Below are 115,343 nucleotides of genomic sequence, written 5' to 3'. Positions count from 1 at the left end.
CCTGCCGCAGACGCTGCGGGGTGCCGGGGCTGAGCGACGACCACGCCACCCCGTGCGCGGACACACTGGACGTGCCGACGATGCGTCCCGCCGACGTGTCGAAGACCGTGACGGGGCCGCCCACGGGATCGTATCGTCCGTCGCCGTAGACGATTCCGACGATCTCGGCGTAGGTGGTGCAGCCGGCCATCGCGTTGCCGAGGGCGGTCGCGTCGACCGCGGTCACCCCGAGTGCGGTGAGGGCGGCGGCGAGCGACTTGCCGTCCCCACCCTGATCGAAGGCTTCGCCGAGCTGGACCGTGGGTGCGTTGACGACGCCGACGTTCATCGGCTCCACGTCCCCCAGCGCTCCGATGGCGGGGGCGAAGAGGTCGGCGCCCGCGTCCTGTACGACGTACGTGTCGCCGGCGCGCAGGGCGAGCACCGAGAGGGCGTCCCCCTGGGAGATGCACAGTCTCGAGATGCTGCCGTCGACATACCAGCGCAGGGCGATCTCCCACAGCGGTCGGGCGAGTACCCGCAGGCGGTCGGCGAGTTCGGGGTGAACCCTGCCGCCCGGGAGCAGGTCCCGGGCGGCGAGGGTGTCGACGGCGCCGCGGAACGCTGCGTCCCTGGCGCCGTACGTGTCGTACCGGGGGGTGGCGTCGAGCACCACCGGCAGCACGTCGAGTGCGAGCGTGTCGACGAGATAATCCATTTCGTCGAGGCTCAGGGGCACCGCCGGGAGGGTCGGTACGCCCGGCTGGGTGCCCAGATCGATCACCGTCCGGACTCCCGGTGGTCGGGGTTCGCGCCGATGACCGACGGAATGACGGTGCGCCCGTCGGAGAAGTGCTCGAAGTTCTTCAGGTAGTCGGGGGTCTCCCGCTCGTCCTCGTCCTGCGAACCGGCCCCGGCCGCGCCCGCTCCCCGCCCGACCGTCATCGGTCCGCTACCGGTGGCGCCGCGCCCCGCCGCAGCCGGGTTCACGTCGGCGCGAACGTCTCCGATCACCCCGCCGGGTGCGGTTGCCGGTGCGCCGGGCCGTGCGCCCTGGCCGCCGTCCGGCTTGCCCCAGCCCTCGGGCAGGGTCGCCCCGCCTGCGGCGCCCGCACCTAGGGCACCGACCGAGGTGCGCGCTGCTGCAGCGCTCGTCGAGGCGGAGCCGCCGCCGTATGCGCCGCCGGACATCATCGGCGCGCCGCCCACCATCGGGCTGACACCGCCACCGGTGACCGCGGACAACGCCGCGCCACCGATGTTGCTCGCTGCCGACGTGGCGGTGGAGACCGTGGTGCCCGCGATGCTGCCGACCTGCGACGCGGCCGTGGTGACCGCCGGGTTCTGGCCGGCGGCCATCAGCGCGGCAGCCGCGGCACGGGTCGGATCGAACTCACCGTCGGACGGGATTTCGTCGAACGTCCCGACCTCCTTCGAATCGGCCTTCGTGACGATTCGAGGGGGCTGCCGGTACGTGCGTTTGAGCGCCAGGATATTCGACGCGGCCTCGTACCCCTCCATCACGAGCCCGGCGCGAATGTCCATCGCGCGGTCCGCGGCTTCCGCGGCCGCGGCGGTGCCGTTGAGCGCCCCACCCGTCGAGTACGCCGTGGCCTTCGCGGTCTTCACTGCGACGATCTCGGGGATGCTGGGCATGATGAGCGCGGCGGTGGTGTAGGCGCCCGCCTCGAGTCCCGCCTTCGCTGCCGTGTCCGCGGCGAGTTCGGCGCATTCGGCGGTCCACACCGTGAACGGCGTGATCTTCGCGAGCGCCGCGACCGCGGACACCCCCTGCCAGCCGGCCGCGAGTTCGGCCATCACGCGGACCAGTGTGAGATTGGCGTCGACGAAGCTCGTGGACAACGCCGTCCACGCCGCGCTCGCGACGCTCAGCGGCACCGGGCCCGCGCCTGCGACGAGGGTGGTCGAGTTGACGGTCGCCCCTCGGGGCAACCAGATGACACCTGTCAGTCCCATGGTCATGTCTGATCTCCTGGTGGTCTCGAGGCGCCGGCCGTCACATGCCCGCCGCGAGGGTCGCGCCGAGCGCGACGTCCTCGGCGACGTACAGCGCGGCCTGGGTGCGGAGCGTGTTCGCGGTCTCGCGCATCTCGAGAATGCCCTGGGCGACAGCAGGAGTGAACGTGGTGGCAACCGTGTTGAAGTAACCGGCCGCGTGCAGAGAGACCTCTTCGCTCCCGGACGGGAGCACGCGGATGGCCGCGGAGTTGAGAGCGACCGCGGTCTCGAGACGCGCAGCGAGTGCGTCGAGTTCCACGGCGGCGGCGACAAGAGCTTCAGGTGCGACGTGCAGAGCTGGCATTGCGTCGAACTCCTTCTTGACCTAGGCAGGCGGAAGGCAGTTGCCCCCCGGCAAACGAACTGCATGTGCAGCTGTCCCTACACACTTGGACGCTGCAACGCGCTCTTCGGTTCCCCCCGATCCCGAGAAATTCTTCTCGGGAAAACCGTTCATCCCCAGCCGAGCTCGTGCAAGCGATCTTCTTCTATCCCGAAGTAGTGCGCAACCTCGTGTATCACGGTGACGGCCACCTCGTGGACGACTTCCTCCTCCGAACTGCAGATTTCGAGGAGGGCGTCGCGATAGACGGTAATCGTATCGGGCAGCGATCCGCCGTAATGGCTGTCCCGTTCCGTCAGCGCGATCCCGTGGTAGAGGCCCAGAAGGTACGGATCCTCGTCGTTGCGGTCGTCGACGAGGACGACGACGTTGTCGATCGCGGCCGCGAGCTGGGGTGGGATCAGATCGAGTGCGTCGCCCACCAATTCCTCGAATCGGTCGGGCGTCATGCTCACCGCCACATCAGTTCCCGGGAACCGGAACTGCGCCGGGAAGCGGCGTCGGAACAGACCTACCCTCCGGGACCGGCGGCGGCGGCACGGGTGCCGCACCGTTGATGAGGATCTCGCCCTTCGCCGAACCGGTGATGGTCGAGAAGCCGCCGGCGTCGGTCTCCTTGCCCACCGAACAGTTCACCCGCCTGCTGCCCGCGAGCCAGCTGTCGAGTTCCAGGTTGTCCCAGAACAGCGTGAGCGTCTTGTTCCGCAGTGCGTCGGCGGAACCGAGGTACTCGTTGGCGGCCTGCGTGCACACGCCTTCGAGATACTTGTCCTGGTCTTCGACGGACGGCATCGAGGACGGGAACTGGGTGGCCAGGTCGACGACGGAGATCACTTCGAACGCATGGGGCTGCGCGCAGTCGACGGGATCGGTGGGCACGTTCTGGTTGATTCCGATGCAGGTACCCGGATCCCAGATGTTGGATTGGTCCTGCTCGGCCACCTTGCCGGTGAACGGAAGCAACGTCCCTGCGGTGCTGGAGAATTGGAGGCCGCACCGCAGAGTGCGCTCGCCCGCCGCCCAACCGGACTCGCTGGGGAACATCAGACCCACGCTGAACTTGCCGTACGGATCGAACTTCGCGCCGAGGTAGGTGTCGACGGCGGGCACGCAGTGTTCGTCGCGCAGCGCGGCGAACCGCAGCGCACCCGGGTAACGCGAACCCGGACCGAATTCGGCGCCCGGATACACGCTGAGGTCCAGCGGCGCCGCCACCTCGAACCGGTGTTCCTCCGAGCAGTCGACCTTCGCGACGTCCTTCCGGTCTTCCTGCGGATCGTTCGACGGCGTCCAGTCGAGGCAGTCGCCCGCCGCCGCCGAAGCGAACGCGTCGCCGTCCACCGAACCCGTCGCCTGCGGTCCGGAACCGGTCGAGTGTGCGGGGAGGTTCTCGCTGCGGTTGAAACCGCCTGCGATCGCGAACGTGGCGATCGCTGCCACCACGGCACCGGCCGCGACGGCCGCGAGCGCGCGACGCGTCGTGGTCGCGGACATGCTGCGGGGAGCCTTCTCCGGTTGCCCGGCATTCTTCGGCTGGGGGTCGGCACCGTTCGACTGATCTGAGGACATCGATTTCCATAATGCCCGTTCCGATCGTGGAAGCAGAACAACTCCCGCAATCGGCCCGAACCTGGCGTAACTTCGACGACCATGAGTGACGATCCTCAGCACTCCGCCGAGCCGGTGGATCCTGAACTGCAAGAGCTCGCCGGGCGTGTGTTCGACACGGCACGATCCGGCGACGCCGTGTCGTTGGCCACGTACCTCGACGCGGGCGTCCCGGTGAACCTGGCCAATCAGAACGGCGACACCCTGGTGATGCTGGCCGCCTACCACGGTCACGCCGTGGCTGTTCAGGTCCTGATCGACCGTGGCGCCGACGTCGACCGGCTCAACGACAAGGGCCAGTCCCCGCTGGCAGGGGCGCTGTTCAAGGGTGAGGACGCCGTCGTGCGGACGCTCGTCGCCGGTGGCGCCGACGCCACGGCCGGCCACCCGACCGCCGTCGACGCCGCCCGCATGTTCGGCCGCGAGGACCTTCTGAGCTTGCTGGAACCGAAACCGGAGTGAGCCGCTCTGCGGCGCCCGGTAGGGTTTGAAGCCGTGATTGACCTGAAGTTCCTCCGCGAGAACCCCGACGCCGTCCGCGAGTCGCAGCGCACCCGTGGCGAAGATCCCGCCCTGGTCGACGCATTGCTCGAGGCCGACGCGTCCCGGCGCGCCGCCGTTCTCGCCGGCGACAACCTGCGTGCCGAGCAGAAGGCGTTCGGCAAGAAGGTCGGGCAGGCGTCCCCGGAGGAGCGTCCGGCGCTGCTCGAGGGGTCCAAGGAACTCGCGGCCAAGGTCAAGCAGGCCGAGGCCGAGCAGCACGAGGCGCAGGCCGCGCTCGACGCCGCGCACCGGGCGATTTCCAACGTCGTCCAGGAGGGCGCCCCCGCGGGCGGCGAGGACGACTTCGTCACCCTCGAGACGGTCGGCGGCATTCCCACGTTCGACTTCGAACCCAAGGACCACCTCGAGCTGGGTGAGTCGCTGGGGCTGATCGACATGGAGCGCGGTGCGAAGGTCTCCGGCGCCCGCTTCTACTTCCTCACCGGCTTCGGCGCGATGCTGCAGCTGGGAATGCTGCAGCTGGCCGCGCAGAAGGCGATGGCCAACGGCTTCCAGATGATGATCCCGCCGGTGCTGGTGCGACCGGAGATCATGGCGGGTACCGGGTTCCTCGGCTCCCACGCGGACGAGATCTACCACCTCGCCGACGACGACCTGTACCTCGTCGGCACGTCCGAGGTACCGCTGGCCGGGTACCACTCGGGCGAGATCCTCGACCTCGCCGACGGCCCCAAGCGGTACGCCGGCTGGTCGACCTGCTTCCGCCGCGAGGCCGGCAGCTACGGCAAGGACACCCGCGGGATCATCCGAGTCCACCAGTTCGACAAGGTGGAGATGTTCACTTACTGCAAGCCCGAGGACGCCGACGCCGAACACCAGCGCCTGCTCGCGTGGGAGCGCGACATGCTCGCCGCCATCGACGTGCCGTACCGCGTGATCGACGTGGCAGGCGGCGACCTGGGGTCGTCGGCCGCCCGCAAGTTCGACTGCGAGGCCTGGGTGCCCACGCAGCAGGCGTACCGCGAGCTCACCTCGACGTCCAACTGCACGACGTTCCAGGCGCGTCGTCTCGGTGTCCGGTACCGCGACGAGAACGGGAAGCCGCAGACGGCCGCGACCCTCAACGGCACCCTCGCCACCACCCGGTGGATCGTCGCCATCCTGGAGAACCACCAGCAGTCCGACGGCACCGTGCGGGTGCCCGAGGCGCTCGTGCCGTTCGTCGGGACGGATGTCCTGAAGCCATAGAAGCAGGCCCAGGATTTTGGGAAGGCTACCCTTGCGCGAACGCGAAAATGATGTAACCCTTACCTAATCGAGTTGGTTGGTAAGGAGCTCCACATGTTCGTGTGCATCTGCAAGGCAGTGACGGAAGACGAAGTGCACGAGCACTGCGCCGACGGAGCTGACAGCGCGGATGCCATCGGTGAGCGTTGCGGCGCCGGATGGGGATGTGGGACCTGCGTCGATCGGTTGAAGGAGATTCTGGAGCGGTCGGCCGTGAGCACGGCCGCGTGACGAAACCGCAGCACAACTGAACCCCGCGATCCGCTACATCGCGGTACTCCCAGTGGTACGTTCGCCTCAACCGGGGCGAACGGAGGAGTCATGCGCGGCGACGACGAGGTTATTGCTCTTCTCAACGAACAGTTGACCAGTGAGCTGACCGCGATCAACCAGTACTTTCTGCACTCCAAGATGCAAGCCAATTGGGGCTTCACCAAACTGGCGGACAAGACTCGGGCCGAGTCCATCGAGGAGATGAACCACGCCGAGATCCTCACCGACCGGATCCTGTTCCTCGAGGCGCTTCCGAACTATCAGAAGCTGCTGCCGCTGCGTATCGGGCAGGACCTGCGCGAGCAATTCCATTCCGACCTCTCCATCGAAGTCGAGGTCGTCGAGCGTTTGCGTCCGGGAATCCAGATGTGCCGCGACAAGGGCGATGCCACGTCGGCGAAACTGCTCGAGACGATCCTCAAGGAAGAAGAGGATCACATCGACTACCTGGAGACGCAGATCGAACTGATGGACAAGATGGGTGACCAGCTCTACATGGCCCAGCTCGTCGATCAGCCGCCGACCGTCGGGTAGGTCGAAAACGGGGTGACACCCCCGGCGCGGAGTGCGAAACTGGGCGCGTGAGATATCCCGCCGCCCAGCCTTGACCCCGTTCGCAGCGTTTTCTCGCCGTCCGCGTGGTCGGCTATGTGTCCACGCGCGACCTCATCCCGCTCTACGGTCTGTACGACCTGCTGTTCGCCGACCACGGTGTGAGTGTCGGTCAGATCTCGTCCCTGTTCGTCATCTGGTCGGTCGTGTCCTTCGTCGCCGAGGTGCCGTCCGGCGCGTGGGCCGACACCGTGTCTCGACGTGGCCTCCTGGTATTCGCATCCATGCTGTACACGGCCGGATTCACCGTGTGGATCCTGGTTCCGTCGTACGCGGGATTCGCGGCGGGATTCGTGTTGTGGGGCATCAGCGGCGCCATCCAGTCGGGCACGTTCGAGGCGTTGCTGTACGACGAACTCGTCGCGCGAGCCGCTGCCGGTGACTTCGCGAGGTTGCTCGGCTACGCCAACTCCGGCGCCATGGTGTGCAACCTCCTCGCGACCCTGACGGCGGCGCCGCTCTACGTTCTCGGCGGATATCCGCTGGTCGGGTGGGTGAGCGTCGGTGCGACCGTGGTCCACGGCTGCTTCGCCCTGCTGCTGCCCGCGCCGCCCAAGGTCGAGGAGGCGGACGAGACCCTCGACGTCGCCGGCGAACAACGGGGACTCGCGGTCCGGTACGCCACGATGCTGCGGGCCGGCCTCGGCGAGGTCACGCGGGGGGCGGTGGTCCGGCGCGGAGTGATGCTGTCGGCGGTGCTGATCGCGTTCCTGGCGTTCGACGAGTACTTCGGGCTGCTCGCGCGCGACGGTGGAACAGCGACGGCGTCCGTACCGCTGCTCGTCGCGATCACGGTGAGCGGGCAGGTGGTCGGCACAGCCCTCGCCGGACGCACGGCGTCGATGCGCGCCGTGACGATGGGCCGGGCCGTCGCCGTCGCCGCGATCCTGCTCGGCGGGGGAGCGCTGCTCGGCGGCGTCCCCGGATTCCTCGCGATCGGCGTCGGCTACGGCATCCTCGGGAACGCGATGATCGTGTCGGAAGCGCGCGTGCAGGACGCGATCACCGGTCCCGCGCGCGCCACCGTCACGTCGGTGGCAGGCCTGTTCGGTGAGGTGGCCGCGGTGCTGATCTACGCGGGCTTCGCCGTCGGGTCCCTGTGGCTGTCGGTCACGACGCTCGTCGCGGCACTGGCCGTTCCGGTACTGCTGTCGGCGGTCCTGGTGCGACGGTGGCTGCCGCCGGTCCGCGCCGACGCCCCCTCTGCCGGGTGAACGTACCCTTCGACGCCTCAGGTGCGCCGAAGGGTACGTTCGCCCACCGGGGTCAGAGCTTCGCGGACCGCAGTTCGTGTCCCTTGGACGTCTTGCAGCGCCCCGATTCGAGGTCCCACTGCCAGCCGTGCAGGTTGCAGGTGAGGTTGGTGCCGTCGACGACGCCGAACTTCGACAGGTCCGCCTTCAGGTGCGGGCAGCGACGCTGGATCTCGTACCCGCCGAGCTCGATCGACGCGGAGTCGTCGTGGGCCTCGGCGAACCAGCCGTCGGCGTACGCGATGCGTTCGTCGGTGAGGCACTTGAAGAACGTGTAGAGGAATTCGTTGTATCCGCCGACGCGCCACGCCTCGAAGCGGGTGGACAGGAAGATGGTGTTCACCCAGTCGGGCTCGTCGTCCCGCAGCACCGTGCGAACCAGTTCGGGGGCGATGCGGAAGCCGTAGCGGTGCTTGCCATCCTTCTCGCCGCGTGGACGGACGGTGCGCTGCGGGAAGTCGAGGACGACGGTCTCGTCGCCCATCACCAGGCCGACGGGGTAGCCGATGCCGTCGCAGATCAGGTCGGACTGCTTCATGATCGGCTCGAACTTCGCCTTCAGCGCCTCGAGCAGCGGCTCACCCTCGGCGGGGGCCCACGTGGCCTTCTCGGCGGCCAGGACCGGCGCCATGCGCTTCGCCATGTCCTCGATGTACGCGGCCTTCTCGGAGAAGATCTTGTCGACCTCGGCGTCCGGGATCGGGTGCGTGAGCGTCAGCTCGCCGCCCTTCAAGTCCGCGGTGGACCCCGGGATCATCAGGATGCCGCCGTCGTTGCCGTGGATCCGCATCTGCTCGAGGAACGTGATCTGGTCGGGGAAGATGTTGCCCTCGTCGCCCCGGTCGTCGTTCAGGTAGCGCAGTGCGTCGTCGAGGAACACCGGCGGTCCGGCGGACGGCACCACCCAGGTGGCCGCGACCTGCTCGATGTAGCTGCGGCAGCGGTCCATGCCGCGCTGACGCTTCTGCTTGCCGAAGTTGGCCTTCGTCTTGGTGGGGATGTCGTAGACCATCGGGTACCAGATGGCGCCCGAGTACTGGAGCAGGTGGATGTCGATCTTGCCGAACTCGTCGTGCAGGACGTCCATGTCGACGGGTCGCGCGTCGTTCATGTTGAAACACGTGGTCTCGCCGTCGGACACCACGAGACCCGAGTCGCCGATCGGACCGTCCGCGGGGGCGCGCAGGGCGATGATCATGATGTCGAGGTCACCCTTGGGGCCGGTGACCTTGTGTTTGACCGAGTCCTCGGTCTCGAAGAACGTGTGGAAGCCCAGCGCCTCGAGTTCACGCTTGAGGTCCGGCACCGGGTAGTCGGGGAGCAGCACCGTCGCGTCCTTGTTGACGTGCTTGCTGAGGTTCTCCGGGTCGAAGTGGTCCTTGTGCAGGTGCGACACGTACAGGTAGTCGCAGTTGCCCAGGGCGTCCCAGTCGAGCTGGGTGTTGTCCGGGAACGGGAACCAGGATCCGAAGTACGCGGGGTTCACCCAGGGGTCGCACAGGATCGAGCCTGCCTCGGTCTGGATGTGGAATCCGGCGTGTCCGACGCTGGTGACCTGCACTGGTATGCCTCCTGGGAGCTGAGCGACTGTTCCAGAGTAGGCGTTCCCCCCAGGTGAGTGACAATGCGCGCTCCAGCACACATCGCCACTCACGTGCGTCAGTTCACTTCGCCCAGGCAGTAGCCGTCGGGGCCGATGGACAGCGTGACCTGCCTGGTGTTCGTCACACCGGACACGTCGGTGACCGGAACGGACACTTCCAGGTAGTCGCCGCGGACCGGTGTGGCGGTCATCGCGTCGGTCGTGAACGCCGTGGTCCCGGCCAGGACGTCGGGGTCGAGCCGGAGCGGCGGCCGCCCTCCGTTGCCGGTGCCGGGCGGATCCCAGGGGCTGAAGCCGGGGCAGATCAGCGGGTAGGCGGTCTCGGTGTCCGCCCCGTTGACCGGCGCGCCCGACTCCCGCGACAGGAATCGGGTGACGGCGTACTCGGCGTCGGCGGGGGTGTAGAAGTCGACGGTCCCGGCGGGGTGGACGTGCGGGCAGGCGTAGCCGGACGCGATCTCGCTGCGTTTGACGGACACCGTGGTGCCGCCGCCGGTCCACGACACCGCGAATTGTCCGTCGACTCCGGGTTGCGCGAGCGCCCCGAGGATCACGGACGTGTCGGCGTACTGGTCGGCGGCCTGGGCGGGCGGCAGCGTCCAGCATTTCGCGGGGACGGTGCCGGGCCGGGTGACCAGGTCGGTGGCCCAGGCGCGGACGGCGTCGACCGCTGCGGGGTTGCCGGGCACCTCACCGACGACCACCTGCGGCACCGGGGCCGGCGGCACGGTGGTCGTGGGCTCGGCGGCGGATGCGGGCGCGGAAACGGTGTCGGCCGGGGGCTCCTCCGTCGGGATACCGGACTGCGAATCGCACGCCACCCCGGCGCCGAGAATCACCGCGACGACCGGCGCGATGAGCGCCCTCCTGCCCCTGCCACCCATCTCCAGCGCGCCCTTTCTCTCGACTCCCCACCGAATGTCCGTCCCCGACGGCGGGCCAGATCGCGGATACCCGGCTACGCTAGCCGATTGTGGAACCCGTCTACCGAACCGTCATCGGCATCGCCCGCACCGTATTCGCCCTCGAGGGGCTGAAGTTCACGGTCAAGGGCGATCAGCACATTCCGTCGACGGGTGGGGCGGTGATCGCGATCAATCACACCGGCTACATGGACTTCACCTACGCCGGACTTCCGGCCCGCAGGGTGAAGCGGTACGTCCGCTTCATGGCGAAGAAGGAAGTGTTCGACAACAAGATCTCGGGCCCGATCATGCGCGCGCTCAAGCACATTCCGGTCGACCGGGCCGCCGGCGCGGATTCGTACAAGGCGGCCGTCGACTTCCTGCGCCGCGGCGAACTGGTGGGCGTCTACCCGGAGGCCACCATCAGCCGGAGCTTCGAGATCAAGGAATTCAAGTCGGGTGCCGCGCGCATGGCGATCGAGGCGAATGTGCCGATCATCCCGGTGGTCATCTGGGGCGCGCAGCGGGTGTGGACCAAGGGGTTCCCGAAGCGGCTGGGCCGCACGAACACTCCCATCTCGATCGCCGTCGGTGAGCCGATCCAGCCGTTCGAGCCCGCGTCCGAGCTGACCGCGAAGCTGCACGCCACGATGACGACGATGCTCGCCGACCTCCAGCAGGGCTACGACCACCCGGCAGGCGAGTACTGGGTGCCCGCGCGCCTCGGGGGCAGTGCGCCGACGCTCGACGAAGCGAACAAGATGGACGCCGCCGACGCCGAGGCGAAGGCGCAGTCCCGTCGGGCCCGGGAGACCGGTAGCTAGAAGGTGGCGGTGGAGCCTGTCTACACGGCTGTCGAGTCGACGGCCAAGGCGTTGTCCCTGTTCCAGGGGTTGCGGATGACGCGAGTCGGCCTCGACAACATCCCCACCGAGGGCGGCGCGGTGCTCGCGGTCAATCACACCGGCTACCTGGACTTCGTCCAGCTGGCGCTGGCGGTCGGTGCAGTGGACCGCAGACTGCGGCTCATGGCCAAGGCCGAACTCGCGAACAACAGGGTGATGGCGTTCCTGATGCGCGGCTGCGGGGTCATCCCGGTCGACCGGACCGCCGGCGCGGGCGCGTACCTCGCTGCGGTGGATCGGCTGCGCGACGGCGAACTGGTGGGGGTGTACCCGGAGGCGACCATCAGCCGGAGCTTCGAGATCAAGGAACTGAAGTCGGGTGCGGCGCGCATGGCGATCGACGCCCGGGTGCCGCTCGTGCCCGTCATCGTGTGGGGCGCTCAACGGATCGCCACCAAGGGTCAGCCGAGACAGCTTGGGCGGCATCGGTTCCCGGTGACCGTCGAAGTCGGCCGGCCGATCGAGCCGCGGGAACCGGCGGAGGCCCTGACCGAGACCCTGCACGCGGAGATGGACGCGATCCTGCGCCGGGTTCAGGACGGATTCGACCATCCGGCGGGCGCGTACTGGGTGCCCCGGCGACTCGGTGGCAGTGCACCCACCATCGAGGAGGCCACCGAGATGGACCGCCGCGAAGCCGAGGAACGCCGGTCCCGGTAACAGCCCCCCGGCGGCGCCGCGGACCCGGCAGGCAGAATGGCTGGGTGAGCCCAGACCGACCGAGCCTTGTAGCGTCCGATGTCGACGGCACCCTGATCGGGGAGGACGAGCGCATCAGCGCCCGCACCCGCGACGCCGTCGCGTCGGTGGTCGCGTCGGGAACCCCCTTCGTGCTGGCCACCGGCCGGCCCCCGCGCTGGATCCATCCCGTGGTCGAGGGCCTCGGGTACGCGCCGCTCGCCGTCTGCGCGAACGGCGCCGTCATCTACGACAGCGACAGCGACCGCGTGCTCAGCGCCGCGACCCTCGACGTCGACACCCTCACCTGGCTGTCGGAGATCGCGCTCCGGGTGCTGCCCGGCGCCGGGCTCGCGGCCGAGCGTGTCGGGGCCAGCGCCCACGACGCCGCGACACCGCAGTTCGTGAGCTCACCCGGCTACCAGCACGCCTGGCTCAACCCCGACAACACCGAGATGTCCGAGAACGAGGTCGTTGCGGCCCCCGCGGTGAAGCTGCTGATCCGGGTACCGGAAATGTCGAGTCAGGCGATGGTCGACGCGCTGGCGCCGCACATCGGTCGCCGGGCGGACGTCACGTTCTCCACCGACAACGGACTGATCGAACTGTCGGCGTCGGGAATCACGAAGGCGTCGGGTCTCGCGCTGGTGGCGGAACGGCTCGGCGTCACGGCATCGCGGATCGTGGCCTTCGGTGACATGCCCAACGACATTCCGATGCTGAACCTCGCGGGCCGGGGTGTCGCCGTCGAGAACGCGCACCCCGACGCCAAGGCCGCCGCCGACGAGGTGACCGCCACCAACTGGGACGACGGGGTCGCGAAAGTACTCGAGCGCTGGTGGTCCTGAGACCACCAGCGCCCGAGAGGGTGAAACCCGATCAGCCGGCCGGAACCGGTGCCGGTTCGACGGGAGCGGGCGCGGAAGCCGGTTCGGGTGCCGGAGCCGGAGCGGGCTCAGCCGGAGCGGGCGGAACCTGTGCCGGATCCGCGGGCGGTGCGACGGGGGCCGCGGCATCGACCGGGGCACCGTTCTTGTAGGCCTCCGCGTAGGTGTCGTTGTAGGTCTTCAACACCTTGGTGACGATGCCGGTGATCTCGTTGAAGATCAGCGAACCGTTCTCGAAGTCGGTGCGCAGACCGCCCGGGATCGCGTACTCGTCACTGGTCGGCAGGCCCAATTCGCCGTTGTCGGCGCCGAGGTTCTGCCACGTCTTGAAGATCTGCCCGAGGACCGCCCACACACCGCCGTTGGGTGAGGTGAAGATGGCGCCGTTGGCGAACTCAGCGCCCGAGTTCCCGGCCTTGGCCTGCAGCAGTCCGGTGATGGCCTGGCCGAGCCGACCGGTGTCGCCGCCTTCCGCCACCCACTTCTGGGCGACCGGCGACGGGTCGGTGAGCCGCAGCAGTTCGTTGACCAGGGCGGGGATTCCGGCGCCGAGGCTGGAGCTGGCGTCCGTGCCAGGACCGCCGGACGGTGCCGGAGCCTCACCGGAGGGTGCGTCCGAGGCCAGCGAGGCGTTGCCGCCACCGAGATTGGCGGCCGCGATCTGCCGGATCTCGTCCATGTGTGAGTACGCCGCATCGCCCGGGCAGGACGTGTTGCCGACGTCGCGGTGCGCGAAGATCACCGGAAGATCGACGGCCTCACCCTCCGCATAGGGAGTGAATTCGGTGCCCTCGGAGTACATCGTCGTCTCCCCGAGTGGATCGAGTCCGGCCTTGCCGAGCTTCCAGCCCAGGAACTTGCCGACGGCGTCGAGGGTCGCCTGCGGCGGATCCTCGGAGGAGAAGTCGCCCATCATCGCGACGCCGGTGGTGTTCTCGTTGAACCCGCCGGCATGCGCGCCCTGCACCGGACGGTCGAGACCGCCCGCGCGTCCCTCGAAGATCTGGCCGTACTTGTCGACCAGTGCGTTGTACCCGATGTCGCACCAGCCGAGCGTCTGCGCGTGGTAGGCGTAGATCGCGCGGACGATCTCGGCCGATTCGGCCTTCGAGTAGTCGTTGGCTCCCGCGGTGTGGTGCACGGTGGCACCGCCGATGAAGTCGTCGTAGTCGGGGTCCTGGCACCGGATGGATTCGTCGGCACCCCACTGCTGGCGGCTGATCACCTTGGGGCCGCCGCTGTCGAGCGGGCTGGCGATGTCGCCGAGCGTCGCGTCGCCGGGACCGCTGCCCGGTTCGATGAGGACGGCCGTGACGTCGTCGGCGCCTGCGCGTGCCGGCTGCTGCCGCAACGGCGTGTTGACGGCGGCGGGGGTGTATCCGAGCGGCGCGGCACCGTCGGCGGCGGGAGCCGGTGCGGGAGCCGGTACGGGAGCGGGGGCTTCGGGTGCCGGTGCGGGAACTGCAGCGCCCGCACCGGCCGGTGCGGGCGTCGAGGTGGGGGTCAGGATCTGGATCGCCTTCGTCAGCCCGACGTAGACGGGTTCGGTGGCGACCTTGCCGTCCGACGCGGTCTTGTCCGTGCGACGCGTGTCGATCATGTCGGGGGAGACCCACTGTCCCCACGTTCCGTCGGCCTGCAGCGCACGGACCTTCGACTCCGCGGACGCGAGGGTCTCGGAGGTGAGCGCCACCATGCTGAACGGGGTGTCGCGGGACAGTTCCTTGACGATCGCGCCGGGCTGCTGATCGGCCGGGGGCAGGATCGCGGGGTCGGAGACGTCGCCCGGGGCGGGGAGCTTCAGTGGGATCTGCAGGCTCGGGATCTGGATTCCGCCGGGAAGCTGCACATTGCTGGGGATGTGGAGGTACGGCGGGATCTTCAGGTTCCGCAGGTCGCCGATGTTGACGTCGGGCAGGTTCAGCCCGGTCAGTTCCTTCAGCGGAATCACGATGTCGGGAATCTGCGACAGCACGACCTGCGCGATCTCGGTGGACACTGCGGAGTTGGAGGTTTCGTTCGTGGATTTGACGTCGGAGGGTGCGCTACTGATGCCGTAGACCGCAACGGGACTTGCGACAGCCAGAGCGGCGACAGCCCCGAGGACAATCGAGGGCTTCGGTCGACGGTGCGGCAAGGGGGACTCTCCTCAGTTGTAGTTTCCTGCGAGCGACCTCGCGTGTCTGCAACTCGTGATGCTCATGTGACTGAAGAGACTGTTGTTGCTAACTCCAACCACTCTTGCCACACTAGTCACACAGGTCCATAACGCTCAACCTTACATTGAGACTTTATCCCGAATTTCTCGGACCCGCTGAGACGAGGTGCACGCCCCGTCTCAGCGCTCGTTGTTCAGCGATGAGGAGTGCAGTGATGGCGAAGACCGAATTCGGGGTTCGTGCAGGTAGGCCTGCCTGGACCCGCAGGAGGCGGTACATGGCGGGCCCTCCCGCCCCGCGCGGGTTCACGGCCAAACTTCTGCGCGCGTCGGCACTCGGCATCGCACCCGTCCTCGTCATCGGTGCCGTCACCGGCGTCGTCGTGCATCTGCGCTCCTCCGGCCAGGACATCCGGCAAACCGTCGCCTCCGACACGCCGTTCACGCTTTCCGGGCACGGCAACGGCCACGGCCGCGGGATGGGCCAGTGGGGCGCCTACGGATACGCGAAGGATCAGGGATGGGCGGCCGAGCGCATCCTCGGTCACTATTACGGCGGCACCACACTCGGCACCCTCGCCGATGCACAGATCAGCGTCCGGCTGCAGGCGCGCGACGATCAGCCGCTCGACGTCTACTCCGACGCCGGCGCCGTCGTCGCCGGCAAGCCCGTCGGACCGGGGGAGGCCGTCCACCTGACGCCGACCGCCGACGGCGGCGCCAACGTCGTGGTCACCCGCGGATGTGCCGGTGAGGTCCTGTGGCAGGACGCCACCGACCACCCGTGGGTGGACCCGGTCGACCTGGCCCCGGACCGTCCCGCGAACGAGCACCTCAAGCTGTGCGCCGGTGACACCCCCTACCGCGGCGCGCTCGGGGTCGCGCTCGACGGCGCGGCCGTGCGCACCGTCAACGTCCTCGACATGGACGACTACCTCCTGGGCGTCGTGCCCGCCGAGGCGAAAGCCGCCTGGGCCGACACCGGTGGGGCCGAGGCGCTTCGGGCGCAGGCCGTCGCGGCCCGCTCCTACGCCGCCGCCGAGAACCGGGAAGAGTACGCGAAGACCTGCGACACCCAGAGCTGCCAGGTGTACGGGGGTTCCGCGAAGGAAGACCCGCGGACCACCGACGCCGTCCGTTCCACCAAGGGCATGATCCTGACCAAGGACAACAAGCCCGTCGCCGCCGAATTCTCCTCGTCCACAGGCGGATACACCGCGGGCGGCGAGTTCCCGGCCGTCGAGGACCAGGGCGACACCGTGTCCCCGAACCACGACTGGACGGTGACGCTCACCGCGGGCGACATCGCGTCCGCGTTCAACGTCGGAGACCTCGAATCGTTCGAGGTGATCACCCGCAACAACTTCGGCGTCGACGGCGGACGCGTCACCGGTGTGAAGGTGGTCGGATCGTCGGGCACCGCCGAGGCGACGGGCGCCGAGGCGCGGTCGAAGCTGAAGCTCAAGTCCGACTGGTTCACGGTCGGTGACGGACTCGGCGTCCCCGCGCCGCCGGCTGCCCCCGAACCCGACTCCACGCTCGCGTCCGCGGGTGAGGACGAGGACACCGTCGGCACCACCGAGGGTTCGCCGATCGCCGAGAAGTACAAGGAACTCGGCGGCGTCAACAGCACACTCGGTGCGCCGATCGGTCCCGAGATGATGCTGCCGTCGGAGGCGGGGAAGTTCCGGATGTACACCAACGGAACGATCATCTGGACGAAGAAGCTCGGCGCGCAGGTGATCGACGCCAGCGTGCTGCGCGAGTGGTTACCGACGGGCGGCAGCTAGGCGGAGCAGAGCGGACCGGTTCCCTCGAGCACGGCGAGCATCCCGTCGACGGACTCGCCCCAGCCGAAGTCCTCGGCCCGCCGCCGGGCCGACGCCCGGCGCGTGCGTGAGGGGATCGCGAGGATGCCGCTCACCGCTTCGGCGAACGCGGGACCCCGGTCCCGGGCCAGGGCGCCGCAGCCGGGTGTGATGATCTCGGCGAGCGCCGACGACTGTGACGCGACCACCGGGGTGCCCGCCGCCAGCGACTCGAGCGCCGACAGGCAGAACGTCTCGTGCGGTCCGGGGGCCAGCGACACGTCCGCCGACGCGAACAGCGACGCCAGGCGCCCCTTGTCGCTGATGAACCCGGTGAAGTGCACGGGTAGCCCGCGGGCCCGGTACTGCAGCGCCTCGCGCCGCGGGCCGTCCCCGGCGATGACCAGCCGGGCGTCGTGACCCTGCCGCCGCAACAGCCGGACGGCGTCGATGCTGCGTTCCACCTGCTTCTCCACCGACAGCCGGCCACAGTGCAGGAGGAAACGCTGCGCCGGGTCGGCGAAGGAGTCGCGCATCACCTGGTCGTGTTTGCCGGGGTGGAACATCGTGAGGTCCACCCCGAGAGGGACCCGGTGCAGGTTGGGGGCCCCGATGCGGGTGAACTCCTCGCTCGCGAAGTCCGTCGTGCAGACGACGGCGTCGTAGTTGCGGGCCATCCGGCGGTTCGCGACATCGGCCCAGCCACGGGCCACGCGGCGCGGAGCGACTTGGCCGAGCAGCCGGTCGAGGCGTTCGTGTGACACGACCACACTGCGCACCCCGCGGGCGCGCGCCCAGCCCCCGAAACCGCGCAGGGTGAGCCGGTCGGACACCTCCAGGACGTCGGGTTGCAGACCGCTGACCACGTCGGCCACCGGCCGCGGATTGACGACGCGATAACCACCGGTCGCGGGGATGGTGGGAGCCGACCGGGTGATCCGCAGGACCCCGCTCGGCAGCAGCTCTTCGCAGTCGCGCTGACCTGGGACGACGAGGATCACCTCGTGTCCGCGTTCGACGTACCCCTGACCCCAGTTGTGGAGGGCGGTGCGGAGCCCACCCGACCGCGGTCCGTAGAAGTTCGCCAGCTGGACGATGCGCACCCGCTCATCAAGCGCGATCGCCGCGTCGGCGGGAACAACGAGGTCTGCAGAACCGGTGAATACAGCGAGAACTCCTCGTGCGTGCCGAGGGGGTGCTTGCCCCCCTTGGCCGCGCACGGGCGGCGGAGTCGCTTACCCTGGTTCATCGTGACCGCTGCAACCCCAGAGACAACCGCCCCTGGCCGGTACGACCTCATCGTCGTCGGCTCCGGATTTTTCGGACTGACCGTCGCCGAGCGTGCAGCAACACAGCTGGGTAAGCGTGTGCTGGTGCTCGACCGTCGTCATCACCTGGGCGGAAACGCCTATTCGGAGGCCGAGCCCGAGACCGGCATCGAGATCCACAAGTACGGTGCGCACCTGTTCCACACCTCGAACAAGAGGGTGTGGGGCTACGTCACCCAGTTCACCGAATTCACGAACTACCAGCACCGCGTGTTCGCGCTGCACAAGGGGCAGGCGTACCAGTTCCCGATGGGGCTGGGCCTGGTGTCGCAGTTCTTCGGGCGCTACTTCACCCCGGACGAGGCGCGGAAGCTGATCGCCGAGCAGTCCAGCGAGATCGACTCGGCGTCCGCGTCCAACCTGGAGGAGAAGGCGATCTCCCTGATCGGGCGGCCGCTGTACGAGGCGTTCGTGCGCGACTACACCGCCAAGCAGTGGCAGACCGACCCCAAGAACCTGCCCGCGGGAAACATCACCCGCCTGCCGGTGCGATACACGTTCGACAACCGCTACTTCAACGACACGTACGAGGGCCTGCCAGTCGACGGCTACACCGCGTGGCTCGAGAACATGGCGAAGGACCCGAAGATCGAGGTCCGGCTCGAAACCGACTGGTTCGACGTCCGCGACGACCTGCGCGCCGAGAGCCCCGACGCCCCCGTCGTCTACACCGGCCCCCTCGACCGCTACTTCGACTACTCCGAGGGCGAGCTGGGCTGGCGCACCCTCGACTTCGAGACCGAGGTGCTGGAGACCGGTGACTTCCAGGGAACCCCGGTCATGAACTACAACGACTCCGACGTGCCCTTCACCCGGATCCACGAGTTCCGCCACTTCCACCCGGAGCGGGACTACCCGAAGGACAAGACGGTCATCATGCGGGAGTTCTCGCGGTTCGCGGAGAGCAAGGACGAGCCGTACTACCCGATCAACACCCCCGACGACCGCGCGATGCTCGCCGCCTACCGCGACCGCGCGAAGGAGGAGATGGCGTCGAACAAGGTCCTGTTCGGCGGCCGTCTCGGCACCTACCAATACTTGGACATGCACATGGCGATCGCCAGCGCGCTGTCGATGTTCGACAACTCCCTGCGTCCGCACTTCGAATCCGGTGCTGCCCTCGTGGGGGATGCCGAATGAGCGCCCGACATCTGCTCGAATCCGAGAAGGTCACCGAGGACGCACCGTTACTCGGCAAGTCGCTGCTGCAGCGGGTGATCCTGCCGCGCGCAGGCGAGCCGCTCGACGTCCGCACCCTCTACCTGGAGGAGGCGAAGACCAACAGCCGCCGCGCGCATTCGCTGTCGCGCACCTCGCTGTCGGTCGGCGCCGAGGCGGAGGCGTCGTTCTGCACCTACTTCAACGCGTTCCCGGCCAGCTACTGGCGCCGGTGGAGCACCCTGAACTCCGTGGTGCTCCGTCTCGAGCTGTCGGGGCACTGCCGCATCGACGTGTACCGCTCGAAGGCCGACTCGTCGCGCATCCACGTCGAGGGCCGCGAGTTCCAGGACGGTGACGCCGCGCTGGAGTTCGAGATCGAACTCGCCCCGTTCGAGGACGGCGGCTGGATCTGGTTCGACATCACCACCGACACCGAGGTCGTGCTGGAGAGCGCCGGCTGGTACGCGCCGGTCGACGCCCCCGGTGAGGCCACCGTCGCCGTCGGCATCCCCACGTTCAACCGGCCGACCGACTGCGTCAAGGCGCTGACCGCGCTGGCGTCCGACGAACTCGTCATGGACGTCGTCAAGGCCGTCATCATCCCGGATCAGGGCACCCGCAAGGTCAAGGACGAGCCCGGCTTCACCGAGGCCGCCGAAGCGCTCGGCGACCGACTGGCCATCCACGACCAGGCGAACCTCGGTGGGTCCGGCGGCTACAGCCGGATCATGTACGAGGCGCTGAAGACCACCGACTGCCAGCACATCCTGTTCATGGACGACGACATCGAGATCGAGCCCGACTCGATCCTGCGCGCGCTGGCGATGTCGCGGTTCGCGAAGACTCCGATGCTCGTCGGCGGGCAGATGCTGAACCTCCAGGAGCGCAGTCACCTGCACTCGATGGGCGAGGTCGTCGACCGGTCCATCTTCATGTGGACGGCCGCACCGAACGTCGAGTACGACCACGACTTCTCCCGCTACCCGCTGAGCGACCGCGAGAACTCGCGTCTGCTGCACCGCCGGATCGACGTCGACTACAACGGCTGGTGGATGTGCATGATCCCGCGGCAGGCCGCCGAGGAACTCGGTCAGCCGCTGCCGCTGTTCATCAAATGGGACGACGCCGAATACGGCCTGCGTGCCCGGGACGCCGGCTACCCGACCGTCACCATGCCCGGTGCCGCGATCTGGCACATGGCGTGGAGTGACAAGGACGACGCCATCGACTGGCAGGCGTACTTCCACCTGCGGAACCGGCTCGTCGTCGCGTCCCTGCACATGCCGGGCAACGGCCGCGGCCTCGTGATCAACACCGTCAAGGCCACGATCAAGCACCTGCTGTGCCTCGAATACTCGACCGTCGCGATCCAGAACCAGGCCATCGCCGACTTCCTGCAGGGCCCCGAGCACATCTTCGAACTGCTCCCCACCGCGCTCGGCAACGTCCACGCGATGCGTAAGGAGTACCCGGACGCGGTCGTCCTGCCGTCGTCGACGAGCCTGCCGCTGCCCTCCGGTGAGGAAGTCGGCGCGGTCGGCCTGCCCACGAACCCGCTCGCGAAGATCGTGCGCCTCGGCAAGGGCCTGATCCACAACGTCAAGCCCGCGCACGAGCAGCACCACGAGCGTCCCCAGCTCAACGTGCCCACCATCGACGCGCGGTGGTTCCTGCTGTCCCAGGTGGACGGCGTCACCGTCACCACCGCGGACGGGCGCGGAGTCGTCTACCGCAAGCGCAACCCCAAGCTGGCGCTCGCGCTGCTGAAGGAAGCGATCCGGCTGCGCCGCGAACTGGCCCAGCGGTTCCCCGAACTCAAGCGCGAGTACCAGGACGCCGTTCCTGCCCTGACCAGCAAGGAGAGGTGGGAACGTGTCTTCGGCATCAAGTGAGGTCCAGATCCTGCAGGCCGTCCAGTCGACGATCGCGAGCCGTCCCGGCGTCGTCTCGACCGCACGGGGGATGTCCCACTTCGGTGAGCACGCCCTCGGGTGGGTGGCCGTCGCCGGCATCGGCGCGGCACTCGACAAGCCGCGTCGCCGGCAGTGGGCGGGAGTCGCGGTCGGCGCCGTCGGCGCCCACGCGGCGTCGATCGTGATCAAACGCATCGTCCGCCGCCCCCGGCCGAACGACCCGTCGATCCAGGTCAACGTGTCGACGCCCAGCAAATTGAGCTTCCCCTCGTCGCACGCGACGTCCACGACAGCGGCTGCCGTGCTGCTCGGCCGCCTCACCGGGCTACCCTTGCCTGCGTTGTTGGTACCGCCGATGCTGCTCTCCCGGCTCGTCCTGGGAGTGCACTACCCGACCGATGTGCTCGCCGGATCTGCCCTGGGGGCCGCCTCTGCGGTCGCGGTGCTGAAGGCCGAGCAGAAGTTTGGAGAGAAATGAGCGAGGAACCGGCCGTCGTCACCGGACCCCCGACATCCCTGGCGGCGGGCATCGTCAAGGCCGTTCGCCCGCGTCAGTGGGTCAAGAACGTCCTGGTCCTCGCAGCTCCCGTCGCCGCGGGCACGGCGACGGAATCCGACGTCCTGCTTCCCGTCGCACTCGCCTTCGTGGTGTTCTGCATGGCGGCGTCCGGCATCTACCTCGTCAACGACGCGATGGACGTCGAGGCGGACCGCGCGCACCCCACCAAGCGATTCCGCCCCATCGCGGCCGGTGTGCTGCCCGTCAACCTGGCGTTCGGGATGGCGGTCGTGCTGCTCGGCGGGTCGATCGCCCTGTCGTTCCTCGCCAACTGGCAGCTGGCGGTCGTGATGGCCGTCTACATCGGCATCCAGCTGGCCTACTGCTTCGGTCTCAAACACCAGGCCGTCCTCGACATCTGCATCGTCTCGTCCGGGTTCCTGCTGCGCGCCATCGCCGGTGGTGTGGCCGCCGAGATCGCACTGTCGCAGTGGTTCCTGCTGGTCATGGCATTCGGTTCGCTGTTCATGGCGGCCGGTAAGCGATACGCCGAACTGCAGCTCGCCGAGCGCACCGGCGCGAAGATCCGCAAGTCCCTCGAGAACTACACCACGACGTACCTGCGTTTCGTCTGGACGCTCAGCGCCACCGCGGTCGTGCTCTGCTACGGACTGTGGGCGTTCCAGCAGGACGACCTGAAGGCCACCAACTGGTACGCCATCTCCATGGTGCCGTTCACCATCGCGATCCTGCGTTACGCCGTGGACGTCGACGGCGGCGAGGCGGGGGAGCCCGAGGAGATTGCGCTGGGCGACCGCGTGCTCCAACTCCTCGCGATTGCCTGGATCGGAGTGGTGGGTGTCGCTGTCTACCTCGTCTGACTTGGTAGGAGGCGCCGAGGACTCGGACGCCGCCGCGGAGCGGACCACCGAACGCCACCGGAAGGCCATCCTCGCGAGGGTGGTCTTCCTCGGGGGTGTGGCCGTCTCGGCTCTCCTGATGTTCTGGGGTGCCTGGGAACGGCGATGGATTGCCGACGACGGCCTGATCGTGCTGCGCACGGTCCGAAACCTCCTCGCAGGCAACGGTCCCGTCTTCAACTCGGGCGAGCGTGTCGAGGCCAACACCAGTACCGCGTGGACGTACATCGTCTACGCGTTCAGCTGGCTCTCTCAGGCCCGGCTCGAATACGTCGTCCTGACGATCGCGCTGATCCTGTCCACGGCGGCGATCGTGCTCGCCATGTTCGGCACCGCGCGCCTGTACCGCGGTGGGTCCTTCGCCGGCGGCGGCACCCTCTTCCTGATGCCCGCCGGTGTGCTCGTCTACATCGCGGTGCCCCCGGCCCGCGACTTCGCGACGTCGGGTCTCGAAAGCTGCCTCGTCATCTTCTGGATCGCGCTGCTCTGGCTGCTGCTGGTCCGATGGAGTCAGGCCACCACCCCGTCCACCACCTCGGTGCTCGTGCTGTCGTTCTTCGCGGGCATGGGGCCCCTCGTGCGCCCCGAGCTGGCGATCCTGGGTGTGCTGTCGCTGGCCATGATCTTCCTCGCGCCCGGTCTCACCTGGGTGGTGCGCGTGGCGATGGTGTTCGTCGCCGGCATCGTTCCGGTGGGCTACCAGATCTGGCGCATGGGCTACTACGCCCTCCCGTACCCCAACACCGCGGTGTCGAAGGACGCGGGCGGCGCCAAGTGGTCGCAGGGTTTCGCCTACCTCTGGAATCTGCTCGGCCCGTACCTGCTGTGGCTGCCGCTGGTCTTCCTTTTCGCCGGCGCCGTGATCGCCTGGCGCGGCCGGGACAAGTCCATCGAGGATGGTGTTCGTCACACCGAGGGGAATCTGCTCACCCGCCTGCGCGGAGGGCTGCGGACGCAGAATGCCGTCGTCGTCTTCATTCTCGCGAGCGGGTTGATCCTCGGTCTGTACTCGTTGCGCGTCGGCGGCGACTTCATGCACGGCCGCGTTCTTCTCCCCGTTCTGTTCTGTTTCATCGTTCCCGTCGCCGTAATTCCGGTGCGAATTCCGGACCGGGCAGCGTGGGGGCGTAATAAGGAATCGTCGACTTTCCTCGCAATGGCTTTCCTGTGGGTCGGCACCGTCGTCTGGGCATTTTTCGCGTCGAACACGACGGGAATGCCGGAAGGTGTCGTTATCGGGCGTTCCGGAATTGTCGACGAACGCGCCTTCTACGTTCTCAACACCGGTCATGCGCACCCGATTCGCGCGGACGACTATCTGGACTACCCGCGGATGCGCGCCATGGTCCAGACCATCTCGGACACCCCCGACGGCGGTCTGCTCATCCCGTCCGCCGACTACACGTACTGGTTCGTCGTTCCTCCGCCCCTTCCGATCCCGGAGGACGGCGCAGGCCACACCGTGTACTTCCTGAACCTCGGCATGACGAGCATGAACGTCGGCCTCGACGTGCGGGTGCTGGACCAGATGGGTCTCGCCTACCCGCTTGCGGCGCACACGGAGCGGTTGGACGACGGCCGTATCGGGCACGACAAGAACCTCTACCCCGACTGGGTCGTGGTGGACACGGGAATGATCGACAAGCACCCGTGGATGCCCGGATTCCTCGACGAGGAATGGGTGACCGAGGCGCGGGTCGCGCTCACGTGCCCCGAGACCCAGGACCTGCTGACGTCGTACCGGTCGGAACTGACGTGGCCGCGATTCAAGCAGAATTTCAAGGATGCGCTGCATTTCGCGAGTTATCGATTCGAGCGAGTGCCCGCTTATGAAATTCAGCGGTGCAATCTCGAGCCGCCGTTCCCGGAACCGGCCAAATAGGGCGAACCGGGCGAGGCGTGTGTCACCGGGGCGTCCCGGGCAGATCTCGATGTCGGAACATCAGATCTCTTTTGTGTAACGCTGGAACTGTCGGCGACGATGTACGTCGATGATGAGTCATCGGTGACGGTGGTCTGGAAGTTCCCCGAAAAGCGCTCGGTGAGCGTTTGTCAGGGAAGTTCGTGTGACATACAGTCCACCAAGCGCAGTGTGACTTGGAAGAGGTCCGCTGCCGACCCGGCTTCAACGCCCGGGCCGGCAGGTCGCCTGTTCCCCGACGGAATCCGCCGGAGCCGCCCAGTGGCGGAGTCCGCAGACGAAGAGAGTGAGCAGTATTCATGCGTTTTGCCAGACCGAGGTTGTCTCAGCGCCTCAAGCAGCGTGCGATGGCCATCGGTGCCGTCGCACTGGTACTGCCTGTGGGCGCAGGAATCGCTGGTGGAGCCGTCGCCGCAGCAGCACCGACGCACGCGGGTCCCGCCAAGACCGCGCCGGCAGGTGGCTACGAGGAACTGTGGGTTCCCTCTTCCATGGGACCGATCAAGGTCCAGGTCCAGTGGGCAGCCCGCGGCGGTAGCGCCGCGCTGTACCTGCTCGACGGACTGCGTGCCCGCAACGACCGCAACGCCTGGAGCTTCGAGACCAACGCGTTCGACCAGTACCGCAACGACAACGTGACCCTGGTCATGCCCGTCGGCGGCGAGTCCAGCTTCTACTCCGACTGGTATTCGGCGAGCAACTTCAACGGTCAGCCCGTCACGTACAAGTGGGAGACGTTCCTGACGAAGGAACTGCCCGACTTCCTGGCCAACTACGGTGTCTCGCGCACCAACAACGCCGTCCTCGGCCTGTCGATGGGTGGTAGCGCCGCCCTGACCCTCGCCGCGTACCACCGCGACCAGTTCAAGTTCGCCGGTTCGCTGTCCGGCTACCTGAACATCTCGGCTCCCGGCATGCGTGAGGCCATCCGCGTCGCGATGATCGACGCCGGCCGCTACAACGTGGACGCGATGTGGGGCCCGCCGTGGAACCCGGCGTGGTTGCGTAACGACCCGTTCGTGTTCGCCCCGCGTCTGAACGGTCTGTCGATGTTCATCTCGGCTGCCAGCGGTCTGCCCGGCGAGTTCGACCACCCGCGCGCTCCGATCGACTACTACAACACCGCCAACGGCATGGGCCTCGAGGCTCTCGCCCTGGCCAACACCCGCGCCTTCCAGGTGCGTCTGGCCACCCTCGGTGTCCCGGCCACCTTCGACTTCCCCGCCAACGGCACGCACTCGTGGCCGTACTGGGGTGCCGAGCTGTGGAAGGCCCGCGGCCAGATCCTGGACACACTGGGCGCCTGGTGATCTGACACTCCCGTGACGAACGCCGCCCCGCCGATCCGGCGGGGCGGCACTCGTGCGCTCCGGGGTACCAGCGCCCCGACCGGGGGCGTGAGGGAAAACCCAGGATTCCCTTCCCCCGGGAGTGCACAACGGAACGTTTTGTCAGTAAGGTGATCCCGTCGAGACGCCACCCGCGCAGCGATCGCTGCGCGGGTGGCGTCTGTACGTGAGATTTTCACGAGAGTTATCGAGAGGTTGCCGCGGCCGCGGCGCGAGACGCATCAAGCGGAGGGAAGACGAGTTCATGCGAGTTGGGGGTTCGACGAGAACAAGCGGATGGGCCAGGCGTACCGCCGCCGCAATTGCTCTGGCGGTCGCACTGCCACTGGGCGTGACCATGGTGGGCGGCGGTGCAACGGCATCTGCAGCCTTCGATCCCGCGGCGCAGGACTTCTGGGTCGATTCCGCCATGGGACCGATCAAGAGCCGCATCTGGCGTGCCGCCGACGGCAACACCAACCGGGTCGTCTACCTGCTCGACGGTCTGCGCGCGCAGGACGACCTGAGCGGCTGGGAGGTCAACACCGACGCGGGCCCGTTCCTCGCCTCGCAGAACATCAACGTCGTCCAGCCAGTCGGCGGGCAGTCCAGCTTCTACTCCGACTGGATTTCGAACTCGAACCTCAACGGCCAGAAGACCCCGTACAAGTGGGAGACGTTCCTCACGCAGGAACTTCGCGACGCACTGGCGAACCGCCTCGGGTTCCAGTCCACCCGTAACGGCGTCATCGGCCTGTCGATGGGTGGCAGCGCCGCCCTGACCCTCGCCGCCTACCACCCCGATCAGTTCAACTACGCGGGCTCGCTGTCCGGATACCTGAACATTTCGGCTCCCGGCATGCGTGAGGCCATCCGCATCGCGATGCTCGATGCCGGCCGCTACAACGTCGACGCGATGTGGGGCCCGCCGTGGAACCCGGCGTGGCTGCGCAACGACCCGTTCGTGTTCGCGAACAAGCTTCGCGACAACAACACCCGCCTGTGGGTGTCGGCCGCCAACGGCATCCCCGCCCCCGGCGGAGCCGCACCGACCGGATTCATGGACGTCTTCAACGCGAGCACCGGTGCGAGCCTCGAGGCACTGTCGCTGGCGAACACCCGTGCGTTCCAGGTGAAGATGGCGACCCTCGGCGCGAAGAACGTCACCTACAGCTTCCCGCCCCGCGGCATCCACACGTGGCGTTACTGGCAGCAGCAGATCCACGATCTGGCCGGCGACCTCGGCAACACGATCGGGTAGCTCGGAAGTAACAATTGCACCAGCTGTAACAGCGCGGCACTCCCACTCATCTGTCGTTTGCGTGTAGAAAGAACCGGAACGCGAGGCCGTGCTCCGTGTTGGCCTCGACGCGCAGAGAGAGAGTGAACGTCATGCGAGTAGGCCTGTTCAAGGCAGAACGTCAGCGTTCGTCGGCCGGAAATGTTCGAAGGCGGACGCTGGCCTCGCTTGCCGCTGTGCTCGTGGTGCCGGTGGCGGTCGGGTTCACCCAGACCGCCACCGTCTCGGCTGCGCCGGCCGCCCATGCGGCGCCCGCCGCCGCGCAGGCTCCGGTGGCCACACAGGTCCCGGGCGGCGCGACGATCCATCACGTCGACTGGCTCACCGACCGTCGCGTGGCGATCTGGATCAACTCTCCGTCGATGGGCGTGCCGATCCAGGTGCAGATGCTGCTGGCACGCGACTGGAACTCGAAGCCCACCGAGAAGTTCCCGTCCGTCTACATGCTCGACGGTCTCCGCGCGCAGGACAACGAGAACGGCTGGACGCTCGAGACCGACGCCGAATCGTTCTTCGCCGACAAGAACATCAACGTCGTCCTCCCTGTCGGCGGCCAGTCCAGCTTCTACTCCGACTGGGTGGCCCAGGACAACGGTCAGAACTACCAGTGGGAGACGTTCCTCACCAAGGAACTGCCCCCGATCCTCGAAAGCGATTGGCGCACCACGCAGACACGCGGCGTCATCGGGCTTTCGATGGGCGGCACGTCCGCGATGTTCCTCGCGGCCCGCAACCAGGGATTCTTCAAGTTCGCCGCGTCGCTGTCGGGCATGCTCACCACCACCGCGCTCGGCATGCCGCAGGCCGTCGCGTACGCGATGAGCGACGCGGGCGGATTCGACGCGGACGCGATGTGGGGTCCCCCGACCAGCTCGGCGTGGGAGGAGCACGACCCCTACCTGCTGGCCGACAAGCTCAAGGGCGTCAGCCTGTACATCTCCAGCGGTAGCGGAACGACGGGCCCGTACGACCAGCCGTCCGGAATCCCCGGCGTCAGTACCAATTACGCGGGCATGGGCCTCGAGATCCTGTCGCGGCTCACGTCCCAGACCTTCGCGACCAAGCTCAACAAGCTGGGCATCCCGGCCCAGGTCAACTACCGGCCGTCCGGCACGCACTCGTGGCCGTACTGGCAGTTCGAGCTCCACCAGCTGTGGCCGCAGCTCGCCAGCGCCGTCGACGTCGAACCCGACAAGCCGGTATGCGCCACAGGCGGTTCCATCGCCGGGGTCGCCGGCGCGAACCCGTGGATCGGCGACTGCCTCACCCCCGAGTACAGCCTCGCGGGCGGAACGGTCCAGGACTTCCGCAACGGCCGGATCTTCGCCAAGTCCGACACCGGCGCGCAGCCGGTGGCCGGCGCCATCGGCGGCGTCTACCAGGCGACCGGTGGTCCGGGTGGGCCGCTCGGCTACCCGACGACGCCCGAACTGGCCACACCCGACGGTCGCGGCCGCTTCAACCACTTCGAGCACGGGTCCGTGTACTGGTCGCCGCAGACCGGCGCGCACGCCGTCCGCGGCGCGATCCGCGACGAGTGGGCACGTCAGGGCTGGGAGGGCGGACCGCTCGGATACCCGGTGGCCGAGGAAGTTCCCACGCCAGGCAAGGACGGCGCGGTGCAGGGCTTCGAGATCGGCGCCATGTACTTCAGTCCCGCGAACGGCACCCACCGCGTGCAGGGAATGATCATGGGCAAGTACGCCGAACTCGGTTACGAGGGCGGGTGGCTCGGTTTCCCGAAGACCAGCGAGATCGCGGTCAAGGACGGTGGCCGGTTCAACCAGTTCGAGGGCGGCAACATCTATTGGAGTCCGCTGTCGGGTGCCTGGGCCGTGGAGAACGGACCGATCTTCGACGCCTGGAAGAGCGCCGGCTACGAGGGCGGCCGGCTCGGCTTCCCGATCAGCGACAAATTCGCCATCCCCGGCGGAGTTCAGCAGAATTTCCAGACCGGATACGTCACAGTGATCGACAACAAGGCGGAGATTCACTGATGGCCGGATCGCAGTAGAAATCTCACGCGCAGCGGGCGGGGCCGGGTCCGGCGGACCAGGGTTCCGCCCGATCTGCGTCTGTACCCTGTCGAGAGACAACGACTTGGAAAGCAAGGACGGAAATAGATGCCGCAGCACTCACGTATCAGCGCCACCTTCCGACGGGCGATCGCCGTAGGCGCGCTCGCCGTCGCAGCAAGCGGATTGTTGGTCGGGTGCGGCAGCGACGATTCCACGGCGACGTCGAACCCGTCCACCAGCGCCACGACGTCGGCTGCGGCGTCCAGTTCCGCCGAGAGCTCGGCGTCCGCCGCGCCCAGCGCGAGCGCCTCGGCTTCGGCCTCCGCGCCGGTGACGAGCCCGGGTGAGGCGGCGACGGCGCCGCCGGAGCAGCCCGAGGAAGTTCCGGGCGATTTCCCTGGCCCCGCCGAGGTCCCGGTCAGCGCCGAAGGCCAGAAGTTCCTCGACGCGCTGAAGAGCAAGGGCATCGAGCCGGCCGCCGACGGCACCATGGCCGTGAGCACTGCCGACTTCATCTGCCAGGCCAAGGCCGAAGGCAAGAGCGACGCCGAAGCGATGGTGTTCGTCACAGCGATGGTCGGCACCGAGGCGTCGGCTGCAGGTCAGGAACTGACCCAGGAGCAGGCGACGGCCAATGCCCAGACCTACATGGATGTCGCCCACGCGACCTACTGCAAGTAGACGCCGATGTCGTTGACCGGGCGCGGAACGCGGAAGAAGAAGAGCAGCCTCCTGCGCAAGCTGATGGTGCTGATCGTGATCCTGCTGGTGATTCTCGTCGCAGTGATCGCGCTCTGGTATCTCCTCGCAGGGCGGCTGCCCAAGCCGATCCCGACCCCGCCCGGTCCCGAGCGTCCCAACGCCCAGCCGGCCAGCTGTCCCGACGTCCAGGTGGTGGTCGTCCCGGGCACGTGGGAGTCCAGCCCGACGGACGACCCGTACAACCCGTCGGCCAACCCGGCGTCGCTGATGCTCAACGTGTCGCGGCCGCTGCAGGAGCAGTTCGAGCCGTCGCGCGCCGACGTGTACACGGTTCCGTACGTCGCGCAGTTCTCCAACCCGGTCGCCTTCCCGCCGGACGGGCAGCAGTCGTACAACAACAGCCGCGGCGCGGGCACGGCCGCCACCAACGACATCCTGATCCGTCGTCACGCCGAGTGCCCGCTGACCAGCTTCCTGCTCACCGGTTTCTCCCAGGGCGCGGTCATCGCCGGCGACGTCGCGTCGAGTATCGGCGCAGGTGACGGTCCTGTTCCGGCGGATCTCGTACTGGGTGTCGGGCTCATCGCAGACGGTCGCCGCGACCCGGCCGCCGCCACGAATGTCGGCCAGCCGGTCGCCGGTGTCGGAGCCGAACTGTCGCTGGCGGGTCTGCAGATCCCGGGAATCACGATGACCGGTCCCCGCCCCGGCGGTTTCGGGGATCTCACCGACCGGGCGGTCGAGATCTGCGCCCCGTCCGACGGAATCTGTGACGCCCCGGCGCAGGCGTTGAAACCGAGCAACTGGATCGGAAGCGGTCTGCGTCTGCTCGAGTACAACAACAACCCCGTCCACGCGATGTACAACTCGTACGTCGTCGACGACTCCGGCACGACGGCCACGCAGTGGATCGCCGGATGGGCGGCCGAGAAGATCGAGGCCGCCCCGGCCCCGGCACACAGTTGATTTTGTGGCGGATGGGTTCACCGTGGTCGGTGAGCCGTGAAACGTCCCAAACAGATAGGCGAGACGCGTACTGGCCGGTAGTGTGCGTTTCTCGGCACCGGTAGAGTGCTGCACTGTTGCGGCATCACCGGTGCCCGACCCCACCGATGTTCACGTCCTGAAACGCGGGCGTTTCACCACAGGAGAAGCTATTCATGAGTTCCGACGCCAGCTCGTTGCGTAAGTTCCGATTCGCGGCAGGCGGAGAGGGCAACGCGGACGAGGGCGGCGCGCGTCGGTTCGTCAAGCTCGCGCAGAAGGCCGAGGAACTCGGATTCGACAGCTTCATGATCCCCGACCACCTGGGTAACCAGGTGGGACCGATCGCCGCCCTCGGTGCACTCGCGATCGCCACGGACAAGATCCGGCTCGGCACCGCCGTCCTCGCCAACGGCTTCCGGCACCCGGCGATTCTCGCGAAGGACGCCGCCACCATCGACGTCCTGTCGGGTGGCCGCCTCGAACTCGGCATCGGCGCCGGCTGGATGAAAGAAGAGTTCGACAAGGGCGGCATCGACTACGAGCGCCCGGGCGTCCGGATCGCCAAGCTCGAGGAGACCCTGCAGATCCTCGACGTGCTGCTGCGCGGCCAGGAGTGCAACTTCGACGGCAAGTACTACCAGATCAAGGGCCTGACCGGCAGCCCGCGACCGCGGCAGGGCCCGCGTCCCCCGATCGCTGTCGGCGGCGGCGGCCCCAAGATGCTGGCGCTCGCGGCGAAGTACGCCGACATCATCTCCGTGGCGACGCCGACCAGCAAGGAAGGCAAGCTCCTGCTCTCGGGTGTCACGCTCGAGAAGACGATGGAGCGCGTCGACCGGATCCGGGAAGCTGCCGGTGACCGATTCGACGACATCGAACTGAACTGGACGATCACCACCATCGTCATCACCGACGACCGTGAGCAGACCGCCGAGATGGCGCTCGCTGCACTCGATCAGGGGTTCCCGCCCAACATCGAGGTCGACACCAAGCTGTCCGTCGAAGACATCCTGAGCTCGCCGTATCTCGCGATCGGAAGCTTCGAGGAGATCGCCGATCAGATACGTATGGTGCGAGAAAAGACGACAATGTCTTACGTCGGTGTGTTCCCCACACAGATGGATGCGTTCGCGCCGATCATCTCGCAACTGAAGGGCGAGTAGACGCAGCGTACCGAGGGCGGCGATGCCAATCTGTAACATATCGATGGTTTGGACTCGATGAACTTATTCGGGTGAGTGGCGTGTTACGTCATTCCCCACGAGTTGTACAAGATCCGATTCGGCGAAGGAAGTCTGGGGCGCAGTCATGCCGGTGGCATGCCTGTGTGATCGCTTCGGAGGAGATGGAATGAACGCGAAGTTCGATGATTTTATCGACGAGAAGGGCCATATCAGGCTCGACTCGGGAAGCACGCTGGTCGACTACGTCCAGCGGCACACCCGGGAGAACTCGGACGAACTGGCATACCGCTACATCGACTATTCGCGGGACAGAGACGGCGAAGCACAGGAGCTGACCTGGGAACAGTTCGGCCACCGCCTGCGCGCCGTCGCGGCTCGCCTCCAGCAGGTCACCAAGCCCGGCGACCGTGTCGCAGTCCTGGCGCCGCAGGGTCTCGACTACGTCATCTCCTTCTTCGCCGCCATCCACGCCGGAACGATCTCGGTGCCGCTGTTCGACCCCGACGAACCCGGCCACACCGACCGTCTGCACGCCGTCCTCGGTGACTGCACGCCTGCCGCCATCCTCACGGCCACCTCCTCCGCCGCGGGTGTTCGACAGTTCTTCCGGTCCCTCCCCGCCGCCCAGCGCCCCCGCATCATCGCCGTCGACGCCATCCCCGACAGCGTCGGCGAGTCCTGGGTGCGCCCCGAGATCGATCTCGACGACATCGCGTACCTGCAGTACACGTCCGGTTCCACCCGTGTGCCCGCCGGTGTGGAGATCACGCACCGCGCCGTCGGCACGAACGCGCTGCAGATGGTCGACTCCATCGAGCTCAACGAGAACTCGCGCGGAGTCACGTGGCTGCCGCTGTTCCACGACATGGGCCTGCTGACCGTCATCCTGCCCGCCCTGGGCGGCAAGTACATCACCATCATGAGCCCGCGCGCGTTCGTGCAGCGGCCGTACCGGTGGATCAAGGAACTGGCAGCGGTCTCCGACGGTGCGGGCACGTTCGCGGCCGCACCTAACTTCGCGTTCGAGCACGCGGCCGCCCGCGGTCTGCCGAAGAACGGTGAGAGCCTCGATCTGAGCAACGTGATCGGTCTCATCAACGGCAGCGAGCCGGTCACCACGTCGTCGATGCGCAAGTTCAACGAGGCGTTCGCGCCGTACGGCCTGCCCAAGACGGCGATCAAGCCCTCGTACGGGATGGCCGAGGCCACCCTGTTCGTGTCCTCGACTCGGCACTCGGACGAGGCCCGCGTCATCTACGTCGATCGCGACGAGCTCAACGCGGGTCGTGTCGTGAAGGTGGACCAGGACGCCGAGAACGCCATCCCGCAGGTGTCCTGCGGCTACGTCGCGCGCAGCCAGTGGGCCGCCATCGTCGACCCGGAGTCGCGTATCGAGCAGCCCGACGACCGGGTCGGGGAGATCTGGCTGCACGGTGAGAACATCGGCATCGGTTACTGGGGTCGCACCGACGAGACCGCCGAGACGTTCCACAACAAGCTGACCAACCGGCTTGCCGAGGGCAGCCACGCGGAGGGCACGCCCGAGGACGCCAATTGGATGCGGACCGGCGACTACGGCGTCTACATCGACGGCGAGCTGTTCATCACGGGTCGCGTCAAGGACCTCGTGATCGTCGACGGCCGCAATCACTACCCGCAGGACCTCGAGTACTCGGCGCAGGAGGCGAGCACCGCGCTCCGTCCCGGCTTCGTCGCCGCGTTCGCGGTCCCTGCCAACCAGCTGCCCGCCGTTGTGTTCGAGAACACGCACTCGGGTCTGAACTACGACGCGGGCGACTCCTCCGAGCAGCTCGTCATCGTGGCCGAGCGCGCACCGGGTGCGGGCAAGGCCGACCCCCAGCCGATCGCCGACACGGTGCGGGCGGCGTTGTCGAGCAGGCACGGGGTCACCGCGCGCGACATCCTGCTGGTGCCCGCGGGCTCGATTCCTCGGACGTCGAGCGGCAAGATCGCCCGCCGCGCGTGCAAGGCGAGCTACATCGAAGGCACCCTGCGCGGCGGATACACGCAGACGGCCTTCCCCGATAGCGTTTCCGAATAGTCCACTTCCTGACGGGTAGCTTGGTGAGTTGATGGCTGAAAAAGATGATGACCGGACCAGCAGCACAGGTGACATGACGGTCGCGCAGCTGCGCGAGTGGCTGCGCAACTGGATTGCCGACGCAACCGGGCAACCGGTCGGTCAGATCACCGACGACCGCCCGATGGAAGAGTTCGGTCTGTCGTCTCGCGACGCCGTCGCTCTCAGTGGCGAGATCGAGGAACTGGTCGGCGTCACGCTCACCGCCACGGTCGCCTACCAGCACCCCACCATCGCGTCGCTGGCCACCCGCATCATCGAGGGCGAACCCGAGCAGCCCGACGACTCGGCGGACGCCGCGTACTACGCGTCGGTGCCGACGTCGGACGCGCACGACATCGCGATCGTGGGCCTGGCTTCGCGCTTCCCCGGCGCGGGTACGACTCCTGCCGAGATGTGGCAGATGCTGGCGGAGGGCCGCGACGGCATCTCCGACCTGCCGGAGGGCCGCTGGGAGGAGTTCACCTCCGACCCGCAGATCAAGGCGGCCGTCGAGAAGGCCAACACGCAGGGCGGCTACCTCGACGACGTGAAGACGTTCGACGCGGAGTTCTTCGCGATGTCTCCGCTGGAGGTCGCGAACGTCGACCCGCAGCAGCGACTCGCGATGGAACTGACGTGGGAGGCCCTCGAGCACGCCCGCATCCCGGCCAGCGACCTCAAGGGCGAGCAGGTCGGTGTGTTCATCGGCAGTTCCGCCAACGACTATCAGTTGCTCGCGGTCAGCGACCCCGTCCATGCGCACCCGTATGCGCTGACCGGTACGTCGACGTCCATCGTCGCCAACCGGGTGTCCTACTTCTACGACTTCCGCGGACCGTCCATCGCCCTCGACACGGCGTGCTCGTCGTCGCTCGTCGCGGTGCACCAGGCGGTGCGCTCGCTGCGGTCCGGTGAGTCGGATCTCGCGCTCGCCGGCGGCGTCAACATGCTCGTCGCGCCGCCCGCCACGCTGGGCTTCGACCAGCTGGGTGTGATGGCGCCCAACGGTCGCATCAAGGCGTTCTCCTCCGACGCAGACGGCATGATCCGCGCCGAGGGCGGCGGCCTCGTCGTCCTCAAGCGTCTCGAGGACGCCGAGCGTGACGGCGACGAGATCCTCGCCGTCATCGCCGGTAGCGCGGTCAACCAGGACGGCCGCTCCAACGGTCTCGCGGCGCCGAACCCGGATGCGCAGGCCGACGTCCTGCGCCACGCCTACCGGGATGCGGGCATCAACCCGGCCGGCGTCGACTACATCGAGGCGCACGGCACCGGCACCATCCTCGGCGATCCCATCGAGGCCGACGCGCTCGGTCGCGTCGTCGGTCGTGGACGCGCCGACGACAAGCCGGCGCTGCTCGGCTCGGCCAAGACCAACTTCGGTCACCTCGAGGCCGCCGCAGGCGCCGCAGGCCTGATCAAGGTCGTGCTGTCGATGCGGGAAGACACGCTTCCGCCGACGCTGAACTTCGCCGGACCCAACCCGTACATCGCGTTCGACAAGGCGCACCTGCAGGTCATTCCCGAGGGTGCGGCGTGGCCGCGCTACACGGGCACGGCCGTCGCCGGTGTGTCCGGATTCGGTTTCGGTGGCACCAACGCGCACGTCGTCGTGCGTGAATACACCGGGCCTGCCGTGGACGACGCCGTCGAGGGCGTCGAGCCCGTTGTTCCCGTCGAGGAAACGGTGTCGGAGGCCGTCGAATCGACGGTCGTGCTCGCGGTGTCGGGTGCGCTCCCGTCGCGTCGCCGCCGGGCCGCCGCCGATCTGGCCGATTGGCTGGAGACCGAAGAGGGCAGCACCACTCCACTTGCCGATGTCGCGCGCGCTCTCGCCCGCCGTAACCACGGCCGCTCGCGTGCCGCCGTTCTGGCGAAGACTCGCGCCGAGGCCGTCACCGGGCTGCGCGCCATCGCCGCCGGGAAGCCCGGGCAGGGTGTGTTCTCCGCGGATTCGCCGTCGTCGAAGGGCGCCGTCTGGGTCCTGTCGGGCTTCGGTTCGCAGCACCGCAAGATGGCCAAGCAGCTCTACCTGGAGAATCCGGTCTTCGCCGCCGCCGTCGACGAGGTCGACGCGCTGATCGAGGACGAGGCTGGCTACTCCATGAAGGAGAAGTTCCTCGACGACGCGATCGACTACGACGTCGAGACCTCCCAGGTCGGTATCTTCACGATCCAGATCGGTCTGGCGGCTCTGCTGCGTCACCACGGCGCCGAGCCCGAGGCCGTGGTCGGACACTCGATGGGTGAGGCTGCCGCCGCGTACATTTCGGGTGGTCTGCCGCTCGAGGACGCGGTGCGGGTGATCTGCGCCCGGTCCCGCCTCATGGGTGAGGCCGAGGCCACGCTCGAGGGTGACGACATCCGTCTGATGGCGCTCGTCGAGTACAGCGCGTCCGAGATCGAGACCGTTCTCACCGACTTCCCGCACCTCGAGGTCTGCGTGTACGCGGCCCCGACGCACACCGTGATCGGTGGCCCCGAGCCCGAGGTCAACGCCATCGTCGCGCGCGCCGAGGGCGAGGAGAAGATGGCCCGCGTCCTCAAGACGAAGGGCGCCAGCCACACCTCCCAGGTCGACCCGCTGCTGGGCGAGCTGGCTGCGGAACTGGCGGGCATCGAGCCGACCAAGCTGAAGCTGGGCGTGTACTCGTCGGTCGACCAGGACACGTACTACCGCGCCGGCCACGAGCCGATCCACCGCGAGGAGTACTGGACCAAGGGCCTGCGGCACAGCGTGTACTTCACCAACGCCGTCCGCCTCGCCGTGGGCAGCGGGCACACCACGTTCGTGGAGTTGGCGCCCAACCCGGTGGCCCTGATGTCCGTCGCCGCCACCGCGTTCGACGCCGGTCTGCACGACATGCAGCTCATCCAGACGCTCAAGCGCAAGGAGGACGAGCCGCTCGGCGTCCTTGCCGCGCTCGCGCAGCTGTACGTGCACGGGCACGCCGTCGACCTGTCGTCGCTGCTCCCCGAGGGCGACTTCGCGTCCGTTCCGCGCACCGCGTGGATCCGCAAGCCGTACTGGGTGGAAACCCGCATCGATTCCAGCGGCAACACCCGTGTCCCGGGTGCGCACGTGTCGCTCCCCGACGGCCGCCACGTGTGGGAGGTCCAGGCCGGCGCGGTCACCGACCTGCCGGCGCTGGTCACCGCTGCCGCGTCGCAGGTGCTGTCGGATGTGACGCTCGCCGCGTCCGTCCTGCACGCCCACGCTCCCGCCGAGGGAACGCTCACCACCACGCTCAATCCGCACCCGGGTGGCGCGTCGCTGCAGGTGCACGCGAAGAGCGGCGCGAGTTTCACGCTGCTGTTCGACGCCGCCGTCACGTCCGGTGAGGCCCTGCCCGAACCCGTCGTCGCGGTCCCGGTGCAGTCGACCTCCCCGGTCGAGGAGCTGCCGGAGGTCGTCGAGGACATCGGCGAGAAGTGGGACCCGAACGGTTCGCAGACCCTCGAGGACCGTCTCGCGCTGATCGTCGCAGAGTCCATGGGCTACGCCCCGGAAGACCTGCCCGCCGAGATCCCGCTGATCGAGCTGGGCCTCGATTCGCTGATGGCCGTCCGCATCAAGAACCGTGTCGAGTACGAGTTCGACATCCCGCAGCTGCAGCTGCAGGCCGTCAAGGATGCGAACCTCATGGAGGTCGCCAAGTACCTGCGCTACGCGGTCGAGAACCGCGAAGAGGTGCAGGCGCTGGCTGACAAGCAGAAGGCCGAGAAGGAAGCGGAGGAGGCCGCGGAGGCGGCTCGTGACTCGGAGGCTTCCGGCTCCCCGCTGGACGCCGAGGACACGTCCGTGGAGGCCGAAGCCGAGGCGATTCTCGCGGCCACCCCGGTCCCGGAGACGGCCGCTGCTCCCGAGGCAGCCGTCGTGGACAACACGGAAGCGTTCGCCGACGCGACCGGTTCCGACGTTCCGCCGCGCGACGCCGCCGAGCGTCTGACGTTCGCCACGTGGGCCGTCGTCACCGGCGAGTCCGCCAAGGGCATCTTCAACACGCTGCCGATCCTGAACGACGAGACGGCCGAGAAGCTGGCGGCCCGGTTGTCGGAACGCGCGAACGGTGAGATCACGTTCGACGACGTCCTCGACTCCACCACCATCGAGGAACTCGCCAACGTGGTGCGCGGATTCCTCGAGGATTCGGGCAAGATCGACGGGCTGGTCCGCGCACTGCGGCCTCGCCCGGAAGGATCCGACGCCGTCCCCGTGTTCGTGTTCCACCCGGCCGGTGGTTCGACCGTCGCGTACGAGCCGCTGCTCAAGCGTCTGCCCGAGGGCACGCCGATGTACGGGTTCGAGCGCACCGAGGGTCCGATCGAAGTCCGGGCGGCCGAGTACCTGCCGCTGATCCGTGAGATCCAGGGTGACGGACCGTACGTGCTGTACGGCTGGTCGCTCGGCGGTGTGCTGGCCTACGCGGTGGCGAAGCTGCTGCGCGAATCGGGCGCGGACGTCCGGATCGTCGGCCTGATCGACACGGTCATGGCCGGTGAGAAGGTCGAGGACACCCCCGACGAGATCCGTAAGCGCTGGCAGCGGTACGCCGCGTTCGCGAAGAAGACGTACAACGTGGACTACCCGCTGCCGTACGACAAGCTCGCCGCGGCGGAGAGCGACGAAGAGCAGATCAAGATCCTGACGGAACTGCTGAAGCTGAGTGGCACGAAGATTCCGGGCGGAATCATCGAGCACCAGCGCACGTCGTGGCTCGACAACCGGGCCATCCAGACCGCCGAGCTCGAGCAGTACGACGGCGACGTCGTCCTGTACATGGCCGACCGCTACCACGATGACGTGATGAACCTGGAGCCCGCGTTCAAGACCCGGAAGCCGGACGGCGGCTGGGGCGACGCGGTGAAGAACCTGGAGATCATCCACGTGGGCGGCGATCACATCCAGATCGTCGACGAGCCGTACATCGCGAAGGTCGGTGCCGACCTCACCAAGAAGCTGGCGGCGATCCAGGCCGCCGGAACCGGAGCACATCAGTGACCACCACGACCGCAGAGAAGCTTGCCGAACTGCGCGAAAAGCTCGAAACGGCAAAGGAACCCGCGGGCGAACAGGCGATCGCCAAGCGCGCGAAGAAGGGTATTCCCAGCGCGCGCGAACGCATCGACATGCTGCTCGACCCGGGAAGTTTCATCGAGGTCGGCGGCCTGATGCGCCAGCCCGGTGATCCCAATGCCCTGTACAGCGACGGCGTCGTCACCGGTCACGGGACCGTCGAAGGACGCCCGGTCGCGGTGTTCTCGCACGATCAGACCGTGTTCGGCGGTTCCGTCGGCGAGATGTTCGGCCGCAAGGTCGCCGCGATCATGGAGTTCGCCGCCAAGATCGGCTGCCCCTGCGTCGGCATCAACGACTCCGGTGGTGCCCGGGTGCAGGACGCGGTGACGTCGCTGGCCTGGTACGCGGAGCTCGGCCGTCGGCAGGAACCGCTGTCGGGGATGTGCCCGCAGATCTCGATGATCCTCGGCAAGTGCGCGGGCGGTGCGGTGTACGCGCCGATCAACACCGACGTCCTGGTGGCTACCGAGGAGTCGTACATGTTCGTCACCGGACCCGACGTGGTCCGGAAGATCACCGGTGAGGACGTCAGCCTCGAAGAGCTCGGTGGCGCCCGGAACCAGGCCCAGTACGGCAACCTGCACCATGTGGCGGCCGACGAGAAGGCCGCGTTCGAGTGGGTGCGCAAGTACCTCAGCTTCCTGCCGTCGAGTTGCATGGAGAAGCCGCCGGTGGTCAACCCGGGTCTCGAACCCGAGATCACGGACTCCGACCGCGACCTCGACACGTTCATCCCGGACGCCGACAACGCCGGCTACGACATGCACGACATCCTGCTGCGGATCTTCGACGACGGTGAGTTCCACGAGATCGGCGGGCAGGTGGCGCTGAACATCATCACCGGCTTCGCCCGCGTGGACGGACGCACTGTCGGGGTGATCGCGAACCAGCCGCTGGTCGCGGCGGGCGCGCTGGACGCCCAGGCCTCGGACAAGGCCGCACATTTCATCCGTATCTGCGACGCCTTCGACATCCCGCTGGTGTTCGCCGTCGACACGCCCGGGTTTCTTCCGGGCCTCGAGCAGGAGCGGATCGGCGTCATCAAGCGCGGTGGCCGGTTCATCTTCGCGTTCGTGACGGCGACCGTCCCGAAGGTGACCGTCGTGATCCGCAAGGCGTACGGCGGCGCGTACGCCGTCATGGGCTCGAAGCAGCTGGGCGCCGACATCAACTTCGCGTGGCCGACCGCCCGCATCGCGGTGATGGGCGCGGAGGGTGCTGTCGACCTCATCGGGCGTAGGCAGATCGAGGCCGCGGGCGAGAACGCTCCCGCCGTCCGCAGGCAGCTGATCAACTTCTACAACGAGAACATCGCGACGCCGTACATCGCGGCGGAGCGTGGCTACATCGACGCCGTCATCGAGCCCGCCACCACCCGGCTCGAGATCCGCAAGGCGCTGACGATGCTGCGCGACAAGAAGGTGCAGCGCAACCCGCGCAAGCACGACCTGATGCCTCTCTGATTCGTCGCCGCCCGCTCGCCCGATGTCGCACCGGTCCAGTCTGAGTGCACCACTGTGACATTGGGTGCGGCGGTGACTCATGCCGACCGCAGCTTCGGCTCGGTGTGGACGAACACCGGCGGCCTGGGGCGCGACGCAGCCAGCGTGTGCGCCGCGCGGAGATCCGCGAGCACCGTTGCCGGGTCGTCCTGAATCTGCTTCGGCAGGTGCGTCACGACGATGATGCCCTCGCGCTGCATCCGCGCCCGCCGCATCGTCGTCGCCTGGTGGAGTTCGGGCGAGAAGTGGTACTTCAGCGAGTCGATCTCCCAGGCGACGGCGACGTCGTCCAGCCAGCCGTCGGGACGGGCGATCCACAGCCCGGCGGCGGACAGCACGTCCACGTTGTGCCGCATCGGCGGAAGACCGCTCGTCGCATACAGCTTCTGCGCGTGGACCTCGGCGACGGAATGCGCGTCGTCGCTCAGTTCACGCAGGACCGCCCGGGGTAGGCGGCTTCCGCGGTCGCTGCCCTGCGCGAGTTCGCGCACCAGTTCGTCGACTGTCACGTCGCCGCGCTGGATGCCGCCGGCGAGGAGCGCCCGGCAGCTGTCCGCCTGGAGTGTGCGACGTCCGGCGTCCAGGAGGCTGCGCGCCGGGGGAGCGAGACGCAGGAGCCCCCGCTGGACCGGTGCGGGCATCCGCCACGTCCGTTCGACTTTCACGTACGCCCAGTCTCGGCGGTGCCGGGTGGACGGGATGAGCAGCAGCACGTCGTTCCGGGACGCCGATGCGGTGTAGCCGAACGCGGCCAGCGCGGCGTGACCCGACAGGACTGCGTCCGGACCGCCGTATTCGAGTGCTGCCAGATTGCGCTGCAGCGTCGTCGGCGGCCCGTTGTGCAGGAGGACGACGCCGGGCAGGATCCGCTGCCAGGGTCCGCCGTCGGTGCAGCGTGAGGAGATGGTGCCTTTCGCGACACCCAGCCGTTCCAGGGTGGCCGCGCGGATCACACCGTCGCGGCTGACGGCGGTTATCGCAGTGAGATCGTCGGCCCAGGTTCCTCGTCGCATGAGTCAGAGCATGCCGCGGGCGAATCGGACCGTCGCCGGAAAGCCCACGTCGGAAATTGCCCTGTGGATGAACGGAAGGTTGTGGACAACTCCGCGGCCGGTGGAGCTGTTTCGCCGTGTCGGGCCGCCCGGCGCGGCGCCCGATGTGACATTCGTTCAGTCAGAGTGAACGCGTGTGACATCGGGCGACGCAAGCGGGGCAGGCAGGTCTACGGGCTGCTGTACACCCGCAGGGTGCCCGGCTTCCACAGTCCGGATCGGGTCTCGGTCTCGGTGTCGACCGTGGCCGCGGTGGCGTCCGGGAAGTACCGGTCGAAGCGCTCGAGGGAGCCCCAGTCGCGGCCCCAGTCGTCTCGCATGTAGGTGGGGATGGAGGTGGCGCTGGCGAGCAGTTCGGTGAAGCCGAGGGGCCCACCGTTCTCCGGGGACTGCCAGGTGTCGGTGGAGCTGACGGCCAGCGGGCGGTCGGGGAGGATGCGGTAGTTCGGCATCTCCGCGACACCGTACTGGTGGTCGAACGGGCGCTGGCACGGGAACTGCAGTCCGACGGCCCAGTCCAGCAGCACCGGTTGCGAGCTGCCGATCGTCGAGTTGAGGGTCTCGAGCTTCGGAACCCGCGGCGGGGTGAAGGCCAGCCACTGGTCGCCGGTGAGGTTGGGGTCGTTGGCGACGATCCGCACGGAGTCGGCGTCGGGGGACAGTTCGCTGATCGGGACGCGCAGGTTGCGCCACGACGGTGCGGGACCGATGTCCTTGGGCAGGTAGGTGCCCTGGGCCTGCACGGTGCCGTCGGGCTGACGCTTGCCGTATTCGAGGAGCAGCGACTGACCGTAGGTGAGGGCGCCGGTCGAGTCGACCGACCAGATGCGGCCCGCGGCGGACATGACGATCAGCGGGGCGTCGTCGCTGCGTTCGGGGAGTGCATACCAGCTGGACGACAGTGTCGCCGGTTCCTGCACGCCTTCCTGGTAGCTGCCCATGACGGGTGTGGTGGCGGGGTCGAGTCCGAACGGCAGCTTGGCGGTGCTGCCGTTGACGCCGACGTTTCCGGTGCCGCCGCTGGTTCCGGCGCTCGATCCGGTCTCGAAGCTGGGCCCGACGCTCTGGTTGTCGGTGTTGCCCATGCCCTGCTTGACCTCGACGTAGTCGGCGGTCAGGTCGGACGGCACCCCGTTGGGGGAGAAGCCGACGGGATCGGCTCCGCCGAGCGGGTCGGCGGGGTTCGCCAGCGGCTGCGCGGGATCGTTGAGGGGTGTGAGGTTTCCGCCGTTGGTGTCGCCTTCGACGAGGACGTCCTCGGCGAGTCCGCACGTCTGCCCGGTGAGGGAGTCGAAGTTCGACCGTGCCAGCGAGTACGCCGGGTACTGGGAGACGGCGCCCTTGAGGAGTGAGAGGACTTCGAACAGCACCATGATGCCGGCGACGACGGTGAGCGGGGCGGCCGCGAATTTCCTGATCCGCCTGCCCTTCTCCGTGTTGGCGCGGGCAGGTGGTGCGGCGAATCCCTCACGTAGGTACTGCCAGGCGGCCAGTGCGACGGCCAGCCCGAACAGGACGAGGAAGAACGTATTGGACTGGCGGCCGCCGATGGAGACGGTCTTGTCGAACCACGGCACGCCGTAGCTCGAGACGTACCAGTATCCGTTGATGCCCGCGAACGTCAGGGCCAGCATGAGGAGCAGGCCGGCGAGGAAGATCGTGCGGTTGCGGCGCGACCGCAGCGCGGACGCCGACACGGCGACGGCGGTGAGTGCGGCCAGGGAGCCGGCGATGCCCGCGTACGCCCCGAAGTGGTGGGTCCACTTGGTGGGGTTGAACATCATGAAGAAGATCGTGCCGAACACGACACCGAGCAGACGCCACGACGGTCCGGTGGCGGCGCCGGGAATCCGCTTGCGGCGCAACAGGATGAACAGCGTCGTCAGCAGGCACAGGATCATCGTCAGGAACGCGAAGCGGCGAGCCACGGAACCGTCGACGGTGGGGACGAAGAGGTAGTAGTAGCGCAGGAAGTCCTTGTACCACTCGAGGTTCGGGCCGATCAGGGTGCGGACCCGGGTGGCTTCCATCACCGCGGCGACGGTCTGGTCGGCGAACACGACCACCAGGACGATCGTGCCGGCGGCCGCGATCGGAGCCAGCAGCGGCAGCGTCCCCACCTGGCGGTGGCGCTTGACGACGATTCGGACGAGCGGACGGGCGCCGGCGAGCAGGGCGGCCACACACATCAGTCCCGTCGGGGCGGCCGCGAGCGTGAACGCGCCGATCAGGACGGCGACCGCCGCGGGGAGGAGACGTCCGGTCGCGATGGACCGCTCGATGGAGCACCACGTGAGCAGGGCGCCGAGCGCGACGATGGGCTCGGGCCGCAGGCCGTTGTTGTAGGGCAGCCAGAACGCGAGGAAGACGAGCCCGCCGGTCCACAGCGCGACCTTGTTGCGGCGGACGGACCGGCCGAGGCGCGGAGCGACCTCCCGGCTGATCACCATCCAGCACAGGATGCCGGCGATCAGGGCGGGCAGTCGCATGAACGGGCTCGCCGTCGAGATCTTGGCCATCGCGGCCAGGACGTCGTAGTACCAGCCGAACGGCGCCTCGGGGACACCGAACCAGCGGAAGTAGTTGGCCATGTAGCCGGCGTGGTCGGAGACCCGGGCCATGGTGAGGAGGTAGCCGTCGTCGGACGTGTTGGCGCCGATGAAGTGCCACAGCACCAGCGTGCCCACGACGATCGTGTCGAGTCCGGTGAACTTCCACCAGTGCGACGGCAGGAAGTTGCGGTGCCCGCGCCCGTCCGTGCCGTCGAGGCGGCCGAGGGCGACCAGGGCAATGGCCGTGGCGAGGAGGGCCACGATCATGGCGACGAGCTTGATCAGCGTGGGGCTCGACGAGAACCGGGAGTCCACGTTCATCGTGAACGACAGGCCTGCCGGTGCTGCCCCGTCGCGGAGGTCGCTGAACACGCCCACCACCTGCGGGCGGAGGTCGCCGGTGAGGGAACCGGCGATCGGGTCACCGGTCGGAGTGGTCAGACCCACGAACTCGGCGGACGTCGCGTCGATGTTCGATGTGATGCGGATCTCGGTGCAGGCGCCCGACTGCACCTGTTCGCGCGGCGCCGTCGCGATCGTGACGTTGCGGTCGAGCACGTCCACGGACTTGTCCGACACCCGCACGAACATCGCATTCAGTGCCGCACCCTCGCCCTGTGCGGGGGCCGTGGCCAGCAGGATTCCGCCCTGCGGGGGGAGCCCGGCCACGGCGGAACACGGGATCGCCGCCGACAGATCGACCGGGACCTGCGACATCAGCGGTGCTTCGAGATCGCCGACGACGCCGTTCTCCGGCCAGTTCACCGCTGCGGTGGTCTGCTGCACCGGCATGAACGGAGTGGCCACTGCCAGCACGAACCCGAGGAGTCCGGTGACGATGGCGATCAGACGAGCGGTCCGGTACTCACTCCGCCGGTCCTGGCGAGCAGGTGGCGAAGTGGATTCGGCGTCGGAGACGGAAGTTGTCAGAGCGTCGGGCACGGTTGTCGATGGTATGTCAGGAACCTGAGTAGGCATATTGCCGCCTACCAGAGGGTAGGGACACTTCTAGTAGTAACGCACCGGTCCGGCCGACCAGGTGCCCGACCTGGTCACCTGTTCGGATTCGACCTGCGCGGGCGTCGCCGACTCGTCGAGCGGTGTGTACCGCTCGAGCGAGCCCCAGTCGCGGTCCCAGTCGTTCGACAGGTACGTGGCCAGGGTGCTCGCCGACAGCAGCTGGTCGGTCCAGCCCAGGGGGCCGCCGCCGAACTTGTCCTGCCAGGCATTGGTGGACTCGGCGCCGATGCGGTCGGGGAGGACACGCCACTGCGGGACCTCGGCGACGCCGTAGCGGTGGTCGAAGGGCCGCTGGCAGGGGAACGCGAGCCCGACGGCCCAGTCGAGGAGCACGGGGTCACTGGAGCCGACGACGGTCTGCAGCGTCTGCATCGTCGGCACCCGGGGCGGAGTGACCGCGAGCCACTGGCCGGGGTCGGTGTCCGGGTCGTCCGCGACGAGCCGGACCGTGTTCGCCTCGGCGGGCAGCTGGTCGAGCGGCACGCGCAGGTTGCGCCACGACGGGGACGGTCCGATGTCGATCGGGTCGACGGTGCCGAGCGCGGTGACGGACCCGTCGGGGCCCGTGACCCCGTACTCGACCTTCAGGCTCTGTCCGGGGGTGACGACGCCGTCCGCGTCGACCGACCGGATGCGTCCGGCGGCCGAGATGGTGAGGATCGGTGCGTCGTCGCTGCGGTCGGGCAGCCCGTACCAGCCGGTGGTGAGGGAGGCGGGTTTCTGCTCCCCGCCCGGCTGGTAGCTGCCGAGTACCGGGGTTCGGGCGGGGTCGAGGCCGAACGGCAGCGTCACGGTGCTGCCGTTGACTCCGGCGGTGGCCTCGGTGCCGCCGCCGGTGCCGGAGCTCGTGCCCGTCGTCGTCTCGTCGGTCTCGGTGTCGACGGTGTTCGCGCCGCCGGTGGCGATCTTCTCGGAGTCGGCGGTGAGGTCGTCGGCGATGCCGTTGGGGGTGAAGCCCTCCGCGGCCGTCGTGCCGAATGCGCCTGCGCCGTTCGGGTCGGTGACCGGGGTGAGCGGCTGCAGCAGGGCGGCGGTGGGGTCGGTCTCGACGAGGACCTCGTCGGCGAGCGCGCACGAGTTGCCGGTCACCGATTCGATGTTGGCCTTCGCGATGGAGTAGCCGGGGTACTGCGCGACGGCCCCCTTCAGCAACGACAGCACCTCGAACAGGACGACGGCACCGGCCGCGACGGTCAACGGGGACGGTGCCAGCATCCGGGCACGCTTGCCGTTCGGTTTCTTGCCGTTCTCGTACGGTTCGCGGACGTGGTACCAGGCGGCGAGGAGCAGCGTGAGCACGGTGAGGCCCAGGAACAGTGTGGAGAAGCCCTTGCCCGCGATCATCGGCGGCTTGTCCCACCACGGGACGCCGTAGCTGGACACGTACCACCAGCCGTTGGAACTGGTGAACGCGACCGCGAGGATGAACAGGACACCCGCGGCGAACAGGGTGCGGTTCCGTTTGGAGCGGATGCTCGCGGCCCCCACCCCGACCGCGGCGAGCACCGCGACCGAGCCGGCGAGACCCGCGTACACACCGAAGTGGTGGGTCCATTTGGTGGGCGTGAACATCATCAGCAGCAGTGACGCGAACACGATGCCGAGGATGCGGCGGGACGGTCCGATCGCGGTCCCGGGCACCTTCCCCTTGCGCAGGATCAGCATCACGCAGACCACGACGCACAGCAGCATCACGAACACGCCGAACCGGCGGGCCAGCGAGCCGTCCGGCGAGATCCCCATGAGCGAATCCCAGCGCAGCCGCTCGTCGAACCAGGCGACGTTGGGGCCGAGGGCCGTACGGACGCGCGTCGACTCGAGCACCGTCGCCAGTGTCTGATCCGCGAAGACGGCCACCATCACAACGGTTCCCGCGGCGAGGATCGGCAGGATCTGGGACGCGAAACCCACCCGGTGGCCCCGTGCGATGACGATCTGCAGGATCGGCCGCGCGCCGGCGATCAGGGCGGCGATGCAGATCAGGCCGGACGGTCCGGCCGCGAGGGAGAACGCGGCGATCAGCACGGCGACGGCACCGGGGAGTAGTCGTCCGGTGGCGATGGCGCGCTCGATGGAACACCACGTGAGGAGGGCGCCGAGCGCGATGACCGGTTCGGGGCGCAGCCCGTTGTCGTACGGCAACCAGAACGCCAGGAAGACCAGTCCGCCGGTCCAGAGGGCAGTTCTGTTGCGGCGCACCGCCACACCGAGGCGGGGAATGACCTCGCGGCTGATCACCATCCAGCAGAGGAGGGCGGCGAGCAGCGTCGGCAGTCGCATCCACATGCTCGCGGTGCTCACCTTCGCCAGCGCCGCGAGGAGTTCGTACGACCACCCGAACGGCGCCTCGGGGACGCCGAACCAGCGGAAGTAGTTGGCCATGTAGCCGGAATGCTCCGACACGCGTGCCATGCCGAGGAGGTAGCCGTCGTCGGAGGTGTTGGCGCCGACCACGTGCCACAGCAGCAGCGTCCCGATCACGACGGCGTCGACACCGGTGAACTTCCACCAGTGCGCGGGCAGGAAGCGGCGGGCGCGGCGGCCGTCGATGCCGTCCACGCGGTGCAACGCGTACAGCGACGTCAGCGTTGCGAGGACGCACACGATCATCGCCAGCAGTTTGAGCAGGGTGGGGCTGGACGAGAATCGGGAGTCGGGGTGGACGTGCACGTTCAAACCTGCAGGCGCCGCCCCTTGCAGGTCGGTGAACAGGCCGACCATCTGCGGGCGCTGATCGCCCTCGACGGAACCGGCGAGGGGTTCGGCGGTGCCCGTGATCTCGGCGGACGTCCGCTGGTGGTCGGACGTGACGGTGAGGGCGGTGCAGCCCTGGAGGTCCGCGGCGTCGGCCGAGATCAGGGAGATGCCGCGAATCGTGACGTCGACAGTGCCGCCGGCGCCGCCCTTCACGACGAGGCCGTTCTTCTCGAAGTCGGGGGCCCGATTCGGGAGGGTCGAGACGACGGTGCCGCCGTCGGGCCCGAGTTGTGTGAACACCGAACAGGGCACGGTCACCTGCATGTCCAGCGGTGTGTACGAGACCAGTGGCGCCTCGACGCTGTTCAGGGTGCCGTCCTGCGGCCAGTCGATCGACGCGGCATCCTGCTTCACCGGGAGGAACGGGGTGGCCAGCGCGAGCACGAACCCGATCAGGCCGGTGACGATCGCGATGAGCCGGGAAGTGCGGATGCTTCGAACGTCAGGCAGCGGGGGTTGGGACGGCACAGAACGATGTTAGGCGATTGTGGCTCCGCCACCCGTGAGTACTTGTTAACGCCCGGCGGTTAAGAAGTACTCACGGGACCGAAGGTCACGACCGCGGCGACGTCGTCGAGGGAGAGGTCGAGAACCCGGGCGACCGCGGCGATCGTGAAGAACGCGGGTGTCGCGATGCGTCCGGTCTCGATCTTGCGCAGGGTTTCGACGGAGATGCCGGCGTCGAGTGCGACCGTGACCATGCTCATGTCTCCCCGCGCGGATCGCAGCAGCTCACCCAGCCGCTGCCCGCGTTCGAGTTCCTCTGCTGTCAACGGCACACGCACCATGTGTCATATAGTAATACCGGTATAGAAATTGGATCCGGTGTGGAGGGTGAGTTGTGGTCGAGTTGAAGACGGCAGCTGAGGTGAAGGCGATGCGCGCGGCCGGCCGGGTGGTGGCCGACGCTCTGGCCGCCGTGCGTGAGGAGGCCGCGATCGGGGTGACGCTCCAGGGCCTCGATGCGGTGGCCGCCGCAGTGATCCGGGACGCGGGGGCCGAGCCCGTGTTCCTGAACTATCACCCGAACTGGGCGCCCAGCCCGTTCCCCGGGGTGATCTGCGCGAGCGTGAACGACGCGGTGGTGCACGGCATTCCCGGCGACTATCGACTCCGCGACGGTGACCTCGTCAGCATCGACTGCGGCGCCAGGCTGGCCGGCTGGTGCGGGGACGCCGCCGTGAGTTTCGTCGTGGGCACGGCGGACCCGGCCGACGTGGCACTAGTCGAGGCCACCGAAGCCGCTCTCGCGCACGGCATTGCGGCCGCGCGTCCGGGAAACCGGTTGGGAGACATCGGTGCCGCCATCGGGCTGTACGCGCGCGGGGCGGGGTACGGGATGCTCGCCGACCACGGCGGGCACGGCATCGGCAGGCAGATGCACGAAGATCCGCACGTGCCCAACGAGGGACGCGTCGGGAAGGGAATGCTGCTGCGTCCGGGGATGGTGATCGCGATCGAACCCATGCTCATCGCCGACGGCACCGACGACTACCGGCACGAGGCCGACGGCTGGACGCTCCGCACGGCGACGGGAGCCCGTGCCGCGCACAGCGAGCACACGGTCGCCATCGGTGAGGACGGTCCGGAAGTGTTGACGCGGTAGGACTTTCCTACGTCAGTGCTCGCACGTCCCACACCCACACGCCGTCGACCGGCTTCGCGGGCGCCCCGACGAGCTGCTGGACCGTCTCGCGCAGAACGCGGTCGTTCTGGGTGTGTGGCAAGACCAGGACGTCGGCGTTCCAGAACTTCAGGTCCGTCAGTGCCTGGGCTTTCGTCGCCTCGTCGATGGCAGGCACCTGGCCGGACGACTGTGCGGACGCGAGCAGTAGTGCGGTGGGGCGGTCGTCGGGGCCGTACTTGCCCCGGTCCTCGCTGCCGGCCGGGCCTACGAAATACCCACCGGCGATGGGGAATGCAAGATCCTGCTCGGTCTGCCAGCGCAGCATCCGCGCGTTCTCCGGGGAGGGGAGCGGCACCGTGACGACGGAGCCCTCGCCGACGTACTCCCGCCACGTGCCGTCGGCGAAGAAACTCGGTGCGGTGTCGCGCTGCACCACGGCAAGCGGCGTGGGCGCCAGCGGAAGCAGCGCCACCGCGAGCCAGCCCACCCACAGCAGGGTGGTGGTCCGCTGGCCCTCGCGGGCGGACGCCAGGGCGCGGTCGGTGCCCAGCGCGAGCAGCAGGGCGGCGGCGGGCAGGCAGCCCATCGCGAAGCGCGATTCGAGTACGGATTCGAGGAGCGGCAGGTGTGAGATCAGCTTCCACGGCAGGGGGATTCCGGTGTCCCAGCCGCCGATCGTCAGCGATGTCCCGAGCGACAGGACGCCCATCACGGCGACGGTCGCGGCCGCGGCGCGAGCGAGCGGCATGCGCCACAGCCACAGGGCCGACAGGCCGAGGAGGATCAGCAGGGGCCAGCCGAAGTACGCGTTCTCCTCGGTGGCGTTCATGCTGAACTCGGCGGACCCGGGCTCGCCTGCCAGCGAGGACGTCGGAAAGCTGGTGAACGCTTCGGTGTCGTTGCCGACCGGGCCGTGTTCGATCGCCCGGTAGCTGTCGGGTCCGAAGAACTGCCACCACAGCGGCACGGCGGCGATGGCCAGCGCGAGGCCGCCCGCGATCGCGAAACCCTTGATGCTGCGCTTGGCCGCCGCGAATGCGGCACGCGGACGCGACACTGCGTAGGCGGCACCGAAGACGGCGAACGCCAGCGCGTAGATCAGCAGGGGTTCTTCGCCGAGGAAGATCTGATAGGCGATCAGCAGGCCCAGTGCGATGCCGTCGCGCACCGGGCGCGCCCCACTGCCCAGCCTGATGACGGCCAGCGCGATGAACGGCAGCAGGAACAGGGCGACGAAGTTGGGGTGCCCGTTGGTGTGCGAGATCAGCGCGGGGGCGAACCCGCACAGGCCACCGCCGACGGCGGCCGCGAGTCGTGACGACACGACGTGCCGCGAAAACACCCAGTACCAGGCAATTGCGGTGCCCGACAGGCCAAGTGTGAGAGCGAGAGTGAAGGTGACGTTCGGTCCGAACAGCAGCGTGACGGGCGCCAGCGGAATGCTGATGCCGAACATCGCCGTGTTGCCCATGAGATTGACGCCCAGCGGGTAGTTCTGCAGGTCGCTGGAGAGGGGATTCTCCAGATGGACCAGTGAGCGTGCGGCGACCGCGAAGAACCACTCCCACATCGTCTGGTCCTGGCCGCTGCGCACCAGATAGCCGGTCCCGAGGTGTTTCCACTGGCGGGCCAACACGAATGCCGCGAGGCCGACATAGATGACGACCGCTGCGACATCGGCCGGGTGCGGCCGGAGACGGGAGCGGAGAGGGCGAGTAGTGGTGCTGGTGCTCTCGGCCTGCCGAGTGGTCTCGACCTGGGTGAGTATCTCAGTCACGCAGCTGCGCCTCCGGTTCTCGGGTCGATGTCAATCGACCGAGGGTACCGGAGGTCGCTGAGAGCTTCCTGGGTTGCGATCGCGTGATTGTTGCGTGTATCACATCAAGTTGATTTGTGAACTTCTGATCAATACAGGGATATTCTCCTGCCCCACTGGTTACGCTCAGCATGCTTTTTCGTATCGGTTGCAGTGCACTCTGAATGGGGTCGGCATGACGGACATCAGCACATCTCGATTTGGGTACAAACGGTTTACACGCTCGGTGGCAGTCGCAGGCATCGCCGCGCTCGCCATGGTCATGGGCAACGGCACCGCGTCGGCCGGCGTGGACAATTCCAGCTCCGTGATCGACGCACGAGGAAATCGCATCGAAGTCGTGCAGGGCGACACGGTGTATCAGACGGTACCGCCGCTGGACGGCGTGCCCACCAGCGTGGAGTTCTTCCACAACGGTTACGCCGGGGTCGCGATCACGGGCCCGAACGCGGAGGAGTTCGAGGGAACTCAGCTCACCGTCGGTTATCAGATCGGTTATCCGGTCGCATTGGCAGGCGCGACGATCGTTCTGAATTCGCCCGGACTCGGGTTCGCGATCGGATCGAGTAATGGAATCGACATCGGTTTCGGCGTGATGGGGTTCGAGAGTCTGAATCTGAACGCAGGGACCAACGCGGAACTCGCCGGTGACATCATTCCGTCGCAGGAACTCGATATCGACCTGGAGCCCGGTGGAATCACCACCGTCCCGCTCCTCGAGGGTCAGGAGTTCGACGGATCGGCCGCTGTGGTCAGGATGCAGGGAGTTCATGGCTCCATCTCCGGTGCTATCGGGCCGGTCACCATCCGTCCGTACGCAATGGCTGTGACGGAGAACGGTGACACCGTGATGACTTACGGTGTGCCGCAGAAGCTCAACTAGGCAGCCCGCCCGACAGGGTGCCTGACAGGGGTCGCCGGACTGATGTCCGGCGACCTCTGTCGACTGACAAGGACGACGACGTCGCCTGTGATCCACACGGCGGCGCCGAGTAGGGCGATCACGAAAAGCACCCAGTGCCCGACGTAGACACCGACGATCGCTCCGATCGTCGCGGCGAGTCCGGCATGCACGACCACCTCACCGCCGGCGGTGCCGAGTAGATAGTCTTCGGCACCGCTACCGGCACGTCGAGGCTCCACTGCATCCGGCATGACCGCTCCTCGCGACGACCCGACAATTCCCCTCGGGGCGCGGAAAATACCCGCCTCCCTGATTGGGTGCGGGGTTCCCGCGGGTAAGGCGAGGTAAACGTGAACAGACCGATCAGTTTCTTGTGACGACCACGAACGGTCCGGTCTCCGACACCGTGAATCGCGGGTCGTCGAACAGTTCCTTCGGGAACGTGACGGTGTAGCGGCGCACGTTGGGATCGTTGGGATATACGTCCTCGGCGAGCCGCAGCGTGTACCCGTCGGGGCCCTGGCGGAACACGAACGCGTCGGGGGCGCGCCATGGCGCCGTGTCGAGTGCGGCCACCAACTGGTCGGGGGTCTCGAACTCGCTCCACTCCGCGATGGTGTGGGCGCGTCCGGCGAAGTCTGCCAGGGGATTCGAGTAGTGCGACGTCAGCGCCAGGAACCCGAGGTAGGGGTAGAAGCTGAGGAAGCTGGTGTCGGCGGTCAGCACTACGGTGTCGTCGCGGTCGCGGGGGATCTGCGCCCGGATCAGCTCGTCGACTGCCGTGTAATGGGCGGCGGCGCCGGGTGGGCGCTGGTCGGCGCGTTCGCCGTTGCCGTCGGTGTCGGTGTAGGCGACGGCGATGTCGGAGTCGAGGAACTTGGGGATGTTCTGGACGAACGACAGCGCGCCCAGCACGCCGATCACCAGGACCGCCCCCTTGACCCGTGGGTTGTCGCTCGTCGCGAGCACGAGCCATCCTGCGAATTCGACGAATCCGAAGACGCCTGCCGCGCCGAGCAGGACGATCAGCACAGGCTCGAGCCGGAACGAGAGGAGGGTGCTGCCGAGCACGGTGAACGCCATCGACAGCAGCGACCACAGGTAGATGGCGACCACTCCGACGCCGAGTGCCTGCGCACGCCGCGACGTCGACGCGCGGGCGACGAGCCAGATGGTGCCGAGCAGGCACAGTGCCCCGGTGAGGGAGAAGTGGATCATCGGCAGCGGCAGATGCGCGCCTGCCTCGGGCAGATAGTGCAGCGCTGTTCCCGATGCGGCGGGCGAACCGCCCACGACCTTCAGCAGATACGGCAGCCAGACGGTCAGCGCGAGAAGGCCGGACAGGGCGGCGATCACGATCAGCCGGACCAGCGGATCGATCGCCGCCCGCCACGACTTCCGGGCACGTATCCGCAAGGTCGCGGCCAGCAGCGCGAGCAGGGTGATCGCGAAGGCGGCGAGTCCGAGATACAGCGTGTAGAACGTGGCGGCGAGGCCGAGGAACAGTCCGGTGCCGATCACGGCACCCCAGCCGCCGCGCCCGTCGACACGATTCAGCCCGCCCCAGGCGAGGACGAGCGCGGGACCGATCAGCAGGGTGATGACGGCGCCGTACGGTTCGGGTGACCCGTAGGCCAGGACGAGCGCCGCGGTCGCGAGGGACACGACGATGGCCAGGTCGTGGCGGATCAGGTTGCTCCACAACACCAGTGCCACGACGGCGGCGACGGCGAGCGAGGCGATGGCGTACGGCTTGAACGCTTCCCAGCCGCTCGTGCCGAGGAGGTTGGCGACGCGCCCGCCCACCCAGAACCAGCCGGCCGGGTAGTACGGCGGAAGGTCGGCATACGTCATGTCGCGCAGCGCCGCCGAGTCGGTCAGCCGCGTGAGGTACTCGGTGCGGAACTCCTGGTCGACGGAGACGCCGTGCAGGTACAGCTTGGTGGCTGCGAGGGGCAGGCCGAGGGTGACGGTCACGAAACCCGACAGGCTCGCCCACGACAGCAGCCGGGCGAACCGTGGAGCTCGGTGCAGTCGGACGAGCAGCACCGACACCGCGATACCCGCGATGGCGACGACCTGGCCGACCGTGGTGACGGCCTGGGTCACGTTGGACGAGTTGAACGCCGGCCACTGCACGCGCGCGAACGCGAACAGTCCGACCGCCGCCACCACTGCGGCCACGACGGCCCCCAGCAGCATTTCGACAGCTGTCGACAGGGACCGTCGGGCCGGTGCTACGTCTGCTTCCGTCACGAGGGCGAAGCTTAGATGGGCAGCTTCTTGAAGATCGGTCGCGGGATGTGCCGCAGGATCATCATCACGTAGCGGAAGGCGCCGGGCGCCCACACGAGTTCCTTGCCCTTTTCCGCCGACGTGACGGCGAGCTTGGCCACGTCTTCCTTGTTCACGGTGAGCGGGGCTTCCTTCACGTCCGCGGACATGCGGGTGCGGACCTGGCCGGGACGGATGACGAGGACGCGCGGACCGAACTCACGCAGCGCCTCACCGAGTCCGAGGTAGAAACCGTCGAGTCCGGCCTTGGTGGATCCGTACACGAAGTTGGAGCGGCGCACGCGCTCGCCCGCGGCCGACGACATGGCGATGATCTGGCCGAAGCCCTGTGCTTTCATCTTCTCGCCCACGAGCACGCCCACCGACACCGCGGCCGTGTAGTTGACCTCGGCGATCTGGACGGCCTTGCGCTGGTTCTGCCACAGTTCCTCGGCGTCGCCGAGCAGGCCGAACGCGACGATGGCGACGTCGACGTCGCTCTTGGCCCACGCCTCGTCGATCACCTTCGGGTGGCTCTCGGTGTCGACGGCGTCGAAGTCGATGACGTCGACGGCGTTGGCGCCGGCCGCTTTCAGCTGGGCGACGGCGGCATCGCGACCGGGATCACCCGGCAGCGCGGCGAGGATCACCCGCATCGGCGCCTTCTTCAGGTACTCCTCGCAGATCGCGAGACCGATCTCGGAGGTGCCTCCGAGCAGCAGGAGAGTCTGGGGGTTCCCGACAGCGTTGATCACTAGAGTTCCAACCTTCTGGACATATCGGAGGCGAAGACATTGGTGGGGTCGTACTTGCGGCGGGTGGCGATCCACTCGTCGATCCGCGGGTACATGGCGTGGAAGGTCTCGGCGGTGGTGCGCGAGTCCTTGGCCGTGTAGAGACGGCCGCCGAACTTCAGGACCCGCTTGTCGAGTTCGGTGACGAACTCGTTCAGGCCGGGCTTGATGCGGAAGTCGACGCAGATGTTCCAGCCCGGGATCGGGAAGCTCAGCGGGGCCTGGTTGCCCTCGCCGAACAGCTTGAACACGTTGAGGAACGAGTAGTGCCCCGACTTCTGGATGTCGCGGATGATGGCCTTGAACTCCTCGACCGCGGTGGTCGGCACCACGAACTGGTACTGAAGGAATCCGTTCGATCCGTAGGCGCGGTTCCACTCACCGAACATGTCGAGCGGGTGGTAGAACTGCGTCAAGTTCTGAACCTTGTCGCGGTACGTGCCGGATTTCCGGAACCACAGCTCGCCGATCATCGAGAAGTTGAACTTGTTCGCGAGACCGTTCGGGAAGACGTCCGGGAACGTCAGCAGCTGCGGGGCGTCGAACGCGAGGGGGTTCTTCTGCAGCTTGGCCGGCAACTGGTCGAGCTTCGCGAGCGAACCACGGGAGATCGCGGCGCGACCCAGCTTCGGCGGCGCCGCGATGGCGTCGAACCAGGCGCTCGAGTACTCGTAATTGGATTCGCTGCCGTCGCTGTGCAGCGCGATGGTCTCGTCGAGCGTCTGGGTGACGTCGCCGTCGGCGATGAAGTACGCCGTCTCGGTGGGCGTCATCTTGATGGTGGCCTTGAGGATGATGCCCGTCAGGCCCATGCCGCCGATCGTCGCCCAGAACAGTGCGCCCTTGGGGTCGTTTCGGCCGCCCTTCGGCGTGAGCGTGCGCACCTTGCCGTCGGCGGTGAGCAGGTCCAGCGACACCACGTGGTTGCCGAAGCTGCCGGCGCTGTGGTGGTTCTTGCCGTGGATGTCGGAGCCGATGGCGCCACCGATGGTGACCTGCCGGGTGCCCGGCAGCACCGGAACCCACAGGCCGAACGGCAGGGCCGCCTTCATCAGCTGGTCCAGGTTGACGCCGGCATCGACCTCCACCAGGTGGGTGTCGCGGTCGATGCGGTGGATCTGGTTCAGCGCATTCATGTCGATGACCAGGCCACCGGCGTTCTGCGCCGGGTCGCCGTAGGAGCGGCCGAGGCCACGGGCGATCACCCCACGCTGCAGGTGAGCGGGCTTCGACTCGTTCTGCTCCGCGACCTGGGCGACCGCTCGCGCGATCACTTCCACGTCGGGAGTGGACAACACCTGCGCGGTGGTGGGCGCGGTGCGTCCCCAGCCGGTGAGGGTGCGGGTCTGTGTGGGGAGCGCCTGGGTGGGCGTCTCTTCTGCTGTCGTGGACATCGAGGTAGAGGGTACCCGGAGGCCGGCCCCGCGGGCCCGTGCGTGCTTATCCACCGCGGGCGGTCGACAAGTGCTCATGGGGCGCTAGCCTCGTCGTCGTGTCAGAAACCCAGCCGAGTCACGAGCACGAACCTCACGTTCCGCTCCCCGTCGAGATCCCCGTCACCGAGAACATCGCGGACGACGCACTGGACCTGAAGACGCAGATCATCCGTTTCGTCCTGACCGGTGGATTGTCGGCGATCGTCGACTTCGGCCTGTACTTTCTGCTGTTCGAGGTGGTCGGGCTCCCCGTGAACGTGGCGAAGTCGATCAGCTTCATCGCGGGCACCACCACCGCGTACCTGATCAACCGCCGGTGGACGTTCAAGGCCGAACCCAGCCGTGCCCGCTTCGTCGCCGTCGTCATCCTCTACGCGGTCACGTTCGCCGTCCAGGTCGGCCTCAACTGGGTGATGTACCACGCGTTCCCCGACGAATGGTGGCGTCTGCCGCTCGCGTTCGTCATCGCCCAGGGCACGGCGACGGTCATCAACTTCGTCGTGCAGCGCGCGGTGATCTTCAAGATCCACTAGGGCCGCTGCCGGGCAACCACACGGCAATGCCCCGACGGGTGCTGTGATGACCCGGATCCGGGTGTTTCGGTAACGACTCAGCAACTTCTCTGGCGCGGCAGGCGTGTTCGGTGAGAATCGATCAATGCTGATTGTTCTCGACACCTCGGCCGTCACACGAGACGCGCGCTTCGAGACGTTCGTCCGTGATGTCCTCGACCAGGGCAGCCGGGTACTCGTTCCGCGCCTCGTCCTCGTCGAGGTCGCGCACCGGTACCAGCGGGAATCGGTCGCGATGATCGACGCCCTCACCGTCCAGGCGCGGATGTACGACCGGCTCGGGCTCCGGGAGGACCTGTCGGTGTTCGTGGAGGCCGCCCGGGCCAAGGCCGACGGGTACGTGGACTCGCTCGCCCGGCAGCTGGAGGCGATGGGCTGCGACGTGATCGAGCCGGCGCACACGTCGCACCTCGAGATCGCCGGGCGCGAGTTGCAGCGTCGTCGCCCGTACGTGGACAGGAAACGGCACGGCTACACCGCCACGGTGAACTGGCTGACGGTCCTGGACATCGCCGATCGCCGCCCGTCCGAGGACGTGGTGTGGGTCAGTGCGAATTCGCGGGCGTTCGGTAGCGGCGAGCCGTCGACGTGGCACGACGAGATCTGGGCCGAGCTGCAGGAACGTGGTCTCGCGCACCGGGTGCGGTGGGTGGTCGAGCTCGACGACGTGGACCTCCGGGACACGGACGTGCCTCGCCGCGAGCGGACCTTCGACCCGATCCCGGCCCCACCCGCCGTGTTCGCAGCCGCGGTGCCGGCTCCCCTCCCGCCCCGGCCGCCCGTAGCGGCTCCCGACCCCGTGGAACCCCCTGCCCCGGCCGCGACGCTGCCTCCCGTGCACGTGGCACGACCCCGGGTGGCGCCGCAGCGGATCCTGCCCTCGGGCAACGCGGACACCGGCGGACGCCGCGGCATCGGCAGGATGATGGGCGGACGAAAGCGCAAGGTCACCGTGGTGGATGAGCTCGACGAACTCGATTTCGGCTGATTCACGCACAATGTCCCCGCCCGCCATGCCCGCGATAACGATTTCGGGCAACGGGCATAACGACTTGGGGCCGAAGCCACCATGAGTGATACACGACCGTGGCGGGTACTCCAAGGTTGAAGTTACGTATCCGTCAACGGCGACGGGTATCGGCGACCAGGGGAGAAGGCATGAAATCTGTGCCGAACGACCGCAAGCCGTCCGCGCAGCAGCGGAGCGGGACACCGATCGTCCAATACCGTTCGGGGGCGAGGCTCGCGGGGCCGAGTATCGAATCCCAGGTTCTCTACCAGGCGTGCAGGTGGTTTCTCCGGCCTGTGGTGCGGATTGCCCCGATCAACGAATCGGCGATTCGCCGGGCCGCGTTCCTGGACATGGCTGCGGGGATCCGTCCGGCTTCCGGTATTCGCCGCCAGAAGGTGCGACTGCCCGGATTCGATGCGGAAATCGTGCGCGCGCCGGGGGTGTCACCGGATCTGAGTGACGGCGTCGTCCTCTATCTGCACGGCGGGGGATTCCTGTGCTGCGGGCTGAACACGCATCGGCCGGTGGTCGCGACGATCGCGAAGCTGACCCGGTTGCCGGTGATGCACGTCGGCTACCGGCAACTGCCCGACACGAACATCAGCGGTTCGGTCGACGACTGCCTGACGGCGTACAAGTGGTTGCTGGAGAACGGAGCCCGCGCGGGCGGGACGGTGTTCGCCGGTGACTCGGCGGGTGGATTCCTCGTCTTCGCGACCGCGCTGAAGGCCCGCGAGGAGGGCGTCGATCTGCCCGCCGGCCTGGTCGGACTGTCGCCGCTGCTGGACTTGGACTGCGCCGACAAACTGGTGCATGCCAACGCTGCCCGCGACGTGTTCGCGCCCGTGGAGGCGCTCGTCACCATCGGCAAGCTCGGTGGCGAGGTGGACGGCGTGCTCGACCCCGCGCTGTCGCCCGTGAACGGGGCTCTCGAGGGTCTGCCGCCTGCGCTGCTGGTCGCTGCGGAAGGTGAGGTTCTGCGGTCGGATTCGGAGCTGATGGCGTATCGACTGAGTGCTGCGGGTGTTCCGACGACGCTGCAGATCTGGGACGGCCAGGTGCACGCGTTCCCGGCGTTGTGGCCCGGTCTGCCGGAAAGTCGTGCGGTGCTTCGGCGTATCGCGCGTTTCGTCGCGACGCGTGTGCGGCCGGAGGACGGTGTCGCCCGGGACAAGACCGCCTGACTACCGCGGCGGGCCCTTCTCGAGCACGATCGTCGTCGATCGCTGTTGTCCGCTGTCGTCGAACCAGCGCACCGCGACCTCGTCGCCGGGGTGCCGTGCGATCATGCGTTCGCTGAGATCGTCCGAGGACCGGACGGGTGTGCCGTCGAATTCGGTGATGACGTCGCCGATCTCGATGCCCGCGGCGTCGGCGGGGGTGCCGATGCTGACCCAGAGCACCTCGGCGCCCCGAGCGTCGTCGGTGACGCTGATCCCGAGGAGGGGGGTGTCGCCGATGTGCACGGTGGCGGACGGGGTTCCGGCGCGGACCTGATCGACGATCGTCATCGCGGTATCGATGGGCACCGCATACGATCTCGGCTGGGTGGGAGCCGGTTTCGTGGGGTCGGAGTCGGCGTTGCCCGCGGTGTTGACGCCGACGACCGTGGCGGTGGCGTCGACGAGGGGGCCGCCGGAGTCGCCGGGACGTACCGCCGCGTCGATCTGGATCAGCCCGTTCAGCCGGTTCCGGGAGCCGTCGGTGGAACTGCGGGCGGTGATCGTCTGCCCGACGTCGGTCACGAACCCCCGGGCCGCCACCGGAACTCCGCCTCCCTCCGCGTTACCCACCGCGGTCACCGGGTCACCGATGCCGACGGTGGTGTCCTTCGCGAGGGTCGCCACCGGGAGGTCGCCCGCGCCCTGGAGCCGGAGTACCGCGACATCGCGCGAGCTGTCGTACCCGAGTACGTCCGCGACGTACTCCGCACCGTTGCCGAGGCTCACCGCGCTGATGTCGAGGGCGCCGTCGATCACGTGGTGGTTGGTGAGGACGACGCCGTCGGGGGTGAGCACTATCCCCGTGCCCGCGGTTTCGACGAGACCCGAATCCGCGACGAGCGTGACGATCGCCGGGATCACCCTGGCCTCGACCTCCTCCGGCGTCAGGACCACCGGCGGCGGCGGCGGAGGAGGCGCGGCGGGCTGGGCGACCGTCGCCGCGGGCGGTCCCGGTTCGCGGACCGGTGGTGCGCTCAGCAGCAGGCTGCCGATCACCGCCGTGGCCACGGCGAGGACCGTTGCGGCGCGGGGCGTCGTCATGCCCGGATGTCGTCGTCGCGGAGTCGGTTCAGGACTGTTTCAGCGACCCCCAGCCGTGCCAGGTGTCGATCTCGATCCAGGCGCTGACCCGTTTCCGGTCGCGGACGGGGTACGGCTTGCCGGTGTAATGCGTGGCGAGGCGGTCGATGTCGGCGAGTTCGCTGTCGTCGACGAATTCGGTCACCCGGCCCTGGACGCTGACGTGGGTGATCCAGTCGTCGGGGTCCATCGCGGTGAGACTGACGCGGGGGTCGCCGCGCAGGTAGTCCAGGCGTCGACGCTCGGCGTCCATGTTGACCAGCACCCTGCCGTCCTCGAACAGGTACCAGGTGGCCACGGACACGGGCTGGCCGTCGGGTCGGACGCAGGCGATGGTGGCGTAATTGGGCCGAGCGAACATCTCGGCGGCTTTCGGTGTCAGAGGTGGCTTCGACATGTCCGAAAGATACTCCTGAGGCCTCCCGGCCTGTGCGTGGTTGACGAGTCCGGGCGCTCGTCAACCACGCACAGGGCAGGCGGCCGTGGACTCGCGGACGACGAGGGTCGGGGTGAACGAGAGTTGCTGGTGCCGGTGGGTGTCGGGATTGTTGACCTGATCGAGCAGAAGCTCGGCCGCCGCTCGTCCCAGTTCGTTCCGCGGCTGGGCGACGGAGGTCAGCGGCACAGCCGCGCCGGCGGCGTAGTCGATGTCGTCGTACCCGACGATCGCGAGGTCTTCGGGCACGCGCTTGCCGTGCTGGATGAACTCCTGGAGCACACCGAGTGCGAGCAGGTCGTTGGCGCAGAACGCCGCCGTGGGCCGCTCGTCACCCGACATCGCCAGGATCTCGCGGGCCGCCTGGGCGCCCGCCTCGATGCTGAGGGACCGGGTGGCGACGGTGCGCATGCGTGTGCTCGCCGACTCCGCGACAGCGCTGAGCGCCCCGTCCCGGCGGTCGCGGACCTGCCTGATGGTGTCGGGTCCGCCGACGAACGCGAGGTTCCGGTGCCCCTGCTCCATGAGGTGGCGGGCGGCGATCCGGCCGCCGTGGACGTCGTCGACGGCGACGGAGGATCGGCCGGGTGTGCGGGACCCGCGGTCGAGCAGGACCACGGGTGTGCCCTGACGGTCGAGGTTGGCGAGCATGGGGGTGCTCTCGCCGGTGGGGCAGAGCAGGATTCCGTGGACGCGTTGTTCCATGAGCTGGCCGAGCTGCCGGTTCTCGCGTTCTTCCGATTCGCCGGTGCTGACCATGACCATCAGCAGTTCGTTCGCCTCGGCGACTTCCTCGGCGCCCGACGCGACGTCGACGAAGAAGGGGTTGCGCGCGTCGAGGACGACGACGGCGAGCATCCGCGACTGGCCGGCGCGGAGTTGGCGGGCGGCGTCGTTGCGGACGAAGCCGAGCTGGGTGATGGCCGCGTGCACTCGCTGACGGGTCGCCTCGGACACCAGTTCGGGGTGATTGAGCACGTTGCTGATCGTTCCCATCGAGACGCCCGCGAGTGCGGCGACCTCGCGCATCGACGCTGCCATTCGATTCCCCCTTCAGCCGGCTCGTTCGACAGCGCACATTGTCGCGTCGGCCGGTGTCCGAGAACAATCCGGCGTTCTTGAATCGCTTCAGACTCAGTATCGCCGTCCGCGCGGGCGGAATCAACACCGGCTGCCAGGCGAGACGATGCGAGGCGGCCAGTAATGGACCTGGCGTGCTTTTATAACGATAAGGTCACGGCGGCGACCGGCTCTGCCGAACCACTTGACTTGTGGCGCCTATCACTCCTAGCTTCATGAACGAGAAATGAACCGTTTCAATCGGAGGTGCTGAATGAGCGTCCCCCCTGCGGTGCCGTTGCTGGAAGTTCGGGACGTCACCAAGTCCTTCGGCAACGTCGCTGCTGTTCAGGGTGTGTCGTTTCCGCTCTACGGCGGCGAGGCACACGCCCTCGTCGGAGAGAACGGTGCAGGCAAGTCGACCATCGTGAAGATGCTCGCCGGCGTGCACGGCCCCGACACCGGATCGCTCCTCGTCGGCGGCGAGGAAGTGTCGCTCGGGTCGCCCTCGGACGCCAAGGCCCGGGGCATCGCGGTCATCTACCAGGAGCCGACGCTGTTCCCCGACCTCACCATCGCGGAGAACATCTTCATCGGCACCCAGCCGCGGGCCCGGTTCGGAATGATCGACCGCGGCGCGATGAACACCGCCGCCCGCGCGCTGTTCGACCGTCTCGGTGTCCCGATGGACCCGGACCGGCTGGCCAGCGGACTCTCGATCGCCGACCAGCAGCTCGTCGAGATCGCGAAGGCGCTCTCCACCGACGCCAAGGTCATCGTCATGGACGAGCCGACCGCTGCGCTGTCCGGCAACGAGGTGGAGCGGCTGTTCAAGGTCGCCCGGTCCCTCTGCGCGTCCGGCGCGGCGGTCATGTTCATCTCGCACCGCTTCGAGGAGATCTTCGCGCTGTGCCAGCGGGTCACCGTCATGCGCGACGGACGGCACATCGCCACCTCGGAGCTGGCGGGACTGTCGGTCGACGACCTCGTCCGCAGCATGGTCGGCCGCGACCTGGGTGCGCTGTTCCCGAAGATCGACGTGGAACCGGGAGCCGTCGTCCTCGAGATCGAGAACCTGTCGCGTGCAGGGGTGTTCTCCGACATCAGTTTCCAGGTCCGGGCCGGTGAGATCGTGGCGCTGTCCGGGCTGGTCGGTGCTGGCCGGTCCGAGGTCATGCAATCGGCGTTCGGTGTGGACCCCCGCGACAGCGGAGACGTCCGGGTGCGCGGCAAGAGCCTGCGCAAGGGCAACCCGAAGGCCGCGATGCGCGCGGGAATGGCGCTCGTCCCGGAGGACCGTCGCCAGCAGGGCCTGATCCTCGACATGTCCATCGAGCGCAACGCCACGTTGACGCGGTCGTCCGCTCTCGCGCGGTTCGGCTTCCTCGTCGGGGGAGGGGAGCGCCGGTCGGCATACGAGTGGACGAAGAAACTGCAGACCAAGTACTCGCGCATCACCGACCCCGTCGGGGTGCTGTCGGGTGGCAATCAGCAGAAGGTCGTGCTCGCCAAGTGGATGGCCACCGCGCCGAGCGTCCTGATCGTGGACGAACCCACCCGCGGAATCGACGTCGGCACCAAAGCCGAAGTGCACCGGATCATCTCGACGCTCGCCAGTGAAGGCGTCGCTGTCGTGATGATCTCCTCCGAACTGCCGGAGGTGCTCGGAATGGCCGATCGCGTCCTTGTGATGAGGGAAGGACGAATCGTGTCGGAACTGAGCAGGTCCGAGGCCGACGAGGAGAAGATCATGTTCGCTGCAACGGGTTCGGAGGCCGCCGCATGAGCGCACCCACCCGCGTCGCGCCGTCAGGTGCCGCGAAGCCGTCGGTGAAGTCGGACGCGGGGCCGTCCCTGATCGAGAAGGTGCTGCAGGTCCGTTCGCTCGGCATCCTCGCCGCGCTGATCGTGCTGGTCGTGGTCACCACGATGCAGAACAGCAATTTCCTGTCCTCCCAGAGTATTCGCGACATCCTGCTGGCGGCATCGATCGTCGGAGTTCTGGTGGTCGGGCAAACCGTCGTCATGATCACCAAGAACATCGACCTCTCGGTCGGCTCGGTTCTCGGCCTGTCGGCGTTCGCCGCGGGCAGTGTCATGAAGGGCGCCGACGGGGCGCCGATCGTGGTGGGGATTGTCGCGGGTATCGCGGTCGGCGCGATCTGCGGACTCGCCAACGCGCTGCTGGTGCGGTTCGGCGGCGTTCCCGCACTGGTCGTCACGCTCGGCACGATGTACATCTTCCGGGGCATCGCCTACCTGTGGGCGGGCGGCGAGCAGATCACCGCCGACGAGATGCCGTCGAACTTCCTGAAGCTCGGTACTGCAACACTTCTCGGTGTCCCCGTGCTCGTCGTCGTCGCGATGGTGGCGGTCGTCCTCGCCGGGGTGTACCTCCGCCGGTACCGCAGCGGCCGCGACCTCTACGCCATCGGGTCGAACGGCCACGCCGCCGAACTCGCGGGCATCGCCGTCGGCAAGCGCATCCTGCTCGCGTTCGTCTTCTCCGGGGCCATGGCCGGAATCGCCGGGGTCATGTTCGCGGCGCGCTTCGGGACCGTCGACGCCGCCGCCGGATCCGGCTACGAGCTCAACGTGATCGCGGCCGCTGTCGTAGGCGGTGTGGCCGTGGTCGGTGGCGTCGGCACCGTCTGGGGAGCCGCGCTCGGCGCGCTGCTCCTGACCACCATCAACAGTTCGCTGCCGGTTCTCCAGATCAACCAGTTCTGGCAGCAGGCCATCGTCGGTGCGCTGATTCTCATCGCCATCGCGGCCGATCGGCTGCTCGCGGTGCGTGCCGCACAGCAACTTCGGAAGAGGAGCGCTCATGTCGACTGACACCATCGAGCCGGCGGCGACCGCACAGCCGGACACCGCGGGTCGGACGTCGACGGTCAGCCGCGTCCGCGAGTTGCTTGCCGGCTGGGATTCGGCGATCATCGCCATCACGGTCGTCGTGCTGGTGGCCGCCTCGGTTACCAAACCCGACTTCGGAAGCAGCCGGAACTTCACGTTCCTCGTCCTCGATCTGGCGCCGATCTTCCTGATCGCACTGCCGATGACGTTCATCATCATCACCGGGGAGATCGACCTGTCGGTGGCGAGCGTCCTGGGGCTGAGCGGCGCCGCGATGGGCTGGATGTGGAACAACGGCTTCGCGATCGAGATGATCATCCCGATGTGCATCCTGCTCGGCTGCGTCCTCGGTGCCCTCAACGGTTTCCTCGTCGCCAAGCTGGGGCTGCCGTCCCTGGCCGTCACGATCGGTACCCTCGCCCTCTTCCGTGGGCTCGCGTTCGTCCTCCTCGGTGACCAGGCGGTGTCCAACTTCCCGCGTGCGTACACGTCCTGGGTGACGGGAACCGTCGGGGGCACGTCCATCCCCAATCTCGCCATTCCGCTGGTCGTGGCGGCTGTCGTGTTCGCGGTGATCCTCCAGGCCACCCCGCTCGGCCGCGACATCTACGCCACCGGCGCCAGTGACACGGCCGCACGCTTTGCGGGAATCGACGGGGCGCGGCTGAAGTTCTGGCTCTACGTGGTGTGCGGGGCGGTCGCCGCCCTCGCCGGAGTGCTGTGGAGTCTGCGGTACTCGAGCGCCCGGGCCGACAACGGATCCGGTCTCGAACTGGCCGTGGTCGCCGCTGTGCTCCTCGGCGGGGTGTCGATCTTCGGCGGCAAAGGCCGACTGGCCGGCGTGCTCGCCGCGGTGGTGCTGCTCGCCACGCTGCAGAACGCGCTGCGCCTCGAAGACATCTCGAACGAGGCGCTCACCATCGTCACCGGCGTTCTCCTGATCGTGGCCGTTCTGCTCCCGAACCTGCTGAAGACCGTGCGGGCATCCGCGCAGCGTCGAAAGCTGCAGAACGCCTCCTGAATTCCCCTGCTCCACAGCTCTTTCTCACTTCAGCGTTCGCAGTGACGCGAACACGAGGAAAGGATCCACCATGACCCGATTCCGCCGGACCTTCGTTCCCCTGGCGGGGATCGTCGCAGTCTCGATCGGACTGACGGCCTGCGGCGGCACCACCCAGGATTCGGCGTCGAACTCGGGCGGTGGCGACCGCGCCACCGGTACCGCGAACCCCGACGCGCCGATCCAGGACGGTCTGCAGGTCGCGTTCCTCCCCAAGCAGCTCAACAACCCGTACTCCGACATCGAGGTCGGGGGCGGCAAGACCGCAGTGGAGGAGTTCGGCGGCGAGTACAAGCTCGTCGGCCCCAACGATGCGAGCGCGTCCTCGCAGGTGTCCTACATCAACACGCTGATCCAGCAGGGCCAGAACGTGATCAACATCGCGGCCAACGATCCCAACGCCGTGTGCCCGTCGCTGAACCAGGCCCGCGACGCCGGCATCAAGGTCGTGACGTTCGATTCGGACGCGGCCGAGGACTGCCGCGACCTGTTCATCAACCAGGCCACCACCCAGGGTGTCGGTGAGACGCTCGCGAAGATGACCAGCGAGCAGATCGGCGGCACCGGCAAGATCGCGGTACTGTCCGCCACCCCCAACGCCACCAACCAGAACGCCTGGATCGAGGTGCTGAAGGCCGAGCTCGCGAGCAAGCCGGAGTACCGGAACATCGAGCTGGTGGCCACGGTGTACGGCAACGACGACGACCAGAAGTCGTTCCAGGAAACGCAGGGCCTCCTGCAGACGTACCCCGACCTGAAGGCGATCGTGTCGCCCACGACGGTCGGCATCGCCGCGGCGGCGCGCTACATCTCGTCGTCGAGCTACAAGGGCAACATCGTGCTCACCGGACTCGGCACCCCGAACCAGATGCGGGAGTACGTGAAGAACGGCACCGTCAAGGAGTTCGCCCTCTGGGACCCGACCAACATCGGCTACCTCTCCGCCTACGCCGGTGCCGCGCTGGCGTCCGGTCAGATCACCGGCGCCGAGGGGCAGAAGTTCACGGCAGGCAAGCTCGGCGAGTACACGATCGGCGCAGGCGGCGAGGTCGTGCTCGGCCCGCCCACCGTGTTCGACGCGAACACCATCGACCAGTACAACTTCTGAACCGTCCGATGAACAAGTACTGCTTCACCCTGCAACTCCGGCCGGACCGGATCGACGAGTACGTTCGCCGTCACGCCCAGGTCTGGCCGGAGATGCTCGAGGCCCTGAAAGCCAGCGGGTGGCACAACTATTCGCTGCACATCCGGCCGGACGGGCTGATCGTCGGCTACGTCGAGTCGGCCGATCTCGAACAGGCACAGGCGGCGATGGCGCGCACCGACGTCAACCGGCGTTGGCAACACGACATGGCGCCGTTCTTCGCGCTCGACGGTGTGGCCCCCGACGAGGGATTCACGCTCCTCACCGAGATCTTCGACCTGGACGCCCAGCTTCACACCCATCTCGACCACACGATCTCCACCGAAGGATGATTCACCATGACGGCAACTGACACTCGGCGCACGGCCGGCGACATCTCCGCCCTCGCCGACTTCGGAATCGAAGTGCCCAGTTGGGCATACGGGAATTCCGGGACCCGATTCAAGGTGTTCGCCACGGCAGGCGTCCCGCGCGACCCGTACGAGAAGATCGAGGACGCCGCACAGGTGCACCGGGTGACCGGGGCGGCGCCGAGGGTGTCGCTGCACATCCCGTGGGACCGTGTCGACGACTTCGGCAAGCTCGCCGCGTTCGCCGCCGATCAGGGGGTGTCGCTGGGGGCGATCAACTCCAACGTCTTCCAGGACGACGACTACAAGCTGGGGTCGCTCACCAACGCCGACCCGAAGATCCGGGCGAAGGCGGTCGCCCACCACGTCGAGTGCATTGACGTCATGCGGGCCACGGGCTCGAAGGATCTGAAGCTGTGGCTGCCCGACGGCACCAACTACGCCGGCCAGGATTCGATCCGCGCCCGGCAGGATCGGCTCGCCGATTCGCTGCAGAAGATCTACGCCGAACTCGACGACGATCACCGCCTGCTGATCGAGTACAAATTCTTCGAGCCGTACTTCTACACCACCGACATACCCGATTGGGGAACGTCGCTGCTGCACTGCCTGGCGCTGGGCGAGAAGGCACAGGTCGTCCTGGACACCGGTCATCACGCACCGGGGACGAACATCGAATTCATCGTCGCCCAGCTGATCCGGCAGGGACGGCTCGGCGCCTTCGATTTCAACTCCCGCTTCTACGCCGACGACGACCTGATCGTCGGATCCGCGGACCCGTTCCAGCTGTTCCGGATCATGCACGAGATCGTCCGGGCGGGCGCGCATCTCCCGGACTCCGGGGTGAACTTCATGCTCGATCAGTGCCACAACATCGAGCCGAAGATCCCCGGCCAGATCCGGTCCATCATGAACGTCCAGGAAGCCACGGCCAAGGCTCTGCTCGTGGACGGGGACGCACTCGAGGCGGCCCAGCAGTCGGGTGACGTGCTCGGTGCCCACGCGGTGCTGATGGACGGGTACAACACCGACGTCCGGCCGCTGCTGGCCGAACTGCGCGAATCGCAGGGCAGGGACGCCGACCCGATCGGCGCATTCGCGCGCTCCGGATACCTGGAGCGGATCGAGCGCGAGCGGGTCGGCGGAAACCAGGCGAGCTGGGGCGCATGACGACCGCGACGACGGCACACGCCGTGCCCGCCCGCCTCGACCGCGTGCGTCCCCGGAAGACCCGGCTGGGACTGGTGTCGGGTGGGCTCGGCGCCTACTGGCCGCAGTTCCCCGGCCTCCGGGGCGTCCTGCAGGAGTCCGCCCGGTACGTGACGGGCCGATTCGAGGAGCAGGACTGCCAGGTCGTCGATGCCGGCTTCGTCTCGGACCCGCAGGAATCCGCCGTCGCGGCCGAGACGCTGAGGCAGGCCGACTGCGACCTGGTGGTGATCTTCCTGACCACCTACCTGACGTCGTCGATGGTGCTGCCGATCGCGCAGCGGACCAACGTACCGGTGCTGCTGATCGATCTGCAGCCGACCGAGGCGATGGATCACGCGAACACCGACACGGGGACGTGGCTGGCCTACTGCGGGCAGTGCCCGCTGCCGGAGGTCGCGAACGTGTTCCGGCGCAGCGGCATCGACTTCCGGTCGGTGTCCGGGTACCTGCACGACGAGAACGCCTGGCGGCGCATCGGCGCCTGGGTGAGCGCCGCCTCGGCACGGGCCGCCCTGCGGCACGGCCGGCTCGGACTCATGGGTCACCTGTACCCCGGGATGCTCGACATCTCGACCGACATGACCCTGTTGTCGTCCCAGTTCGGCGCGCACGTGGAGGTGCTCGAATTCGACGACCTCCGGGTGCGGGTCGACGCGGTCACCGATCGTGAGACGGCCGACCGCATCGCGCTCGCGAAAGAGATTTTCGCGCTCGACGGTTCGGTGGATCCGGACGATCTCGCCTGGGGAGCCAGGGTGTCCGTCGGGCTCGACCGCCTCGTCGCGGACTTCGCGCTCGACGCGATGGCGTACTACCACCGCGGGCTCGACGGTGAACTGCACGAACAGCTCGGCGCCGGAATGATTCTCGGAGCGTCCCTGCTCACCGCCCGCGGTATTCCGCTGGCCGGTGAATACGACATTCGCACCGCGGTCGCGATGCTGGTCTCGGATCGGATGGGCGCCGGTGGATCGTTCACGGAACTGCAGGCACTGAACTTCCGCGACGGCGTCGTCGAAATGGGGCACGACGGGCCGGCCCATCTGCAGATCTCGTCCGCCGAACCGCTGCTCCGCGGTCTCGGTGTCTACCACGGCAAGCGGGGATACGGCGTCAGCGTCGAGTTCGACGTGACCCACGGGCCCGTCACGACCTTCGCGGTCGGGCAGAACCGCGACGGCTCGTACTCGTTCATCGCGTCCGAGGGCGAAGTGGTTCCCGGACCACTCCTGGCCATCGGCAACACCACGTCCCGGGTCGACTTCGGCCGGGATCCGGGGGAGTGGACGGACGAGTGGAGCGCCACCGGAACCGGTCACCACTGGGCGTTGTGCGTCGGGCACCGTGCCGGCGCGATCAAGGCCGCAGCAGAGTTGCTCGGCATCGAATTCATCCGGGTCTGAAGTCAAGAATCTCGAGGGAGAAACACGAAGTGAACGCCACGAGCACCATCGCCGAACTGATCGCACGGTCCAACAGACTGGGCGCCGACGCTCGGAACACCAACTACGCGGGCGGCAACACCTCCGCCAAGGGCACCGACATCGACCCCGTGACCGGCGCCGAGGTGGAACTGGTCTGGGTGAAGGGGTCCGGCGGAGACCTCGGCACGCTGAAGCCCGCCGGTCTCGCCGCGCTGCGCCTCGACCGGGTCCGCGCCCTGACCGACGTCTACCCGGGCCTCGACGCCGAGGACGACATGGTCGCCGCGTTCGACTACTGCCTGCACGGCAAGGGCGGCGCCGCACCGTCGATCGACACCGCCATGCACGGTCTGGTGAACGCGCCGCACGTCGACCACCTGCACCCCGATTCCGGCATCGCGTTCGCGACCGCCGCGGACGGTGAGGAACTGACCCGCAAGTGCTTCGGCGACCGCGTGGTGTGGGTGCCGTGGCGCCGCCCCGGTTTCCAGTTGGGCCTCGACATCTCGGCCATCGCGGAGGCGAACCCGCAGGCGATCGGCTGCATCCTGGGCGGTCACGGCATCACGGCGTGGGGGTCGACGAGCGAGGAGTGCGAGCAGCGTTCGCTCGAGATCATCCGCACCGCCGAACAGTTCATCGCCGACAACGGCCGCGAGGAGCCGTTCGGCCCCGCGGTCGCGGGCTACGGGGCACTGCCCTCCGAGGAGCGCCGCCGCCGCGCCGCCGCGTTGTTCCCGCTGCTGCGTGGACTGGCCTCCACCGATCGCCCGCAGGTGGGGCACTTCACCGACAGTGAGGAGGTGCTGAACTTCCTTGCGGCGCAGGAGCATCCGCGTCTCGCGGCGCTGGGCACGTCGTGCCCGGATCACTTCCTCCGCACCAAGGTCCGGCCGATGGTCCTCGACCTGCCGCCGACCGCGTCGCTCGCGGACGTCACCGCGCGACTGCGTGAACTGCACACGTCCTACCGCGAGGACTATGCCCGGTACTACACCGAGTACGCGGAACCGGACAGCCCGGCGATGCGCGGCGCCGACCCGGCCATCGTCCTGGTCCCCGGCGTCGGGATGTTCTCGTTCGGCGCGAACAAGCAGACCGCGCGGGTGGCCGGCGAGTTCTACGTCAACGCGATCAACGTGATGCGCGGCGCCGAGGCCATCTCCACGTACCAGCCGATCGACGAGCGGGAGAAGTTCCGCATCGAGTACTGGGCCCTCGAGGAGGCGAAGCTGGCTCGCATGCCGAAGCCGGCACCGCTCGCCACCCGCGTCGCCCTTGTCACCGGTTCGGCGTCGGGAATCGGCAAGGCGATCGCACAGCGCCTCGCCGCGGAGGGTGCGTGCGTCGTCATCGCCGACCTCGACCAGGCGAAAGCGGCCGAGGCCGCCGCCGAGATCGGTGGCAGCGACGTCGCCGTCGGCGTGGCAGCGGACGTGACCAGCGCCGACCAGGTCGCCGCGGCGTTCGAGTCCGCGGTCCTGGCGTTCGGCGGAGTCGATCTCGTCGTCAACAATGCCGGATTGTCCATCTCCAAGCCGCTGCTCGAGACCACCGAGAAGGATTGGGACCTGCAGCACGACGTGATGGCGAAGGGCTCGTTCCTGGTGTCGCGGGAGGCGGCGCGGGTGATGACCGCCCAGGCGATGGGCGGCGACATCGTCTACATCTCCTCGAAGAACTCGGTGTTCGCCGGCCCCAACAACATCGCGTACTCGGCGACGAAGGCCGACCAGGCGCATCAGGTGCGTCTGCTCGCGGCGGAACTCGGCGAGTACGGCATCCGCGTCAACGGCATCAACCCGGACGGCGTGGTGCGGGGTTCGGGCATCTTCGCCGGCGGCTGGGGTGCCAAGCGGGCCGCCGTGTACGGCGTCGAGGAGGAGAAGCTGGGCGAGTACTACGCACAGCGCACCCTGCTCAAGCGAGAGGTGCTGCCCGAACATGTCGCCAACGCGGTGTTCGCGCTCACCGGCGGCGACCTCACACACACGACCGGACTGCACATCCCGGTGGATGCCGGTGTCGCTGCGGCGTTCCTGCGCTGATGGACGCGTTCGCGGCGATCGACCTGGGCGCGTCCAGCGGGCGGGTGATGCTGGGCCGCGTCGCCGACGGTGTGATCACCCTCGACGAGGTCGCGCGCTTCCCCAACCGCCCGGTGCGGCTGGGCGGATCGTTGCACTGGGATCTGGCCGGACTCTACCGGGGTGTGCTGGACGGGCTGCGGGCCGCGGCAACGGAGGCCGAGGCCCGCGGTGACGTCCTCGTGTCGATCGGAATCGACACGTGGGCGGTGGATTACGGGCTCCTCGGCGGTGACGGTTCCCTCCTCGGGATGCCGTACCACTACCGCGACCAGCGGACGTGGGGAGTCGCGGCCGATGTGCGATCATCGATACCGGATCGGGAGTTGTTCGAGCGCAACGGCATCGCGCAACTGCCGTTCAACACGGTGTATCAGCTGCTGGCGGAGCGGGAGAGCGGCGCGCAGCGGCTCGACGTCGCTGAGCAGATGCTGATGATCCCCGACCTTCTGGCCTACTGGCTCAGCGGGGTTCGCGTCGGCGAGGTGACCAACGCGTCCACCACCGGTCTGCTCGATCCGGTGAGCCGCGACTGGGACCGTGCGCTGGTCACCCGGCTCGGCCTCGACGACCGCTTGCTGCCACCGTTGGCGGAGCCCGGTGCGGCGATCGGACCCGTCCGGCCCGACGTCGCCGAAGACATCGGCGCCAAGGACCGTCCCCCGACGGTGGTGGCCGTCGGCAGCCACGACACGGCGTCGGCCGTCGTCGCGGTCCCCGCCGCGAGCACGCGGTTCGCGTACATCGCGTCGGGGACGTGGTCGCTGGTGGGAACGGAACTGCCGGGTCCCGTCAGGACCGAGGACGTGCAGGCGGCGGGGTTCACCAACGAGGCCGGCGTCGACGGCACCACCCGGTTGCTGCGGAACGTGATGGGCATGTGGCTGGTGCAGGAGTCGATGCGGCAGTGGCAGGCCGACGGGCTCGAGGTGTCGTTGCCGGAACTGCTGGAGGACGCCGAAGCGCTGACCGACCTCGGCTCCGTCGTCGACCCGGACCTGCCGGTGTTCCTGCCGCCGGGCGACATGCCGGCCCGCATCGCCGCCGAATGCGCCCGGACGGGTCAGCGCGTGCCGGACGGTCCGGCCGAGGTGATCCGGTGTGTCATGGACAGTCTCGCGGACGCGTACCGGCGGTCGGTGCAGTCGCTCGTCGAACTCACCGGCACACCGATCGACGTGGTGCACGTCGTCGGCGGCGGATCCCAGAACGCCCTGCTGTGCCAGCTGACGGCGGATGCCACCGGGCTGCCCGTCGTCGCCGGACCCGTCGAGGGTTCCGCCCTCGGCAACGTCCTGGTGCAGGCGCGCGCGGCCGGTGTGCTGTCCGGTGGCCTCGCCGAACTGCGTGCGGTCGTGTCGAATTCGTTCACCCTGCGCGAGTTCGCGCCGTCGGCGGCGTCGCTGTCCCGGGCCTAGGGAGCTCTAACGCCGGTCCCGGAACTGCGGTTCGCGCTTGTCCTTCCGCGCCGCGGTGGCCTCCTCGAAGTTGTCGGTCAGCAGCCGCACCAGCAGCTGTCCGAGCCCCTCCTGGTGAATGTGGGCTTCGAGGGAGGCGGCGTCGAGGCCGGACCACAGCGTGCGCTTCGTCAGTTCCAGGCCCGGCCGGGAGAACCGCGACATGCGCTCGGCGAGGTCGAAGCACTCGTCGAGGAGGTCCTCGCCGGGCACGCACCGCGACACGAGCCCGATCCGCTCGGCCTCGTCGGCGTGCACGTCCCGCCCGGACAGCATGATCTCGAACGCCCGGGACGAACCGATCGCCCGCGGCAGCAGGTAGCTCAGGCCCAGCTCGCTCGCGGTCAGCCCGTTGTTGATGCCCGCCGCCCGGAAGTAGGCGTCCTCCGCCGCGAACCGGATGTCGGAGGCGAGCGCCAGGCACAGGCCGCCTCCGATGGCCGCCCCGTTGACGGCGCTGATCACCGGCTGGTGCATCCGGCGCAGCGAGAGCACCACGTTGTCGAGCATCTCCATGGCCCGCAGGGCGACGGTCGGCGGGGCGAGGCCGTCGACGTGGGGGAGCGTGCCCGCGGACCGCTGGTCGGCACCGGAGCAGAAGCCGCGGCCCGCGCCGGTGATCACCACCGCGCGCACCGAGTTGTCGTTGCTGATCTCCTCCAGCGCGTCGCGGAACGGGATCATCACGTCGAACGCCATCGCATTCATGCGTTCCGGACGGTTCAGCGTCACCAGGGCGATGCCCGGCCGGGGGTGGTCGACGACGACGAAGTTCACGCCCTCGATACTAGAACACGTTTCAATTCTGTGGATCGATTTGCGGTCGCGGACGCCCGGGGGCGACCGTGCGCGCGAGGATGCCGAGCGTCGCGCGCAACGCGTTCTCGGAAATCACCGGGAAGATCCCGGCCTCGCGCCAGAACGGGTCGATGGACGACCAGTCGTAGAACGACGTCACCATCGTTCCCTCGTCGATCGGCTCGAGCCGGTAGCCGTACACGTGCCCGATCTGCGGCCGGATCTGACCGAGGACCTTCCAGGAGATCTCCCGGTCGGGTACGAACGTCTCGATCGTCACCGTCACGTCGTAGAGACCGAGGTCGAAGTCGTTCAACGCGTCGCGGTCCATGTGCACGACGAACGTGTCGCCCGCCGCCGTGACGCGGTCGCCTTCCGCGGACATCAGCATCCCGGAGCTGTCGATCGCCACGTGTCCCTCGGGGTCGCAGAGGAGGCCGAAGATGGTCGCAGGGTCCGCGGCGACGGCCCGCCGGACCTCCAGCCGCTCGCTGATGTCAGTCGTCATGTTCGCATCCTGCCACCCCATGTGAGTGGCATCGTGTGCTCGGGGACGCGATGCCACTCACATGGGGAAGGCGGGCAGCACCCCGGCGTCCATGGCCTGCTTCAGAGACGGCGCGGCCGAATCCTTCTCGGACAGCTGGAACGTCAGCGGGCTGCCGTCCCGGCCCACCGTGGGCCAGTCGATTCCCAGTTCGGGATCGAGTGGATGGAGGTCGTGGTCGAGGGCCGGGGTGTACTCGATCGAGCACAGGTACATCACGGTCGACGCGTCCTCGAGGGACAGGATCGCATGGCCGACACCGGCCGGAAGGTAGACGGCGCGGCGGTCGGCGTCGTCGATGAGCACCGAATCCCACTGCCCGAACATCGGCGACCCGACCCGCAGGTCGACGATGACGTCGAGGAACGCACCCTTGACGCAGGTGACGTATTTCGCCTGCCCGGGCGGGTTGTCGGTGAAATGGATGCCGCGCAGGACGCCGGCGGCGGACACCGAGCAGTTGGCCTGCGCGAGTTCGAGGCTGTGCCCGACGGCGGCCTCGAACTCCGAGCCCTTGAACCATTCGAGGAACACGCCGCGGTCGTCGCCGAACTGCCGCGGAGTGATCTCCCAGGCGCCCGGAACCTTCAGTTCCCGATATTCCACGTCACCAGTCCTTGCCGCGCTCGAGCAGTTCGAGGAGATAGTCGCCGTACCCCGACTTGCCGAGAGTTTCGGCGCGGGCACACAATTCGGCGTCGGTGATGAACCCGCGGCGCCACGCGACCTCTTCCGGGACGCCGATCTTCAGCCCCTGCCGATGTTCGAGCGTGCGCACGAAGTTCGACGCCTCGAGCAGTGAATCCACGGTGCCGGTGTCGAGCCACGCGGTTCCGCGGGGAAGCACCTCGACCTGCAGCCGTCCGGCCTGCAGGTACGCCTGGTTGACGTCGGTGATCTCGTACTCGCCGCGGTCCGACGGCTTCAGGTCGCGCGCGATCGAGACGACGTCGTTGTCGTAGAAGTACAGCCCGGGGATCGAGAAGTTCGACTTCGGGGTGGCGGGCTTCTCCTCGATCGACATGGCTCGGCCCGTGTCGTCGAATTCGACCACACCGTAGGAGCTGGGATCGGACACCCAGTAGGCGAACACGGCGCCGCCGTCGATGTTCTCGAAGCGGTTCAGCCGGGAACCGAGGCCGGGGCCGTAGAAGATGTTGTCGCCGAGCACGAGGGACACGGACTCGCCGCCGATGTGGTCGGCGCCGAGCACGAACGCCTGCGCCAGGCCGTTCGGTTCCTCCTGCACCTTGTACGTGAGGTTCACCCCGAACTGGGAGCCGTCGCCGAGGAGCCGTCGGAACTGCTCGGCGTCATGCGGGGTGGTGATGACGAGGATGTCCCGGATGTTGGCCAGCATCAGGGTGGAGAGCGGGTAGTAGATCATCGGCTTGTCGTAGACCGGGACCAGTTGCTTGCTCACTCCGAGAGTGATCGGGTGCAACCGGGACCCGGTGCCGCCTGCCAGGATGATTCCGCGCATGTGCGCAGTGTTCCAGTGTTCGCGTCGGATAGAAACTCGGGAGCGCCACTAGGGTGGGTGCACATGAGGCTTCTCGTGACAGGCGGCGCCGGGTTCATCGGTGCGAACTTCGTGCACCAGACGGTGGCCGAGCGGCCGGACGTGCAGGTGACGGTGCTCGACGCGCTGACGTACGCCGGCAACTTGCGGTCGCTCGACCCGGTGGCCGACCGCATCGAGTTCGTGCACGGCGACGTGGCGGATTTCGCGCTGGTGGATCGTCTGGTCGCGGACTCGGACGCGGTCGTCCACTTCGCCGCCGAATCGCACAACGACAATTCGCTGGCCGACCCGACGCCGTTCGTGCAGACGAACGTGATGGGCACGTTCTCGTTGTTGCAGGCCGTCCGCGCCCACGACGTCCGGTATCACCACATCTCCACCGACGAGGTGTACGGCGACCTCGAACTGGACGACCCCGAGCGCTTCACCGAGTCGACCCCGTACAACCCGTCGAGCCCGTACTCGGCCACCAAGGCGTCCAGCGACCTGCTGGTGCGGGCGTGGGCGCGGTCGTTCGGGGTGCGGGCCACCCTGTCGAACTGTTCCAACAACTACGGCCCGTACCAGCACGTCGAGAAGTTCATTCCGCGCCAGATCACCAACCTGATCGACGGGGTGCGCCCCCGCCTGTACGGCAGCGGGAAGAACGTGCGCGACTGGATCCACGTCGACGACCACAACGCGGCCGTCTGGACGATCCTGGAGAAGGGGAGTCTCGGTCAGACGTATCTGATCGGCGCGGACGGCGAGGTCGACAACCGGACCGTCGTCGGTACGTTGCTCGAGCTGTTCGGCCGCGACGCCGGCGACCTCGACTTCGTCACCGACCGCCCGGGCCACGACCTGCGCTACGCGATCGATTCGACGCGGCTGCGCACCGAACTGGGCTGGGCGCCGCAGTACAAGGATTTCCGCACCGGGCTCGAGGCCACGGTGCGGTGGTACCGCGACAACGAATCGTGGTGGCGGGCGCAGAAGGAATCCGCGGAGAAGGCGTACGCGGCCACGGAATCCGTCATCGGCTGACGGTTCCGCGGAACGCCCACGCTCTCGCCGTCAGCGCGATGCGGCCTGCCTCATCGCGGCCCAGTCGGGCATCGAGCAGGTCCCGGAGCTCGTCCCGGCGCCCGGCGGGCAGGGACATGCAGTATCCGGGCGCGGGCCCTTGGCCGCCCAGAAACGGCCGCCAGAAATCGTCGAAGTCGGCGAACACGGTGGGAACGTCGAGAGGGTGCACCTCCACCCCGATCAGCCCCGCCGTGGACAGTGCATCTCGGAGAGGCTGCGGCCGGCAGAGCGGGAAGCGGACGCCCTCGTCGAGGTCCGCGGCGGCCTCGTCGAGTTCGCGCGCGGCGTCCCAGAACGCGCGAATCATCTGCATTCCGTCGGCGTAGTCCCACACGTACCCGGCGACCGTCCCGCCGGCCCGCGTGACTCGGCGCATCTCGGCGAGCCCCTCGTGGGGGCGGGGAACGAAATTGAGAACCAGCCCGGACACCACCCGGTCGAACTCGCCGTCCTCGGCGGGGACGGATTCGGCGGTGCCCGACCGGACCTCGAAACGCGGATCGTCCGTCGCGGCGCGAGCCGACGCCGCGAAGGGCTGCGACGGTTCGACTCCGACCACCCGCGCCGGATCCGCCGTGCGGAGAACGGTGTGGGCGAGGGCGCCGGTCCCGCAACCCACGTCGCACCACGCACAGCCCGGGCCGGCGGCCAGCCACCGCAGGAACAGCGACGCGACCAGCCGGCTCCAGCGGCCGATGTAGAGCTCGTACGCGGGATCGATCTCCCAGGCGTCCGTCATCGCGGTCTCCTCAGGACGGCTGCGGTACCCGCGAATCCTCGTGGACGAGGGCGTTGCGCAGCGAACGCGAACCGGCGATCGCGGCGACGAAGCCGGCGAGCACCTCGCACAGCGTGAACACCAGGCGTGACGCCAGAGCCAGCCCGAGAGCGACCCCGCTGTCCATGAACGGGGACAGCGCCGCGACGACGACGGCCTCGCGGACCCCGATGCCGGACGGCGCGACGACCACCAGCACACCGGCGCACATGCCGAGGGCGATCGCGCCGATGCACTGCACCAGGGTGCCCGCCTCGAATCCCGCCGAGCTCGACGCGAGGAACCAGAGATGCACGCCGTAGAGGACCCAGCTGACGGCGCACCAGCCGAGGGCCCGCCCGATCTTGTGCATGGTCAGTTGCCGCTGCAGCGGGGCGCGCCGCAGGATCCGCAGGGCCAGGTTCACCAGCCGGGTGAGGACCGGTGGATAGCAGCAGACGAGAGCGATCGGGACGAGAACGATCACCGCGACCGCCGCGACCGTGCTGATATGGAACAGGGCCGGCAGCGCCAGCAGCCCGACGACCAGCGCCGATGTGATGCTCAGCCCGACGGTGACGAGGACGGCGACGAATCCGTTGGCCCGCGACACCCCGGCCCGGCGCACGAGCTCGGTCTGGAGGACGAACGCCCACACGCTGCCCGGCAGATACTTGCCGAGCTGACCGACCAGGTAGCAGCGGGCGGCGTCGAAGGCGGGAATCGGGTGTTCGAGGGCCCCGAGCGCGTGCTGCCACGCGCGCACCGCCGCGCCCATGCCGAGGAAGACGAATACCGCGGAGATGGCGAGCGCCCACCAGTCCAGCTGGGTGATCGTGTCCCTGACCTCGGCCCACTGCGATTTCACGGCGAACACGATGGCGACGACGATCGCGAGGGTGACGAGGATCCGCAGCGCGTTCATCAGGACGGCGCGACCGCCACGGTCCGGGACGATCTCGGGATCGGCGTCCACGAGAGCCACCCCCTCACCGGCAGTGCGCTGCGGCGGTGCAGCGTTCGTTTCCGACGATAGCAATCGGAGGGCGCCGGATCAGGAAACGAGCGGTTTCGCCGCCAGTTCCCGCCACCAGGCGAACGCGTCGGCGAGTGAGTTCGGGAGTTCCGCGTCGGCGTCGAGCCGCCCCGAGGCGTACAGCGTCGCCACGGCCGCGATGTCGCGGTCGGCGATCCCGGCGCGGCTCATGCCCACCCGGTTGGTGCCGCGCAGGGCGGCGGGGTTGCCGAACACCGTGGCGAACGGCGGAATGTCCTTGGCGACGACCGATCCCATCCCGACCATTGCGCGCGCACCGATCACCCGCCGCTGATGCACCACCGCGCTCATGCCGAGATTGACACCGTCGCCGAGGGTCACGTGGCCGCCGAGAGTGCTGGACGGCGAGAGGACGCAGTCTTCGCCGATCCGGACGTCGTGCTCGACGGACGTGTGGTTCATGACGAATCCGCCGCGGCCGATGGTCGTCGGCCGCTCCGCGCCCTGCTGGACGGCGCTCATCTCCCGGATGACCGTGCCCGCGCCGATCACGACACCCTGATGCGGACTGACCTCCGTCCACGTGCGGGGATGCGTCTTCCCGATCCACTCCGGCGGCGCCCCGAGCGTCGCGTGGGCGCCGATCCAGCAGTCGTCGCCGATGTCGAGCGGGCCGGTGAGGACGGCATACGGTCCGATGCTCACCCGGTCCCCGACGGTGACGCCGTCGCCTATCACGACGGTCGGGTGGATCTCGCAGTTTTCACCGATGGTCATGAAAGTTGGCGATTCCTTCCAGGAGCCGTGCAGACCGTGGGAACCTTCAAGTGGGTGCAATCTGTGAAGACGGTGTGAACGCACGTCAATCTATCGGAGGAACCGTGATCGCGATCTCGAGTATCTCTTTCGGAGAGGACGTCGAGCGCGAGGTTCTCGACACCCTGCGATCCGGGATGGTCGCGCAGGGACCGAAGGTCGCGAGGTTCGAGGAGGGGTTCGCCGAACTCGTCGGCACCCGGCACGCCGTGGCCGTCAACAGTGGCACCACCGCGCTGATCGCGGCACTGCGGGTGCTGGATCTCCGGCCGGGCGACGAGGTGCTCACCACCCCCTTCACGTTCGTGGCCACACTCAACGCGATCCTCGACTCCGGCGCGACGGCACGATTCGCGGACATCGGGGAGACCGATTTCGCGCTCGACCCCGACGTCGTGGCGCAGTGCGTGAACGACCGCACCCGGGTGCTGATGCCGGTGCATCTGTACGGGCAGACCGCGGACATGGGTGCGCTGATGCCGCTGGCCGAGTCCCGGGGACTGGCCGTCGTCGAGGACGCCGCGCAGGCGCACGGTGCCACGTTCGACGGCAAGGGTGCGGGCAGTTTCGGGCTCGGCTGCTTCTCGTTCTATGCCACCAAGAATCTCACCACCGCCGAGGGCGGCATGGTCACGACGGACGACGACGCGGTGGCCGACCGGGTGCGGGTGCTGCGGAATCAGGGCATGCGACGCCGCTACGAGTACGAGATGGCGGGCCAGAATTTCCGGATGACGGATCTTCAGGCCAGTCTCGGGTTGCCGCAGCTGGGTTCCTATCTGCAACAGGTGGAGTCGCGCCGGCGCAATGCCGAGGCGCTGCGGACCGGTCTGAAGGACGTCGAAGGTCTCGTTCTGCCTTCGGAACTCGCGGGCCGCGGGCACGTGTGGCACCAGTTCACCGTGATCCTCGCACCCGATGCGCCGATCGACCGCGACACCCTCGCGCAGCGTCTGGGCGATCGGGAAGTCGGCAGCGGTGTCTACTACCCGAGAACCGTCTACGACTACGACTGCTACCGCGAGCATCCCCGGGTGATCGCGTCGCCGACGCCCATCGCGACATCCGTGGCCCGCCGGTGCCTGAGCATTCCCGTCCATGCCGCGCTCTCCACCGACGACGTCGACCGGATCGTCGCCGCGGTCCGCGAGGCGATGGAGGCGTGATGACGTCCACGCGACCGCGGATCGCGCTCGTCGGATCCGGCCGGATGGGTTCGCTGCACGCCCGCGTCCTCGCGCAGTCGCCGCTGTGTGACCTCGCCCTGCTCGTGGAACCGCGTGAGGAACACGGGCGGGAGGTCGCCGCACGGTTCGACACCGCATGGGCTGCGGATTTCGACGAGTTGGACGGCATCGACGCCGCCGTCGTCGCGGCGGCGACACCCGCCCACTACGAGTTGGCCGGCCGCGTCCTCGACCTCGGCAAGCCGCTGCTCGTCGAAAAGCCGCTCGCCGCAACGTACGAGGAGAGCACGGATCTGGTGAAACGCGCCGCCGCGACGGGTGTCCCGCTGATGTGCGGCCTGCTCGAGCGGTTCAACCCGGCGGTCCGGACGGCACGTGAATTCGCCGGTGACGTGTGGCAGGTCAACGGAATCCGGCACTCGCCGTTCGTCTCCCGCATCCCCACCGGCGTCGCGACCGACCTGCTGATCCACGACGTCGACCTCGCGATCGGTTTCGTCGGATCACCGCCGGTCGGTGTGAAGGCCGAGTTCGGGTACTTCCACGACAGTTCGCGGCGGAACGAGGCCGAGGACTGTGCGGAGGCGGTGTTGCGATTCGAATCCGGTGCGGTGGCCACCATCTCGGCCAGCCGGGTGAGTCAGCGGAAGGTCCGGCAGTTGTCGCTGCTGGAGCCGGACCGCCTGATCGAGATCGACCTCCTGCGCCGTGACATCACCATCTACCGGCACATCGACGACGACCTGCCCGCCGACCGCGACGGCTACAAGCAGCAGACGGTGATCGAGATCCCCACCCTCCGCTACAGCGACGAACCCCTCGCCGCCCAGCTCGCGCATTACGTCGGGCTGATCGGCGGCGAGGGGGACGCCGACGCGGAGCGTGACTCGATCCTGCCCGCGCACCGCGTGGTCCACGAGGCGACGGTGTCGGCTACCGGCTGAGCGCTCCGGCGACCGCCAGGCGGGTGTCTTCCGCGACGAGGTCGGCGTTGAGGGCTGCCGCAGCGCTCAGGCCGGCTCCGGCGGCGACGATCACCTGCGCTTTCGGGTCGGCGACGTTACCGGCCACCCACACCCCCGGAACCGCGGTGGCGCCGGTCGCGTCGGAGGCGACGGCGGTGCCGATCACGTGTCCGGCCATCTCCATCTCGGTGGTGTCCAGGCCGAGGCTCGTGAGGAAGTCGGCGCGGGCCCTGAACAGGGGCGGGACCACCACGGCGGTGAGTGGGAAGACCTGACCTGTGCGCAGCCGCACACCGGTCAGCCGGTCACCCTGCACCTCTAGTCCGGCCACACCGCCGTCGATCACGGCGATCCCGCGTGCGGCGAGCTGCTCGTACTCCTCGCCGGTCGGTTCGTTCGCGTCGTCGAGGAACAACGTCACATCCTCGGTCCACTGACGCCACATCAGCGCCTGGTGCACCGCCGGCGGACTGCCGGCCAGGACGCCGACCGGCTGGTCGCGAACCTCCCAGCCGTGGCAGTACGGGCAGTGCAGGACGTCGCGTCCCCATCGCTCGGCCACCCCGGGGATGTCGGGGAGCACGTCGACGAGGCCGGTGGTCACCAGCAGTCTCCGCGCCCGTACGGTCGCGCCGTCGGCGAGCGTCACCCGGAATTCGCCGTCCCCGACCTTGTCGGCGGACGTGACGGTGCCGGTCACGATCTCGCCGCCGTACTCGGCGACCTCCTCGCGTCCGATGGCCAGTAGTTCACCGGGAGGGGTGCCCTCGCGGCCGAGGTAGTTGTGAATGTGCCCGGCCGGCGCGTTGCGCGGGGAGCCGGCGTCGATCACGAGCACCGATCGCCGTGCTCGCGACAGGGCCAGTGCCCCGCCGAGTCCGGCTGCGCCACCGCCGACGACCACTACGTCGTAACTGTCTTTCATCGCGTTCTCCTTCGCTCGTCGACCTCGTGATGTCCACTGTCCGGGGAGACCGCGAAACTGGCAAGTATGTTTGCCGCTGTGGCAACATGGTGGTGTGAACGACGACGTACCCGATCTGGACGGCGTCCTCGATGCCGTGGGACCGCGGCTGAAAGCTCTCCGACAGGAGCGCGGGGCGACCCTCGCCCAGCTCTCCGAGTCCACCGGGATCTCGGTGAGCACCCTGTCGCGGCTCGAGTCCAGCCAGCGCAAACCCACGCTCGAGCTGATGCTCCTGCTGGCCCGCGCCCATCAGCTGCCCCTGGACGAACTCGTCGACGCACCCGCCACCGGCGACCCCCGCGTTCATCTGCGGCCCCTCGAGCGCAACGGCACGACGATCATCCCGCTGACCCGCAGGCCCGGCGGGATCCAGGCGTTCAAGCACGTGATCCCGCCGGGTGACCCGAACGTCGTCCCGAACCTGCAGGTCCACGAGGGCTACGAATGGCTGTACGTGCTGTCCGGCCGGCTGCGACTGCTGCTCGGCGAACACGATGTGATCCTGACGCCGGGGGAGGTTGCGGAGTTCGACACCCACGTCCCGCACTGGTTCGGCAACCCCGGACCGCAACCGGTGGAGATCCTCAGCCTGTTCGGTCCTCAGGGCGAGCGGGCGCACGTCCGCACGGTCCCGCGGGGAACGGCAGCCGAGCGCGACCGTCGGTAGAATTCGTCCGGACCGGTGACGAGCGCTCCCTCCGAGGCGCAGGACGTGATGGGGAGGCCCCGTGCGACGCTGGATTCTCGGTGTTCCCGTAGCGGTCGTGATTCCGCTCCTCGCCGGGTGTTCCGCGACTGTGGCACCGCCCGTGGCGCAACCGCAGCCACAATCGCCGCCCGCAGGCGCGACTCTCGTGGGCCTGGGGGATTCCATCCCGGCCGGTGACGGATGCCCCGGCTGCACGCCGTTCGTGGAACTGTTCGGCGATCAGCTGTCCGGCGACGACGCGCTGCCCGTCCAGGTCGCCAACCTGGGTGTCGGGGGCTGGACCAGCACCGACCTGCTCGACTCCCTCGAACCCGGCGCATACGACGCCGACGCCGTGCGCGACGCCGACCTCGTCACCGTCACGATCGGCGCCAACGACTTCTACGCCGAACTCGACGACTACCTGGACGGCGACTGCGGCGGCGACGACGGGCTCGGCTGCTTCGAGCCGGTGCTCCCGGAGCTGCAGACCACGCTGACGTCCGTGCTCGACCGCATCGCCGAACTGCGCGCCGGACAGCCGACCGCGGTGCTGGTCACCGGGTACTGGGACGTCTTCCCGGACGGCGACGTGGCCCGCGAGCTGTACGGACCGCAGTTCCTCCGGGACAGTGCCGCGCTGACGCTGCGCGCCAACGACGTCATCTCGGAGGTCGCGGGCGCGGAGGGCGCCACGTACGTCGACCTGTTCAGCACGTTCAAGGGAACGTGGGGCGACGGCGACCCCACCGGACTGCTGGCCGACGACGGCGACCACCCCAACCAGATCGGCCACCAGCTGATCGCCGACGCGTTGTCGTCCGCGGCGGTCGCGGGATCCGGCTCCACCGAGGCGTCGGCGTTCACGTCGTCCGAGTGGTCGCCGCGCTGAGCTTGCGCCTGCGCACCACCGCATCGACGACGGACAGGATCAGCACCACGACCGTCGCGGCACCGAACGCCGCGACGGACAGGTTCTGCCGCGGCGGCCGGAACGTGACGACCAGTTCGTGGTCACCCGGCGGCACCGGCACCTCGAGCAGGCCGTGCCACCCCGCGGTCGCGTCCACCGGCTCGCCGTCGACGGTGGCGGAGTAGCCGGGCCACGCGAGGCGCGCGAACGAGACGGTCCCGCCGCTGCCCGCAACCCGCACGGTCTCCGTCGCCGCGCTCGTGTCGGACGAGAGCACCCGGACACCCTCGGACGCGAACGACACGCGTCCGGGCAGGGGCAGCGGCCGGTCACGCTGCAGCACCGTCCGGGAGTCGCTGCGTTCGGTGACGTGCCAGCCGGGCGGGGGCGGCGCCGTCGCGACCTCGGGCACGAGCCCGTGCTCCACCACGAGCGTCGACACTCGCAGGTAGTCGATCAGCGGGATCGGGATGTCCGCGTTCACCGGCTGCCAGAGCGCCCCGTACACCCCGGGGCAGACGGCGCCGCGGTAGTCCATGCACAGGGCTTCCTGGAACTCGGTGAACCCGATGCCGGTGTAGGCATTGACGCTGCCCTCCGCGGACGACGCCATGATCTCGTTGCCGAACAGGATCCGGCCTGCGGTGACGTCCTCGTGGGAGGTGTCGTCCAGATCGGCGAGTTGCAGCACGGTGCCCTGGTAGCGGTCCGTCTGCGCGGACAGCACCGTCGTACTCGCCGGGTCGACACGGCTGCCGCGCTCGACGTCGCGGGTGAGGGACCACACCTGCGCGGCGGTCACCACCACGGTCCCCAGGACCAGGGCGGCGACGAGAGCATTCGGGCCCCGAGTGCGCCAGGCGGTGTATGCCAGCATGCACAGCGCCGCGACGAGCAGCGCGAACAGTGTGTGCCGCAGAGTCAGGGCCGGTGAGGACGCGAACGCCAGGTAGAAGCCCAGCGCGATCAGCACCGCCGACGCCGTCGCCCGGTGACGCACCCGGTCGCGGGCGATCCCCAGCGACAGCGCGAGCGACAAACCGATCACCACGCACAGGTACAGGTATTCGACCAGCCGGATCGGCCACCGGAACATCCCGACGTTCGACGGTCCGAACGTGAAGAGGAAGTAGACGACCGCGATCACGACCAGGCTGATCAGCGGCCGCCCGTGCGCGCGACGGAACCCCGCGGACGCGAACAGCGCGCGGATGCGGCCCCACGGCAGCCACGGCAGCAGCGGCAGCACGAACCACGCGAGGTAGAGCGACGGGATCACCTCGACGGGACCCCCGAACGTCATGATCACGGGGAGGTACGACGGGCTGCTCATTCCCGCGGGACCGCCGATCTGCGGCTGCAGGAACGTGTCGTTGAAGATGCCGGTGCTGCCGGCGCGGGTGGTGACGTCGACGCTGAGGAACAGCGGCAGATACGTCACCAGCGCGGCGGTGCCTGCGCATGCGCCGGTGATCACCAGCACGAGCAACCGGAAGAACTGCCGCGCGACGAGCAGGCCGATCCCGATGCCCAGGAGAACGACCACGGCGCCCAGCGCGGCGTACGGGTTGCCCATGCTCACCGTCAGTGCACCGATCACGAACGTGACCATCGGATTCGTGCGACCGCGGGAGAGGCGGAGCGCCGACCACCAGAACAGCGTCACCCACGCGACGGCCATCATCCCGGACGGCCAGCCCGCCGCCTCGTAGAACAGGGTGAAACCGCTGAACGGAATCGTCAGTCCGGCGAGGATCGCGGGACCACGCCGGGCACCGTATTCGCGGCACAGCAGGTACGTGGCGAGGGCGAACAGTGCGAGGAACTCGGCCATGACCACGAACGCCGCGACGGACAGGTTCTCGAATGTCGCGGCCAGGATGTAGTTGGCCAGGTTGACGGGGTTGTAGAGACCGTACGCGGCCTCGCCCGCGTAATTTCCGCCGATCCAGGCGTCGGGATTGACGGTGAGCCACCGCCCGGCCAGGAGTTCCGTGCCGATCCGGTGCCAGGACGGCACGAACGATTCCAGCATGTCGCCGCCGTAGTAGAAGCGGTCGTACACGATCCGGGGAACCGTCGCGATGGCCGCGGCAGTCACCGCGACCGCGAGTGCCACCACCCACTCGGGGACCCCGCGTATCGATCGGGTGAACGTCGAAGACACGGACGCGGAGGGTGCCACGGACTCCGAGCCTACGAGTTAGGCTGCGCCCGTGCGCCTTTTCGGTTGTTCCCACGACCAGAAAGACGCACGTGCGCCGAAGGCGCTGTCCGTCGTCATCCCGGCCTACAATTCCGCCGCCGTCATCGAGCACACCGTGCACCGGGTGGCCGAACGACTGGCCGGCCACGACGTCGAGATCATCGTCGTGGAGAACGGATCCACCGACGGCACCATGGACATCTGCACCCGACTCGCCGCGGACTGGACGCCCGGACCCGTGTCGCTCACCGTCCTGCGGAGCGAGAAGGGAATGGGCAATGCGTTGCGGACGGGAGCGGCGGCGAGTCGCGGCGCGCACGTGCTGCTGACCGCCGACGACCTGCCGTTCGGGTTCGACGATCTCGACGGCGCCGAGAAGCTCGCCGCCGGCCACGACGGCCGGCTACCCGAAGTCGTGATCGGTTCGAAGGCCCACCCCGACTCGCAGGTGCGGCGCGGCGCCCTCCGGGGAACCCTGACGTGGGGTTTCGCCGCGCTGCGCCGCGTGATTCTCGGGATGCGCACCGGCGACCCCCAGGGCACCGTCCTGATGGACGGCGACCTGATGCGGGGACTGGTTCCCGGCCTCGTCGAGCCCGGGTTCCTGTTCACCACCGAACTCGTCTACCTCGCGGAGCGGGCGGGCATCGTGCCGGTGGAGGTCCCGGTGCGTCTGAGCGACGATCACGACAGCCACGAAACCCGCATATCCAGGGCCGATGTGCTCGCCATGGGGATGGGACTGTTCCGGCTGCGGGCCCGTCACCGGGACGGAGGTCGCCTCGCATGGTCAGGGAGCGCGTCGCGAGGTTGATACCCTGCGAACCGAGAAGAGGATCGTGCCGTCGCCGTGGCGCGGTCCAGCCCACCTCTCGCGGGGAACAGTAGGAGCACTATGAACGAGTCTGCGTCGGTAGCACCTGTGGACGGGAGCACGGCCGCGGTACGGAGTGTTCTCACCGAGCATCGCGCACCCGACCGCCTCGTGGTGGCGCGAGGTCTCTTCACGGGACCGACCACCCGGGTCAAGGACGATCTGTACGCCAGGATCGTCAAGGGCCGCGCCCACCGCGAGCGCTACGTCGTGCACCTCGAAAAGGGCGCGACGGTCGACACCGACACCTACTTCGGCCGGTTCGCGGCCAGCTACTACCAGCGCTGGACCACGGTCACCGACGTGACCGTCGGGTTCCACCACGAGGCCGACGGTCGCGCCGTGGTGGCGCTGCGCGGCTCCGATTCAGGCGGCAACTCCCGCATCCTCGCGACGACGGAGATCGACGGCTCGGGCACGGCGACGCTGTCCGCGAAGCTCGACGCCTACCTGGACGGCGGCTCCCTGTGGGTGGAGTTCACCGCCGTCGACGGCCCCCTCGCGGTGACCGACCTGGAGTGGACCGTCGCCGCGCCGTCGGTGATCCGTCCCGCCGCGATCGCGATCTGCACGTTCAACCGCGCCGACGACTGCGCCGAGACCGTCGCCGCCATCGCGAACGACCCGACGATGGCGTCCGGCATCGACGCCGTGTACGTGGTCGACCAGGGCAGCGACCACGTGTCGGACCGGGAGAGGTTCACCGAGGTCGCCGAGATCCTGGGCGACAAACTCGTCTATCTGCGACAGCCGAACCTCGGCGGGGCCGGCGGATTCACCCGCGGCATGTACGAGGTGTCGGGCATCAACGAGCACGCCAACCTGATCCTGATGGACGACGACATCCTGTGCGAGCCGGAGTCGATCCTGCGGATGAACGCCTTCGCCAACGTCACCACCGAGCCGACACTGGTCGGCGCGCAGATGCTGTACCTGATGAACCCGGAGCACCTGCACGTCAGCGCCGAGGAAGCGGACTTGTCGAAGCTGAAGGCGGGCCGCTGGGCGGCCGGGTCGCGGCACGACATCAACCTGCTCAAGAAGAAGCAGCACAAGCGCGTCGACGCCGGCTACAACGCGTGGTGGTCGTGCCTGATCCCCGCGGAGGTCGTCGCGCAGATCGGGCTCCCGCTGCCGATGTTCTTCCAGTGGGACGACATCGAGTACGGCATCCGCGCCCGCGCCGCCGGATTCGTCACGGTCACCCTGCCCAACGCCGGTGTGTGGCATGCGGACTTCCACTGGAAGGACCGCGACGACTGGGCCAAGTACTTCAGCATCCGCAACTCGCTGATCGCCGCCGCGCTGCACAGTGACTTCGACGCCAAGTCGCTGAGCAAGATGATGACGCGGGAGATCACCCAGTACCTGGTGTCGATGCAGTACGGGTTGGCGTACACCATGATCCGCGGTATCGAGGACTTCCTCGAGGGCCCGAAGGTGCTCGAGGACGGCGGACAGGCCGTGCTGGCGTCGATCCGGGAGGAGCGCAAGCGGTTCCCCGAAACCGTCAAGCACCCCGCGTCGAACATTCCCGGTGTGCGTAACTCCGACCTCGTCACCCGGTATGCCGGTTTCGAGCCGGACAAGAGCAAGATCGACCTCGTCCTCGCCAAGCGGGCCGCATACCAGTGGCTCGGCCGCACGCAGCACGGGGTCGCGAGTATTCCTGTGGCCGAGGCGCACTGGTGGCACGTGTCGCTGTTCGACACCGCCGTCATCACCGACGCCTCCCAGTCCGGGGTGCGGGTACGCCGCCGCGACAAGGAGACGGCCCGTGAGCTCACCGCCCGGACCGCGAAGCTGATGAAGCGGTTCCGCGACCACGCGGCGTCGACGCAGCGTCAGTACCGGGACGCGTTGCCGCAGCTCACCAGCCGGGAGAACTGGGCTCGCCTGTACGGGAAGTGACGTCGGCCGGACCGGTGCAGGCCCGTGATGTGCGTGGGCTGCTCCGGGATTCGTTCCTCGTCTTCGCTGTCGGTGTGGTGCTCGGCGCGGCGTGGAGTTGGCGTCCGTCGTTCTGGTACGACGAGGTCGCGACGCTGTATTCGAGTCAGCGATCCCGGCCCGACCTGTCGAATCTGCTCGGCCACATCGACGCCGTGCACGGGCTGTACTACGTCGGGATGCACTACTGGTTCGCGACGTTCGGTGCCTCGGAGTTCTCGGCGCGGTTCCCGAGCGCCCTGGCCGCGGGTGCGGCGGGCGCAGGGGTGGTGGTGCTCGGTGCGCTGATCTCGACCCGGCGGGTGGCGGTGCTGTCCGGGATCCTGTTCGTGATCCTGCCCAGCGTCACGTGGGCTGCCGCGGAGGCCCGCGGGTACGCGGCCACGGCGGCGGCCGCGGTCTGGCTGACCGTGATTCTCCTTGCAGCACTGAGGTTCCGGCGCTGGTGGCTGTGGGCGCTGTACGCCGCCGGCCTGGCGGTGTCGATCGTGTTGTTCGTCTACCTGATCACCCTCGTTCCCGCGCACCTGCTGACGATCCTGCTGCTGCGCGAGGCCCGGCGGTCCTGGCTCGGGTGGGCGTCGGCCACGGCGGCGGGGACGGTGGCCGCGGCGCCGTTCGTGGCGCTGGTGCGCCGGGAATCGGTCCAGGTGGCGTGGATCCCGCCGCTCGACGGCCACCTGCCGCGGGCCGTCGCCGAGTACCAGTGGTTCGTCGGCGCACCGTGGTTCGCGGCGCTGTTCGCCCTCCTGGTGGTGGCCGGGTTCGTGGCGCTGCTGCGCGGTCACCGCCTGCCCCCGGTGCTGTCCGTCGCGCTGCCGTGGATCGCGGTGCCGATGGCGGCGCTGCTCGCCTATTCGCTGCTGCGCAGCCCGGTGTATCTCCCGCGGTACTTCACGTTCACGACGCCGGCGGTGGCTCTCGTCGGCGGACTCTGCCTGGCCGCCCTGACCCGGCAGTGGTGGCAGTCCGCGGCGGTGCTGGCGGTGTTCGCGGTGGCCGCGTCGCCGAGTTACCTCGAACAGCGCGAGCAGTGGGCCAAACCCAGCGGCATGGACTTCAGCACCGTCAACGGTTTCGCCGGGGAGCACCTCCGCCCCGGCGACTGCGTGCTGTTCGACAAGCCGGCCTGGAACCCCACGTCGCTGCGGCTCGTGAAGAACGTGCGGCCGGAGGCATTCGACGGCACCCGCGACATCGGGCTCGGGACCACGGCCGCGAGCCGGGGGTCGCTGTGGGACGACGAACTCGCCGTCCCGGACCTCGCGGGCCCGCTCGGCTCGTGCACCGTGGTCTGGTTCTTCACCGACTACGAACGCGACACCGAGCGCGTCATCCGGCACACGTCCAACGAGGTGTGGACGCTGCCGCCGTATCACTTCGAGGACACCGAGGCGTTCGCCGCGCTCGCGCGGTCCGGACTGCGGATCGACGAACGCGCGACGTTCAACGTCACGCAGGCGGTGAAGCTGGTGCGGTGATCCGCACGACCACCTGCTCGTGGTTCGCGGTGTAGCTCAGGTACTCGAAGCCGACGCCGGTGCGGTCGACGAACTCCGTCCACGCCCGGTACTCGTGCTCCTGCCAGCCCGGGAAGTTGAAGAACTCGTCGAACACGATCACCGTGCCCGCGATCAGCCGGCGTTCGAGCCGGTCGAGCACCGCCTTCGTCGACGAGTACAGGTCGGCATCGAGGTGCACGAACGACACCGGTCCCGGGTGCGTATCGAGGAAGCCCGACAATGTGTCCTCGAAGAGTCCGGGCACCAACTGCGCGCCCCGCACCTGCGGCAGTTTCTCCTGCGCGAACTCCCCGGCGGGGAATCCGGTGCGCCACGTCTGCGGCAGACCGGAGAACACGTCGAACCCGAACACCTCGTGCTCGGCGTCCTTCAACTGTTCGACGATGATCCGGAGCGTCGTGCCCGACGCCACCCCGAACTCGAGGGCCAGCCCGTCCACCTCCACCTGTGACAGGCCGTAGCGCAGCGTGTCCTGCGGATTCCAGAACACGGGCGCCTTCGGCATGTGTTCGAGCACGAACGCCGCGGCCTCGTTCGTGGCCCGCACGTCCAGCGCCTGCGTGATGTCGCGGCGTGCCTGCTGCTCGAGTTCGCCGAGCCGCTGCTGGACGTCGGAGATCTCCATGCGGGCATCGGACAGCTCGGACAGCACCCGGGCGAGTTCCTGATTGGTCGCGCTCAGCTCCGCCAGGGTCTGGTCGTGCTGGTTCTCGGTGAGCTCGCGGGACCGGCGGTCCGATTCGGACACCACCTCGGACACGGCACGTTGAAGCTTGAGACGGGCCTTTCTCCGAAGATCGAACATATACCCATGTTGCCAGTCCGCATCCCGGCTCACCGCTCGAACCGGGATGCGGGTCGCACGCCCGTGTCAGTGACCGCGGCTGCGGTACATCTGCCGTTGCCAGCGGGCGATGCTCTTCCACTCGCGTTCGCGCTCGGCTCGCAGCCTCGCGTCGGTGCGCGACGCGATCCACCCGTTCTCGCGAATCAGCTTGCGGTAGCTCGCAAGTCTGCGCTCGGGCAGTTCGCCGCGCTCCACCGCGTCGAGCACCGCGCAGCCGGGTTCCGTCCCGTGCGAGCAGTCCGCGAACCGGCACTGCGCCGCGAGTTCCTCGATCTCGGGAAACGTCTTGTCGATGCCGTCGGCGGCGTCCCACATGCCGACACCCCGCAGTCCCGGCGTGTCGATCAGGGCGCCTCCGTGGGGCAGCGGCAGGAGTTCACGGTGCGCCGTCGTGTGGCGTCCCTTGTGATCGCCCTCGCGGACGCGTCCGGTGGCGAGCACGTCTTCGCCGAGCAGCGCGTTCGCGAGCGTCGACTTGCCCGCGCCGGACGGTCCGATCAGGGCGACCGTCCCGTCGATCACGGCGGTGAGGACGTCGATGCCGTCGCCGGTGTCGGCGCTCACCGCGAGCACGGTCGCACCCGGCGCCACCGCCGCCACTTCCGTGGTCGCGTGGGAAATATCTTGCACGGTATCGGATTTGGTGAGTGCGACCACCGGCTGGGCGCCGCTCTCCCACGCCAGGGCCAGCAGGCGTTCGATGCGTCCGAGATCGAGGTCGGTGTCGAGTGCGGCGGCGATCACCACCGTGTCGACGTTGGCCGCGAGGAGCTGGCCCTCCGACCGGCCGGACGCGGACGACCGGACGATCGCGCTGCGCCGGGGGAGCAGGTCGGCGACGGCGATCTCGTCGCCGTGACGGTGGACCGTCACCCAGTCGCCGGTGCAGAGCGTGTGCTCGCCTGCGAGTGCGCGGACGACGCCGGCGGGCGCGGCGACGTCGCAGCGACCGCGGTCCACGCGGATCACCCGCCCTGGCTCGCGACCGTCGGCCGGGTAGTTGTCGAAGGTGTCGGAAAGTGTGTCGTTCCAGCCGTAGGGCAGGAGTAGTCCAGGGTCGAACATGGTGGGTGTGATCCTCGGGTCGATGAGCGCCGACCGGACCACTGCGCGGGTTCGGTCAGGCGAGGGGGAAGGGGGAGTGGACGCACACGGCGTCGACCGACGAGACAGTCATCGGACACTCACTCCTTCGCGACACATCGAGATTCTCAGACCGGAACCCCACGATGCTCCCACCGGGCGGAACCCGGGCGCAACCGAATTACGGGCGCTCGAACCGCTCCTGACGGCCCAGCTTCCGCAACCGCATCCACTCCCGCAGACCCTGCGGATCCCGTCGCGTGACGAGGAAATACCAGCCGAACCGCACCCACTCCTGCGGCAGCAGCTTCCGCATGCCCGGCTGGGACAGCAGATAGCCGCGGTTGCGGTACGTGAAGAACCGTTTCGTCTCGTTGTCCGGGTACTGCGTGTGCATCCGGCCGCCGAGGATCGGCTTGAACTCCTCCGCGCCGTTCGGGTGCACGTACGCCGTCTGCAGGCAGGTGCCGAACGGCAGCCCCGACCGCACCAGCCGGCGATGCACCTCCACCTCGTCGCCCCGGACGAACAGACGCAGGTCGGGAACGCCGACCGTGTCGATCGCCGACGCGCGGAACAGCGCGCCGTTGAACAGCGACGCGATGCCCGGCAGCAGGTCGGCCGAATCGTCGCCGTCGGCGAACAGCTCGGAGCGCAGCCGTCGCCACTCCACACCGCGGCGCAGTGGGAACGCGAGACGGTCGGGGTCGTCGATGTCGCAGACCACGGGGGAGACCTCGGCCAGCCCGTGCCGCTGCGCGCAGTCGAGCAGCGTCTCCAGGACCTTCGGTCCCTCGGGGCGGCCGTCGTCGTCGGCGAGCCACACCCAGTCGGCGCCGAGCGAGAGGGCGTACAGGATTCCCAGCGCGAAGCCGCCGGCCCCGCCCAGATTGTGCTGCGAACCGAGGTAGCTGGTGGGGATCCCGGACGATTCGACGAGTTCACGCACGTCGTCCTCGGCGGCGTTGTCCACGACCACCAGGTGGTCCAGCGGACGTGTCTGCGAGCCGAGGACCTTCAGCGATTCCGCCAGCAGTTCGCGGCGCTTGTGGGTGACGACGACACCGACGATCCGCTCGGCAGCAGCGCTCACGCGGACTCCGCCTCGGCTTCCGCGGCCGTGCGAACGGGACGCTCGTTCGATCTGTCGCTACGGGCGTCCCGTTCGGCCGAAGCGGTGAGCCCCGACTTCTCGCGGTCCAACTCGTAGATGACGTGGCGGACGTGGTCGGCGGCGTCGTCACCCTCGTACGCGCGGACGACGTCCTCGATGCCGCCCTGCTGCCGGATCCGACCGTGGTCGATCCACATGGCCGTGTCGCAGAGCTGGGCGAGGAACTCGTTGGAGTGGCTGGCGAACACCAGGATGCCGGACCGCTCCACCAGCGCCTGCAGACGCACGCGCGCCTTCTTCATGAACTCCGCGTCGACGGCGCCGATACCTTCGTCGAGCAGCAGGATCTCCGGGTCGATGCTGGTGACCACGCCCATCGCGACGCGCACGCGCATACCGGTGGAGTACGTGCGCAGCGGCATCGACAGGTACTCGCCCAGCTCGGTGAACTCGGCGATCTCGTCCATCTTCGCGAGCATCTGCTTGCGGGTCTGCCCGAGGAACAGTCCGCGGATGATGATGTTCTCGTAGCCGGAGATCTCGGGGTCCATGCCCACACCGAGGTCGAAGACGGGGGCCACGCGGCCGCGGATGCTCGCGCTGCCGCGGGTCGGTTCGTAGATGCCGGACAGCAGCCGCAGCAGCGTCGACTTGCCGGCGCCGTTGTGGCCGACCAGGCCGATCCGGTCGCCTTCCTTCAGCGACAGATTGATGTCGCGCAGGGCCTCGACGACCACGACGTCCGAGTTGTTGCGCCCGATCGACCCGCCGGCCTTGCCGAGGAACGCCTTCTTCAGCGACCGGGATTTGGCGTCGAAGATCGGGAAGTCGACGCAGGCATCCCGCGTCTCGATACTCACATGCTCTGTCATTGCTTCAGACCCCTAAACCCAGTAGGGCACACGGGCCCGGTACTTGCGAAGCGCGAGGATGGCAGCAGCCCACCCGAAGACGGTGATGGTCAGCACGATGTACCAGTGGTACGCCTGCTGGTCCTGCCCGATCATGGGCGCGCGCACGATGTCGAGGTAGTGGAACAGCGGGTTCAGCTCGGCGAGCTTGACGCGCTCGGCGGCCTGCCCGCCCTGCGCCTCGAGGCTCTGCGTCGTCCACATGATCGGTGTCAGCACGAACAGCAGCAGCGTCATGCTGCCGAGGATCGGCGCGATGTCCCGGTACCGGGTGGAGAAGATGCCGAACATGATCGACACCCACGCCGCGTTGACGACGATCAGCGCGATCGCGGGGATCGCGGCCAGCGACATCCAGGTCAGGTGCCGCCACACCCCGAACGCGAACAGCATGATCACGTAGATCACCAGGTTGTGGGCGAACAGCAGCAGCTGCCGCCACACCAGCCGGTAGACGTGGACGCTCAGCGCCGACGGCAGCTGTTTGATCAGCCCCTCGTTGGCGATGAACACCTCGGAGCCCTCGAGGATGCTCGCGCTGATCAGGTTCCAGACGATCAGACCCACGGTGACGTACGGCAGGAACTCGTCCAGCGGGATGTCGAGCAGGGCGGAGTACAGGATGCCCATCGCCGCGGCCTGCACGCCGGTCGCGATCGTGATCCAGAACGGGCCGATCACCGACCGCCGGTAACGCTGCTTGATGTCCTGCCAGCCGAGGCTCAGCCACAGCTCGCGCTGAGCGAAGCCGTCCCTGAGGTCCTTGAACGCGCGACGGAAGGTCTGCGAATCGGACGCCGGGAGCGGGCCGCCTGCGGCCTCGGTTTCGATAGCGGATGCTGACACGGGCACCGAGCCTACCGGGAGTCGAGTTCCATGCTGTTTCGCCCGTTGCTACAGGTACTGGCCGGTACCACTCGATTGCGACCCCGGATCGTGATTGTGCGCCCCGTGCGGGTTGCCCATGCTGATGCCCGGAGGCAGTGCTCCCTGACGCATCTGCTCGAGCTGGGAGCGGGCCGCCATCTGCTGGGCGAACAGGGCCGTCTGGATGCCGTGGAACAGTCCTTCGAGCCACCCCACCAGCTGCGCCTGCGCGATGCGGAGTTCGGCGTCGGTCGGGACGGTGTCGTCGGTGAAGGGCAGGGTGAGGCGCTCGAGTTCGTCGCGCAGCTCGGGGGCGAGGCCCTGTTCGAGCTCGTGGATCGACGACTTGTGGATCTCCTTCAACCGGTTGCGGCTGGCATCGTCGAGCGGTGCCGCGCGCACCTCCTCGAGGAGCTGCTTGATCATGGTTCCGATGCGCATGACCTTGGCCGGCTGCTCCACCATGTCGGCCACCGACTCCGTGCCGTTCCCGATCCCGTCCCCGCCGGCTGCGGGGCCCTCGGGCTTGCTCGCGGCCTCGGCGACGGGGATGGCCATGGGCTGACCGTCGGGGCCGATCACGACGACGTGTTCATTCTCCGAGTTCGTCATGCCTCCATCTTGTCTGTTCCCGCTCGGCGGTGCGAAGGTGCGTCCGATTTGAGCCGTTTCCATCTTTGTTGCACTTCGCAACAATCGATGGCTGGCTTCGACCGTATTGACTTGGGGTCTTAGAGTGTCGGGCATGGCTTACGACGTTGCCCGCGTTCGGGGACTCATCCCCTCACTCGGCGACGGTTGGATCCATCTCGATCCGCAGGCCGGCATGCAGATTCCGGACGCGGTGTCGCGCACTGTCTCCACGGCCTTCCGGGCGTCTGCCTCTTCGTCGACCGGGCGACATGTGTCCAGCCGGCGCAGTGCGGCGGTACTCGATGCGGCCCGAGCAGCCGTCGCCGACCTGGTCGGAGGCGATCCCGCCGGGGTCGTCCTCGGACCCGACCGATCCGTTCTCCTCGCCTGGCTGGCGGAGTCGCTGAGCACGCGACTCGGCCTCGGAACCGGGCTGGTGCTCTCCCGCCTCGACGAGGAAGCGAACGTCGCGCCCTGGCTGAGAGTCGCCAGCCGCTACGGCGCCCAGGTGCGGTGGGCGGAGGTCGAGATCGAGACGTGCGAACTCCCCAGCTGGCAGTTCCAGGACCTCATCACGACCACGACGCGTCTCGTCGCACTCACCGCCGCATCCCCGATCGTCGGCTCGGCGCCCGACGTCCGCGTCGCCTCGGACCGCGTCCACGAAGTCGGTGGTCTGATGGTCGTCGACGCGATCGGCGCCGCCCCCTACGCGCACGTCGACATCAACGAACTCGGAGCGGACGTCGTCGCCGTGGGCGCCACCTCCTGGGGCGGACCGCAGGTCGGGGCACTCGTCTTCCGCGACCCCACCCTCCTCGACCGCATCCCCGCCGTGTCGCTCAACCCGTATGCGCGGGGTGTCGAACGTCTCGAGGTCGGGGTACACCAGTTCGCGCTCCTCGCCGGCCTCACCACGTCGATCGACTTCCTCGCGAACCTCGACGAGTCGGCCACCGGTTCCCGCCGCCAGAAGCTCGAGGCGTCCATCAGTTCGCTGCAGAACTACCAGGACACCCTGTTCGACCACCTCATGTCGTCGCTGAAGCGGCTACCGCAGGTCATGGTCATCGGGCGCTCGCCCAGCCGGGTTCCGACGCTCAGCTTCACCGTCGCCGGAGTCTCGGCCGACAAGGTCGCATCGCATCTCGCCGACAAGCGCATCGCCACCGTCAGCGGCGTCCACGGCGGCTCCCGGCTGCTCGACGCACTCGGCGTCAACGACGAGGGCGGCGCCGTCACCATCGGTCTCGCGCCGTACACCACCCGCTACGAGATCGACCAGCTCGTGAACGAGCTCGCCACCCTGGGCTGACCTGCCGCCTTCTTTGCCCGCTGTGCCCGCCGCCCCGCGGCGCCCAATGTGACATTCGTTTCGTTGGAGTGGACGAATGTCACATCGGGCGACGACGGCAGCCGGCCGACCGTCAGTTCCGCGGGATCGTCAGGATCACCTTGCCGACGGTGTCCGCCGAGTCCAGCAGTTCGTGCCCGCGCGGCGCCTCGGTGATGGGCAGTTCCGCCGAGACGATGGGATGGACCGCGCCCTCGGCGATCAGCGGCCACAGCCGCTTGCGGACGTCGGCGACGATGTCGGCCTTGCCCTCGTGTCCCGACTCGGCCCGCCCCCGCAGTCCGGCCGCCGTCACGTGGCCGCGCTTGGACAGCAACTTGCCGAGGTCCAGTTCGCCCTTCCGCCCGCCCTGCATGCCGATGACGACGAGCCGGCCGTCGGCGGCGAGCACGTCGACGTTGCGGTCGAGGTACGAGCCACCCATGTTGTCGAGAATCACGTCGGCGCCGTGTCCGTCGGTCGCCTTGCGGATCTCGTCGACGAAATCGGCCTCGCGGTAGTTGACGAGGATGTCGGCGCCGAGTTCGCGGCAGCGCACCAGCTTCTCCTCGGAGCCGGCGGTGACGGCCACCCGGGCCCCCAGCGCGACGCCCACCTGGATGGCGTGCGTGCCGATGCCGCCGCCACCGCCGTGCACCAGCAGTACGTCGCCGCGGGACAAGCCGGCGCCCATCACGACGTTCGACCACACCGTGCACGCGACCTCCGGCAGTGACGCGGCGACGAGCAGGTCGACCCCTTCGGGGAGTGGGAGAAGCTGCGACGCGGGGACGGCCACCTTCTCCGCGTATCCGCCGCCGGCCAGCAGCGCGCACACCTGGTCGCCGACGGACCACCCCGACACTCCCTCGCCGAGTTCGGCGATCGTGCCGGAACATTCGAGCCCGAGGACGTCGCTGGCTCCGGGCGGCGGGGGATAGAACCCCTGACGCTGCAACAGGTCGGCGCGGTTGACGGCCGTCGCGGCGACGTCGAGGAGGACGTGACCGGGTGGGAGTTCCGGGTCCGGCTGCTCCGCCCATTTCATGACTTCGGGGCCGCCCGGTTGATCGATCGTGATCGCATACATGGGGACGACGCTAGCGAAATGCGTCGTCGCCCGGTGGCGGTGACCGATCACAGCGGCGCGCTCGGCGTTCCGGGGGCCGCACGCTACTGGAAAGTAATGTCGCACTACTAGACTGTGAACCTGTGACAGCAGAAACCTCCGACGCCGAAGCCGCGACCAATTGGTTGACCCCGGCCGAGATGCGCGCCTGGCGCGGGTACATGGACGGCAACCAGCGGCTGATGGACGTCCTCAACCGGGATCTGCAGGAGAAACACGATCTGTCCCTGGCGGATTACCGCATTCTGGTGCTGCTGTCCGAGTCGCCGGACGGTTCGCTGCGCATGAGTGATCTCGCGGACGGCGTCCTGTCCTCCCGTAGCCGCCTCACCCACCAGATCCGGCGGATGGAAGCGCAGGGCATGGTCACCCGCGACACGTGCCTCGAGGACGGCCGCGGCGTGCTCGCCGTCATCACCGACGAAGGTCGCGCCCGGCTGGCCGAAGCGGCCCCCACCCATGTGGCCGGGGTGCGCAGCAACCTCGTCGATCTGCTCACCAAGTCTCAGCTGAAGGTCCTCGCCGAGGTGTTCGAACGCGTCGACAAGGCCATCGGCGACCGCTGACCGGTTGCCCGCCGGCGCCTGGGTACCGATAAGATCGCCCACGGAAGCGTGGCAGAGCGGCCGAATGCACTCGCCTTGAAAGCGAGCGTCGTGAAAGCGACCGGGGGTTCAAATCCCTCCGCTTCCGCCAACAACCGGCAGCCCTGATCTGGTTTCTCTCCAGGTCAGGGCTGCCGGCGTTTGTTCACTTCTTCCGGGGTTTCGGCTGCTTCGGCGGCAGTGCGGCGATCTCGGCGATCGCCCGTTCCACCCACGGTGTGGCGCGGTCCGGGGTGCCGCGCCACCGGTCCGGCAGGGCCAGGTACTCGCGCATCGGCTTTTCGCCCGGACCGAACGGGCCGGCACCGTCGGACGACGCCAGCTCGTCCCTCGCCTGCTCGGTGAGCAGCCGGACCCCGACTTTCGGTCCGAGGAGCCCGGCGAACATGTTGCCGTTGACGAACGCGCCCAGGTTGCCGAACATCGGCTTCACCTCGACGCCGGGGACGTCGGGGATCAGGGACCGGAAGAACTGTTTGTCCTCCTCGGAGGGTTTCGGCATCTTCACTGTCTAGGATTCCTGACGTTCCTCGGGCGTCATGATGCTGAAGATCGCGCCCTGCGGGTCGGTGACGGCGGCCATGCGGCCGACGGTGGGGATGTCCATCGCTTCTTCGACGATCGTGCCGCCGAGTTCGACGACCTTCGCAGCGCTGGCGTCGACGTCGTCGACGGCGAAGTACACCCGCCAGTGGTTCGGTGTGCCGGGCTTCATCGGCTCACCGCATCCGCCGACCTGGTCGTCGCCCACCTCCAACAGCGTGTAGGTGTACTCCGGTCCCATCGACATCTTCGACGAGGTGATCCCGAAGACGCTGTTGTAGAACGCGAGCGCCTTCTCCACGTCGCCGGTGTTCAGTTCGTTCCACAGGCAGGCGCCCGGGTCGCCGACGAGGGTGGCGCCGATGTGCTTGTTCGCCTGCCACAATCCGACGGCCGCCCCGGTGGGGTCGGTGACGAAGGACATGCGGCCCGCTTCCCCCACGTCGAACGCCGGCATCAGAACCTGGCCGCCTGCGCCGGGGACCTTCGCGAGCGTCGCGTCGACGTCGTCGACTGCGATGTAGGTGTTCCAGTTCGCCGGCGCCCCGGCCGCGGCCGCGTCGGGTTGTAGTGGCGCAATGGCGGCGACGTTCTCGCCGCGCACGGTGGCCATCGAGTAGACGGGGCCTTCGGGCATCGGCCGGTCGTCGTACTCCCAGCCGAGCAGTTCCGCATAGAACTTCTTGGCGGCGTCCTGATCGCTGGTTTGGAGGTCTACCCAGTCCGGTGTTCCCTGGGCGTATTCCGACTTGATGGGCATGACTGGACCTTTCCGTGTGAGGTGTCAGACCGCCGGGACGGGGTGGCGGCCGGTGTAGGCGATGAGCCGGGTGACCGCGTCGCTGGTGTGTGGGGCGGGTACGGGGTCGTCGAACCCGACGGCCTTCCTGCCTTCGGGCGTGATGATCTTGTGGGTCAGCGACAGCACGTATTCGGCGAGAGGCTCGGACACGGCGACCTCGCCTCCGATCGCTGCCGCGAAATCCCAGGCGTGAACGAGGAATTCGATGGAGAGGATCCCGGTGGCGACAGTGGCGGGGATGTCATTCGGCCCGATCGTCACCGTGCCGTCCAGGCCGCGACTGCGCCACGCCTCCAGCGCGGGTTGGGCGAGGTCGGCGATTCTGGCCTCGACGGGTTTGCCGGGGTCGTCGTCGAACGTCGCGCCCGCCGCGCCGCCGAGGGCGGTGATCGAACCGACGAGATGATCGGCGAGCTGCGAGACGGTGAACTCGGTGCACGCCGTCTGCTTGGACATGTCGTCGGCCGTGACGTCGCGCAGGACACGTTGCACGACGGCCAATGTCGCCTCGGCGCTGGACAGTTCGTCGAGCGGATCCGGAACGGCCGCCCAGTCGTCGGGCCCGGCGTCGCTCCTCTGCGCGGCGACGACGAGACGGTCGAGGTAATGGTTCCAGCCCTCCGCGTGGCGGACAGCCTGTTCTTCGGTGAGCCCGTCGTGCACGAGTCGCACCTCGGTCCCGCCGGCGGTGGGGGTGAGAGTCACCGTCACGGTGGACGATCCCGGTGGGAGTTCGTCGTCGCCTTCCCATCCCCACGTGTACACCACCCGCTTGCCGGGGACGATCTCACGGAAAGTGCCCGCGGCCGAATGCCCGGGAACGACGGTCCACCGGTACTCGCCGCCTGCCTGCAGGTCGACGCGGGCCGCGACGGTCTGCCATCGCCGCAATCGTTCCGGTCGGGTGACGAGGTCGAACGTGGCGTCCGGGTCCAGCGGGACGACGACGGTCTTGTCGAATGGCATCAGCTGTCTCCTTTGGAAGCTGCTTCCTCGGTGGCGTCCGCGACGAGGCGGTCGAGTTCGTCGATCCAGAAGGAGTCGAACAACGTGCGAAGTTGCGCGAGTCCCTGCGGGTCGAGCCGGTAGTACCTGAAGCGTCCGTCCTTACGCGCAGTGACCAGTCCGGCCTCGGTGAGCACCCGGAGATGTTGCGAGATCGCCGACCGGCTCGCGGGGAAGTGTGCGGCGAGGTTGTTGACGGTCTGTTCACCTGATGTCAGCAGTTGCATGAGGCGTCTCCGGGTGGGCTCAGCTGCGACTTCCAACTGATCGAGCACGATCAATACGTTAGTCGTGGCTAACACGTTGTGCAATGGGTCTCGCCGCAGCGGTCGTGAGGTGGGAGAATTCAAAGCGACGAGGGAGTGAGAAATGACAACGTCAAGCCCCTGGCCCACGATTCACGACGAACGCCGCGCACTGGTGGACGACCTCGAACCGCTGACCGATACACAGTGGTCGACGCCGTCGCTCTGCGAGCGGTGGACCGTGCGGGACGTGTTCGCGCACATGACGGCGACGGAGAAGATGACGCCGCCGAAGTTCGTCGGAAAACTCGTCGGGTCGGGATTCCGGATCAACACCATGTTCGAGAAGGACATCGCACACGAGGAGGAAGGAACACCGGCGGAGTCGCTCGACGAGTTCCGGGCGCACATGGGTGACTCCACGCATCCGCCCGGCCCGATCGACGCCATGCTGGGCGAGATGATCGTCCACGGCGAGGACATCCGCCGACCGCTCGGCATCGCACACGAGTACCCGATGGACGCAGTCGTCCGCGTCGCCGACTTCTACAAGAACTCGAACCTGCTGATCGGGTCGAAATCCCGGGTCGCGGGACTGACGTTGCGGGCAACCGACACCGACTGGTCCACCGGATCGGGTCCCGAGGTGTCCGGCCCGATGCTGGCGCTCGTGCTGGCGATGACGGGTCGCCGCGCCGCCCTCGACGAACTCGGCGGCGACGGTCTCGACCAGCTGAAGTCCGCCCTGCCCAAGTAACGGCCCGGCATCCACACGCACCCCTTCTGCCTAGCCGCACCCGTATCAGCCCCAGAAGGGGTGCGGCTGCGTGAGACGGGTGCGTCTGTCGAGGCGGATGAGCCGGGACGACCGGCAGCGGACCGTGATGACTACAACGTGATCACGCTGGGGCACACAGCTGTCACAAAACCTCTAAGCTCTTGTTGACCGGACGCATTTTGTACTGTGCAATCGGGGTCCACACAGTCCGGGGAAGAGGGATTTCTTTATGCGTCGCGAAGCATTGGCTGCCGTCGGTCTGGCAGTGTCACTGACCCTCATGGGGCCGGCGTTCACTGCGGTGGCCGATCCGGTGCCTGCTCCGGTCGCGCCTCCGGGAAGTGGCGTCGCGAGAGTCGACAAGATCGTCCCGCTCACCGACACCCGTAGTGCCGTGTTCATCAATTCCCCCGCCATGGGCCGCGTCGTGCAGGTGCAGGTACTGCATCCCGCCGGTGGCGGGGCGAGGCCGTCGCTGTACCTGCTCGACGGGGTCAGCGCCGGCGCCGAGTCGGACTTCCGGGAGAGCACCTGGACGCAGAAGACGGACGTGGTCCAGTTCTTCGCCGACAAGAAGGTCAACGTGGTGCTCCCGGTGGGCGGCACCGCCAGCTACTACACCGACTGGCAGCAGCCCGACCCCACGCTGGGTGTCAACAAGTGGGAGACGTTCCTGGCCAACGAACTCCCGCCGATCATCGACAAGAACTTCAGCGGCAACGGCGTCAACGCCGTCGCGGGTGTGTCGATGGGCGCGATGGGCGCCGCCAACCTCGTCACCCGGCATCCGCAGCTCTACCGCGGACTCGCCGCCTACAGCGGATGCCTCGACAACTCCCAGCCCAGCTCGCGGGACTCGGTGCGGGGCACGGTCGCGTTCAAGGGCGGAAACCCGGCCAACATGTGGGGGCCCGACACCGATCCGGCTTGGACCGCGCACGACCCCTCGGTGAACGCCGAAGCCCTGCGGGGCAAGCAGATCTACATCTCGACAGGCAACGGGCTCCCCGGACCGTACGAGATCAGCGGAGACATCGCGTCCACGATCGCGGTGGGCGGCCCCCTCGAGGCGGCGGCGAACGTCTGCACGCAGACGTTCCAGCAGCGGATGTCCCAGCTCGCGATCCCGGCGACGTTCGTCTACCGCAACGTCGGCACCCATTCGTGGCCGTACTGGCAGGACGAACTGCGCACCTCGTGGCCCGTCCTGAAGAGTGCGCTCGGCGTCTGACGGCGTTCCTATCCGACCACCGTGATCCGGTCGGTGTTCGGCGGCGGCACCGGTGAATTCGTCCCCAGGTAGGCCGTGAAGGCGTCGAGGTCGCAGCCCGCGTGCACGGCCTCGGCGCGGGTGCGGAAGGCGTCGAAGCCGTCGCCGCCGTCGGCGAGGAACTTGTTGACGGCCACCCGGTAGGTGCCGTCGGGGACGACGGCGCCGCCGTTCACGCGAATGCCCGAGATGCGTTCGCCGACAGTCGCCGAACGGTTCATGGTGTACGTCAGCGAACTCGACGGGGCGAGGATCCGCTCCGTGATCGTGCCGTCTCCCCGCGGCTGGAACTGCTGCTCCAGCGCAGCTTTCAGAGTCGCGCCGGTGACCGCCAGGACCTCGAGGGTGTTGCCGAAGGGTTGAGCGGCGTAGGTCTGCCCGTAGGTGACGGCGCCCTCCGGGCCCCGCAGCAGATCCTCGCGGAGCCCGCCGGGGTTGGTGAGTGCCACCTGGGCGCCGTGCCCGGACCCCGCCGCAAGCTGGGCGTCGGCGACGACGTTGCCGAGGGTGGACTCGCCGCTGCCGGTCTCGTCGCGGGTGAGGTCGCCCGTCAACGACGCCACGCGCGCCGCACCGATCTCGGCGGCCTGAGCGGCCGCACCGTCGGCGAGCGCCTGGATGCCGGGGTCCGACGGGATGTCGTGGGTGACCACCTGGTTGAACGCCGACGCGCGGTCGCGCAGGACGTCGCGGGTGGTGCGGTCGATCGACACGTCGACCACCGAGACGATGCGGCCGTGCGACGCGCCCTGCATCATGACGCGCGGGTTGCCCAGCGGGTCGGGAAACGAGCAGTTGTACTGCTGGTGGCTGTCGGCCGTGAAGATGACGTCGACCTTCGGGGATGCCCGCAGCGCGAGGTCGCGTGCGGGTCCGGATGTCACCTCGCACGAGTTGGGGCCGTTGTCGGCGACGGGTTCGGCCCCCTTGTGCATCAGCAGCACGATGGCCCGCACGCCGAAGAAGTCGAGGAGGTCCGCGGTCCGGTCGACGGCGGCGAGTTCGTCCGTGAAGCGCAGACCGCCGACCCCCTCCATGGTCACCATTGTTGCGGTGTCGGCGGGCATGGTCGCGATGACCCCGACCGGGATTCCCTCGACGTAGTCGACGGTGAACGGCAGGGTCGCGGGCGCGCCGTCGTCGAACTCCATGTTCGCCGCGAGGAGCGGGAAGTTCGCGCCCTCGAACGTGTTTCCGAACCGGCAGCCGTCGGCGGGATGGCAGCCACCGGTCTGCATGCGCCGGAACTCCGGGTAGCCCTCGTCGAGTTCGTGATTGCCGATCGCGGATGCGTCGACGCCCATCCTGTTGAGCAGTTGCACGGTCGGTTCGTCGTGGAACATCGCGGATTCGAGCGCCGACGACCCCCAGTTGTCACCCACCGAATACAGCAGTGAATGGGTCGCCTGGCCGCGCAGCTGGTCGACGTATGCAGCGAGGTAGGCGGCGCCGCCGGCCGGGACCAGCGAGCCGTCGGCGTGCTTCACCTGACTGCGGACGCCCGGCGGCGGCTCGAGGCTGCCGTGGAGGTCGTTGAAGGCGAGGAGCCGGACGGAGACCGGAGCGTCCTGCGCCTGCGCCGCGGACAGACCCGACGTCACCGAGATCGCCAGCGCCATCGCGAGTCCGGCAGCAGGCACAGCTGTGCGGAGCGCGGCGCGGCGACGCATGTAGGGGCTCCCTTCGGCAAAACCTCACTGAGTCTGCCAACAGGGAGTCACGGGCGTTATACCCGTGGGTAACGTTTACGTCTCGAGCGTTACGCCCGGACCGCGACGTTCGCGATCGAGCGTGCCTCGGTGCTCGTCGCGAAGGCGAGAAACGCGTCGTTCTCCTCGGGGTCGCCGATCGTGATCCGCACCCCGTCGTCGCCGTACGGGCGCAGCAGCACACCGGCCTCGGCGCTGGCGGCGGCGAACGCCCCGGAGTGGGCGCCCAACGGGAGATAGACGAAGTTGGCGGCCGATTCGGGCACCTCGTACCCGGCGGCGAGCAGGGCGTCGCGCACCCGGCCCCGCTCGGCGACGACGCCGTCCGTGCGTGCCAGAAGTTCTCCGGACGCGGCCAGCGACGCGATGGCGGCGGCCTGCGCGACGGCATTGACCGCGAACGCGATGTGCACCTTGGTCAGCGCGGTGACGACCGCGGGATCGGCGACCGCGTACCCCACGCGGATGCCGGCGAGGCCGTACGCCTTGGAGAACGTGCGTAGCACCACCACGTTGGGGCGTCCGCGGAACAGTTCGATGCCGTCGGCGTCGGACCGGCTGTACTCGAAGTAAGCCTCGTCGAGGGCCACCAGGACGTCGGCGGGCACGGCGTCGAGGAACCGCTCGAGTTCGGCCTTCGTCAGCGCGTTGCCGGTGGGGTTGTTCGGGTTGCAGACGAAGATCAGCCGGGTGCGGTCCGTGATCGCGGCCAGCATCGCGTCGAGGTCGTGACCGTGGTCGGCGGTCAGGGGAACCTTGACGGGTGTTGCCCCGGCCACCTGCGTGACCACGGGGTAGGCCTCGAACGACCGCCACGCGAAGATGACCTCGTCACCGTCGTTGCACGTGGCCTGCACCAACTCCTGGCACAGGCTCACCGAACCGCAACCCGCGGCGATGTTCTCGGTGGCCACCCCGAGGTGGTCGGCGAGTGCCGCGATCAGGGCGACATGGCCGTTGTCCGGGTAGCGGTTGGCGTTGGCGGCGGCGTCCGCGATGGCGTCGCGCACACTCGGCAACGGGCCCAGCGTGGTCTCGTTGCTCGCCAGCTTGATCGCGCCCGGAAAGTTCTTGCCGGGGATGTAAGCCGGGATCGTGTCGAGGTCTGCCCTGGTTCGCGGAGTCACCAGGCGATTATGCGCCTCCCGATCCACTGCGCCGACGCCCCCTTCGTGCCAAGGTAGGGACATGTCGGGATTCTTCAGGGACAGTGCAGCCCTGCGGACGTCCGGAGACGCGCCGGAAAACCCTCAGTTGCGTGTTCCGCTCACCGCGGTGGAGCCGGACGGTCCGGCGCGGGGCGGGATCGTGGTCCTGCACGAGTCGCGTACCTTCAGCGAACCTCTCCTCGATCTGATGCGCTCGTTCGCGATGGAGGGGTGGGTGACGGTGGCGCCGCACCTCTTCCACCGGGAACCGGCGCCGAGCGATGTCGAGGTGTTCGGCGACGCCCTGTTCGCCGACTTCGACGCCACCTTCGACTGGCTGATCGCGCGGGGCATCTACGCCGACTGCGTCGGGGTGCTGGGTTTCGACGACGCCGGGACCGCCGCCCTGCTCGTCGCCACGACGCGTCCCGTCGGCGCCGCCGTGAGTGTTGCCGCCCGCGGGATCGTCGAGCCGTTGTCGGATGACGCGCCTGCGCTGGTGCACGCCGCCCCCGACCTGAAGGCCCCGTGGCTCGGTCTGTACGGGGAGGACGATCCGTCCACGCCGCCCGATCAGGTCGAGTTGCTGCGCGACGCCACCGCCAAGTCCGACGTCGCGGGGCTCGTCGTGAGTTACGCCGGTCTTGCGCACCGAGCCGACGAACCGCCTCAGGTACTCGACGGCAGGGACGACGATCCGGGTGCCCAGGCCATCGTCGACGCGCAGCGGCGGATCTTCGACTGGTTCGACAGCCACCTGCGATAAAGCGGCCATCCTTACGCTCTGACCAGCCGTTTTGCCTTTGTGGTGGAAAGGTGTGTAATCTTTCGCACCGGCGGTCCGAAGGGATCGGAACCACCCCAGGGAGGCGTGCCAGAGCGGCCGAATGGGACTCACTGCTAATGAGTTGTCCCTTTTACGAGGGACCGGAGGTTCAAATCCTCTCGCCTCCGCCACACCGGGCCTAGTCGGCCGGTGCAAGCTAGACAACTGAAGAACATGCGCCCGTAGCTCAACGGATAGAGCACTTGACTACGGATCAAGAGGTTAGGGGTTCGAATCCCTTCGGGCGCACAAAGAAACCCCGTCAACTGCAGCGATGCAGGTGGCGGGGTTTCTCTTTGCCGGTCCGGCTAGCAGCAGGACGTGCCCGCGGTGGCCTTCTCCCCGTCCGCGGTGGTGCCGCAGCAGGTGGCCCCCTCGGCGTCGGTGTCGAGGTGCCCGGGGCTCGACCCGAACGTCTCGGAGTCGGCGAGGACGGTGTAGACCTCCCACTTCTCGCCTGCGGGGCCGGTGACCCACACCTTGTCCTGGGTCGCGAAGCAACAGGTGGTGCCGATCTCCTCGTCGGTGAACAGGCCTTCCCCGGTCAGCCGCGCGATCTCCTCGTGGACCTGGGCGCTCGATTCGACCTCGACCCCGAGGTGGTTGATGGTGCCGCCCGCGCCGGGGTTCTCGAGCAGCACCAGCTTGAGGGGTGGCTGCGCGATGGCGAAGTTCGCGTATCCCGGCTTCAGTTTCGCCGGTGGGGTAGCGAACAGTTTCGAGTAGAACGTGACTGCTTCCTCCAGATTGTCGACATTGAGGGCGAGTTGGACGCGGGACATGACAACCTCCACCTGTGTGACATATATCGAATTACTTGTCTTCACAGAATCCCACCTTTTTGACATATGTCAAGGAGCTGGGAGGATGGGCTCATGCCCAAGACGTTGCCGGTCGTAGATGTCTCCGCACCGATCTGCTGCGCGCCCGTCTCGGCCGCCCCGATGACCGACGAGGCCGCTCTGCACCTGGCGTTGCGCCTCAAGGCGCTGGCCGACCCGGTCCGCATCAAGCTGATGTCGATCCTGCTGACCGCGAGCGACGGCGAGGTGTGCACGTGCGATCTCGCGACCGGCGTGGGCCTGTCCGAATCGACCGTCAGTCACCACCTCGGCCAGCTCAAGAAGGCGGGAATGGTCCAGTCCGTCCGCCGCGGCATGAACGTCTTCTACAGTGCGCGGACGGACGCCCTCGACGCACTGCGAGTGGTCCTCGACCCCCACTGCTGCGCCTGAGGCCGACCGGGACCGGTCAGGACGTTCGCGTGCTCGATTCGAGACCGATCGTGGTGGTTGTCGAACCGAGACCGATCCGTGGCCAGCCGGCGGTGACTGCGATGAACCCCGATGTGGGTATCGCGTCCAGCCAGTAGTTCGGCTCGGTCCGGTACTCGGGTGGCCCGCTCCGGCACGGCTTCGCCGCCGCCGCCGGATGGTAGGGGTCGGCCTCGCCTTCGATGTCGTCGACGCGCGCCCGCACCGAGAGATAGGACCACCGCGTCGAGGGATCGTCGGGATCGGACAGCGAGCGGGTCTCGTACTGCGCCAACTCCGCGGGCCTGCCCGTCGCCGTCAGGGCCATCCGGAGGTGGAGGCCGTCCGGGAATGCCACGACCTCGAACAGCTCGAGCGTGAGGTGGTCTTCACTCGTGAGGAGCAGGGGGCCGTGCACCCGGTGTCCTCCGGTGGTGGGTGGTGCTACTGCCGGCCAACGCGGTCTGCGCATGACCCCTATAGTCCCACCGATCCGAATGCAGATGCAATGGTGGACAACGAAGTTCATGCCGTGTAGGGGCCGGAGCAGCCGTGACCTCAGCTGGTGGGCGGGACGAACTCCGGTTGGTCGAGGAGTCGGAGCCAGGTTCCGTCCGGTTGCCTGCGGACGACCTGCGCCCGCGCGCCGGATCCGTCCTTGGGTGGGGTGGACGTCAGTGCGATGTCGTCACTGATCAGCGTGGGGAGCGGCGTTTCCGGTTCGAAGTGCGGCGCGTTCGCGAGTACCGACTCCCACAGTTTCTGGATGGCTGCCCGGCCGACCGTCCGGCTGCCGGGCGGATATGCCATGACGGCGTCCTCCTCGTACAGGGCGGCAACTCCGGCCGCGTCGCCGGCATTGCTGCGCTCGACGAACAGCCGGGTGAGGTCTTCGGGGTTCAGGGCCTTCTCGTAGTCGGACACGGGAATCCTTTCGTGGGCGAACTGCTGTCACTTCCCAGGATGGTGTCGACGCAACCGGAAGTCCAACAGATAGTTCTGCTGACAACTAGAATTACTGCTTATGGAACTGAGGCAGCTCGAGTACTTCGTCGCGGTCGCCGAGGAAGCGAACTTCACCCGCGCCGCGGAACGCGTCCACATCAGCCAGTCGGGGATCAGCGCGCAGATCCGGCAGCTCGAGCACGACCTCGGCGCGACGCTCATCGACCGGTCGAGCCGGACCGCGACGCTCACGTCCGCGGGGGAAGCGGCGCTCGTGCACGCGCGTGCCGCACTCGCCTCGGCCGACGCGATGCGGCAGGCCGTGGACGAGGTGAACCAGCTGATCCGGGGCCGGCTCGTCGTCGGGATGGTCACCGCCTGCACGGTGAAACCGCTGTTCGACGCACTGTCCGCGTTCCACGTCGCGCACCCCGGGATCGAGATCACGCTGACCGAGGACAGTTCCGACCGCCTCGTCGAACGGGTCCGCGCCGGTGCGATCGATCTCGCTCTCGTCGGCACCGCGACGGCCCCGCCGGAAGGGTTGGACGCCTTCCCGATCATCAGCGAGGGGCTGGTCGCGGCGGTGCCGCCCGGGCACCCGCTGGCCGGGCGTTCGCGCGTCACCCTGGCCGAACTCGCCGACCATGCGATCGTATGTATGCCGACCGGAACGGGGATCCGGACAGTATTCGACCAGGCGTGTGCGGCGGCCGGCCTCCGCCCGGACATCGCCCTGCAGGCGAGTGCGCCGGACGCCGTCGCCGACCTCGCGATCCGCGGACTGGGAGTCGCCGTCCTCAGCGAGTCGATGGCGACGGATTACCGAGGCCGGTTGACGGCGGTCCCCCTGGACGACGTCGACATCCCGGCCGTGCTCGCGCTGGTCTGGAAGAGTCCCGCGGGTCCCGCGCTCCGCGAACTCGTCCAGCACACCCGCCGCTCCTTCGGGGACGTGCAGACCGCACCGGCCGCGGTCGGCGGGTGAACCCTCACACCACCGACGTCATCCCGCCGTCGACGAAGATCACCTGACCGTTGACGTACCGGGATCCGTCCGACGCCAGCCACACCGCGGGACCGACGAGATCGTCCGGCGTGCCCCACCGGCCTGCCGGCGCGCGGCCGCGGAGCCACGCGTCGAACTCGGTGTCGTCGACGAGGGCCTGCGTCATCTCGGTGTGGATGTAGCCGGGCGCGAGGCCGTTGATCTGCAGCCCGGACGACGCCCATTCGGCCGTCATCGCGCGGGTCAGATTCCGCAGTCCGCCCTTCGCGGCGGTGTACGGCGCGATGGTGGGCCGGGCCAGGTCGCTCTGCACCGAGCAGACGTTGATGATCTTCCCGCTCCCGCGGGCGATCTGGAACCGTGCGACCGCACGGCCGACGAGGAACGCGCTGGTGAGGTCGGTCGTGAGCACCCGGTTCCAATCCTCGAGGGAGACGTCGAGCAGCGGCTGACGGTGTTGCAGCGCAGCGTTGTTCACCAGGATCTCGATCGGCCCGACCTCCGACTCGATCCGCTCGACGGCGCCGGTCACCCGATCGGGATCCGTGACGTCGAACGCGTACGCGTGGACGCGGGCCTCGCCGAACTCCTCGCGGAGGCGCTCGCATGCCTGTGCGAGACGGTCGGCCGACACCCCGTTGAGGACGATCGTGGCGCCCGCCTCGGCCAGGCCCCGCGCCAGTGCGTAGCCGATTCCCCGGCTCGAACCGGTGACCAGGGCGATGCGCCCCGACAGATCGAACAGGTTCACAGCGCACGCACCGGGTTGGCCAGCGTGCCGATTCCGTCGAGCGTGATCTCGGCACGGTCACCCGGTTTGACGGGGCTGAACGTGAACGGACAACCCGTGAGCACGACGTCTCCCGGCCCGAGGGTCAGATACCGGGTGAGGTGGACCAGTTGCTCGGACACGTTCCACGCGAGCTGCCGGGTGGACGCCTCCGCCACGGTCACGCCGTCGACGCGCACGGTGATCGGAACGTCCCCCGGGTCGAGATCCGTCTCGATCCACGGCCCCAGCGGGGTGAACCCGTCGCCGTGCTTCGCCTGGGTGAGCTTGTCGTCCAACGCTATCTGCTCGACGGCGGTGACGTCGTTGCCGATCGTGTATCCGAGGATCGCGGACGGGACGTCCTCCGGGCGAAGCCTGCGGCACGTGCGGCGGATGACGACGGCCAGCTCGCCCTCCACGTTGACCTGCCCCAGCCCGTCGTCGACGACGATCGGATCCTCGGGGCCGATCACCGTGCGCGTCGACTTCATGAACGCCTGCAACGGCAGGTCGCGATCTCCGGGTGCGCCGTTGTGGGCCATCCCGAGCAGGACCCGCGGTTCGGCGGGCGCGAGCAACCGTGCGCCGTCGAGGTCGTGTGCGGGCCCGGTGAACGTCAGGGTATCGGCGTACGGATCCGCCACCTCGTGCCAGCGACCGTCGTGCAGACACACCGGCCGCGGTCCCGAATCGGTGGCGATGCGGGCCAGCCTCATGCGTCGACTCGATCCTTCGACTCGGAGGCGACGGCCTCCGGTCCGTGGACCGGGTCGGCCATCGCGTCCCAGGCGAGCCCGAGGTCGCGGCCACGGGTTTCGGGTGTCACGAACGTGGTGGCGAACGTGATGACGCTGAGGACCAGAACGTAGATCGCGAGCGGCACCCACGAGTTGTTCAGCAGCGACAGCAGCAGTGCGCCGACGAAGGGGGCGATACCGCCGGCGAGGATGGCGCTGGTTTCCCGGGCGACAGCGACGCCGATGTAGCGGTGCCGATTTCCGAACAGCTCGGGCAGGGCCGCGCACTGCGCGCCGAGCATCACGTTGACGCCGATCCCGTAGCTGACCGCGAGCGTCGCCACCACGAGATACGGGTTGCCGAGCGAGAGCAGCCACCACGACGGGACCGCGAGGACGAGCTGCAGCGCCGCACCGAACCGGTACACCCGCATCCGGCCGAAGCGGTCCGACAGCGCGCCCGAGAACGGGATGACGAGCATGCCGATGGCGGCGCCGCAGGCGATGGCGAGCGGTCCGATCGACTTGCTGACACCGACCACCGTCGTGACGTAGCTGATGCCGAGGGTCTGGAAGATGTACGAGCCGCCGTTCTCGGCCATCCGCAGGCCGATGCCGCGGAGCACACTGGGCATCGAGCTGCCGATCAGTTCCCGGAACGGGCTCTCGCTGATCTGATCCTGCTTCTCCAGCTTGATGAACGTGGGGCTCTCCTGCATGCGGAGCCGGATGAACACGGCGACCGCGATGAGGACGATCGACGCCAGGAACGGCACCCGCCACACCCAGTCGAGGAGGAGGTCGCGATCGATCTGGCCGAGGATCGCGAAGACCCCGGATGCCATCAGGGTGCCCACCATGATCCCGACGAAGGGGAGTGCGGAGAAGAATCCGCGGCGCTGGGTGGGCGAGTACTCCGCCATCAGCGTCGTGGCACCGGCCTGCTCGGCTCCGGCGCCGAAGCCCTGCAGCAGTCGCAGCGCGACCAGCATGATCGGGGCCCAGATACCCACCTGCGCGCCGGTCGGCAGGACGCCGATCAGCGTGCTCGCGCCGCCCATGATCGCGATCGTGATCATCAGGACGGCCTTGCGTCCGAGGCGGTCGCCGAGCGCGCCGAAGAACAGGCCGCCGACGGGCCGGGCGAGGAAGCCGACGGCGTACGTGCCGAAACTGGCCATCAACGCGGCCGACGCACCCATGGCGGGGAAGAACAGCTGGCCGAATATCAGGGCCGAGGCCAGGCCGTACAGGGCGAAGTCGTAGTACTCGAGTGCGCTGCCGATGGAACTGGCGAGCGTCGCGCGTTTGAGATTCGCGGCGTAGTCCGGGTCGTCGGAGGCACGCGCCGGTGGGGTGGAGCGGCTGGGGCCTTCCGGCGTCTTCGAGTCTGCGCCTACGTGAATCTTCGATTCTGGGGACATCTTCTGCTCCGTTGTGGGACGGGACCACGTCGAGCGCGGTCACAAACAGGTCGGTGTAGTGACCCAGGTCACTGGCATGCGGAGGACGATACCGCCCGAGGAGCTATTTGTCATACGTAAAGAGAAGTGTTGACTGAATCACATGGTTAGTGCAGAGTTTTTACTCTGAACATATGGTCAACAACGGCCCGTACGAAGGAATCTCCAGTGAGCGCACATGACTCGAAGCCACTCGACGGGCGACTCCGCGTAGTCGCCGCAACCCCCGTGAGCGAGGAACTCATCAGTCTCGTCACCCGGGCGGAACCGCGCATCGACTTCATCCGCGAGCAGGATCTGCTGCCGCCCTCCCGATTCCCGGGTGATCACTCCGGCGATCCGACGTTCTCCCGGACCGCGAAGCAGCAGCAAGCCTTCGACGACCTGGTCGATTCGGCGCAAGCCCTGTACGGCGTGCCCGACGAGAATCCCGCGGCACTGACGAGGACGGCGGGCGTCAACCCCGAACTCCGCTGGGTGCACACGATGCCCGCCGGTGGCGGGGCCCAGGTGAAGGCGGGCGGCCTCACCGACGAGCAACTCGCCCGCATCGCCTTCAGCACCTCCGCCGGTGTGCACG

At 68.2% G+C, this 115,343-nt stretch carries 102 protein-coding genes and 3 tRNA genes (2 of these 105 running past the window's edge); 56 read left to right on the top strand and 49 right to left on the bottom strand.

Annotated elements, in window-relative coordinates; genetic code table 11:
• The 5 genes from WKC72_RS01860 to WKC72_RS01840 form a co-directional block, all read right to left on the bottom strand.
• A protein-coding gene (locus WKC72_RS01860) for an ESX secretion-associated protein EspG (RefSeq protein ID WP_370181569.1) crosses the window boundary here: on the bottom strand, positions 1-763 show its 5' portion. The gene continues 32 nt to the left of window position 1, outside the view; the window shows 763 of its 795 coding nt (coding positions 1-763); it begins with the start codon at positions 761-763; its stop codon lies off the left edge, out of view.
• On the bottom strand, positions 760-1,962 hold the full coding sequence (locus tag WKC72_RS01855) for a PPE family protein (protein ID WP_112301578.1): 1,203 nt from the start codon (positions 1,960-1,962) through the stop codon (positions 760-762). The genes WKC72_RS01860 and WKC72_RS01855 overlap by 4 nt, the downstream gene beginning before the upstream one ends.
• A gap of 34 nt (positions 1,963-1,996) precedes the next feature.
• Positions 1,997-2,302, bottom strand: coding sequence for a PE family protein (locus tag WKC72_RS01850; RefSeq protein ID WP_037228237.1), 306 nt, complete (start codon positions 2,300-2,302; stop codon positions 1,997-1,999).
• A 149-nt stretch (positions 2,303-2,451) separates the two neighbouring features.
• On the bottom strand, positions 2,452-2,802 hold the full coding sequence (locus WKC72_RS01845; protein WP_009477115.1) for a metallopeptidase family protein: 351 nt from the start codon (positions 2,800-2,802) through the stop codon (positions 2,452-2,454).
• Between the two features lies 1 nt (position 2,803).
• Positions 2,804-3,910: a septum formation family protein gene (locus tag WKC72_RS01840; RefSeq protein ID WP_037228235.1), complete on the bottom strand. Its 1,107-nt coding sequence runs from the start codon at positions 3,908-3,910 to the stop codon at positions 2,804-2,806.
• Between the two features lie 81 nt (positions 3,911-3,991).
• Here WKC72_RS01840 and WKC72_RS01835 point away from each other — a divergent pair, with 81 nt between their 5' ends.
• The 5 genes from WKC72_RS01835 (at position 3,992) to WKC72_RS01815 (ending at position 7,839) form a co-directional block, all read left to right on the top strand.
• Positions 3,992-4,411, top strand: a complete 420-nt coding sequence (locus WKC72_RS01835; RefSeq protein WP_005248859.1) for an ankyrin repeat domain-containing protein — start codon at positions 3,992-3,994, stop codon at positions 4,409-4,411.
• 33 nt (positions 4,412-4,444) lie between these two features.
• Positions 4,445-5,701 (top strand): serine--tRNA ligase, encoded by a 1,257-nt coding sequence (gene serS, locus WKC72_RS01830; protein ID WP_037228233.1) that lies wholly within the window; start codon positions 4,445-4,447, stop codon positions 5,699-5,701.
• A 93-nt stretch (positions 5,702-5,794) separates the two neighbouring features.
• Positions 5,795-5,971 carry a bacterioferritin-associated ferredoxin gene (locus WKC72_RS01825; protein WP_037228231.1) on the top strand — a complete coding sequence of 59 codons (177 nt, stop codon included), beginning with the start codon at positions 5,795-5,797 and terminating at the stop codon, positions 5,969-5,971.
• A gap of 90 nt (positions 5,972-6,061) precedes the next feature.
• On the top strand, positions 6,062-6,547 hold the full coding sequence (gene bfr, locus WKC72_RS01820; protein WP_005260453.1) for a bacterioferritin: 486 nt from the start codon (positions 6,062-6,064) through the stop codon (positions 6,545-6,547).
• A gap of 104 nt (positions 6,548-6,651) precedes the next feature.
• Positions 6,652-7,839, top strand: a complete 1,188-nt coding sequence (locus tag WKC72_RS01815; protein ID WP_370181568.1) for an MFS transporter — start codon at positions 6,652-6,654, stop codon at positions 7,837-7,839.
• 52 nt (positions 7,840-7,891) lie between these two features.
• On the opposite strand, the gene WKC72_RS01810 is transcribed toward WKC72_RS01815, so the two are convergent.
• Both WKC72_RS01810 and WKC72_RS01805 read right to left on the bottom strand, forming a co-directional pair.
• Positions 7,892-9,439, bottom strand: coding sequence for a Rieske 2Fe-2S domain-containing protein (locus tag WKC72_RS01810; protein WP_370181567.1), 1,548 nt, complete (start codon positions 9,437-9,439; stop codon positions 7,892-7,894).
• A 98-nt stretch (positions 9,440-9,537) separates the two neighbouring features.
• Entirely contained in the window at positions 9,538-10,365 is an 828-nt protein-coding gene (locus tag WKC72_RS01805; RefSeq protein ID WP_370181566.1) for a hypothetical protein, read from the bottom strand.
• 89 nt (positions 10,366-10,454) lie between these two features.
• Here WKC72_RS01805 and WKC72_RS01800 point away from each other — a divergent pair, with 89 nt between their 5' ends.
• From WKC72_RS01800 to WKC72_RS01790, 3 genes are read left to right on the top strand one after another with little or no spacing between them, the layout of a single operon-like run.
• The gene (locus WKC72_RS01800) at positions 10,455-11,210 is read left to right on the top strand and encodes a 1-acyl-sn-glycerol-3-phosphate acyltransferase (RefSeq protein WP_037228224.1); all 756 of its coding nucleotides are present in this window, start codon (positions 10,455-10,457) and stop codon (positions 11,208-11,210) included.
• A gap of 9 nt (positions 11,211-11,219) precedes the next feature.
• Complete coding sequence (locus tag WKC72_RS01795; protein WP_037228222.1) at positions 11,220-11,951, top strand: 1-acyl-sn-glycerol-3-phosphate acyltransferase; 732 nt, start codon at positions 11,220-11,222, stop codon at positions 11,949-11,951.
• Positions 11,952-11,995: 44 nt separating this feature from the next.
• The gene (locus WKC72_RS01790) at positions 11,996-12,817 is read left to right on the top strand and encodes a Cof-type HAD-IIB family hydrolase (RefSeq protein ID WP_037228221.1); all 822 of its coding nucleotides are present in this window, start codon (positions 11,996-11,998) and stop codon (positions 12,815-12,817) included.
• 31 nt (positions 12,818-12,848) lie between these two features.
• Here WKC72_RS01790 and WKC72_RS01785 read toward each other — a convergent pair whose 3' ends face one another.
• A complete protein-coding gene (locus tag WKC72_RS01785; protein ID WP_370181565.1) occupies positions 12,849-14,993 on the bottom strand; it encodes an N-acetylmuramoyl-L-alanine amidase in 2,145 nt (714 codons plus the stop codon).
• A gap of 236 nt (positions 14,994-15,229) precedes the next feature.
• On the opposite strand from WKC72_RS01785, the gene WKC72_RS01780 reads away from it, so the two are divergent.
• A complete protein-coding gene (locus WKC72_RS01780) occupies positions 15,230-16,804 on the top strand; it encodes a SpoIID/LytB domain-containing protein (protein ID WP_370181563.1) in 1,575 nt (524 codons plus the stop codon).
• Here the strand turns inward: WKC72_RS01780 and WKC72_RS01775 are convergent.
• Entirely contained in the window at positions 16,801-17,925 is a 1,125-nt protein-coding gene (locus WKC72_RS01775; protein WP_370181562.1) for a glycosyltransferase, read from the bottom strand. The two genes, WKC72_RS01780 and WKC72_RS01775, sit on opposite strands and share 4 nt — an antisense overlap.
• A 147-nt stretch (positions 17,926-18,072) precedes the next feature.
• Between WKC72_RS01775 and glf the strand changes: the two genes are divergently transcribed.
• From glf to WKC72_RS01705, 14 genes are all read left to right on the top strand, one after another.
• Positions 18,073-19,290 carry a UDP-galactopyranose mutase gene (glf, locus tag WKC72_RS01770; protein WP_370181561.1) on the top strand — a complete coding sequence of 406 codons (1,218 nt, stop codon included), beginning with the start codon at positions 18,073-18,075 and terminating at the stop codon, positions 19,288-19,290.
• Positions 19,287-21,203 (top strand): glycosyltransferase, encoded by a 1,917-nt coding sequence (locus tag WKC72_RS01765; protein WP_011596559.1) that lies wholly within the window; start codon positions 19,287-19,289, stop codon positions 21,201-21,203. The genes glf and WKC72_RS01765 overlap by 4 nt, the downstream gene beginning before the upstream one ends.
• Positions 21,184-21,702 carry a phosphatase PAP2 family protein gene (locus tag WKC72_RS01760; RefSeq protein ID WP_009477133.1) on the top strand — a complete coding sequence of 173 codons (519 nt, stop codon included), beginning with the start codon at positions 21,184-21,186 and terminating at the stop codon, positions 21,700-21,702. Before WKC72_RS01765 ends, WKC72_RS01760 begins: the two co-directional genes overlap by 20 nt.
• Positions 21,699-22,604, top strand: coding sequence for a decaprenyl-phosphate phosphoribosyltransferase (locus WKC72_RS01755; protein WP_005248842.1), 906 nt, complete (start codon positions 21,699-21,701; stop codon positions 22,602-22,604). The genes WKC72_RS01760 and WKC72_RS01755 overlap by 4 nt, the downstream gene beginning before the upstream one ends.
• Position 22,605: 1 nt before the next feature.
• Positions 22,606-24,525 (top strand): flagellar motor control protein ZomB, encoded by a 1,920-nt coding sequence (zomB, locus tag WKC72_RS01750; RefSeq protein ID WP_037228210.1) that lies wholly within the window; start codon positions 22,606-22,608, stop codon positions 24,523-24,525.
• 338 nt (positions 24,526-24,863) lie between these two features.
• Positions 24,864-25,874, top strand: a complete 1,011-nt coding sequence (locus WKC72_RS01745; protein WP_009477136.1) for an alpha/beta hydrolase family protein — start codon at positions 24,864-24,866, stop codon at positions 25,872-25,874.
• Between the two features lie 283 nt (positions 25,875-26,157).
• Complete coding sequence (locus WKC72_RS01740) at positions 26,158-27,153, top strand: alpha/beta hydrolase family protein (protein ID WP_081792230.1); 996 nt, start codon at positions 26,158-26,160, stop codon at positions 27,151-27,153.
• Positions 27,154-27,284: 131 nt separating this feature from the next.
• A complete protein-coding gene (locus WKC72_RS01735) occupies positions 27,285-29,189 on the top strand; it encodes an alpha/beta hydrolase-fold protein (protein ID WP_370181560.1) in 1,905 nt (634 codons plus the stop codon).
• Positions 29,190-29,315: 126 nt separating this feature from the next.
• Entirely contained in the window at positions 29,316-29,891 is a 576-nt protein-coding gene (locus WKC72_RS01730; protein ID WP_370181559.1) for a DUF732 domain-containing protein, read from the top strand.
• 6 nt (positions 29,892-29,897) lie between these two features.
• Positions 29,898-30,878: a cutinase family protein gene (locus WKC72_RS01725; RefSeq protein WP_370181558.1), complete on the top strand. Its 981-nt coding sequence runs from the start codon at positions 29,898-29,900 to the stop codon at positions 30,876-30,878.
• Positions 30,879-31,072: 194 nt separating this feature from the next.
• A complete protein-coding gene (locus tag WKC72_RS01720; protein ID WP_009477140.1) occupies positions 31,073-32,062 on the top strand; it encodes an LLM class F420-dependent oxidoreductase in 990 nt (329 codons plus the stop codon).
• A gap of 187 nt (positions 32,063-32,249) precedes the next feature.
• The gene (gene fadD32, locus WKC72_RS01715; protein ID WP_029539691.1) at positions 32,250-34,145 is read left to right on the top strand and encodes a long-chain-fatty-acid--AMP ligase FadD32; all 1,896 of its coding nucleotides are present in this window, start codon (positions 32,250-32,252) and stop codon (positions 34,143-34,145) included.
• Positions 34,146-34,218: 73 nt separating this feature from the next.
• Entirely contained in the window at positions 34,219-39,168 is a 4,950-nt protein-coding gene (gene pks13 / locus WKC72_RS01710; protein ID WP_370184239.1) for a polyketide synthase Pks13, read from the top strand.
• The gene (locus WKC72_RS01705) at positions 39,165-40,709 is read left to right on the top strand and encodes an acyl-CoA carboxylase subunit beta (protein ID WP_005248832.1); all 1,545 of its coding nucleotides are present in this window, start codon (positions 39,165-39,167) and stop codon (positions 40,707-40,709) included. Before pks13 ends, WKC72_RS01705 begins: the two co-directional genes overlap by 4 nt.
• Before the next feature lie 77 nt (positions 40,710-40,786).
• On the opposite strand, the gene WKC72_RS01700 is transcribed toward WKC72_RS01705, so the two are convergent.
• The 4 genes from WKC72_RS01700 to WKC72_RS01685 form a co-directional block, all read right to left on the bottom strand.
• Positions 40,787-41,761 (bottom strand): hypothetical protein, encoded by a 975-nt coding sequence (locus WKC72_RS01700; RefSeq protein WP_268791993.1) that lies wholly within the window; start codon positions 41,759-41,761, stop codon positions 40,787-40,789.
• 209 nt (positions 41,762-41,970) lie between these two features.
• Positions 41,971-45,294 carry an arabinosyltransferase domain-containing protein gene (locus WKC72_RS01695; RefSeq protein WP_370181557.1) on the bottom strand — a complete coding sequence of 1,108 codons (3,324 nt, stop codon included), beginning with the start codon at positions 45,292-45,294 and terminating at the stop codon, positions 41,971-41,973.
• A gap of 66 nt (positions 45,295-45,360) precedes the next feature.
• Positions 45,361-48,597 carry an arabinosyltransferase domain-containing protein gene (locus WKC72_RS01690; protein WP_370181556.1) on the bottom strand — a complete coding sequence of 1,079 codons (3,237 nt, stop codon included), beginning with the start codon at positions 48,595-48,597 and terminating at the stop codon, positions 45,361-45,363.
• 59 nt (positions 48,598-48,656) lie between these two features.
• On the bottom strand, positions 48,657-48,917 hold the full coding sequence (locus tag WKC72_RS01685; RefSeq protein WP_005572349.1) for a helix-turn-helix domain-containing protein: 261 nt from the start codon (positions 48,915-48,917) through the stop codon (positions 48,657-48,659).
• A gap of 53 nt (positions 48,918-48,970) precedes the next feature.
• On the opposite strand from WKC72_RS01685, the gene map reads away from it, so the two are divergent.
• On the top strand, positions 48,971-49,735 hold the full coding sequence (map, locus tag WKC72_RS01680; protein WP_128640306.1) for a type I methionyl aminopeptidase: 765 nt from the start codon (positions 48,971-48,973) through the stop codon (positions 49,733-49,735).
• A 7-nt stretch (positions 49,736-49,742) separates the two neighbouring features.
• Here map and WKC72_RS01675 read toward each other — a convergent pair whose 3' ends face one another.
• Positions 49,743-51,533: a glycosyl transferase gene (locus WKC72_RS01675; protein ID WP_370181555.1), complete on the bottom strand. Its 1,791-nt coding sequence runs from the start codon at positions 51,531-51,533 to the stop codon at positions 49,743-49,745.
• Between the two features lie 214 nt (positions 51,534-51,747).
• Between WKC72_RS01675 and WKC72_RS01670 the strand changes: the two genes are divergently transcribed.
• Positions 51,748-52,455 carry an MspA family porin gene (locus WKC72_RS01670; protein WP_370184237.1) on the top strand — a complete coding sequence of 236 codons (708 nt, stop codon included), beginning with the start codon at positions 51,748-51,750 and terminating at the stop codon, positions 52,453-52,455.
• Here the strand turns inward: WKC72_RS01670 and WKC72_RS01665 are convergent.
• The 4 genes from WKC72_RS01665 to WKC72_RS01650 all read right to left on the bottom strand — a co-directional run bounded on the left by WKC72_RS01665 (position 52,452) and on the right by WKC72_RS01650 (position 56,938).
• Positions 52,452-52,727, bottom strand: coding sequence for a hypothetical protein (locus WKC72_RS01665; RefSeq protein ID WP_037228185.1), 276 nt, complete (start codon positions 52,725-52,727; stop codon positions 52,452-52,454). The two genes, WKC72_RS01670 and WKC72_RS01665, sit on opposite strands and share 4 nt — an antisense overlap.
• Before the next feature lie 112 nt (positions 52,728-52,839).
• Positions 52,840-54,732 (bottom strand): galactan 5-O-arabinofuranosyltransferase, encoded by a 1,893-nt coding sequence (locus WKC72_RS01660; RefSeq protein ID WP_370181554.1) that lies wholly within the window; start codon positions 54,730-54,732, stop codon positions 52,840-52,842.
• An 11-nt stretch (positions 54,733-54,743) separates the two neighbouring features.
• Positions 54,744-55,505 (bottom strand): decaprenylphospho-beta-D-erythro-pentofuranosid-2-ulose 2-reductase, encoded by a 762-nt coding sequence (locus tag WKC72_RS01655; RefSeq protein WP_037228180.1) that lies wholly within the window; start codon positions 55,503-55,505, stop codon positions 54,744-54,746.
• Positions 55,505-56,938, bottom strand: a complete 1,434-nt coding sequence (locus WKC72_RS01650) for an FAD-binding oxidoreductase (RefSeq protein WP_005248821.1) — start codon at positions 56,936-56,938, stop codon at positions 55,505-55,507. Before WKC72_RS01650 ends, WKC72_RS01655 begins: the two co-directional genes overlap by 1 nt.
• 98 nt (positions 56,939-57,036) lie before the next feature.
• Between WKC72_RS01650 and WKC72_RS01645 the strand changes: the two genes are divergently transcribed.
• The 3 genes from WKC72_RS01645 to WKC72_RS01635 all read left to right on the top strand — a co-directional run bounded on the left by WKC72_RS01645 (position 57,037) and on the right by WKC72_RS01635 (position 59,748).
• Complete coding sequence (locus tag WKC72_RS01645; RefSeq protein ID WP_112301596.1) at positions 57,037-57,513, top strand: GtrA family protein; 477 nt, start codon at positions 57,037-57,039, stop codon at positions 57,511-57,513.
• A gap of 124 nt (positions 57,514-57,637) precedes the next feature.
• Positions 57,638-58,540 carry a PIN domain-containing protein gene (locus tag WKC72_RS01640; protein ID WP_370181553.1) on the top strand — a complete coding sequence of 301 codons (903 nt, stop codon included), beginning with the start codon at positions 57,638-57,640 and terminating at the stop codon, positions 58,538-58,540.
• Between the two features lie 170 nt (positions 58,541-58,710).
• Positions 58,711-59,748: an alpha/beta hydrolase gene (locus WKC72_RS01635; RefSeq protein ID WP_268791988.1), complete on the top strand. Its 1,038-nt coding sequence runs from the start codon at positions 58,711-58,713 to the stop codon at positions 59,746-59,748.
• Here the strand turns inward: WKC72_RS01635 and WKC72_RS01630 are convergent, their stop codons facing one another.
• The 3 genes from WKC72_RS01630 to WKC72_RS01620 are packed head-to-tail and all read right to left on the bottom strand — an operon-like array spanning position 59,749 to position 62,344.
• Complete coding sequence (locus WKC72_RS01630) at positions 59,749-60,828, bottom strand: S1C family serine protease (RefSeq protein WP_370181552.1); 1,080 nt, start codon at positions 60,826-60,828, stop codon at positions 59,749-59,751. It abuts the gene before it with no gap.
• Positions 60,829-60,856: 28 nt separating this feature from the next.
• Complete coding sequence (locus WKC72_RS01625) at positions 60,857-61,264, bottom strand: TIGR03618 family F420-dependent PPOX class oxidoreductase (RefSeq protein ID WP_037228172.1); 408 nt, start codon at positions 61,262-61,264, stop codon at positions 60,857-60,859.
• A gap of 60 nt (positions 61,265-61,324) precedes the next feature.
• Positions 61,325-62,344, bottom strand: a complete 1,020-nt coding sequence (locus tag WKC72_RS01620; RefSeq protein WP_370181551.1) for a LacI family DNA-binding transcriptional regulator — start codon at positions 62,342-62,344, stop codon at positions 61,325-61,327.
• A 292-nt stretch (positions 62,345-62,636) separates the two neighbouring features.
• Between WKC72_RS01620 and WKC72_RS01615 the strand changes: the two genes are divergently transcribed.
• The 9 genes from WKC72_RS01615 (at position 62,637) to WKC72_RS01575 (ending at position 73,916) form a co-directional block, all read left to right on the top strand.
• A complete protein-coding gene (locus WKC72_RS01615) occupies positions 62,637-64,148 on the top strand; it encodes a sugar ABC transporter ATP-binding protein (protein WP_370181550.1) in 1,512 nt (503 codons plus the stop codon).
• Positions 64,145-65,200, top strand: a complete 1,056-nt coding sequence (locus WKC72_RS01610) for an ABC transporter permease (protein ID WP_112301601.1) — start codon at positions 64,145-64,147, stop codon at positions 65,198-65,200. Before WKC72_RS01615 ends, WKC72_RS01610 begins: the two co-directional genes overlap by 4 nt.
• Positions 65,190-66,239: an ABC transporter permease gene (locus WKC72_RS01605; protein WP_370181549.1), complete on the top strand. Its 1,050-nt coding sequence runs from the start codon at positions 65,190-65,192 to the stop codon at positions 66,237-66,239. The genes WKC72_RS01610 and WKC72_RS01605 overlap by 11 nt, the downstream gene beginning before the upstream one ends.
• Positions 66,240-66,309: 70 nt before the next feature.
• Positions 66,310-67,386 (top strand): rhamnose ABC transporter substrate-binding protein, encoded by a 1,077-nt coding sequence (gene rhaS / locus WKC72_RS01600; RefSeq protein ID WP_037228161.1) that lies wholly within the window; start codon positions 66,310-66,312, stop codon positions 67,384-67,386.
• Between the two features lie 8 nt (positions 67,387-67,394).
• Positions 67,395-67,757: an L-rhamnose mutarotase gene (locus tag WKC72_RS01595; RefSeq protein ID WP_037228159.1), complete on the top strand. Its 363-nt coding sequence runs from the start codon at positions 67,395-67,397 to the stop codon at positions 67,755-67,757.
• A gap of 6 nt (positions 67,758-67,763) precedes the next feature.
• Positions 67,764-68,945: an L-rhamnose isomerase gene (rhaI, locus tag WKC72_RS01590; protein WP_112301602.1), complete on the top strand. Its 1,182-nt coding sequence runs from the start codon at positions 67,764-67,766 to the stop codon at positions 68,943-68,945.
• Entirely contained in the window at positions 68,942-70,390 is a 1,449-nt protein-coding gene (locus WKC72_RS01585) for an arabinose isomerase (protein WP_370181548.1), read from the top strand. The genes rhaI and WKC72_RS01585 overlap by 4 nt, the downstream gene beginning before the upstream one ends.
• A 29-nt stretch (positions 70,391-70,419) precedes the next feature.
• Positions 70,420-72,459 carry a bifunctional aldolase/short-chain dehydrogenase gene (locus WKC72_RS01580; protein WP_370181547.1) on the top strand — a complete coding sequence of 680 codons (2,040 nt, stop codon included), beginning with the start codon at positions 70,420-70,422 and terminating at the stop codon, positions 72,457-72,459.
• Complete coding sequence (locus tag WKC72_RS01575; protein ID WP_370181546.1) at positions 72,459-73,916, top strand: rhamnulokinase family protein; 1,458 nt, start codon at positions 72,459-72,461, stop codon at positions 73,914-73,916. Before WKC72_RS01580 ends, WKC72_RS01575 begins: the two co-directional genes overlap by 1 nt.
• Before the next feature lie 6 nt (positions 73,917-73,922).
• Here the strand turns inward: WKC72_RS01575 and WKC72_RS01570 are convergent, their stop codons facing one another.
• From WKC72_RS01570 to rfbA, 4 genes are read right to left on the bottom strand one after another with little or no spacing between them, the layout of a single operon-like run.
• Entirely contained in the window at positions 73,923-74,732 is an 810-nt protein-coding gene (locus WKC72_RS01570; RefSeq protein ID WP_370181545.1) for an enoyl-CoA hydratase, read from the bottom strand.
• A gap of 22 nt (positions 74,733-74,754) precedes the next feature.
• Positions 74,755-75,261: a polyketide cyclase gene (locus tag WKC72_RS01565; protein ID WP_081792237.1), complete on the bottom strand. Its 507-nt coding sequence runs from the start codon at positions 75,259-75,261 to the stop codon at positions 74,755-74,757.
• Positions 75,262-75,318: 57 nt separating this feature from the next.
• Positions 75,319-75,906: a dTDP-4-dehydrorhamnose 3,5-epimerase family protein gene (locus WKC72_RS01560; RefSeq protein ID WP_268791980.1), complete on the bottom strand. Its 588-nt coding sequence runs from the start codon at positions 75,904-75,906 to the stop codon at positions 75,319-75,321.
• 1 nt (position 75,907) lies between these two features.
• Positions 75,908-76,783 (bottom strand): glucose-1-phosphate thymidylyltransferase RfbA, encoded by an 876-nt coding sequence (gene rfbA / locus WKC72_RS01555; RefSeq protein WP_112301606.1) that lies wholly within the window; start codon positions 76,781-76,783, stop codon positions 75,908-75,910.
• A 63-nt stretch (positions 76,784-76,846) separates the two neighbouring features.
• Between rfbA and rfbB the strand changes: the two genes are divergently transcribed.
• Positions 76,847-77,851, top strand: a complete 1,005-nt coding sequence (gene rfbB, locus WKC72_RS01550; RefSeq protein ID WP_370181544.1) for a dTDP-glucose 4,6-dehydratase — start codon at positions 76,847-76,849, stop codon at positions 77,849-77,851.
• Here rfbB and WKC72_RS01545 read toward each other — a convergent pair.
• The 3 genes from WKC72_RS01545 to WKC72_RS01535 all read right to left on the bottom strand — a co-directional run bounded on the left by WKC72_RS01545 (position 77,841) and on the right by WKC72_RS01535 (position 80,424).
• Complete coding sequence (locus WKC72_RS01545; protein WP_370181543.1) at positions 77,841-78,632, bottom strand: class I SAM-dependent methyltransferase; 792 nt, start codon at positions 78,630-78,632, stop codon at positions 77,841-77,843. The two genes, rfbB and WKC72_RS01545, sit on opposite strands and share 11 nt — an antisense overlap.
• A gap of 10 nt (positions 78,633-78,642) precedes the next feature.
• Entirely contained in the window at positions 78,643-79,635 is a 993-nt protein-coding gene (locus WKC72_RS01540; protein ID WP_370181542.1) for a YbhN family protein, read from the bottom strand.
• A 69-nt stretch (positions 79,636-79,704) separates the two neighbouring features.
• The gene (locus tag WKC72_RS01535; protein WP_037228137.1) at positions 79,705-80,424 is read right to left on the bottom strand and encodes a DapH/DapD/GlmU-related protein; all 720 of its coding nucleotides are present in this window, start codon (positions 80,422-80,424) and stop codon (positions 79,705-79,707) included.
• A 104-nt stretch (positions 80,425-80,528) separates the two neighbouring features.
• Between WKC72_RS01535 and WKC72_RS01530 the strand changes: the two genes are divergently transcribed.
• Both WKC72_RS01530 and WKC72_RS01525 read left to right on the top strand, forming a co-directional pair.
• Entirely contained in the window at positions 80,529-81,629 is a 1,101-nt protein-coding gene (locus WKC72_RS01530) for a DegT/DnrJ/EryC1/StrS family aminotransferase (RefSeq protein WP_370181541.1), read from the top strand.
• The gene (locus WKC72_RS01525; RefSeq protein ID WP_037228131.1) at positions 81,629-82,594 is read left to right on the top strand and encodes a Gfo/Idh/MocA family protein; all 966 of its coding nucleotides are present in this window, start codon (positions 81,629-81,631) and stop codon (positions 82,592-82,594) included. The genes WKC72_RS01530 and WKC72_RS01525 overlap by 1 nt, the downstream gene beginning before the upstream one ends.
• Here the strand turns inward: WKC72_RS01525 and WKC72_RS01520 are convergent.
• The gene (locus tag WKC72_RS01520; RefSeq protein WP_112301611.1) at positions 82,584-83,540 is read right to left on the bottom strand and encodes an NAD(P)/FAD-dependent oxidoreductase; all 957 of its coding nucleotides are present in this window, start codon (positions 83,538-83,540) and stop codon (positions 82,584-82,586) included. The genes WKC72_RS01525 and WKC72_RS01520 overlap by 11 nt on opposite strands.
• A 94-nt stretch (positions 83,541-83,634) precedes the next feature.
• Between WKC72_RS01520 and WKC72_RS01515 the strand changes: the two genes are divergently transcribed.
• Both WKC72_RS01515 and WKC72_RS01510 read left to right on the top strand, forming a co-directional pair.
• Positions 83,635-84,249, top strand: a complete 615-nt coding sequence (locus WKC72_RS01515) for a helix-turn-helix domain-containing protein (RefSeq protein ID WP_200887745.1) — start codon at positions 83,635-83,637, stop codon at positions 84,247-84,249.
• Between the two features lie 61 nt (positions 84,250-84,310).
• A complete protein-coding gene (locus WKC72_RS01510; protein WP_112301612.1) occupies positions 84,311-85,162 on the top strand; it encodes an SGNH/GDSL hydrolase family protein in 852 nt (283 codons plus the stop codon).
• Here WKC72_RS01510 and WKC72_RS01505 read toward each other — a convergent pair.
• A complete protein-coding gene (locus tag WKC72_RS01505; protein ID WP_245973381.1) occupies positions 85,134-87,350 on the bottom strand; it encodes a YfhO family protein in 2,217 nt (738 codons plus the stop codon). The genes WKC72_RS01510 and WKC72_RS01505 overlap by 29 nt on opposite strands.
• Before the next feature lie 49 nt (positions 87,351-87,399).
• On the opposite strand from WKC72_RS01505, the gene WKC72_RS01500 reads away from it, so the two are divergent.
• The 3 genes from WKC72_RS01500 to WKC72_RS01490 all read left to right on the top strand — a co-directional run bounded on the left by WKC72_RS01500 (position 87,400) and on the right by WKC72_RS01490 (position 91,694).
• Positions 87,400-88,203, top strand: coding sequence for a glycosyltransferase (locus WKC72_RS01500; protein WP_112301614.1), 804 nt, complete (start codon positions 87,400-87,402; stop codon positions 88,201-88,203).
• Between the two features lie 81 nt (positions 88,204-88,284).
• Positions 88,285-90,174, top strand: a complete 1,890-nt coding sequence (locus WKC72_RS01495) for a glycosyltransferase (protein WP_370181540.1) — start codon at positions 88,285-88,287, stop codon at positions 90,172-90,174.
• A complete protein-coding gene (locus WKC72_RS01490; protein ID WP_370181539.1) occupies positions 90,171-91,694 on the top strand; it encodes a mannosyltransferase in 1,524 nt (507 codons plus the stop codon). The genes WKC72_RS01495 and WKC72_RS01490 overlap by 4 nt, the downstream gene beginning before the upstream one ends.
• Here WKC72_RS01490 and WKC72_RS01485 read toward each other — a convergent pair.
• The 6 genes from WKC72_RS01485 to WKC72_RS01460 form a co-directional block, all read right to left on the bottom strand.
• Entirely contained in the window at positions 91,666-92,541 is an 876-nt protein-coding gene (locus WKC72_RS01485; RefSeq protein WP_370181538.1) for a class I SAM-dependent methyltransferase, read from the bottom strand. The genes WKC72_RS01490 and WKC72_RS01485 overlap by 29 nt on opposite strands.
• A 66-nt stretch (positions 92,542-92,607) precedes the next feature.
• On the bottom strand, positions 92,608-93,690 hold the full coding sequence (gene rsgA / locus WKC72_RS01480; protein ID WP_370181537.1) for a ribosome small subunit-dependent GTPase A: 1,083 nt from the start codon (positions 93,688-93,690) through the stop codon (positions 92,608-92,610).
• Between the two features lie 157 nt (positions 93,691-93,847).
• Positions 93,848-94,759 carry a glycosyltransferase gene (locus tag WKC72_RS01475; protein ID WP_037228110.1) on the bottom strand — a complete coding sequence of 304 codons (912 nt, stop codon included), beginning with the start codon at positions 94,757-94,759 and terminating at the stop codon, positions 93,848-93,850.
• A complete protein-coding gene (locus tag WKC72_RS01470; RefSeq protein ID WP_037228108.1) occupies positions 94,756-95,652 on the bottom strand; it encodes an ABC transporter ATP-binding protein in 897 nt (298 codons plus the stop codon). The genes WKC72_RS01475 and WKC72_RS01470 overlap by 4 nt, the downstream gene beginning before the upstream one ends.
• A 12-nt stretch (positions 95,653-95,664) precedes the next feature.
• On the bottom strand, positions 95,665-96,537 hold the full coding sequence (locus tag WKC72_RS01465) for an ABC transporter permease (RefSeq protein ID WP_370181536.1): 873 nt from the start codon (positions 96,535-96,537) through the stop codon (positions 95,665-95,667).
• Positions 96,538-96,585: 48 nt separating this feature from the next.
• The gene (locus WKC72_RS01460; RefSeq protein WP_370181535.1) at positions 96,586-97,170 is read right to left on the bottom strand and encodes a bacterial proteasome activator family protein; all 585 of its coding nucleotides are present in this window, start codon (positions 97,168-97,170) and stop codon (positions 96,586-96,588) included.
• A gap of 133 nt (positions 97,171-97,303) precedes the next feature.
• On the opposite strand from WKC72_RS01460, the gene WKC72_RS01455 reads away from it, so the two are divergent.
• On the top strand, positions 97,304-98,506 hold the full coding sequence (locus tag WKC72_RS01455; protein WP_025431672.1) for a cysteine desulfurase-like protein: 1,203 nt from the start codon (positions 97,304-97,306) through the stop codon (positions 98,504-98,506).
• Positions 98,507-98,618: 112 nt separating this feature from the next.
• Here the strand turns inward: WKC72_RS01455 and WKC72_RS01450 are convergent, their stop codons facing one another.
• Positions 98,619-99,614: an NAD(P)H-quinone oxidoreductase gene (locus WKC72_RS01450; protein ID WP_370181534.1), complete on the bottom strand. Its 996-nt coding sequence runs from the start codon at positions 99,612-99,614 to the stop codon at positions 98,619-98,621.
• Between the two features lie 122 nt (positions 99,615-99,736).
• On the opposite strand from WKC72_RS01450, the gene WKC72_RS01445 reads away from it, so the two are divergent.
• Positions 99,737-100,219 carry a MarR family winged helix-turn-helix transcriptional regulator gene (locus WKC72_RS01445; protein WP_005248780.1) on the top strand — a complete coding sequence of 161 codons (483 nt, stop codon included), beginning with the start codon at positions 99,737-99,739 and terminating at the stop codon, positions 100,217-100,219.
• A 42-nt stretch (positions 100,220-100,261) separates the two neighbouring features.
• Positions 100,262-100,349, top strand: a tRNA-Ser gene (locus WKC72_RS01440).
• Between the two features lie 54 nt (positions 100,350-100,403).
• Here WKC72_RS01440 and WKC72_RS01435 read toward each other — a convergent pair.
• Genes WKC72_RS01435 through WKC72_RS01420 form a run of 4 tightly spaced genes read right to left on the bottom strand, consistent with a single transcriptional unit; the run spans position 100,404 to position 102,835 of the window.
• Positions 100,404-100,766, bottom strand: a complete 363-nt coding sequence (locus tag WKC72_RS01435; RefSeq protein WP_370181533.1) for a TfoX/Sxy family protein — start codon at positions 100,764-100,766, stop codon at positions 100,404-100,406.
• Positions 100,767-100,769: 3 nt separating this feature from the next.
• Positions 100,770-101,561: a VOC family protein gene (locus WKC72_RS01430; protein ID WP_370181532.1), complete on the bottom strand. Its 792-nt coding sequence runs from the start codon at positions 101,559-101,561 to the stop codon at positions 100,770-100,772.
• 24 nt (positions 101,562-101,585) lie between these two features.
• On the bottom strand, positions 101,586-102,569 hold the full coding sequence (locus tag WKC72_RS01425) for a TIGR03086 family metal-binding protein (RefSeq protein WP_268791969.1): 984 nt from the start codon (positions 102,567-102,569) through the stop codon (positions 101,586-101,588).
• Positions 102,569-102,835: an ArsR/SmtB family transcription factor gene (locus WKC72_RS01420; protein WP_370181531.1), complete on the bottom strand. Its 267-nt coding sequence runs from the start codon at positions 102,833-102,835 to the stop codon at positions 102,569-102,571. Before WKC72_RS01420 ends, WKC72_RS01425 begins: the two co-directional genes overlap by 1 nt.
• A gap of 142 nt (positions 102,836-102,977) precedes the next feature.
• On the opposite strand from WKC72_RS01420, the gene WKC72_RS01415 reads away from it, so the two are divergent.
• Together WKC72_RS01415 and WKC72_RS01410 are read left to right on the top strand one after the other, a co-directional pair.
• Entirely contained in the window at positions 102,978-103,610 is a 633-nt protein-coding gene (locus tag WKC72_RS01415; protein WP_037228094.1) for a maleylpyruvate isomerase family mycothiol-dependent enzyme, read from the top strand.
• A gap of 250 nt (positions 103,611-103,860) precedes the next feature.
• Positions 103,861-104,862 (top strand): alpha/beta hydrolase, encoded by a 1,002-nt coding sequence (locus WKC72_RS01410; RefSeq protein WP_370181530.1) that lies wholly within the window; start codon positions 103,861-103,863, stop codon positions 104,860-104,862.
• Between the two features lie 8 nt (positions 104,863-104,870).
• Here the strand turns inward: WKC72_RS01410 and WKC72_RS01405 are convergent, their stop codons facing one another.
• Entirely contained in the window at positions 104,871-106,571 is a 1,701-nt protein-coding gene (locus tag WKC72_RS01405) for a bifunctional UDP-sugar hydrolase/5'-nucleotidase (protein ID WP_370181529.1), read from the bottom strand.
• An 89-nt stretch (positions 106,572-106,660) separates the two neighbouring features.
• A complete protein-coding gene (gene hisC, locus WKC72_RS01400; RefSeq protein ID WP_037228421.1) occupies positions 106,661-107,737 on the bottom strand; it encodes a histidinol-phosphate transaminase in 1,077 nt (358 codons plus the stop codon).
• A gap of 61 nt (positions 107,738-107,798) precedes the next feature.
• On the opposite strand from hisC, the gene WKC72_RS01395 reads away from it, so the two are divergent.
• From WKC72_RS01395 to WKC72_RS01385, 3 genes are all read left to right on the top strand, one after another.
• A complete protein-coding gene (locus tag WKC72_RS01395; RefSeq protein WP_037228087.1) occupies positions 107,799-108,524 on the top strand; it encodes a dienelactone hydrolase family protein in 726 nt (241 codons plus the stop codon).
• A gap of 99 nt (positions 108,525-108,623) precedes the next feature.
• A tRNA-Ser gene (locus WKC72_RS01390) sits at positions 108,624-108,715 on the top strand.
• Between the two features lie 45 nt (positions 108,716-108,760).
• Positions 108,761-108,833, top strand: a tRNA-Arg gene (locus WKC72_RS01385).
• 59 nt (positions 108,834-108,892) lie between these two features.
• On the opposite strand, the gene WKC72_RS01380 is transcribed toward WKC72_RS01385, so the two are convergent.
• On the bottom strand, positions 108,893-109,366 hold the full coding sequence (locus WKC72_RS01380; RefSeq protein WP_370181528.1) for an ArsI/CadI family heavy metal resistance metalloenzyme: 474 nt from the start codon (positions 109,364-109,366) through the stop codon (positions 108,893-108,895).
• A 93-nt stretch (positions 109,367-109,459) separates the two neighbouring features.
• Here WKC72_RS01380 and WKC72_RS01375 point away from each other — a divergent pair, with 93 nt between their 5' ends.
• Positions 109,460-109,819 carry an Rv2640c family ArsR-like transcriptional regulator gene (locus tag WKC72_RS01375; protein WP_268791966.1) on the top strand — a complete coding sequence of 120 codons (360 nt, stop codon included), beginning with the start codon at positions 109,460-109,462 and terminating at the stop codon, positions 109,817-109,819.
• A gap of 16 nt (positions 109,820-109,835) precedes the next feature.
• Here the strand turns inward: WKC72_RS01375 and WKC72_RS01370 are convergent, their stop codons facing one another.
• Complete coding sequence (locus tag WKC72_RS01370) at positions 109,836-110,309, bottom strand: hypothetical protein (protein ID WP_052032922.1); 474 nt, start codon at positions 110,307-110,309, stop codon at positions 109,836-109,838.
• An 86-nt stretch (positions 110,310-110,395) separates the two neighbouring features.
• Entirely contained in the window at positions 110,396-110,761 is a 366-nt protein-coding gene (locus tag WKC72_RS01365; RefSeq protein ID WP_370181527.1) for a nuclear transport factor 2 family protein, read from the bottom strand.
• A 100-nt stretch (positions 110,762-110,861) separates the two neighbouring features.
• Between WKC72_RS01365 and WKC72_RS01360 the strand changes: the two genes are divergently transcribed.
• Positions 110,862-111,770: a LysR family transcriptional regulator gene (locus WKC72_RS01360; protein ID WP_370181526.1), complete on the top strand. Its 909-nt coding sequence runs from the start codon at positions 110,862-110,864 to the stop codon at positions 111,768-111,770.
• 4 nt (positions 111,771-111,774) lie between these two features.
• Here the strand turns inward: WKC72_RS01360 and WKC72_RS01355 are convergent, their stop codons facing one another.
• From WKC72_RS01355 to WKC72_RS01345, 3 genes are read right to left on the bottom strand one after another with little or no spacing between them, the layout of a single operon-like run.
• Positions 111,775-112,542 (bottom strand): SDR family oxidoreductase, encoded by a 768-nt coding sequence (locus WKC72_RS01355; protein WP_370181525.1) that lies wholly within the window; start codon positions 112,540-112,542, stop codon positions 111,775-111,777.
• The gene (locus WKC72_RS01350; protein WP_037228066.1) at positions 112,539-113,279 is read right to left on the bottom strand and encodes a fumarylacetoacetate hydrolase family protein; all 741 of its coding nucleotides are present in this window, start codon (positions 113,277-113,279) and stop codon (positions 112,539-112,541) included. Before WKC72_RS01350 ends, WKC72_RS01355 begins: the two co-directional genes overlap by 4 nt.
• The gene (locus tag WKC72_RS01345) at positions 113,276-114,724 is read right to left on the bottom strand and encodes an MFS transporter (protein WP_370181524.1); all 1,449 of its coding nucleotides are present in this window, start codon (positions 114,722-114,724) and stop codon (positions 113,276-113,278) included. The genes WKC72_RS01350 and WKC72_RS01345 overlap by 4 nt, the downstream gene beginning before the upstream one ends.
• A gap of 207 nt (positions 114,725-114,931) precedes the next feature.
• On the opposite strand from WKC72_RS01345, the gene WKC72_RS01340 reads away from it, so the two are divergent.
• On the top strand, positions 114,932-115,343 hold the 5' end (the start) of the coding sequence (locus WKC72_RS01340) for a D-2-hydroxyacid dehydrogenase (protein ID WP_112301645.1). 662 nt of this gene lie beyond the right edge of the window; only the first 412 of its 1,074 coding nucleotides appear in the window; its start codon is at positions 114,932-114,934; its stop codon lies beyond the right edge, outside the window.

This window comes from Rhodococcus wratislaviensis, from assembly GCF_041228765.1.
Lineage (GTDB): Bacteria > Actinomycetota > Actinomycetes > Mycobacteriales > Mycobacteriaceae > Rhodococcus_F > Rhodococcus_F wratislaviensis.
Note: the sequence above shows the minus strand (reverse complement) of the source record. Positions and strands in the feature narration are given on the sequence as shown.

Bases quoted from the DNA above. Each gene is read 5' to 3' on its own strand.
- WKC72_RS01470 (WP_037228108.1), bottom strand. From the start codon at position 95,652: ATGACAGAGCATGTGAGTATCGAGACGCGGGATGCCTGCGTCGACTTC.
- WKC72_RS01395 (WP_037228087.1), top strand. From the start codon at position 107,799: ATGTCGGGATTCTTCAGGGACAGTGCAGCCCTGCGGACGTCCGGAGAC.
- WKC72_RS01585 (WP_370181548.1), top strand. From the start codon at position 68,942: ATGACGACCGCGACGACGGCACACGCCGTGCCCGCCCGCCTCGACCGC.
- WKC72_RS01420 (WP_370181531.1), bottom strand. From the start codon at position 102,835: ATGCAACTGCTGACATCAGGTGAACAGACCGTCAACAACCTCGCCGCA.
- WKC72_RS01610 (WP_112301601.1), top strand. From the start codon at position 64,145: ATGAGCGCACCCACCCGCGTCGCGCCGTCAGGTGCCGCGAAGCCGTCG.
- WKC72_RS01360 (WP_370181526.1), top strand. From the start codon at position 110,862: ATGGAACTGAGGCAGCTCGAGTACTTCGTCGCGGTCGCCGAGGAAGCG.
- WKC72_RS01485 (WP_370181538.1), bottom strand. From the start codon at position 92,541: ATGTTCGATCTTCGGAGAAAGGCCCGTCTCAAGCTTCAACGTGCCGTG.
- WKC72_RS01635 (WP_268791988.1), top strand. From the start codon at position 58,711: ATGAAATCTGTGCCGAACGACCGCAAGCCGTCCGCGCAGCAGCGGAGC.
- WKC72_RS01735 (WP_370181560.1), top strand. From the start codon at position 27,285: ATGCGAGTAGGCCTGTTCAAGGCAGAACGTCAGCGTTCGTCGGCCGGA.
- WKC72_RS01725 (WP_370181558.1), top strand. From the start codon at position 29,898: ATGTCGTTGACCGGGCGCGGAACGCGGAAGAAGAAGAGCAGCCTCCTG.
- WKC72_RS01370 (WP_052032922.1), bottom strand. From the start codon at position 110,309: ATGCGCAGACCGCGTTGGCCGGCAGTAGCACCACCCACCACCGGAGGA.
- WKC72_RS01345 (WP_370181524.1), bottom strand. From the start codon at position 114,724: ATGTCCCCAGAATCGAAGATTCACGTAGGCGCAGACTCGAAGACGCCG.
- rhaI (WP_112301602.1), top strand. From the start codon at position 67,764: ATGACGGCAACTGACACTCGGCGCACGGCCGGCGACATCTCCGCCCTC.
- WKC72_RS01350 (WP_037228066.1), bottom strand. From the start codon at position 113,279: ATGAGGCTGGCCCGCATCGCCACCGATTCGGGACCGCGGCCGGTGTGT.
- pks13 (WP_370184239.1), top strand. From the start codon at position 34,219: ATGACGGTCGCGCAGCTGCGCGAGTGGCTGCGCAACTGGATTGCCGAC.
- WKC72_RS01730 (WP_370181559.1), top strand. From the start codon at position 29,316: ATGCCGCAGCACTCACGTATCAGCGCCACCTTCCGACGGGCGATCGCC.
- WKC72_RS01665 (WP_037228185.1), bottom strand. From the start codon at position 52,727: ATGCCGGATGCAGTGGAGCCTCGACGTGCCGGTAGCGGTGCCGAAGAC.
- WKC72_RS01805 (WP_370181566.1), bottom strand. From the start codon at position 10,365: ATGGGTGGCAGGGGCAGGAGGGCGCTCATCGCGCCGGTCGTCGCGGTG.
- WKC72_RS01455 (WP_025431672.1), top strand. From the start codon at position 97,304: ATGGCTTACGACGTTGCCCGCGTTCGGGGACTCATCCCCTCACTCGGC.
- WKC72_RS01780 (WP_370181563.1), top strand. From the start codon at position 15,230: ATGGCGAAGACCGAATTCGGGGTTCGTGCAGGTAGGCCTGCCTGGACC.
- WKC72_RS01450 (WP_370181534.1), bottom strand. From the start codon at position 99,614: ATGTATGCGATCACGATCGATCAACCGGGCGGCCCCGAAGTCATGAAA.
- WKC72_RS01685 (WP_005572349.1), bottom strand. From the start codon at position 48,917: ATGGTGCGTGTGCCGTTGACAGCAGAGGAACTCGAACGCGGGCAGCGG.
- WKC72_RS01405 (WP_370181529.1), bottom strand. From the start codon at position 106,571: ATGCGTCGCCGCGCCGCGCTCCGCACAGCTGTGCCTGCTGCCGGACTC.
- WKC72_RS01425 (WP_268791969.1), bottom strand. From the start codon at position 102,569: ATGCCATTCGACAAGACCGTCGTCGTCCCGCTGGACCCGGACGCCACG.
- WKC72_RS01625 (WP_037228172.1), bottom strand. From the start codon at position 61,264: ATGTCGAAGCCACCTCTGACACCGAAAGCCGCCGAGATGTTCGCTCGG.
- WKC72_RS01545 (WP_370181543.1), bottom strand. From the start codon at position 78,632: ATGACGGACGCCTGGGAGATCGATCCCGCGTACGAGCTCTACATCGGC.
- WKC72_RS01630 (WP_370181552.1), bottom strand. From the start codon at position 60,828: ATGACGACGCCCCGCGCCGCAACGGTCCTCGCCGTGGCCACGGCGGTG.
- WKC72_RS01620 (WP_370181551.1), bottom strand. From the start codon at position 62,344: ATGGCAGCGTCGATGCGCGAGGTCGCCGCACTCGCGGGCGTCTCGATG.
- rfbA (WP_112301606.1), bottom strand. From the start codon at position 76,783: ATGCGCGGAATCATCCTGGCAGGCGGCACCGGGTCCCGGTTGCACCCG.
- WKC72_RS01835 (WP_005248859.1), top strand. From the start codon at position 3,992: ATGAGTGACGATCCTCAGCACTCCGCCGAGCCGGTGGATCCTGAACTG.
- WKC72_RS01650 (WP_005248821.1), bottom strand. From the start codon at position 56,938: ATGTCCACGACAGCAGAAGAGACGCCCACCCAGGCGCTCCCCACACAG.
- WKC72_RS01825 (WP_037228231.1), top strand. From the start codon at position 5,795: ATGTTCGTGTGCATCTGCAAGGCAGTGACGGAAGACGAAGTGCACGAG.
- WKC72_RS01605 (WP_370181549.1), top strand. From the start codon at position 65,190: ATGTCGACTGACACCATCGAGCCGGCGGCGACCGCACAGCCGGACACC.
- WKC72_RS01855 (WP_112301578.1), bottom strand. From the start codon at position 1,962: ATGACCATGGGACTGACAGGTGTCATCTGGTTGCCCCGAGGGGCGACC.
- WKC72_RS01575 (WP_370181546.1), top strand. From the start codon at position 72,459: ATGGACGCGTTCGCGGCGATCGACCTGGGCGCGTCCAGCGGGCGGGTG.
- WKC72_RS01525 (WP_037228131.1), top strand. From the start codon at position 81,629: ATGACGTCCACGCGACCGCGGATCGCGCTCGTCGGATCCGGCCGGATG.
- WKC72_RS01460 (WP_370181535.1), bottom strand. From the start codon at position 97,170: ATGACGAACTCGGAGAATGAACACGTCGTCGTGATCGGCCCCGACGGT.
- bfr (WP_005260453.1), top strand. From the start codon at position 6,062: ATGCGCGGCGACGACGAGGTTATTGCTCTTCTCAACGAACAGTTGACC.
- WKC72_RS01410 (WP_370181530.1), top strand. From the start codon at position 103,861: ATGCGTCGCGAAGCATTGGCTGCCGTCGGTCTGGCAGTGTCACTGACC.
- WKC72_RS01745 (WP_009477136.1), top strand. From the start codon at position 24,864: ATGCGTTTTGCCAGACCGAGGTTGTCTCAGCGCCTCAAGCAGCGTGCG.
- WKC72_RS01840 (WP_037228235.1), bottom strand. From the start codon at position 3,910: ATGTCCTCAGATCAGTCGAACGGTGCCGACCCCCAGCCGAAGAATGCC.
- rfbB (WP_370181544.1), top strand. From the start codon at position 76,847: ATGAGGCTTCTCGTGACAGGCGGCGCCGGGTTCATCGGTGCGAACTTC.
- WKC72_RS01755 (WP_005248842.1), top strand. From the start codon at position 21,699: ATGAGCGAGGAACCGGCCGTCGTCACCGGACCCCCGACATCCCTGGCG.
- WKC72_RS01520 (WP_112301611.1), bottom strand. From the start codon at position 83,540: ATGAAAGACAGTTACGACGTAGTGGTCGTCGGCGGTGGCGCAGCCGGA.
- WKC72_RS01565 (WP_081792237.1), bottom strand. From the start codon at position 75,261: ATGACGACTGACATCAGCGAGCGGCTGGAGGTCCGGCGGGCCGTCGCC.
- WKC72_RS01535 (WP_037228137.1), bottom strand. From the start codon at position 80,424: ATGACCATCGGTGAAAACTGCGAGATCCACCCGACCGTCGTGATAGGC.
- WKC72_RS01720 (WP_009477140.1), top strand. From the start codon at position 31,073: ATGAGTTCCGACGCCAGCTCGTTGCGTAAGTTCCGATTCGCGGCAGGC.
- WKC72_RS01700 (WP_268791993.1), bottom strand. From the start codon at position 41,761: ATGCGACGAGGAACCTGGGCCGACGATCTCACTGCGATAACCGCCGTC.
- rhaS (WP_037228161.1), top strand. From the start codon at position 66,310: ATGACCCGATTCCGCCGGACCTTCGTTCCCCTGGCGGGGATCGTCGCA.
- WKC72_RS01850 (WP_037228237.1), bottom strand. From the start codon at position 2,302: ATGCCAGCTCTGCACGTCGCACCTGAAGCTCTTGTCGCCGCCGCCGTG.
- WKC72_RS01375 (WP_268791966.1), top strand. From the start codon at position 109,460: ATGCCCAAGACGTTGCCGGTCGTAGATGTCTCCGCACCGATCTGCTGC.
- WKC72_RS01615 (WP_370181550.1), top strand. From the start codon at position 62,637: ATGAGCGTCCCCCCTGCGGTGCCGTTGCTGGAAGTTCGGGACGTCACC.
- WKC72_RS01670 (WP_370184237.1), top strand. From the start codon at position 51,748: ATGACGGACATCAGCACATCTCGATTTGGGTACAAACGGTTTACACGC.
- WKC72_RS01740 (WP_081792230.1), top strand. From the start codon at position 26,158: ATGCGAGTTGGGGGTTCGACGAGAACAAGCGGATGGGCCAGGCGTACC.
- fadD32 (WP_029539691.1), top strand. From the start codon at position 32,250: ATGAACGCGAAGTTCGATGATTTTATCGACGAGAAGGGCCATATCAGG.
- WKC72_RS01765 (WP_011596559.1), top strand. From the start codon at position 19,287: ATGAGCGCCCGACATCTGCTCGAATCCGAGAAGGTCACCGAGGACGCA.
- WKC72_RS01415 (WP_037228094.1), top strand. From the start codon at position 102,978: ATGACAACGTCAAGCCCCTGGCCCACGATTCACGACGAACGCCGCGCA.
- WKC72_RS01430 (WP_370181532.1), bottom strand. From the start codon at position 101,561: ATGCCCATCAAGTCGGAATACGCCCAGGGAACACCGGACTGGGTAGAC.
- WKC72_RS01640 (WP_370181553.1), top strand. From the start codon at position 57,638: ATGCTGATTGTTCTCGACACCTCGGCCGTCACACGAGACGCGCGCTTC.
- WKC72_RS01495 (WP_370181540.1), top strand. From the start codon at position 88,285: ATGAACGAGTCTGCGTCGGTAGCACCTGTGGACGGGAGCACGGCCGCG.
- WKC72_RS01595 (WP_037228159.1), top strand. From the start codon at position 67,395: ATGAACAAGTACTGCTTCACCCTGCAACTCCGGCCGGACCGGATCGAC.
- WKC72_RS01380 (WP_370181528.1), bottom strand. From the start codon at position 109,366: ATGTCCCGCGTCCAACTCGCCCTCAATGTCGACAATCTGGAGGAAGCA.